Genomic DNA, 115,343 nt, shown 5'->3' on the forward strand with positions numbered 1-115,343 from the left:
GCAGGAGGCGCTGCAGGAGAAGCGCGAGCTGGAGCGGCTCGCGAAGCTGGAGGCGGAGCAGCAGGCGGAAACGAACCGCCTGCAGGCGGAGCTGCAGCGTCTGGGCCAGGCGGAGGGGTCACTGCATGCGACGCAGCGGGAATGGGAGCGGCTTGCGGCGGAGTGGTCGCAGGGGCTGCTCACGGCTTACCGGGCGTCTCGGGAGACGGAAAACCGGCTCACGAGGCTGGAGAGCCGTATCGCGGAGGAAATCGCGCAGCGCCGTAAAGCTCGGCAGCAGGCGGAGCTGTCGGCGATGGCCGAAGCGCTGGCGGCGCATCTGCATCACGGCGAAGCTTGTCCGGTTTGCGGCTCCATGGCGCATCCGAATCCGGCGCTGCCGCAGGCTGAGGGAGCCGCAGCCGGAACCCCGGCCGTTCCGCAAGACGAAGCGGCGATGCTGGAGCGGCAGCAGAACGAAGCCCGCGAAAGCCGCTTTGCGGTCCAAGGCCAGCTTCAGTCGCTTCAAGCGCTGGAGAGGCAGTGGCGGCAGGCGGTGGAGGAAGAGCCGCAGGGGCTGCCCGCTGCGCTAGGCGAAGCGGCCGTCTCGGCCGCGGAATCTCCCGCAGAAAGCGTGCAACCCGGCAAGGCTGGCGAACCGATTGCGGAGACGCTGCGTGCAGCGTCGGATTCGGCGGCGGAGCTCGGCCGTCAGGTTCAGCGGCTGCAGGTGAAGCTTCAAGAGCTGCTACAAAGCAGGCGCCAGTTGGACAAGCAGCGGCATGACGGCGAAGCGCGCAAGCAGACGGCGCAAACGCTGTTCGACGCCCATGCGGTCAAAGCGGGCGAGACCCGTGAAGCGCTGATCGCCGTCCGTGCCGGCTGGCAGGTCAAATTTCCGGAGCTCCGGCCGGACGAGCTGGAAGAGCTGGCGGAGCGGCTGAGGCGTCAGGACCAGCTGGCGGAGGAGCTGCGCGGCCGCTTGGACAAAAGCGTGGAGTTTTTGGACGGGAAGCGGAGCCGGATAGAGCAGCTTCAGCAGGAGCTGGGCGAGGCGGAAAAAGAGACAGTCCGGTTAACAACGGAACGGCAGGCGCTTGAGCAGCAGACCGGACAGCAGGCGGAGCGGCTGCGCACCTGGGTAGGGGACGAAGACGCTTCCGCTTTGGCTGCCAAGGCGCAGGCCGAGCTGCACAAGCTGCGCGCCGAAGCGCAGCGGGCTTCGCAATTGCTCGAAGAAGCGCAGGCCCGCCAGCAGGCCGAAGCGAAGGCGGAAGCCGCGGCGCGGCAAGCGGCCGAATCGGCGCGGCTCGCCTATGAGGAAGCGGAAGCGGAGTGGACGCAGCAAGCGTCCGCGGAAGGCTTCGCAACGCCCGACGAAGTGACGCAAGCGCTGGTCGAACCGGAGCAGCAGCAGGCATGGGCGGCCGAAGTGGAAGCCCATGGCAAGCAGGAGCACCAGCTCGCCGCGCGGCAAGCGGAGCTCGACGCCGAGCTGGCGGGACGGCAGGTGACCGAAGAGGAGTGGACGGCGCTGGAGGAAGAGCTGGCCCGGTGCAAGGCCGAGGACGAAGCGGCATTGCAGACGATGGCCAAGGCGGAGCGCGATCACGAGGAGCTGCAGGCGAAGCATGCCCGGTGGAGCGAGCTGGAGGCGGAGCGGGAAAAAAGCCAGCAGGAGCTTTCTCTGCTCGGCAAACTGCAAAGCGTGCTGCGCGGCAACGCCTTCGTTGAATTTTTGGCGGAGGAACAGCTTATGCACGTCAGCCGTGCGGCATCGGAACGGCTCGGCCAGCTGACGCGGCAAAAATATGCGATCGAGGTCGACTCCGGCGGCGGCTTCGTCATCCGCGACAATGCGAACGGCGGCGTGCGCCGGCCGGTGACCACCTTGTCCGGCGGCGAAACGTTTCTGACCTCGCTGTCGCTATCGCTCGCCCTTTCGACGCAAATCCAGCTGAAGGGGGAGCATCCGCTCGAATTTTTCTTCTTGGACGAAGGGTTCGGCACGCTGGATCAGGAGCTGCTTGACACGGTCATTACCGCGCTGGAAAAGCTGCATTTGGACAAGCTGACCGTCGGCGTCATCAGCCACGTGCCGGAGCTGAGAGCGCGGCTGCCCCGCAGGCTGGTCGTTCACCCCGCCGAGCCGAACGGCCGGGGCAGCCGGGTGACGCTGGAAACGATGTAGCATACTTCTACGCGAGCCGTCATAGCTAATGGTATAATCGATAGAACAAGCCGCAGCGCAAGGGGGAACTGGAATGACCATAACCAATGGCAAGCCGCACCGTCCGAATAAACGCACCACGAACCGCCGCAGCTTACGCAGCACGCTTGTCGCCGTCTTAGGCGCCGGCCTGCTCCTTGGACAGGGCTTGCCGGTTCGGGCTGACGCCATCTGGGACCGCTGGAAAGCGGCGGATAACGCCGTGGCGAAAGGTGATGCTGCGTCAGCCGTGCCGCACTGGAAGTTTCTTGCGGAGCATTATGCGGCAGCCGGAGATTGGGAGAACGCCGCGCTGTTTAGCGGCAAGCTCAACCAGCATTTCGACGGCCTAAAGGATTACGAGCAGGCGATCCGCTACTATGAGCAGGAGAACGAATATTGGCTGAAGGCGGGGAAAGATTGGGGAGCGGTCGATTTGCAGCGGGCGGAGCAGATCCGCACGACCATCGAGGCATATATCGGCTCGCAAGATCCCGAAACGCTGCGGCGGCAAGCGGCTCCGAAGAACGGCAAGCTGGCGAAGTTCGAGCCGGAATACGGCATGTACATCGGCATGTATACCGAACGGGACCCGGGGATGCAGAACTATTTTGACCGCTCGGAAAGCTTGTACGGCAAGAAGCATGCGCTGTATCTCGCCTATTCGCAGGTCGGCAAGCCGTTTCCGAAGCAGCATGCGTCCCGGGCCAAGCAAGCCGGCGCTGCGCTGCAGATCGGCTGGGAGCCGATGAACGGCTTGGACGCCGTGACGGACGACGTGGTCCGTCAATGGGCGAAGGAAGCGAAAGCCGCCGGCATTCCGATCTTTTTGCGCTACGCCAGCGAAATGAACGGCGACTGGGTCGTCTGGCACGGCGATCCGCAAAAATACATCGACAAATTCAAAATGGTTCACGATATCATGGCCGAGGAAGCGCCGAACGTCGCCATGGTCTGGAGCCCCGGCGACGTGCCGATGTATTCGATGGACGCGTATTATCCCGGCGACGACTATGTCGATTGGGTCGGCGTCAGCATGTACTCGGAGCCTTACGAGAACGGCGATCCGCAGCAGGGCAATATGCAGGCGACAAGTCCCGTCGAGCGGCTCGATCATTTGTACAAAACGTACGCCGACCGCAAGCCGCTCATGATCAGCGAGACGGCCGTCTCCCATTACGCCAACCTGCCGCAGGAGTCGTTTACCGACTACGGGCTGCTGAACCTGCAGCGCCTGTACGAAGTGATGCCTTACAAGTACCCGCGGCTCAAGTCGATTACGTATTTTAACGTTAACCTGGACATGAAGGAATCGAAGAACAATTACCTGCTTCGCGACAACGAAGAAATGCTCAAGCTGTACAAGCGGCTGATCGCTTCGCCTTACTACTTGTCCAAGGTGGAGCAAGGGGCGAGACCGTCCGATCACGCAGGGTTCGTGCCGCTGGGGAAGGATAGCGCTATCGCGCGGGCGGCCAAGCTGATTCCATTCGTTAAAATCCCGGATATCTACATCGGCAAACTTGAGTATTATTTGAATGGAACCTTGCTTGCGACGCAGACGGCCCCGCCATTCGGCATCGATCTGGCGGCCGGCGCAATCCCGGACGGCTCGGTTCTTGAACTCGCAGTCTATAATCGCGAAGGACAGAAGAGCGGCTCCCGCTCGTTTCCGATTTCCTCCAGGATTTCCGTTCATGTTGACGGAAAGGACGTGCCGTTCGAGCAGCCTCCGGTCCTGATCGAGGGCAGCACGCTGACGCCGCTGCGCGCGATTTTCGAAGCGATGGGAGCGAAGGTCGAATGGGATGAGGCGACCCGGACGGCCACAGGGCAAAAAGGCTCGACGACCGTCTCCGTGACGATCGGCAGCGGCGCCGCGAGCATCAACGGCGAAGCCTTCCCGCTGGAAGCCCCCGCCCGGTTGGTCAACGGCCATACGATGGTCCCGGCCCGTTTTATCGGCGAGGCGTTCGACGGCAAGGTCGAGTGGGACGGGGAGACGCGAACGGTGCGAATCGGTACCGGGGCGGAGAGCGGAACGGCGTTACGGGAGCTCCCGGTCTCGCTTACCGCGGTCAAGACCTCGTCCACCGTCACTGCCCTTTCAGCGGAGCGTCATTCGTCGTCCGAAGCCAAACCGGGGCCGCTTCAGGCGGTCGGCGAATGGTTTGGCCGGGTGGGGCGGCAGCTAGCCAAGCTGTGGAACGATCTGATGTAACGGTTGAATTACCAAAAAAAAGCTCGAACGGCCGGTTCCGCCTTTTACGGAACCGAGAACCATTCGAGCTTTTTTATTCGTATGCGGATTGCCGGATTATGCTCTTTGAAGCTGCGGCATTTCCTCCAAGATGGCTTTAGCCGCAAGCCTTGCGCTGGAGAAGGCGCGTTCCGCAAGCTCGCCTTTGCCTTGACAGCCGTCGCCGCAGAAGTAGAACGGCACGTTCTCGATCCGGTTCGGCAGCAGCCGGTTGCTTGCGATATTTTTAACGCTCGATACCATCGCTTTTTTGGAAACGCGCTTCACTTCCGTTGCTTCGCGCCAGCCCGGATAATGCTGGTCGAACAACGCTTCCATCTGCTCGGTCTTTTTGTCCAAATACGCCTTGCGCTCGTCCTCGCCCTCGAAGTTGTCGTTCAGGTACGCGATGCCCTGCAGCAGCTGTCCGCCTTCCGGAACAAGCGTATGGTCGGTCGCCGAGACGTCGCTGATGAACAGCTTGTTGTCCATGTCGCTGATGTAGCTGAACGGGCGTGCCACCACACGGTTCAGGCCGATGTCGTATACCATGACCTCCGTCGCCGTATTGTCCTCGTAAGGGGCCATGAACGGCTCCCACGGCGTGTCCTTGAGCAGCTTGCACACCTGCTGTACTGGCATGGCGAAGATGACGCGGTCGAATTCGAGCTCGCGGGTTTTCGTCTGCAGCCAAAACTTGCGGTCTGCGTAACGGATGCCGTCCACGCCTTCGCGCAGCGCAATTTCCCAGCGGGAGGTCAGCTCGATTTTTTGCTTGAGCTGGTTCGTAATGACGGCCCAACTGCCGAGCACGTAGTTAACCGGGCGGCCCGACAAAAAGAGGTTGTGGTAATAGTCGCTGATCACCGCGCCGGGCACCTTCCGCGCCTCTTCCGGCGTGATGAAGAAGTTCGAACAGACGAGATGCTCCCACAGCTCCTTCACGTCTTCGTCCGCGTCCGACTGTGCCAAGTAATCGCCCAGCGTATCGTAATTGCGCACGTTGTGAATGTTCGCGATGATCGCCGTAATTTCCCCGACGAAGCGCACCTTTTGAAACGGATTCAGCAGCTCCGTCCGCATCAGGTTGACGAAATCGAGCGGAGCCGGCGTCAGCTGGTCGTTCTTGTAATACATGACCTTCCGTTTGTCCACCTGCTTCGAGCTGAACGACAGTCCCAGCTCGCGCTCCAGATCGCCGATGGTGTGGCGGTCGATGCCGTAAATCGCGTGCGCGCCGTAATTCAGCGTAAACCCCGCTTTTTCATAAGTAAACGCACGTCCGCCCAGCTGCGGGCTGCGCTCGAACAGGACGCCTTCGATTCCTTGATGCTCCGATAAATAAGCGGCTGCGGTCAGCCCCGCAAGCCCTCCTCCGATGATAGCAACCTTCATGTTGTGTTCTCCTTTCCGTTCTGCTTCCAGTAGAATCGGTTCCGCTTCCTTGTTATGGCGAAGCCCTGTCCAAACCCAAGCGAGCTGCTCCCGCATTCGCTCGGTCAAATCCGTCTCTTCCTCGACCGTGCACCACAGCATGACCGTACCGAAATAAGCGGTGGTCAGCATTTTGGCTTTGCCCGGCTCGGGCAGCCAGCGCAGCAGGCTTTCGTACAGCGTTCGTTTCAGCTCTTCCATGGCCGCCTTCAGGCCTTCGTTTTGCATCGACAGGGCGATCCAGCTGCGGATCAGCCGCCGGTAAGCGCCCAGCGCTTCGGCCAAATCCAGCATCAGCCGGTTGACGTGGCTTTCCAGCGACCGCACCTGCGAAGGCGTGCGGCTGCACCAGGCTTGAATAAGCTCCATTTGTTTTCTCGGGATTTCATGCAGAATTTCATCTTTGCCTTCAAAATAATGGTAGAACGTTCCTTTGGACGTCCGGGTCGCCGCGATGATGTCGTCCACCGACACATGCTCGTACCCGCGTTCCACAAACAGCTTCAGGGCGACATCCATCAGGTAGTCGCGTTTTTTTCGCGTCGACGCTCTCATGAAGCGGTCCACCCTAAACCCTCCTTGGTGTAACACCGTTTGCCAAGCATTGAATCGTTCCCGTTTAGTATTATAGATAATATTAGACCGATAGTCTATAAATGAATCCCTGTTTTCGGGCATAAATCGATGCTTATTTTCGTTAAAATAGATCACATTTTGAGAACGATCAGGTCACAATAGACGGAGGCGCACAAAAAAGAATGTTTTAATATGAAAATATACAAAAGTATGCCCAAAATCTTGTCCATCACTTTTTACCGCGGCGAGTTTTCTTTTTGCCCGGTTTTCGGGTATAGTGGAAGGAGACAAGCCTGAACCTGATATGGGAAGGAGGGGAGAACGTGGACTGCATTTTTTGCAAAATCGTCGAAGGGACGATCCCTTCGAAAAAAGTGTTCGAGAACGAGCATGTCGTTGCCTTTCACGACATTCATCCGGCCGCTCCCGTACATATTTTAATTATTCCTAAAAAACATATCGCGTCGATGAACGACGTCGGAGCGGACGACTGGCACCTGCTTGGAGAAATCCACAGCGCAGCGCAGCAAATCGCCAAAGAACAGGGCGTGGCCGAATCCGGCTACCGTCTCATCAACAACTGCGGCAAACACAGCGGGCAGGAGGTATTCCATATCCATTATCACCTGCTCGGCGGAGAAAAACTGGGGCCTCTCAATGCCCGCTAAACCCGGTGCGGCTCATTTTTGAAGTTTTGTTCCGGATAGGTTGACACCCAGTTTCCTTATCACCTATAATGAAGTTTGATGAATGTCTTTTTTCGTCTTGGACGGTCTGTTCGGAGGGAGGGAAAACTGGTGTCAGAAACTCGAGTTCGCAAGAACGAAACTATAGATGCTGCACTTCGTCGCTTTAAGCGTTCCATCGCCAAAGATGGCGTTTTGGCGGAGGTCAAAAAACGCAAGCATTATGAGAAGCCAAGCGTGAAACGCAAGAAGAAGTCAGAGGCTGCTCGCAAGAGAAAGTTCTAGGAGGCTTAATCGATGAGCTTAAGCGACAGACTAAACGATGACATGAAGCTTGCGATGAAGAGTCAAGACAAGTTTAAACTCTCCGTAATCCGTATGGTTCGTGCAGCTATCAAAAATCTTGAGATAGATCAGCGTAAAACCTTAGATGAACAAGAAGTACTTGACGTCTTGAATCGCGAGATCAAACAGCGCAAAGATTCCCTCCAAGAATTTGAAAAGGCCGGTCGTGACGATTTGGCGGAGAACCTGAAGGCCGAGGTCGCCATACTGATGGAGTACATGCCGCAGCAATTCACCGATGAAGAAGTAAAAGCCATTGTACAGCAGACCATCCAAGAAGTGGGGGCTTCTTCCAAAGCGGACATGGGCAAAGTCATGGGCGCATTGATGCCTAAGGTTAAAGGACGAGCAGACGGCAAAGTCGTCAATCAGTTCGTTCAACAATTATTGTCTTAACAAGAGCGGGAAACACTCCTACTATTCGGAGTGTTTTTCTTTTTGTTTTGAGTTTTGTGAATCAAACTCGCGGTTGTCGCGTAGTACCTCTTGGAAGCATTGCAAAACGCGCGAAAAGGAGGTCATCTTGTGCATTCACTCGGGAATAAGCGCTCGGCGCTGCTTTTTCGGCTTCCGCTTGTCTTTTTACTCGCAGCGGCGCTTCTGTTGTCTGCGCTAACCATGTTCTTGCCTGCGGATACCGCAAGCGCCGATTCGCCGTCCTCGCCGCCGAAAGCCGCTCCGGTCGTCGTGATTCCGGTGCATCAAACGGTCGAAAACGGGCTGCAGACCTTTCTGCAGCGGGCGCTGCAGGAAGCGCAATCGATGGGCGCCTATTACGTCGTGCTGGACGTCGATACGTTGGGCGGCCGCGTCGATTCGGCGCAGGAAATCGGCCAATTGATCAAAAACAGCCCGGTTCCGACGATTGCTTACGTGCACGGCAAAGCCATCTCGGCCGGCAGCTACATTGCACTGAATGCGGGCAAAATCGCCATGGAGCCGGGTAGCTCGCTTGGCGCGGCTGCCGTTGTAGACGGAGCCGGTAATGAAATCGAAAGCGTCAAAGTAGTATCGTACTGGTCCGGACAGATGAAGGCCGCCGCGGAGCTGCGCGGAAGAAAGACGCAAATTGCCGAAGCGATGGTCGACAAAAACGTCGGCGTGTCCATGCCGGAAATCGGCCGAACCGTGCCTAAGGGCGAAATCCTGACGTTAACCGCGGAGGAAGCGCTTAAGGTCGGTTATGCGGAGAAGATGGCCGCCAGCCTGCAGGAGGTCGTTCAGTTTATCGGCGGGGAAGATCGTCCGCTTGTTACATTGGAGCCGAGCCTGGCGGAATCGTTCGCACGGTATGTGACCCAGCCTTGGGTGTCGATGCTGCTGCTGATCATCGGCATTGCCGGCATTGCCATCGAGCTGTTCGTTCCCGGCTTCGGGCTGCCCGGAATCATCGGCGTGCTTGGCTTCGGACTCTACTTTTTCGGGCACTATATCGCCGGATTCGCAGGGTTCGAGGAGATCGCTCTGTTTATCGCCGGCATCCTGCTGCTGCTGATCGAGGTGTTCGTATCCAGCTTCGGGATTTTGGGCTTTCTGGGCGCTGCCTGCTTGATCAGCGGCGTCGTGCTCGCCGCCTACAACACGAAAGCGGCTGCGATGAACCTGGGCATTGCTTTCGTCATTGCGGCCGTCGTCGTCGCTATCGTCGTCAAATATTTTAAGCATCGCGGCGTCTGGAATCGGTTTGTCTTGCGGGAAAAGCTGACCGAAGAGAAAGGTTACGTCTCGGTACCGTCCCGCAGCGACCTGCTAGGACAGACAGGCAAGGCGATTACGCCGCTTAGGCCAGCCGGGACTGCGCTGTTCGGCGACGAACGTGTCGATGTCGTCACGGTGGGGGATTTTGTCGAAACCGGCCGAACCGTGAAAGTTACACATGTCGAAGGCGTTAGGGTCGTCGTAAAGGAAGTCAAGGAAGCCTAGGCCGAACGCGCCTTGCCGGAATCCGGCGATAGACTTACAACACAAGGAGGAAGTTGTACGATGGATACATCCCTTATTTCAATTTTCTTGCTGGCAGCCGTCGCGATCATCGCGCTGTCCGTATTTTTTACGTTTGTCCCGGTTATGCTGTGGATTTCCGCACTGGCGTCCGGGGTGCGGATCGGCATCATTACGCTTGTAGCGATGCGGCTGCGCCGGGTCATCCCGAGCCGGATCGTCAATCCGATGATCAAGGCGACCAAGGCCGGTTTGGATCTAACCATTAATCAGCTGGAGAGCCATTTCTTGGCCGGCGGTAATGTGGACCGTGTGGTCAATGCGCTCATTGCGGCGCACCGCGCCAACATTCACTTGGAATTCGAGCGTGCGGCGGCGATCGATCTGGCCGGCCGCGACGTGCTTCAGGCCGTACAGATGAGCGTTAACCCGCGAGTGATCGAGACGCCGGTCGTCTCTGCCGTCGCCAAAGACGGGATCGAAGTGAAGGTTATCGCACGGGTGACGGTGCGCACCAACCTCGACCGGCTGGTCGGGGGCGCAGGGGAAGAAACGATCATCGCCCGCGTCGGCGAAGGGATCGTCACCACGGTAGGCTCCAGCAACTCCCATAAGGACGTGCTCGAAAACCCGGATATGATTTCCCGGACGGTATTGGGCAAAGGGCTGGACGCCGGTACGGCGTTTGAGATTTTGTCCATCGATATTGCGGATGTGGACGTAGGCAAAAACATCGGGGCGCATCTGCAAACGGAGCAAGCGGAAGCCGACAAGCGGATTGCGCAGGCAAAGGCGGAGGAGCGCCGCGCGATGGCGGTCGCCCAAGAGCAGGAGATGAAAGCGAAGGTCGTCGAGATGAAAGCGAAGGTCGTCGAAGCCGAATCCGAAGTGCCGCTCGCCATGGCGGAAGCGCTGCGCGAGGGCAAGCTCGGCGTCATGGATTACATGAACCTCAAGAACATCGACGCGGACACGCAAATGCGCTCCACCCTCGGCAAAATGAACGATCCCGGCAAAGACGGAGACAATGCCTGATAGCCCCATCCGGGCGGAAAGGCGGGATAACCGATGCGCACCATTATCGATCTGATATTGAGCAACTGGTTTATTGTCGTTATCGCGTATATCGTGCTTAGCGGCATCGTGAGAAAATTAAGGACCGGCGGCCAGGGCGGGCGAGGCGTGCCGCGGCCGCAGGGAAGGGCGCCCAAAGGCGGTATGCCGCCCTTCGGCGGCGACGGCTCCGGCTGGCCGGGATCGGCGAACCCGATGCCCAAGGCGAAGCCGGTTCAAGCGCGGCCGGCTGATTCGGGCGGTGCCCGTCCGCAGCTGGTCGAAATGGGCGGCCGTCGGTCGCAGCCGACGCCTCTGCCCGAGGATGCCGCTGTGGCTGCACCGGCAGCTGAGCGCCCATCTGCGGCCGCAGCGGCGCCTTCTTCCGCCGAGCCGCCGGGCTCCGGCGAAAGCGCAGCCGCAGCCTTCGGCAGCCTGACGCCGCAGGATGCCGCGCGCGGCGTGCTGTGGGCCGAGATTCTCGGCCCTCCGCGGGCGAAACACCCCTTTCGGCGCTAATGTCTTATCGGGTTCAAGCAAGCGCCTCCTTTCGATTCCCGCAGCGGGATTCGATAGGAGGCGCTTTTTTGCGTAGTTAAGACTTTTGTAAGACTTGCGTAAGCCGCCGTTCAGAGCCTTTTTTTTATAATAAAGCTTGTAAGGACGTCCGGCGAGCCTTACAATCATCCGAAAGAGGAAGGGAGCGGCATAGGGATGATCATACGGACGAACCGGCTGGGGAAACGGTACGGCCCGCGGGCGGAGTGGGCGGTTCAAGAGGTTGGGCTGTCGGTGAGAGCGGGGGAAATCTACGGGTTTCTCGGACAGAATGGAGCCGGGAAAACGACGACGCTGCGCATGATCATGGGACTGATCGCACCGACGGAGGGTAACGTGGAGCTATTTGGACGCCCGGCCGGCAGGGGCCGCGATTTTTATGCCCGTATCGGCTACGTGCCGGACGTTCCGGGCTTTTACCCCCAGCTTACGGTAGAAGAGCATCTGCGAATGCATGGTAAGCTGATCGGTTATGCCGGGAAGGACCGGACGGAGGAAACGATCCGGCGGCTGTCCTTATGGGAGATGCGCGCGACGAAAGCCGGCCGGCTGTCGCATGGCGCGAGACAGCGTCTGAGTTTGGCCAAAGCGTTGGTGCATACGCCGGAGCTGCTTATATTGGACGAGCCGACGAACGGGGTCGATCCGGCCGGGATCGAACAGCTTCGCCAGCTGCTGCTCGATTTGGCGAAGCAGCACGGTGTCACCATCCTGCTATCCAGCCATCTGCTTGGCGAGGTGCAGCAGATCGCCGATCGCGTGGGTATTTTGCACCGGGGCAGGCTGCTGGCGGAAAGCGGACTGGCTGCGCTTGAGCAGCAGCTTAAAAGCTGCATCGACCTACGCGTGAGCGACGTGCGCAAGGCGGTCGTGCTGCTTGAACAGCGGCTGGAGCTAAACGATTACGAGGTTCGGGAACCGGACGGTCTGATCGTTCACGTGCCTGCGGACAAGGCGGCAGGAATCGCCCGCACGTTAATCGGTCACGGGATCGACCTGCACGAAATGAACGTCCGGCAGGGGACGCTTGAAGATTACTATTTACGGTTGATCGGAGGAGAAGCGCAGTGATCCGCATGCTGGCTGCCGAGTGGATGAAATTAAAGCGAACGAGAGGATTTTGGCTGCTGGTGCTGGCTGTTTGTTCGCTGCACTTGCTGGAGCTTTTCTCGATTCTGAATCAGACGTCGCCGGGCCGGTTGACCTGGGACTGGACGTTCTATATTCATTACAAGTCCATGACGGTGGGACTGTTCCCCGTCATGAATGCCTTGCTGATCGGTTATTTGATTGCCGCAGAATTTCAGCAAAACACAATCAGCGGCATGCTCGCCTATCCGCTGTCCCGCAGTTCGTTTCTACTGGCCAAATATGCGATAGCCGTGCCGGTATTGGCCGGGCTGCTCGCGCTCGATCTGCTCTTGAAGGGGGCGGCGGGATGGATCGTCGGCTTCGAGCCGATGACGGCGGCGCAATGGGGGAAATATGCGTGGTGCTCGGTTTTGCTGCTGCTGACATCCATTGCGTTTTTTCCGCTAAACGCTTGCTTGAGCCTGTATTTCCGCAGTTATATCCCGAATATCGTATTGGGGGTCATGATCATCGTTTGCTGCGAAGCGGTGTGGGACCGGCTCGATTACAGCGCACGGTTTCCCTGGACCTTTCCCGCCGTCGTCATCGGCGATTATATCGGTATCCCCAAGCGGCTCGTCGGGAGCCCCGAACTGCTCTCGGGCGCGCTTCTTCTGACGGCAGTTTTCACGATATTCCTTATTTTATCTTTCGTACAAATTCGCAGACAAGACATCCGGCCGCATGGCGGCTGACAAGGAGATTGACGATATGGCCAACCGGTACAGACAACGTATTGCATGTATGCTTGCTTTATTTCTATCCGTCGCGGCGGCAACGCCGGGGGGAGAGGTATGGGCGGAAGCCGAAGCCGTCCGGTTGAAAATGAACGGAACCGCCATCAAGCTGGAGCACTCCCCGTTCAAAGACGGCGAACATCTCTTTATTCCTTTGCGCGGCGTATTCGAGTCGTTAAAAGGGACGAAGGTCGGTTGGGACGAAGCGACGCGCAGCGCAACGGCGGAAATGAAAGACAAAAGCGTCGCGATCCGCATCCAAGTGACGATCGGAAGCCGGGAGGCCGAGATTAACGGAAACAAGGTGGAGCTGGAGCAGCCGGTACGCCTGGTCGACGGAGCTACGATGGTTCCTGTCCGAAAGCTGAACGAAGCGATCGGCAACCGGGTGGAGTGGGAGGAAGAGACGCAGACGATCCATCTGATCCGCAACGGTCTGGGGCGCCGCATTGCGAATCCCGAGGCGGGTGCGCAGACCGAAGGCGGCGGCGCGGTTTCTGTGGACGGAAAGGCCGGATCGAAGCCGGGAGCTGCCGTAGGTTCGGAAGGCGTCGTAACTGCCGCTGCAGCGGCTGCGGACCGTTATCTTCAAGAAGCGGGCTTCAACGGAACGGCTCTCGTCGCCCGGAAGGGCGAATTGCTGCTGGAGCGCGGATACGGCCAAGAACGGCCGGGGAAAAGCAACGGACCGGACACCCGCTTCCGCTTGATGTCGCTGACCAAGGGAATGACGGCCACGGCCATCCTGCGGCTGGAGGAGCAGGGCCTGCTTAACACTTCCGATTCCATTCAAACGTACGTTCCCGGATTGCCGCAAGGCGATAAAATAACGATCCGCCATCTGCTCTCGCATACGTCCGGGCTCCCCCGCGAATATCCGAGAACGCCGGACGCCACCCTCGAACAAACGCTGGACGCCATCCGCAAGAGCGAGCCGCTGTTTGAACCGGGTAAGAAGTTTTCCTACAGCAACGCCGGTTATGTCGTCCTGGCGGCCGTCATCGAGAAGGTGACCGGGAAAAGCTACGGCGACTATGTCCGCAGCACCCTGTTTGCGCCGCTCGGGATGGAGCGTTCGGGACAGTCCTCGCCGGCTTACGATGCGGAGCATTTGGCGGCCGGATACTGGCTGGAAGGCGGCAAGCTGAAGCCCGAGACCTATCACGTGTCGCAGCCGGGAGCGGGCGACTTGTACTCAACGGTTCGGGATCTGTACGTCTGGGACCGGGCGCTTTATACGGAACGTCTGTTGAAGCCGGAGAGCGTCGGGCGGTTGTTTGCTCCGAATCTCGGCGGCTACGGGTACGGCTGGTACGTGAAAGAACCGCAAACCGCCTATCATACCGGCTCGGGCAGCGGCTTTTCCACGATGTTTTACCGGAAGCTTGACGAAGAGCTGGTCGTTATTTTGCTGAGCAACGTCACCGAAGCCGATGTGAAAGGCATGACGCAAAAGATACTGACCCTCCTGCCGCAGTCGTGATAAAATAGCATCGGTTCTATTATCGACAGACAGAGCAGGTGAGCGGCGAATGGCGGGAACCCGCGGATTCATTCTTATTGTGGAAGACGATGACGATTTGCGGCATTTGATGAAAACCTATTTGCTGCGGGAAGGCTATGACGTATGTACCGCCGAGGATGGGGAGCAGGCCAAGGAGGCACTGGGCCAAAAGACGTTTCAGTTAGCCGTGCTTGATTTGATGCTGCCTCAATCGGACGGATTGGAGGTGCTGAGATACATAAGGGAGAAGGGGAATACTCCTGTTTTGATCGTATCCTCCAAAAGCGACGAGGTAGACAAAATCGTCGGTTTGCGGATGGGGGCCGACGATTATTTGACCAAGCCGTTCGGACTCGGCGAATTTACCGCCCGGGTGCAGGCGCTGCTGCGGCGTTTTTTGGAGCTGAACCGCCCGGCCGCCGCCGGATCGTCCGCGCTTGTCCACGGGCCGATAACGATCGATCCCGATACGAGGGAAGCGCAGGTTAACGGCGAGCCGGTCGAGCTGACCGCCAAAGAATTCGACCTGCTGAAGGTGCTCATGCAAAATCCGAACCGCGTATTCTCAAAAGCGCAGCTGTTTCGCAGCGTGTGGCAGCAGGATTATATGTTCGACGAAAATACGATCATGGTCCATATCCGGCGGCTGCGGGCAAAAATCGAGCCGAATCCTTCCGAGCCCGTATGGATTCAAACGGTCTGGGGCATCGGCTACAAGCTGGGGAAAGCGGGGGATTCGCCATCTTCGTTCTCCTGATTCTTTTGCTTGCTGCGGCCTTGGTCCTGCTAATCAGGCTGCTGCGTCTCAAGCGGCAGCTTTCGCGGATGAGCCGCGCGGTCGGAACGTTTCTCGAGAGCGGGGATCCGGGCGGCATCCGGCTTCCCGTCTATCATAACGAATCCCGAGAGTTGAGCGCCGGCCTGAACGAATGGGCGCTTCGATGGAAGGCGCTTAGCGTCCGCACGCAGCACTTGGACGAATCGCGCAAACGCATGCTTTCCAATCTGGCCCACGATTTCCAGACGCCGCTTGCAGCCATGCTCGGCTATGTGGAGGCGGTACGCGACGACCCGCAGCTGACGGACGCCGAAAGGCGAGCTTATTTAGAAATAGCGGCGCGCAAAGGAGAGGAGCTTTCCCGGATGTTCCGGGACTTTTTCGAGCTGTCCAAGCTGGAAGCCGACGATACGCCGGTGCGGCTCGAACGGGTGGTTTTGAACGAGACGGTGCCGGACTGGCTGCTGACGTTTCATCAAGAGCTGGAAAAGCTGGGGCTGGAGCCTGTTCTGGACCTGCCCGACGCCCCGGTGGCGGTATGGGCGGATGCACGGCTGCTGGAGCGGGTCGTCAACAATCTGCTGATCAACGCGCTGAGATACGGGAGGTCCGGGGGTGTTATCGGCTTCTCCGTCGTCCCGGCGGCCGACGTATGCACCCTCACCGTATGGGACCGGGGGCCGGGCATTGCGGCAGGCGATCTGCCGTTTGTCTTCGACCGGTTATATACCGGCGAAGGCTCCAGAAACCGCAAGCTGAGCGGCAGCGGTCTGGGGCTTGCGATCGCCAAACGGCTCGTGGAGCGGCAGCGGGGAAGAATCGAGGTATGCTCCGTGCCCGGCGAAAGAACGGAGTTTAAGGTCATCCTGCCGCTTGCCGGCACCCAGTAATCATTTCATGAGACGGTTTCTTTTCCGGGGTGGAAAGGGACCGTCTTTTTCGTTTGTCCGCGCCCCGGGCTCTCGTCTTACGTCATATTTTCCAATCCCGGGCATAAGGTGTAAATAGCCGTGTTATGCTTTTTGGACTGCGGAGGAGGTTGCCTATGCGAAAGCTGACCCGCCGATTCAATCAATTTACCGCCAAATTACTCGACCTGCCGCAGGATGTCGTGATGGACTTGCCCCGTATGACTATGATCGGGAACCGGCAGCTTTATATCGAAAATCACCGCGGCGTACTGCATTTTTCCAACGAGGTGCTCAAGCTGGCGCTGACCGCAGGGCGGGTGGAGGTGTACGGCTCGGAGCTGGTTATCCGAGCCATCTTGACGGAAGAAGTGTTCATCGAAGGCATGATCCGCGATATCAAATATATTCCGTAGCCCGGAAAGGAGAAGTCGATCGTGAAATCTTCGTATATCCACCGCCTGCGCGGCTTTGTTCGGATTGAAGTGAAAGACGGGCAGCTCGAGAAGCTGCTGAACCGCATGACGGAGCGGCAGATGGACGTCTGGGACATCCGGTATACGGCGGAGAATCAAGCCGAGCTGTCGATCACGATCCGCGACTTTTTCCGGCTTCGCCCGCTATTGAAGGAGACAGGCTGCCGTACCCGGATCCGTCAGAAAATGGGGCTTCCTTTTTGGGTAGACAAGCTGGAGAAACGCAAATTTTTTGCCCTCGGCCTGCTTGCTTTCATTATCGGAATTTACGTGCTGTCCTCGCTCGTGTGGCAGGTTCGCGTGGAAGGCAACGAGAAGCTGAGCAAGGAGCAGATTCTGCAAGCCGCGAAGCAGGAAGGCATTTACAAGCTGCAGTGGAAATTCCGCTTGAAGGACCCGGCCGAGCTGTCCCGGGCGCTGCAGCGGGATCTGCCGGGCACCGCTTGGGTCGGTGTGAAGGTAAGCGGGACGCATATTATTATTAAGGTCGTCGAATCGACCGCGCCCGATACCCCTCCGCTGCTTAGCCCAAGGCATCTGGTCGCTTCCAAAAACGCCCTGGTGACCGAGATCTTTGCGGAAAAGGGCAGGCCGCTCGTTAAGCCGAATACGTATGTGCGCAAAGGAGATATATTGATATCCGGCATCATCGGGATCGAGACGAACCAGCAGACGGTTGTCGCCTCCGGGAAGGTTAAGGGAATCGTGTGGTACAAGCCGACCGTGGAAGTGCCGCTTACGCTCCAGTACAAGACCTATACCGGCGAAACGAAACACCGCTCGTACCTGGTCCTGGGCAGCCGCGGCCTTCAGCTAAGCGGCTACCGGAAAATTCCGTTCGAGCAGTACGAGACCGTCCCCGAACGGAAAACGCTCAGCTGGCGGGGCTATACGCTCCCGATCGGATGGCTTAGCGAAAAGCTGCTGGAGGTGCAAATCGTCGAGCAGGCCGTTGATCCGAAGGAAGCCTCGGAGCTTGCCCTTGAGCAGGCTAAAGCGCAAATTTTGTCGGCCGCGGGCAGCGATTCGCGTGTCGTTTCGGAAAAAATTTTGCATGAAAAGGCGGAGAATGGTAAAGTTTATATGGAAGTACTTTTGGAAGTGGAAGAACCGATCGCAACCGAACAACCGATCGTCCCATAAAAGACTACTGACGGAGCGGTTTTGAAGGGGTTCTGTTTTTTATTCCAGTCTAGCAAAGCGTAGGCGGAGAGAAGCATTACTGCCGGAGCATATGCTTTCGTAGCAGTTTTCCTTACGGAAAACTTGGAGTTTACGTGCCGCCTTTGAATTCGGATTCTACCCGATTATCCATTTATTCATAGAATCCGAATTCAAGAGCGGCTGGAGGCAGTGGTGCTGTCTCGCAGACGAAGCGGCCTTGCTGACGAATAACGAACCGTCCTCTTCAAAACCCGGAGGAGAGATTAAGCCCTGTACATGGATCAAGAGACCACAGTAAAAGTCACACTCAAAAATACGGCCGAAGCCCTCGCCCTCTTCGGGCCGCAGGACAAATTCCTGCACCTGATCGAGCAGCATACGCAGGCCGCCATCTTTACCCGTGAGGAAGAAATAGTCATTCAAGGCCAAGCGGCCGATACGGCGCGCCTCGAGCAGCTGTTCACCGTGCTGCTGGAGCTGATCCGCAATCAATATACGCTGACGGAGCGGGATATTCATTACGCGATCGACCTCGCCAAAGACATGAAGGCCGACCAGCTGCTCGATCTGTTTAAAGGCGAAATCGCCCTTACCCACAAAGGCAAGCCGATCCGCATCAAAACGATCGGGCAGAAGCAGTACGTCAACGAAATTAAGAAAAAAGATATCGTCTTCGGGATCGGACCGGCCGGCACGGGCAAAACGTATATCGCCGTCGTGCTCGCCGTGTCCGCGCTCAAGGAAGGCAAAGTGAAGCGGATCGTACTGACGAGACCCGCGGTCGAAGCGGGCGAGAGCCTCGGCTTTCTGCCGGGCGACCTGCAGGAAAAGGTTGACCCCTATTTGCGTCCATTGTATGATGCTCTTAACGACGTGCTCGGGCCGGAGCAGGTGCTCAAATCGCTGGAGCGCGGCCTCATCGAGATTGCTCCGCTCGCCTACATGCGCGGCCGGACGCTCGACGATTCGTTCATTATTTTGGACGAAGCGCAGAATACGACGCCGGAGCAGATGAAGATGTTTTTAACGCGCCTGGGCTTCGGATCAAAGATGGTGATTACCGGCGACGTGACGCAGATCGACCTCCCGCGAGGCAAATCGTCGGGGCTGGTGGAGGCGCAGCGCATCCTGGGGAACATCGAGGAGCTCGGATTTATCCGGTTTGCCGAGCAGGACGTTGTCAGACATTCATTGGTGCAAAAAATCATCATGGCCTATAATGAGGACAAAGAAGGCTGAGGAAGGGCTGACCTTTCGTCATGAACAACCGCGTTTCCATTCAAGGCAAATTTCAATACCGGCTTGCCGGCTGGAGATACAGCGCCATCGTGCGCTTTCTTCTGTTTTTAGCGCTTGCCGTCGTGTTTTATGTTGCTCTGCTGCACCGGATTGTGCCGCAAACGTATGATATTCAATTGGGCAGCGTTACGGAAAAGGATATTCTGGCCCCCAAGGCGATTGCGAACGAAGTAGCGACGGAAAAAGCGAAGGAAGAAGCGGCCGCAAGGGTGCAGCCCGTATATAAGATCGCCCCGCTGCGCAACGAAGCGGCGGTCGAGGCGATTTTTGAAAAGCTGCAGCAAATTAACAGCGATGCGGAGGTTTCCGTCGCCGACAAAGTCAATATTTACAAAACGGTCATTCCGACGATCATTCAGGACCATTTGGACCGTCAGACCAAGAGCTTGACGGATGGCGGTCAATACAACGACCTGCTGCTGGCGGAAATGCGCAAAAGCATCCGCGAGCAGCAGTACCGGATTCCGGAGGAGTCGTTTTACAAAATTCCGCGGCTCACCAAAGAAGATTTGACCGCGATGGAGCCCGTGGCTAAAGAAATCGTCATCAAGCTGATGAGCGACCAGATTACGGATGCGCAGACGGCCAGAGTCAAGGTGCCGGAATTGGTGAATTCTTCGACGCTGACCAAGAACAATGCGCGCGAGCTCGTTCAGGAGCTCGTGCGGGCGGCGCTTTCGCCGAATAAATTTTACGATCAAAAAGGAACCGAGGAAGCGAAGGGGCACGCGCGCGATAACGTCAAGCCGGTAATGATCAACAAAAACGAAGTGCTCGTTCCCAAGGGCGAAAAAGTAACGGAAGAGCTGTACCAACGTTTGGCTTCGCTCGATTTGCTCAGGGACGAAGCCAGCTACTGGCCGAATCTCGGACTTTTTTTATTTATCGTCTTGTGCTGCCTGTTTTTGTATATGTATGTCAGACAAAGCTCGCTTCCGATCAATAGCAACAACGCCCAGCTGTTCATGTACGTGCTGATTGTCGTCTTGACGATTGCCGGGATGAAGCTGTTCTCGCTGCTGCAAAATTTGGATTATCCGTATATCAGCTATTTGGCCCCGACGGCGATGGGAGCCATGATGGTGACGATCTTGCTCAATTCGCATCTTGCTTTCGTGACCGCCGTCGTTTTGAGCGTCATTTCCAGCGTTGTTTTTAATTCGGACCATCTTGCGTTCGATTACAAATACGGCCTGCTGACGCTGACCAGCTCGTTTGCGGCGATCTTCTCGATCCAGCGGGCAAGCCAGCGTTCCTCCATTTTGAAAGCGGGGATGATGGTATCGCTCTTCGCTCTGGCGCTCGTATCCGCGCTGCTGCTGCTCGAGGATCACGAAACCAGGCAGAACGCGCTGTTTGCCGCGTCATTCGCCTTAGGGAGCGGACTGCTAACCGCCGTGTTCGTTATGGGCCTGCTGCCGTTTTTCGAAGTTGCCTTCGGCATTCTGTCGCCGCTTAAGCTGGTCGAGTTGTCCAATCCGAACCACCCGCTTCTGCGCAAGCTGCTGACCGAGACGCCCGGCACCTACCATCACAGCGTTATGGTCGGCAATTTGTCGGAAGCCGCGGCCGGCGCGATCGGCGCCGACGGGCTGCTCTGTCGGGTCGGAGCTTATTATCACGATATCGGGAAGACGAAGCGGCCGAGTTATTTTATCGAGAATCAGTCGCATACGGAAAATCCGCACGACAAAATCGAACCGGCGCTGAGCAAATCGATCATTGTAGCCCATGCGCGCGACGGTGTCGAAATGCTGAAGGATTATAACATTCCGAAGCCGATCCGCGATATTGCGGAGCAGCATCATGGCACAACCTTGCTGCAATATTTTTATCACAAAGCGAAAAAGCTCGCCGAAGAGCGTCAGGAAAAGCCGCCGGAGGAGGCGGAGTACCGCTATCCCGGTCCGAAAGCCCAGACGAAGGAAGCGGCGATTGTCGGCATCGCCGATTGCGTCGAGGCGGCCGTCCGCTCCCTGCGCAATCCGACCGTGGAACAGATCGATTCGATGGTGCGCAAAATTATTAAAAACCGGCTGGACGACGGCCAATTTAACGAATGCGATCTGACCATCAAGGAATTGGATCAGATCGTCAAGATTTTAAACGAAACGCTGCTTGGCATTTTCCACTCGCGGATCGAATATCCCGCGGATATGCCGGAGCAGAAGACGGCGGAGAAGCAGGAAAAGCCGATGCAAGAAGCGAAGGTGTCGGAATTGAAGAAAGAGGTGAAGCCATGAGCCTGAAGCTTTCATGGAACAGCGAACAAACCGCTTACGAAATTACGCCGGCTCTCATCGAGAAGCTGGAAATGCTGCTTCGCCTCGCCGGGAAGCAGGAAGAGGTGTCGGATGGCGAAGTGGCGTTGACATTTGTCGACGACGAGGCCATCCAGGAGCTTAACAAGCAGTACCGGGGACTGGATAAGCCGACGGACGTGCTGTCATTCGCCATGCGGGAAATGGGCGAAGACGAGATCGAGATCATCTATGGCGACGATGGCTTCGAGGAAGTGGAGTACGCCGGCGAGAAGGATGAAGAAGAGTCCGGAACGGCGGAGGACGATGACGAGGAAGACGGCTACGAAGAGCCTCTCGGCGATATCATCATCTCGGTGCCGCGGGCGATCGCCCAGGCGGACGAATACGGCCATTCGGTCGAGCGGGAGCTCGGGTTTCTGTTCGTTCACGGCTTTCTGCATTTGATCGGTTACGATCATCAGGACGAGGAAGAAGAGAAGGTTATGTTCGGCAAGCAGGAGCAAATTTTGCAGCAGGCGGGATTGACGCGGTGAAGCAGCCGGTCAAATGGCAGCGAAGCTTTCGGTATGCTTACGAAGGCGTCAAATACGCACTTGCGACCCAGCGGAACATGAAATTTCATTTTTTCGCCGCTTTGGTCATCCTGGCGCTTGCCTTGTTCTTCGGCCTGCCGAAGACGGATATTTTATTTATTTTACTCGCCGTCACGCTCATGATTGTGACGGAATTGATCAACACCGCCGTGGAAAAAACGGTCGATCTGGCGATGCCGGACCTGCATCCGTTGGCGAAAATCGCCAAGGACGTGGCCGCCGCTTCCGTATTGGTGACGGCAGCCTTTGCCGCCGTAACGGGAATGATCGTGTTTTACGATCCGATCGAACGGCTGATTCAAACTGGCCGGGCGGGAGGGCATCCCATCACCGCGGGGACGGTATGGATTTTGCTTAGCTTGGTCATCCTGACAGTGATTGTGGTGCAGACCCGCTTTTCTTCCAAAGGAAACGGGGTGAAGCCGAGCCTGCTGACGGCTGTCGCTTTTGCGGTCGCCGCCCTGATCGCTTGCCGGGTTCAAGATACGCTTGTCGCTTTGCTCGGCTTTTTGTTGGCTGTAGTCCTGCTGCTGGCGCTTCATGACAAACGCAAGCGGCCTTTCGGCTCGCTGCTGCTCGGTGCGGTGCTTGGCGGCTTCATTACGGTACTCGCCTATTATTTATATCCCATGTAGGTTGCGAAAGGGGCGCTTCTCTTGGAAAAAACGGAATTGATCGCATTGGCCAGAACGGCGAGAGAGCAAGCATACACACCTTACTCCCATTTCAAAGTGGGCAGCGCTTTGCTGGACTCCAAAGGGCGGGTTCATCTGGGCTGCAACGTGGAAAACGCCGCCTACGGACCGACGAACTGCGCCGAACGCACGGCGTTATTCCGCGCGATTGCTGACGGCGAACAGGCCAAGTCGTTCCGGGCTATGGCGATTATCGGGGATACGGTTCAGCCGATTTCGCCTTGCGGCGTATGCCGGCAGGTGCTGGTGGAGCTGTGTCCGCCGGATATGCCGGTATATCTGGCTAATCTGAAAGGGGACATCAGCGAGACGACCGTAGCCGAGCTGCTTCCCGGCGCATTCACATCTTTAGATTTGGACGGAGGAACGATTGATTAATGTCTTCGAACAGCAAGGCTGACTCTAAATTCAAATCCGGCTTTGTGGCGATTATCGGACGGCCGAACGTCGGCAAATCGACGCTGATGAACCAGGTGATCGGCCAAAAGATTGCCATCATGTCCGATAAGCCCCAGACGACCCGGAACAAAATTCACGGCGTCTATACGACCGACCAAGCGCAGATCGTCTTTTTGGATACGCCCGGCATCCACAAGCCGCAATCGAAGCTCGGCGACTATATGATCAAAGCGGCGGAAAGCGCACTGAGCGAAGTTGACGCGATCCTGTTTTTGATCGATGTGGTCGAAGGCTTGGGCGGCGGGGACCGGTACATTATCGAGACGCTGAAAAAGGTAAAAACACCGGTCATTCTGGTGATGAACAAAATCGACCAGATTCATCCGGAAGCGCTCCTGTCGGTCATCACGACCTACAAGGATTTGTACCCGTTTGCCGAAATTGTGCCGATCTCAGCGATGCACGGCAATAACGTCAATACGCTTTTGGAGCAGGTCATCAAATTTTTGCCGGAAGGACCGCAGTATTACCCTGCGGATCAAGTGACGGACCATCCGGAGCAGTTCGTGTGCGCGGAGCTGATCCGGGAGAAAATCCTGCATCTGACCCGGGAGGAAATTCCTCACTCGATCGCGGTTTCCATTGAAGACATGCGCGTGGAGGCCAACGGCGTCGTTCATATTTCGGCTGTCATTTACGTCGAGCGCGACTCGCAGAAGGGCATCATCATCGGCAAAAAGGGCGCGCTGCTGAAAGAAGTGGGGCAAAAAGCGCGGGCCGATATCGAAGCGCTTCTCGGTTCGAAGACGTTCTTGGAGCTGTGGGTCAAAGTGAAGAAAGACTGGCGCAATCAGGACCGGGTCCTGCGGGATCTCGGCTTCCGGCACGAGTAAACCGGCGTTCCGGCCTGTTTCAATCAGGCTCCGCCGCGTTTAATTCATCATAACTAAGTAAAATACATGGCAGTTTTTGCAGAGCATACTTCGCATCGGATCGATCCATCCTAATCCTAGAAACAGGATGTAGTCATGTCATCAAGGGGAGGATGTACCATGAGAGATTTTTCGTGGAAGTACTTTTCAATGACCGGAGATGTGGATGCTTACCTGCTATACAAAGAAGTAAATACCCGGGACGGCGACGAGGCGGAGCCGGAAGAAGAGGACGCTTTGGACGCTGCCGACTGGGTACAGTAGTTTCGCCCAATATCAGGTTACCGGCGCGGTAACGCAGGGAGAGGCTGTAAGGTGCAGTACAGAGTTCAAGGTATCGTCATCCGAAGCATGGATTATGGGGAAGGCAACAAAATTATTACGCTGTTTACCCGGGAGCACGGAAAGCTGAGCGTCGTGGCCCGGGGAGCCAAAAAAGTGAAAAGCCGTTACGGTTCTTCCGCCCAGCTGTTTACGTGCGGCGACTACTTGTTTTTCAAATCCGGGCAGCTCGGCACGCTGAATCATGCGGAAATTATCGAGCCTTTTCATAAAATAAGGGAAGATCTGCATAAGGCTGCCCATGCTTCCTATCTGTCGGAGCTGACCGACCGGATGTTGGGGGATCAAGAGGGGCAGCCTTTTTTATACGATCAGCTGAAAGCCAGCTTGCAGGCAATCCAGGAAGACAAGGATTTGCAGATTATCGACCATCTGTATGAAATGAAAATGTTTGTTCTGGCCGGTTATACGCCCGAGCTGGAGCAATGCGTCGTTTGCCGGGAGAATGCGGAGCCGTTTGCCATCAGCGTCGGCATGGGCGGAATGCTGTGCGAGCGCTGCAAGCTGCGGGATCCGCAGGCCATCCCGCTGACGCCCGGGGTATACAAGCTGCTGCGGCTGTTCATTCAAATGGATGTGCGCCGGCTCGGTCAAATTGACGTAAAGCCGCAGACGAAACAGCTGCTCAAGACGATTTTGCGGGCCTACTTCGATACGCATGTCGGTCTGAAGCTGAAATCGCGAGACTTTTTGGATCAAATGGACAAATACGGAGTTTAGCTAAATAATTGACATGTTTTTACCTGTTTGCTATTATAATATGATACATCCATTTGAAAACCTCTTGTTAACGAAGTCTAGCCACGACTTTGTCAGCGGGGTTTTTTGCTGTCCGGGAAGAGAAACGCTTTTTCCGGGGCTGCGTGTTTCAACCAAGGTCTTGAAACATTTTTTGCCACTGCAACGTAGTAATGTATAGACAGGCCGATCTTTCATAACGATCGGCCTTTGTTGCAGCCTGACAAGAGGGACTTTCGGCCAAAATGACACGTACGGTCGCAAATTTACGCGAAGCTGCGAAATTTGTGCGCAGATTGCACTGAAACCCAGGGAGCGGCAAGCACAGCTCATCTCTGTAAAAAAGCCAGGACGAAAGGCGGGTTCGCATGGAACGGGCGGTTAAGCCGGTAGTGTTTGTAGCGTCGGATTCGGCGGGGGAAACGGGAGAAGCGGTCGTTCGGGCGGCGGCCGTGCAGTTTCATCCCCGGCAGGTGGATATTCGCCGGGTACCTTTTCTGCTCGATACGTCGGACATCGATCGGATGATCCGGACGGTGATTGAGCGCAGCGGCGCGATCGTTTTTACGCTCGTCATTCCCGAGCTGCGGGATTATTTGATTGAACAGGCGGAGCGCTACAGGATTCCTTACATCGATCTGCTCGGTCCGATCATACGGACGCTGGAGCAGACGCTGGATCAGGAAGCAAGGCATCAGCCGGGCATGATCCACAAGCTGGACGAAGATTATTTCAAGAAAGTGGAGGCTGTCGAGTTTGCCGTCAAGTATGACGACGGCCGTGATTTTAACGGGATTTTGCAAGCGGATATCGTGCTTGTCGGGGTATCCCGCACGTCGAAGACCCCGCTGTCGATGTACCTTGCACACAAGAAATTCAAGGTGGCGAACGTGCCGCTTGTCCCGGAAATTCAACCTCCCGAGCAGTTGTTTACGGTGTCCGGAAAGAAGATCGTCGGTCTGCGGATCGATCCGGGCAAGCTTAATGTCATTCGCACCGAACGGCTTAAAACGTTGGGCCTGCCGGGGAATGCCACCTACGCGAACACCGAGCGGATTCACGCGGAATTGGAGTACGCGGATAAAATTATGAAAAAAATCGGCTGCACGGTGATCGACGTTTCGAACAAGGCGGTCGAAGAAACGGCCAGCATCATCATCGATATGTACCGTTCGCGGTAGCGGTCTATTTTGAAGAAAGGAAGCAGGATTTTTTATCCTTTCATCGTATATAATATTACGGTAATGCTTCAGTCTTGAAATTTACAGTCGGCGGGGACCTATGACGTATAAAATTGTAGTCGATGCCGACGCATGCCCGGTTAAGACGGAAATTGCGCAAACGGCCTTGCGTTTCGGAATCCCGGTGCTGATGGTCGCTTCGTTCGATCATCGGCTGCAGCCGATGGACGGCGTCGATATCGTTCAAGTGGACCGGTCGGATCAGTCGGTAGACCTGTATATCGTCAATTGCATTGCACCTGGAGATGTGCTGGTCACGCAGGATTTCGGGCTGGCCGCTTTGGCGCTTGGCAAAAAAGCGCTGGCGCTGTCGAATCGCGGCCAGACGTACAATGAACGAACGATTGATTTTTTACTGGAACGAAGGCACGAGCAGGCGAAGCAGCGCCGCGGAGGCAAGCATATGAAAGGTCCTAAAGCGTTCACCGACGAGGACCGCCAAGCCTTTCTACAAACTTTGACAAAAGTTTTGTCGGGCTTGCAGGAGAATCGGGCAAAGTAGCGAATACCTATACGTGTTAATTTGAATGAAGGTGGATAGGATGAGTAACGGACGCATTCCCGAGCAAGTCATCGACGCGGTCTTGAAAGCCCACGATATTGTCGAAGTCGTCGGAAGACACGTTCATTTGACGAAGCAGGGGCATTACCTCAAAGGTCTTTGTCCTTTTCATTCAGAAAAGACACCTTCCTTTACCGTCACGCCCGAAAAGCAGATTTATCACTGCTTCGGCTGCGGGGCGGGAGGGAACGCCATCCGGTTCGTTTCGGAAGTCGAAGGTCTGTCGTTCGGCCAAGCGCTTCGGAAATTAGCCGATGAAGCGAAGCTCGACATCGGACTCGGGCCGCAGCAAGGCCAAGCCGAAACGAAGGAGCACGCGGACCGGGCAAAACTGATCGAAGCTCATGAGCTTGCCGGCAAGTTGTACGAATATCTCCTCCACAACACCGAGCAGGGCAAAGAAGCGAAGCAGTATTTGCACGCCCGGGGAATGACCGACAAGCTGATCGAAACGTTCGGCATCGGCTATGCGCCGTCGCGGTGGGATACGCTGACGAATCTGCTGGATAAGAAGCAGTTTCCGCTGCCTTTGGTGGAGCAAGGAGGGCTGATCTCGGCGAAGCAGGACGGAAGCGGGTATGTCGATAAATTTCGTGATCGCGTCATGTTTCCGATTCGCGATTGGAAAGGGAATATCATCGCCTTCGGAGGAAGAGCGATGGGCGACGTGCAGCCCAAATATTTGAACAGTCCGGAATCGATGCTTTTCCATAAGAGCCGCACGCTGTACAATTTGCATGCTGCCAGACCCCAAATCCGCAAAAGCCAGGAACTCGTTTTGTTCGAGGGCTATATGGATGTCATTCGCGCCTGGGAGGCTGGAGTGCATAACGGCGTAGCGACCATGGGCACGGCGCTGACACCGGAGCACGCGGAAGCGATTCGGCGTCTTGCGGAACGGGTTGTCGTCGCTTACGACGGGGACAATGCCGGACAATCCGCGGCCTACAAAAGCATCCCGTTGCTGGAAAATGCAGGATGTCATGTAAAAATTGCCATGCTGCCGGGCGGCTTGGACCCGGACGAATATATTTCCGCTCACGGTTCTGAACGATTCGTACGGGAGGTTATCGAAACCGCCGTACCGTCGATCAAATATAAACTTTTTTATTATCGTAAAAATTATAAGCTGCAGGAGGATGGAGAAAAGCTTCGCTACATTCAACAAGCGCTCCGCTTGATCGCAGGACTGACTTCACCCATTGAGAGAGAGCATTATGTGAGAGAGCTTTGTTCCGAATTTCACCTAACGTTCGAATCCGCGATGCAAAATCTGAACGAGATCAGGCTCCAAGCCGAAAAAAAGGACCGTTCCGGGGATAATAAAGACAATTCGTGGAATAATGTTATGAATGACGGAAGGCTTCGCGCGCAACCCCCTTCGATGGTCCCTGCCTATCAGAATGCAGAGCGTCAACTGCTTGCCGTCATGATGCTGGACCGGGACATATCCGGTTATGTCGAGCGTCAGCTGGGAGACGGTTTCAATATGGAAGCTCACGCGGCGCTCGCCGCTTACTTGTACGCCTACTACGCACAAGGATTCGAGCCCAACGCCAGCACGTTCATCGGCATGCTGCAGGATGACAAGCTTGAGAGCTTGGCTAGCTCCTTAACCTTAATAGACAATCGCAGCGGTATTAACGATGCCGTGATCGACGATTACATCCGGCAAATCAAGAAGTTCCCGCTCTTGCAGACATTGGAACGAAAAAGAGAAGAAATCAAGCAAGCAGAACGTTTGGGTGATATTCCCAAAGCCCTGCAATTAGGCAGTGAGATTATATCCTTGGAAAAGCAGTTGAAATCATCCTGATTCGTCTTCATACGGTACCGGGGTGTATTCCAGGGAGGAGGGAGTTGGATTATGGCGAACGATCAACGTACGGAACTAGAGACAGAGTTGACGCTCGAACAAGTAAAAGAACAGTTGATCGAACAAGGCAAGAAGCGTTCGGCAATTACGTACAAAGAAATTATGGAGAAGCTCGCACCGTTCGATCAGGACCCGGAGCAAATCGATGAATTTTTTGAGCAAATTCAAGAGATGGGAATCGATGTCGGCAACGAATCGGACGATGACAATGATCTGACTCCGATGGAGCATGAGCATGACGAATTCCATTTTGACGACGATTTATCCTTGCCGCCCGGCATTAAGATCAATGATCCGGTACGGATGTATTTGAAGGAGATCGGCCGGGTTCCGCTGCTTTCCGCAGAGGACGAGATCGATTTGGCGAAGCGGATCGAGCAGGGCGATGAAGAAGCGAAACGGCGTTTGGCGGAAGCGAACCTGCGTTTGGTCGTCAGTATCGCCAAGCGGTATGTCGGCCGGGGTATGCTGTTCCTCGACTTGATCCAGGAAGGCAATATGGGCTTGATCAAGGCGGTTGAGAAATTCGACCATATCAAAGGATTCAAATTCAGTACGTATGCTACATGGTGGATTCGTCAAGCCATTACGCGCGCGATTGCCGACCAAGCGCGTACGATCCGGATTCCGGTACATATGGTCGAGACGATCAACAAGCTGATCCGGGTCTCCCGTCAACTGCTGCAGGAGCTGGGGCGCGAACCTACGCCGGAGGAAATTGCGAAGGAAATGGATCTCAGTACGGACAAAGTGCGTGAGATTATGAAAATTGCGCAAGAACCCGTATCGCTTGAAACGCCGATCGGCGAGGAAGACGATTCGCACCTCGGAGATTTTATCGAAGACCAAGAGGCGCTGGCTCCGGCGGATGCCGCCGCTTACGAGCTGCTCAAGGAGCAGCTGGAGGATGTCCTCGATACGTTGACGGAACGCGAGGAAAACGTGCTTCGGCTGCGCTTCGGACTCGATGACGGCCGGACGCGTACGCTGGAGGAAGTCGGTAAAGTATTCGGGGTTACCCGGGAACGGATTCGCCAGATCGAAGCCAAGGCGCTGCGCAAGCTTCGCCACCCGAGCCGCAGCAAACGGTTGAAAGACTTTCTTGAATAATTCGCTTGGCATAACGACCTTTCCGCCGTCTGCGGGAAGGTCTAATTTTTTGCGGGCTCCAAGCCGATGAATGAATTATACCAGATATCGTATGTATGTATTAAGCGACGACGGGCTTCGGAGGAATATACAGGGCTATGGATGATAAAAAGAAAACGATTATCCGCGAAATCGAGCATTGGCGGCGTAGCAAGCTGCTGCCCGAGCAGTACTGCGACTTTCTGCTGAATATTTACTTGGAAGACAATCAGGAAAAACCGGGAAGCTCCGGTGGATTGTTCGGCATTACCGCGTCCAAAATAAGCGACAGCAATTGGAAAATATGGGTTCTGGGTTTGGTTGTCGCATGTGCTTTTTCTTTTACTGTTCTTCATTTTAACGCTTTTCAATTACCAATGCAAATAGGGGTCTCGCTTTTGTTTCTCGCTTGCTGTTACGGCTATGGGGGGTACAAGCGGGAAAAGGACCCGATGGGCTCGCAAATTTTGATCGGCATGGCTTCGTTGTTTTTGCTCTTTATCGGGGTTTATCTTATGAAGCTCCACGGGATGCAATCGTCCGTATTCGTCGTTACCTACGTGTTTCTGTGCAGTTTGGTCTGGATTGCGACGGGTCTGCTCGCAAGGCATGTGCCGTATCATCTCGGCGGCTGGGTGAGCCTGGTGTTTTGTTACGGCTGGCTGCTGCATTATCAGCTTGATTCGATCAGTTGGGTTACGCTGGAGCTGAGCTGGGTGCCGCTCAGCATTCTTTTCTGCTGGATGGGGTGGATGGTTCACGAGAAGAGCCGCCATATGGGACTCGTCTTCTTTTTGCTCAGCTTGATCGTTTGGTATATGCCTGAATTATATGGTATGCTGTATGCCGAGCAGTATGGCGAAATGACGCTGCAATGGATGCTGTTGGTTAAGATTGTGACTGAGGCTTCCTTGCTGTTTGTATGGAGAAAAAAATGGACAGAATGGGTTGTCTGAGATGATTCGATTATCAGAACGATTGAGCAGGATTGCACAGGAGGTTCCCGCGGGCAGCCGCCTGGCGGACATCGGCTCGGACCATGCGCTGCTTCCCGCTTATTTGGCGAAGCAAGGCACGATCGTACGGGGAATTGCGGGGGAAGTGAACCCCGGTCCGTATGACGCCGCCGTCAAACAGGTGCGCGCATCGGGACTGGAGCACGTCATCGATGTCCGGCTGGGCGACGGTCTGGCTGTCATCGCGCCGGGCGAGGCGGACGTCATTACGATTGCGGGGATGGGCGGAGTGCTGATCGCTTCAATTCTGGAAGCGGGAAAGGCGAAGCTGGAAGGCGTGCGCCGCTTGGTGCTTCAGCCGAATGTCGGCGAAGCGGCGGTTCGGGAATGGCTGCTGGGAAACGGCTGGTTGCTGACCGGGGAACAGATTTTGGAGGAAGACGGAAAAATCTATGAAATTTTGACCGCCGTTCCGGCTTCGGAGTCCGGGGCCGATCCGGATTCGCCGTATGAACCGATGACCCTGGCGAACGGAAGGATCGCGGATCGTGCGGTTCTGCTGAGCATGGGGCCGTATTTGCTGCGGGAAGCTTCCGCCGTTTGGACGAAGAAATGGACCTATGAATTGGATAAGCTCCGTAAAATATGCGATAGTCTGGCCGGGTCGGAAACGGAAGCGTCCCGCAGCAGGGAAGCGGAATTTCGCGCCGAGATGAAACGAATCGAGGAGGTATTAGCCGCATGTACGCCAAAGGCCAAGCCGTAATTCAATTGATGGAAGAGCTCGCGCCCAAATCGTACGCCGTGGAGAACGATAAAATCGGGCTGCAAATCGGCACGCTTCAAAAGGAAATCCGCAAGGTGCTGATCGCGCTTGACGTGACGGAAGAAGTGGTTGACGAGGCGATTCGCGAGCAGGCCGATTTGATTATCGCGCATCACGCGATCATTTACCGTCCGCTGCCGCATATTCAGACGGATACGCCGGCAGGGCGGCTTTACGAACGGCTGATCAAGCACGATATTGCCGTCTATATCGCCCATACGAATCTCGATGTGGCCGACGGGGGAATCAACGACATGATGGCGGAAGCGCTTGGGCTAACCGATACGCAGCCGCTTGACGAAGTCCATACCGATAAGCTGAAAAAGCTCGTCGTCTTCGTGCCGACGACGCACGCCGACGCGGTACGCCAGGCGATGTTCGAAGCCGGAGCAGGGGGCATCGGCCGATACAGCCACTGCAGCTTCAATATCGAAGGCGTCGGAACGTTCAAGCCGGAAGAAGGCACGAACCCGTTTATCGGCCAGCCCGGGGAGGTGGAGACGGCGCAGGAAATCCGCGTCGAAACGATCGTCCCCCAGAGTGTGGAACGCCGGGTCGTGCAGGCAATGCTAAAGGCGCATCCGTATGAGGAAGTCGCTTACGATCTGTATTCGCTCGATTTGAAGACGCGCACGTTCGGGCTCGGCCGCGCCGGAAAGCTGCCGCAGCCGGTAACGCTGCAGGAGCTGTGCGAGAAGGTCAAGCAGGCGTTCGACGTGCCGATGCTGCGCGTCGTCGGCGATCTCGCGCGGACCGTGCGCAAAGCGGCCGTGCTCGGGGGATCAGGCAGCCGCTATGTGAAGCATGCGCAATTCGCCGGAGCTGACGTGCTGATCACCGGCGACATCGATTATCATACGGCACATGACGCCTTGGCCGCCGGGATCGCGCTGATCGATCCGGGACACAATGTCGAGAAAATAATGAAGCGCGGTGTCGCCGACCTCTTGCGGCGGAAGCTGGAGGAGCGAAAGTGGGCTACGGCGGTAACCGCTTCGGAAATCGATACGGAACCGTTCCGGTTCGTGTAATTTGCCGGAATCCGGCAGTTGAGTTTTGCTCCGATTCCTTGTATACTAGCAAATGCATCTATTGCAAAAGAAAGTTTGACAGACAATCGCTGGTGGCGTTCGCCACGAGAGGAAAGTCCGGGCTCCATAGGGCAGGATGCTGGATAACGTCCAGTCAGCGCGAGCTGAAGGCTAGTGCCACAGAAATGGACCGCCGATGGCCGTGCATGCGATCTTTGATCGCAGCCGGTACAGGTAAGGGTGGAACCGTGGTGTAAGAGACCACGAGGAGCTATGGTGACATAGTTCCTGGTAAACCCCATTTGGAGCAAGACCTAGAGGAACGCACGTCCCGCAAGGGACAGTCTTTGCCCGAGACGCGTTCGGGTTGGTCGCTTGAGCCGTTCAGCAATGGACGGCCTAGATAGATGATTGTCGCTTCAATGGTGGCAGGGTGGCACCCGCTACGACCACCGGAAGCACAGAACCCGGCTTACGGCAAACTTTCTTTCAGCCGCTTACGCAATAGATCTTACATGCAAAAAACCGCCTCAGGGGGCGGTTTTTTGCTTTATTCAGCGTTTATTCCCTTCTGAACAAGCGCCGCATCCATTCCGGCCATGCAGGCTGCCGATCGCCGTTCTCAGGAGTATCTGCCGCTTTATCGGCAATCTTCGGTTCGGCCGCTCTTAGCGCAGCGGCGACATCGATAAGGCCATGGCCGAAATAAGGGTCTTTCCCCGCGGGTCCCAAGTCCATCGCCGTTCCCCGAATGATCCGGTACACTTCCGTATTTTTCAGCTTCGGATTGACCGAACGGATCAGTGCCGCCAGCGCGGTTACGTGCGGACTGGCCATGGAAGTCCCAGACAATGCCGCATACTGGTTGTTCGGATATGTGCTGGCGATGTTCACACCCGGGGCGGTTACGCCGATATAGTCGCCGTAGTTGGAGAAGGCCGCCTTCTGTTTCCTTGCATCCACCGCGGCCACGCCTAGCACTTCGGGATAGGCAGCGGGATAACCGGGTCGGTTGGTGTTATCGTTGCCGCTTGCGGCAATCAGAACGACGTCGCGGTCATAGGCGTATTTGATCGCGTCGTGAAGGAACTGGGCGTCGGCATAATTGCCGAGGCTCATGTTGATGACTTTGGCGCCGTGATCCGTTGCCCAAATGATGCCCTGCGCGACGGCATAGGTGCTGCCTGCGCCGCTGGAATCAAGCACTTTAACCGGCATGATGCGGTTATACCAGCTCATGCCGGCGACGCCCAGATTGTTATTCACGAGGGCGCCGATGACTCCGGCCACGTGTGTGCCGTGTCCGACATCGTCGGCCGGCCGAGCCCCGGGCTGGATCGCATTGAAGCCGCTTATCAGATGATCTCTCAGATCCGAGTGGTTCAGATCAACCCCGGTATCGACCACCGCGACAACGACGTCCGTCGACCCTTTGGAGACGTTCCAGCCGGCCTCCGTTTCGATCTGCGGCAAATTCCATTGGTAGCGCCGGTAAAGCGAGTCGTTCGGCGTAATCACCGCTGCCGAATTCGGGGGCTGAACGGGCGCAATGTCGTTGGTCAAATAAAGAAAATGCGGCTCGGCGTAATCGATGTTCCATTTCCCGAAATACCCCACGAGCTGCTTCGCTTCCATGCTCGGCGATTCGAACACGTAAGTATAGCCGAGCTTGTGGACATGGCCTCCGCCGATTTCTTGCCGGATACGTGTAAGGTCGCCCTCGGAAGGCGTCTGCTTGAATTTCACGACGACCTGATTCGTGTGATAATGGCTCGTTCCTTGGTTGTCTTCGGGATGACGAACCTGCACGTTCTGAAGCGATTGCGAATCGACCGATTCGATCTTGTAGCGGCCTTCGGCCGGGTACGGCTCGATTCGTAAATTTTTCTTCTGGTGATCGGCCACCTGTGCGAGAATTTGCTGTCGCACGGCGCCGACGATGCCGGACGCGCCGTTCTCTCCCGGAACGCCGAGAACGAAATAGGTGCTGCCGTCGGCTTGAAACGGCGGAGATTGATACGTCTTACCGGCGTCAACCTGCCGCTTCGCTTCCTCCATGTAAGGCCGCGAAGCTTTGGCTGCGGCCTCGTTCAGCGTACCGGCCGCGATGCCTTGGTCCAAGGTTTGCTCCCGCTTGGTGCGCACCAGGCGTTCCATATGCGGATGAGCCGCTTGGGTCGCTTGCAGCGCTTCCCGCGCTTTGTCGTCCGTCTGCGTATCGTGAACGATCCGGTGCAATTCAAGGCTGCACTGATTGCGGCAAAGCTCGTCCGTGCGAGCCACATCCTGATTCAGCATCGTTTGCTTCATATTCAGCTCGGCGGCAGGCGTAACCGTCTCGGGTGCGGGCGCCTGATCGCCGCGGGGGAAGAGAAGCGCTACCCCGGCAATAACAAGAGCAATCGATAAAGCATATTTCCACATGGGACGTTGCCTCCTGATCGGAACAGTGTGTACGCCAATTAGAATCCCCTTCGGGGGCCGTTTAAAAAGCAGCAAAGTTATCCAAAAAGGAGCAGTCCGAAACAAAGGCCCTATGGATGTTTTTCATATTACTTTTACTTGCGTTTTGTGGTACGATGGTATCGAGAGGTCGTTTTGCCCATACCCGTTCTGTTTTTTAAGTTGAGGAGGTCTTTTAAGCGATGGCAGTATTTCATGTAAAAACTCTTTGTGAAACGACAAGGACCAAGCTGAGCGAGGCAATCGCCAAAATGGAACAATTCCTGAACGGACATTCTTTGCAGCAGCTGAATACCGATAATGACGAAGCTATGGAAGAATTTTATAAAGGTTATTTGACCGATACGAGACATTTGCTTGTGTTTTCCGAGGTGGCGTACGAGAAGCTCGGCGTGGCGCTGCGCCGTCCGAACTTCAACGTGGATTATGCCGAAAAAGTGCTTTACGACGTTTATCACAGCTGCGTGAACAGCTTTTTTTATCCGAAAAATGAATGCTATTCCGAAGACGGCCGTTATGCTTATACCGGTCAGGATGCCATCCGCTTCCGTAAAAAGCCTGTACGCGACGTGCGCGATTTGACGATCGAGCTGTCCAAAATTTTTGAAACGCTGCGCGAAGACTTGGCTTATTACGAAACCGATTATATTACGCAAAAACGGATGCAGGGCGAGAAAGTATAATTCGTCCGATCCGAGACATATTGTGAAGAGATGCTTGGATTGGGCATCTCTTTTTTGTTTAATCCTTTAAAGGAAGGGGGTTCTCTGATGCGGCTGAGAAGGAATGAGGAGGAGCTGGTGCAAGCGTCCATACGGCTGATCCGGTTAAACCAGCATCCGGAAGGGGGGTACGTGGCCTGTCCGCTTTTTGCGCACTATGCCTACGGCTGGTTAAGGGACGGAAGCTTTGTCGCATACGCCATGGATACGGCGGGAGAGCACGACAGTGCGGCTTTATTTTACGGCTGGGCCAGCCGGATTATTGCTTCCAAGCAAGGTCATATCCGCTATTTGACGGAAAAGCAAGCCCGAGGGGAGCATGTGGCGCTTCACGAATTTTTACATACCCGGTATCATCTGGACGGCCGGGACGATACGAGCTCGGAATGGGGGCATTTTCAGCTCGATGGCTACGGGGCGTGGCTGTGGGGGGTGACGGAGCACCTTCGCGCGGTCGGATCGGACCGGATCCCGGAGACTTACCGGAATAGTGTGGATGCTGCGGTCGATTATTTGCGCGCGTTTTGGCGGTATCCGAACTTCGATTGCTGGGAGGAGTACGGCGAGCACGTGCATCCTTCGACGCTGGCCTGCATTTACGGCGGGCTGGAAGGGGTTGCCCGGCTGGACGACAATGCGGAGCTGCATCAGGTTTGCTCGGAAATAAAAGATTTCCTGCTCCAGCATGGCGTCCATTCGGAAGACGGCCATTTTGTCAAAAACATAACGCCTGTCCCCCGTGAGCATTCCCCCGCTTACGTAACGGGCTATGCCGGAGTGGACGCAAGCTTGCTGTGGCTGGCGGAACCGTTCCGCATGTTCGATCCGCAGCATCCGGTTATGCGGAAAACGATCGAAGCGATCGGCCGGGAGCTCCGCTCGGAGAGCGGGGGCGTCCGCCGTTACGTGAGCGATACCTACTATGGCGGGGGAGAGTGGCTGCTGCTGGCGGCTTGGTACGGACTGGTTCGACTGAGGATGGGAGACCGGGAGGAAGCCGTGTGCTCGCTTGAGTGGATCGCGTCGCAAGCGGATGAATTGGGCCGCTTTCCGGAGCAGGTGAGGCGACCGCATGGCGGCGAGGAAGCCTACGACGATTGGGTCCGCCGCTGGGGGCCTCCGGCAACGCCGCTGCTGTGGTCGCATGCGATGTTCATGGTGTTATATTACAAGCTGCGGGCCAAGCTCTAGAGTATATCCCCTTTTCGAGGCGGGCAAGCTGAGAAAGGGGTGATTACGATGCCAGATGTCAAATGCAGTGTTTCCAACTGCGAATATTGGGCGCAGGGAAACAATTGCAACGCAAGCACGATTATGATCGAGATCGACAAACATGCGGACATGAAGTATGATGCGGAGTTCGGGGCTGAGTTCGAGGATCATCAAGATCGTGCGGCGAGCTCGCAGAACACCTGTTGTCACACCTTCGCGCCGAAAAAATCGAAATAACACCCGATTTTTTCGGAAGTATCAAGCGTTCATTTCTCTCAGGAAGGGAAGGGGACCGAATGAAACGGAAGCTCGGAAGACATCCCGGTTCGGTTCGGGACGACAGGTCGCTGCGAAAGTTCAAGCAAGAGCAGCTGCGCAGGGAATCCGGCCGGAAAACGCACGAGGAATTCGCTGCGGAGCTTACGTATCCCGGCGGTTCGCGGCAGGAGAAATCCCGCGTCATGCAGCCTGTGGCCGTCACGGAAAACGGTGCGCAGGAACAGGCGGAAACGTCTTACCGCTGGCTCGGATACACAGCGCTCGTACTGTCGATTCTGGCGTGGTTTCTTTATCCGGCGCTGCTCGGCTCGACGTCTGCCCTCCTAGGGCTGTTTGCTTATATGCTGGGCGAGCGTTCGCTGGGCACATGGTCGATCGTTATCGGTTTGATTGCGCTGGCCGGTTATTTCATTTTGGTTCCTCTATACGCTTGAGGCGGAGACGGCAGGCCGACAACCGGTCTGCCGTTTTTCTTTTTATTTTATAGTGGCTGAGCTGCCCAAAAAAGTGTACAATGGGAAAAGAATCCCGGTACAAGGAGACTTCCGCAACCGATGAACTTGTCGACAAAAGCTATCGATCCCTATACGATTAAAGAACTGCTGCAGCTTCAAGTGATGAATCAATTAAGCTTGCTGACCTCCGGCAGAAGTTCTGTTTCCGGGCAAAGCGATCATACGGACTTTGCCTCCATATTGAACGGGTTGTTGGCCGGCATGGACTCGGCTTCGCCCCAGAGCGCGGCCGGCATGTCCGCAGGAGCCGGACTCGTCCCGGGACAAGCCTTGGGGCCCGCTATGCTAAGCGGCTTGTCCGCCGCTTCCGCCGGCGCGCTCACGAGGAAGCTCGCCTCGGCTGCGAAGCCCTCGGCCTACGAGCCGCTGATTCAGGAAGCCAGCCGCCGGTTCGGCGTCGAGCCAAGCATAGTGAAAGCGGTCATCCATGCAGAGTCGTCGTTTAATGCCAACGCCGTTTCCGGTGCGGGAGCCAAGGGCTTGATGCAATTGATGGACGCAACCGGTCAGGGGCTGGGAGTGGACAATCCGTTCGACCCGGCGCAAAACATCGAAGGCGGAACCCGTTATTTATCCAACCTGCTCTCCAAATACGGCGGCAGCTTGGGCACGGCGCTCGCCGCTTACAATGCAGGGCCCACCAGGCTGGATCGGCTCGGCATTCGAAACGATCAGGAGCTGGCTGAAAAGCTGCACCTGCTGCCTGCCGAAACACAGCAGTACGTTCGCAAAGTATTGGCGTTGAAAGAGCACTACGAGGCATGAAATGATCGAGACCAATCGTAGGCACTCCGTTTCCGGGGCCGACCATTGGTCTTGTTTTCTTCCTGGACCAAGGATGAGACCACGAAAAAGGGGAATGACACATGCTGTATATGGACTACGCGGCAACCGCGCCTATGTATGACGAAGTCATCGGCGTCATGACCGAAGTGATGAAATCGCACTTCGGCAATCCGTCATCCTTGCATAAGCTGGGCTTGGAAGCCGAGCAGCTCGTAAGCCGCTCGCGGGCAACGATTGCGAATGCTCTTCGCTGCGACGCGAATGAGATCCGGTTTACGTCGGGAGGCACGGAGAGCAACAACCTGGCGATCCGCGGAGCGGCATACCGATACCGGTCCCGGGGCAATCATTTGATCACTTCGTCCATCGAGCATGCATCAGTTTACGAAACCTTTCGTACACTGGAAGAAGAGGGCTTTCAAGTAACCTATTTGCCGGTTGACGCTACAGGTCAAATTAGGCTGTCGGACCTTGAGCAAGCATTGACGGACGAAACGATTCTGGTCAGCGTGATGCATGTAAACAATGAGATGGGCCGGATTCAACCGATCGAAGCGATCGGTGCCCTGCTTCGCAGCCGCCCCAAGACATTGTTTCACGTCGACGCCGTACAAGCTATCGGGAAGCTCCCCGTCGACCCGAAGCGGCACGGAATCGATCTCATGTCCTCTGCCGCACATAAGCTCCGCGGTCCGAAAGGCATCGGGTTCTTATACTGCCGGCGCGGGGTCGAATTGCAGCCGCTGCTTTTCGGAGGCGGGCAGGAGGAAGGGCTTCGTTCGGGGACGGAGAATGTCCCGGCGGTTGTAGGTATGGCTAAGGCGGTACGTATGGCCGTTCAGGAGCAGCCCGCATTTGCGGAGCATACGGCCAGACTGCGCGCCCGTTTGACCGAGGGTATCCGTCGAATTCCGGAGCTTGTATTGAACGGTTCGGAACGGCCGGAGGATATGGCGCCGCATATTGTCCATTTTTCGTTTCCCGGAATGAAGTCCGAGGTGCTCGTGCACGCTTTGGAGCAGCACGGCATTTATGTGTCGACGCGTTCGGCCTGCTCTTCGGGGGCGGAGAAGCCCAGCCGCGTGCTGTCGGCCATGGGGGCGGACCCGGCGGTCGCTGTCAGCGGCATCCGGCTCAGCTACTCGCTCCAACAGACCGAGGGCGATGCGGACCGCTTTTGCCGCGTGCTTAAACAGCTTGTAGAAGAGTTAAAACCGGCCATGGCCGGCAAGAACGAACGGAGGTAACTTATGACACCGCAACAGGTCGTCCTCCGTTTGGGGGAATTGACGCTTAAAGGACGCAACCGAAACCGGTTCGAGCAAGCGGTAGTGCAGCAAGTGAAACGGGTATTGCGTCCTTGGGGAGCCATCAAGTATGAAAAAGAATTCGGCCGTATCACCCTGCACTTAAACGGAACGCCCTACGAAACGGTACGCGAACCGCTCAAGACGGTATTCGGGGTTGTATCGTTCAGTCCCGTGCTGACGACCGAACTGGAGCTGGAGCGCGTTCAGGAAACGGCGCTTTTGGCGATGCGGGCCATGGATCCGCAGCCGCGGACATTTAAGGTCAGCGTGCGCCGCGTCAACAAAACGTTTCCGCACGATTCGCAAGAGATGAACCGGCTGGTCGGAGGCTATGTCCTCAGGGCGATGCCCGACCTGAAAGTGGACGTGCACCGGCCGGAAGCAGAGCTGAAAGTCGAGCTGCGCGAACGCCAAGCGCTCGTATACAGCCAAGTGGAACGGGGGGCGGGCGGGTTCCCGCTCGGCACGAACGGCAAAGCGGTGCTGATGCTGTCCGGAGGCATCGACAGCCCGGTAGCCGGATATTTGGCTATGCGCCAAGGGCTGGCCGTGGAAGCCGTCCATTTTCACAGCTATCCTTATACCAGCGAAAGATCGCAAGAGAAAGTGAAGGAGCTGGTCCGGAAGCTGGCCGTCTATGCCGGTCCGATCAAGCTGCACATGGTGCCGTTCACCGGCGTGCAGACCAAGATTCACGAAGCGTACCGGGAAAACCTGCTGATCACGCTGCTGCGCAGAGCCATGATGCGGATCGCCGAGAAGCTTGCCGAGGCGAACGGGGCGGGAGCGATCGTTACCGGGGAAAGCTTGGGACAAGTGGCCAGCCAAACGCTGGCCAGCATGAATGCCATCGGCCGGGCTGTCCGCCTTCCGCTTATCCGTCCGCTCGTTTGTATGGAGAAACTGGAAATTATCCGCCTCGCCGAGGCGATCGATTCGTATGAAGTGTCCATTTTGCCTTATGAGGATTGCTGCACGTTGTTTTTGCCGCCGAGTCCGAGCACGAACCCGAACTTGAAGATCGTCGAAAGCATCGAGGAGGGGATGCCCTGGCTGCAGGAAGAAATGGATGAAGCGGTGCGTAATACGGAAACCCTATGGATAGATGCGGACCGTCGGACGGAACAAGAAGATCGATTCTCCTCATTTTTCTAAAACTTATCCCATGCCATCGTTCGCCGGACTCCAGATCGAATTGAATGAGATGGAGGGTACGACATGCTGGATTGGTTCATATTATTTTTCCAAATTATGCTGATCAATATCGTGCTGAGCGGCGACAACGCCGTCGTCATTGCCTTGGCCAGCAAAAATCTGCCTTTGCACCAGCGAAAGCAAGCGATTTGGTGGGGGGCCTTCGGGGCGATCGCCCTGCGGGTCGTGCTGACCGTCATTGCCGTCTACGTCTTGAAAGTGCCGTTCATTCAAGCGCTTGGCTCGGTGCTGCTGCTTTGGATTGCCATCAAGCTGCTGATCGATGAAGAGGATCATTCCAACGTGAAGCAGGCGACTACCTTAGGAAAAGCGGTCAGTACGATTATTTTGGCCGATTTCGTCATGAGCCTCGATAACGTATTGGCCATCGCGGCCAAAGCGAAGGGAGAGGTCGGGGTGATCATTCTCGGGATCGGGCTTAGCATTCCGATTATCGTTTGGGGAAGCACCCTAGTCGTCAATTTGCTGAAGCAGTACCCCATTTTCGTTTATTTGGGGGCAGGGATTCTCGGCTATACCGCAGGCGAGATGTTTATCGCCGACGAGAAGCTGGCGACCCGGCTGCTCGGGGATATTTCGCATTATGTGCTGCCGATCGTCACGACCTTGATCGTTCTGGCGTCCGGCTTGCTAAAAAAATGGGTGTTCAGGCCGCGGCATACTTAGAGGGCTGGCGGACTTCGAAAACTGCTCGTCAGCCATTGTAAATAATCGGTTAATCCCGCAAGCGATCTTGCGTTTTGCGGCATCTGCACGTATAATAAAGTGTGAATTGTAGCGTCGGCGCTTACGTCCGACGCTTCTTTTGTGAACGGGCTGCGCTCCGACATGAAGGAGCACGACAATGAGCCAAATTCAAAGAGAGGATTTTGAGACTACCATGCATTCGAGAGACAAAATTCGTAATATCGCCATCATCGCCCACGTCGACCACGGCAAAACAACGCTGGTGGATAAGCTGCTTCAGCAATCGGGAACGTTCCGGGAAAACGAGGCGGTGCAAGAACGCGCCATGGACTCGAACGATATCGAACGGGAACGCGGCATCACCATTTTGGCGAAAAATACGGCCATCCAATACAAAGACTATCTGATCAATATCGTCGATACTCCGGGCCACGCCGACTTCGGCGGCGAAGTGGAACGGATTATGAAAATGGTCGATGGCGTTCTGCTCGTCGTCGACGCCTTCGAAGGAACGATGCCGCAGACGAAATTCGTGCTGCGCAAAGCGCTGGAACAGCACTTGACGCCGATCGTCGTCGTGAACAAAATCGACCGTCCGAACGCCAGACCGGCCGAGGTGGTCGATGAAGTGCTCGATCTGTTCATCGAACTGGGGGCGGACGACAATCAGCTTGACTTCCCGGTCGTTTATGCGTCGGGTCTCATGGGAATGTCCAGTCTGGATCCGGAAAAGCTTGGCGAAAACATGCAGGCGCTCTACGATACGATCGTCAGCCATATCCCGGCGCCGACCGAGAATGTCGACGAGCCTCTGCAATTCTTGGTCACGCTGATGGATTATAACGAGTACTTGGGCCGGATCGCTATCGGCCGGGTAAACCGCGGAACGGTGCGTCAAGGGCAGCCGATTGCGGTCATCAATCGCGAAGGGCAAGTGAAGCAGGCGCGCGTCGAGAAGCTTTTCGGCTTCCAGGGCTTGAAGCGCATCGAGATCGAAGCGGCAGGAGCGGGCGACATCATCGCGATTTCCGGGATCAAAGACATCAACATCGGGGAAACGCTGGCCGACCCGGCGAACCCTGAAGCACTGCCGGTACTGAAGATCGACGAGCCGACGCTGCAGATGACCTTCCTCGTCAACAACAGCCCGTTTGCGGGCCGCGAAGGAAAATGGGTGACGAGCCGCAAGCTGCGCGAGCGGTTGTTCAAAGAGCTGGAAACCGACGTCAGCCTTCGCGTTGAAGAAACGGACAGCCCCGACGCGTTTATCGTATCCGGCCGCGGCGAGTTGCATCTCGGCATCCTGATCGAAAATATGCGCCGCGAAGGATTCGAGCTGCAGGTTTCGAAGCCGGAGGTCATCATCCGCGTCATCGACGGCCAAAAAATGGAGCCGATTGAGCGCCTGATTATCGATGTGCCGGAAGACAGCATGGGCTCCGTTATGGAAAGCCTCGGCACGCGCAAAGCCGAGATGGTCAACATGATCAACAACGGCTCCGGCAGCGTTCGCTTGGAGTTTCTCATCCCGGCCCGCGGCTTGATCGGGTACCGGACTTACTTCCTGACGCTGACCCGCGGCTACGGGGTCATGAACCACGCGTTCGACAGCTACGGTCCGTATGCGGGCAGCGGTGTCGGCGGGCGTCATGAAGGGGTGCTGATCTCCAGCGAAACGGGAACTTCCACGTTCTACGGGATGCTGTCGGTCGAAGACCGCGGCACCTTGTTCGTAGAGCCGGGCACGGAAGTCTACGAAGGCATGATCGTCGGCGAGCACAACCGCGATAACGACATCATCGTCAACATTTGCAAAGAAAAGCAGCTGACGAACGTTCGTTCGGCCACGAAGGAAGACACGGTTAAAATGAAAACGCCGCGGATTTATTCCTTGGAGCAGGCGCTTGAATATTTGAACGACGACGAATATTGCGAAATTACGCCGAAATCGATTCGCCTCCGCAAAAAAATATTGAACAAGGGCGAGCGTGAACGCTACGAAAAACAGCGTAAAATGGCGGAAGCCAACGCTTAATTCAGTTTAATAAAGAAGACGCGGGAAAGCTCTGAGCAATCGGAGCTTTCTTTGCAAGTCTACATAAGGAGGATTCCGATGCTCGAATGGCTGAGGGCGCATCCGTTTGTGACATGGATCATCATCTTCGTGCTGATTACTTACGTATACAATAAAGTGTTTAAGACGCGGAAGCTGCCGATTTTGAAAGACGCTATCATTTATCTGCTGCTGGCCCTCGGTTCGGGGATGCTTCTCTTCTTTCAACTGGCCGGGCTGCCGATCGTGCTCAGCCTGACGGTTGCGGTCGTTCTGATGCTGATGGTTCGGATTCGCTACTACGTTCAGGACCGGGAAAACCGCAAATCGTAGGGGCTTTGGCCCGATGGGGGTGCTTAGGCAATGTCGGACTTCTGGCTAGTCCCCTTGTCGTGGGATGGGGAAACGGCTCTGCTTGGCGGAGAACGGCTACGGCTGGAGCCTGAGGGCCTCCGGATGCGTTTCACGGAAGCGATGGGACGCATTCACCCGCGGCTTCTGATGATGTTTAAAGCCCATCTGCTGCCGGAGGACGAGTCGGGCGGGGTATGCGGTACGGAGGAACTCCCGTTTGCACTGGCGCAATCCGGCGATATTCGATTATCCGCGGCAGCAGAGCATTCGGACACGGATGCGCCGCCGACCTGGCGTCTGTCCCATTGTGCCGAGGCGTATTTGAACCGGATGCTCACGGCATGGGAAGCGGAGGCGCTGCTACGGCAAGCTGAGGCCGAGCCGGAGGCGGAGCGATGGCTGGATACCATGCGGACATGGACGGCAGGCGGCCGTCAAGTGATTTTGCTGAGGGAGGACTGAGGGCTTGTGAATTTACAGGATGCGGTGTTCAACTGGCTGCAGATCAGCATTGTGGCGGAGGCCCGGCCGGACGACCTGGCCGCTTCGGAAACGAGAGATTTTTTCGAAACCATCCTGAGGGAAGATCATCATCTCGAACGGTTCGTCCGTACGGCCGACGAAGAGACCTATACCGTGGAGTACGAAGAGGCCGGGGGCGTCCGCCATACGAAAAGGTTCGACCGCGAACTCGCCGAACAGCTTTTGACGGATATTAACTCTAATCCGAAATACAATGATTGACATATAACCTCGTCCGGCGAGATACAATAAAATATCATTGTCCGAAGGGAGTGTCCGTGATAACTGCTGGTAGCTGTTACCTGACCCGTATGTTATAATGGTCTTAGATTCGGAGACAAACCTTTACAGGAGGGGAACCTATGGCCGAAACGATCACAGCCTTATCGGAACAGCTCTTCGATCTACTCCAAAAGGATTCGTTTGCTCTCTTGAGCACGATCGATCATGAAACCGGTTCGCCTGCGACAAACGCCATTTCGTGGCTGTTCGCCAAAGACCGGACGACGGTTCGTTTTGCCGTCGACCAGCGCTCGCGCATTTTGACGAACATCAAGCAGACTCCGCATGTAAATTTGACGGTCATCGGCGCCGGCTCCGTCTTTGTGCTTTACGGAAGCGCGCGTCAGGTTGCCGAAGCGCTTGACGGGGTTCCGTTCAAGCTGGCTTGCTATGATATTGACATTGCTTCGGTTCGCGATGCGATGTTCTACGGAGCACGCATTTCCGTTGCCCCTGAATATGAAAAAACGTACGACAAGCGTGCCGCTGACAAGCTGGACACGCAGGTGTTCGACGCGATGCAAAAAGCCTAAGACCGTTAGCTGTCCTAGGCTTTTTTTTCCACCTCAAAAGACCGTTACAGCTTGCTGCCCGAAACTTGCGGATTATCTTTGACCGGGCTGCTGCGGTTGCAGCGGATCGACGTCACGCGGGATCTGCGGAACGATTCTGCCGATAATGGCCGCCATCTCCTCGGCGAATCCGTTAATCGTTCTGCCGTTCATCGCTTGCTGCCTGATATTCCACAAGCGCTGGTTTAAATCGATATCCGCGGTTACAAGCGCATCCACGCCGTACGGATCTTTTTTGAGCGCCTCCGCGACAGACAGCTTGATCGTTCCGACTTTTGCGCGGTCCATTCCAGGCGGGACGTTGATTCCTACAACGGCTGTATTGCCGAAGACGACGCAATTGGCGCTCTCGACATTCGGTACGCTCACAGCGATTTGCTCGAGCCTGCTGGCAACGGCGCCGGGGTCCTGAATTTCTTTTTTCTGCGGTGCTGTTTGCTTCACTTGTACTTGCCGGTTCGGATCGACGCTCTGCGAGGGGGCAGCTCCATTCTTTGGTGCTTGGTTACATCCTGACACGATAACGGACATCATCAAGAGGGTCGCGACAAACATTTTCATCAGTAATCGTTCCTTTCTTTTCGTCATCGGCTTTGGATAGTTTGTCCTGACGGGGAAATTCCTATGTATTGAGCCGAACCAAACACCGAACCTGGGAGGGACTCATGATGAAAAAAATTTATGTGCTGGATACCAATGTGCTGCTGCAGGACCCGAACGCAATTTACGCTTTTGAAGATAACGACATTATTATTCCGGCGGTCGTATTGGAGGAAATCGACTCCAAGAAACGCAACGCCGACGAACTGGGGCGCAATGCGCGTCAAATCTCCCGGATGCTCGACGGGCTCCGCAGCGACGGCCGGCTGTTCGAAGGCATCGGGCTTCCCGGCGGCGGCAGCCTGAAGGTGGAGCTGAACCATCGTAGCTTCGCGAAGCTGCAGGAAGTGTTCGCCGAAGTGACGAACGACAACCGCATTTTGGCGGTGGCGCTTAATTATTTGCTGGAAGAGAAGGAAAAATCCGATCCGAAGCCGGTTATTCTCGTCAGCAAGGACGTGCTCGTCCGGATCAAAGCCGACGTTCTGGGCATTACGGCACAAGATTATTTGACGGACCGGGTCGTGAATTTGCCTGGAGACATCTACACCGGGCATTTGACATTGCTGGTACACCCTTCGGTCATCGACGAGTTTTACACGTACCGCTATTTAAACATCCATTCGCTGCAGCTCGGTTACACGCTTCATCCTCACGAATTCGTCATCCTGAAAGACGAGATGGGCACCAGCAAGTCAGCACTGCTTAAGGTAAATGCCGATGGAAAGAGGCTCGAGCCGCTCTTCCTCAGCAACGATCCGATCTGGGGGATCGCGGCGCGGAATGCCCAGCAGCGGATGGCGCTGGAGCTTCTGCTTAACGACGATATTCCGCTGGTTACGCTGACGGGCAAAGCGGGTACGGGAAAAACGCTTCTGACGCTTGCTGCGGGCTTATTGAAGGTCGAAGACGAAAGGAAGTATAAGAAGCTGCTGATCGCCCGTCCTGTCGTTCCGATGGGCAAGGACATCGGTTATTTGCCGGGAGAAAAAGAGGAAAAGCTGCGGCCGTGGATGCAGCCCATTTACGATAATTTGGAATATTTGTTCGATACGAAGAAACCGGGCGATATCGATAAAATATTGGCGGGGCTTGGCAGCATTCAAGTCGAGGCGCTGACGTACATCCGCGGGCGGTCCATCCCCGGACAGTTCATCATCATTGACGAAGCGCAGAATCTGTCCAAGCATGAGGTGAAAACGATCGTTTCCCGCGTCGGCGAGGGCAGCAAGATCGTTCTGCTGGGCGATCCGGAGCAGATCGATCACCCGTATCTGGACGCCTCGAGCAACGGCCTGACGTACGTTGTGGAGCGTTTTAAGGAGCAAACGATCAGCGGGCATATCATGCTGGAGCGCGGGGAGCGCTCGCACTTGGCACAGCTTGCCGCCGATTTGCTGTAAGGAGACAAAAAACGGTGATGCCAACGATACGAAATCGATCGTTGCACCACCGTTTTTTCGTTGGGTTGTATAGACAGCTTCAGCATCTCCGGTTTTACCCCTGCGGACAATAAATCCATTCCGCGACGCCGCCGTAGGCGCGGGCAATGCCTTCCGCAAGCTCGGCCAGCTGGGCTTCGATGACGAAGGCAGAGCCGCCTCCCGGCTCCGGCCAAGCTGCAAGCAAATGCTCCTCAAGCTGCGCCTCCGCCTGCCGCGGCTCGAAGGCTCGCCCGAGCGGACCGTTCGTATCCGCCGCGGCCCGCAGCCGGAATACGGCGACGAGATCCGCATACAGGTAAACGTTCTCGAGGCGGCTTACAAAGCCATAATCGCCGAAGGCGGGATACGTCGTTACCGGAGTCGGCAGCAGCAGCACGTTTAGCTCCTCGGACGGAATGGCATATTGCTCCAAAATAGGCCTGAGCTGCTCCAGCTCTTCACGGGACGAAAAAATCATCAGCTCCTTGTCGCGGTCGAACAAGGCAGTGTTTCCAGCCAACGCTTTGACAATTTGGGCATAATAGCCGGCACGCCGGGTATCGGGCATATCCAGGGCTGCCGCATATTTGAGAACGGGTTCCGTCAACGTCTTCACGCTCCTCTTCTTCGGGCGGCCCTAGCTTTGGACATTTATAAGGCCAGCTTCAGCATAATGCTTAACTTGCCTTCCTCCAGCCGGACGCCGGTTACCTGCAAAAACGAGGCGATGTTTTGGGGGTAGATCCCCAGATCAAAGCTTTTTTCGAATTCCTCCACTGTGGTGGACGGCAGGGAAAAGCCGTTAAACTGCATTTCCAAAATTCGGAACCGGATGAACGGTTTGCTTGTTCCGTCGTCCAGCGTGGCCATCTCGTAGCTGCCCCGGATCATGACGGCAATATCGCCTTCCTGCCCGGAGGCCGATACTTGATCGGGATAGAAGTGAAACGTCAGATTGCGGAAGCGCTCGTTTTTTTTACGCAAAAAGTCGTTCAGCTCGCCGTCCGTCATCTGAAACGTATAGTTTACCCCGTTCATGACCAGATTGCCGTTCTTGTTCTTGCCGTCGCCGGACGTCACCAGCTCGGGAAGCTGCTGCATCGCGCCCGCAAGCGCTTGGAAGTACGTCTTGAACAGGGGGATGCCCTTGTCCTCCCACAGCTTGTTGAGCTCGAGCATCTGCTGCTGAAGCAGCGCTGCTTGCTCCTTGCTATCGGCTAACTGATCGTCCACTTCTTTCTGAAGCGCGGCAAGCTGTTCCCGCTGCTGCAAATAACGCTCTTTCGTCCGCTGCAGGGAGGCGTGGGCTTCGGCCAGCTCTTTTTTGACCGCGGCCAGCCGCTGCCATGCATCCGTATGACGCTGCAGCGCTTGTTTATCGTTGCGCAGAATCATTTGCAGATAGTCGAGCACCGAAACCGCATCGGAGAACGAACCGACGGAGAACAGCAGCGCCCACAGCGTATCGCGGTCGCCCATGTAATAAGAGCGGACGACTTTGGCGGCGTGTATCTTGGCCTCGCTTGTGGAATGCTCCGCTTCGCGGATTTGCCGCTCGGCGCGCAGCATCTGCGCCTGGAGCTTGATTTCCTGGTCGGCGATGCGGATCAGCTCCTGATCGATCTCATAGATGGTAAGACCTTTCTGCAGCAAGCTTCTGTCCGCTTGTCCGCTCTCCGCATAAGCGGAATAGGGCCACAAGGCGGATAAACATCCGTATACCGAGAAAAGCGCAAGGATAGCCCATTGGCGTATATTCACACGCATGTCCCTCCCGTCCTTTCAACTAAAGATTATCATAGGAATGGGAAAAACATGACAAAAAAATTCCACGGCGCTGTGCCATGGAAGGGCTTCCGTCACGTTACTTTTTGCCCGCTTGAGGCTTAGGGAGCAATCGTAAAATGTCTTCCGCATGTTTTACCTGCTTCGGCGTTTCTTTTGTAAAGGCAGGCGTCTGATTGATCTCTTGCACCTTGTACGTCCATTCCACGCTGTTTTTCGCATTGTTTCCGCCCTCGACCGAAAAATACAGCTTTCCGGTTTGCTCGCGGATAAAGCCTTGATTGTCGATCAGGATACTTAGCGTTGTAGGAGCTTCGATCTTGATCCGCTCCAGCGATGTTTTCCATTCCTCGGTTTGTCCCGTTCCGCTCAATCCGCTGGTCATCAGCTCGTTAAGCACGGACGGCAGTGCGGTTGCAAAATACTTACCTGCCTCCTGCTTGTTCTTGTCCGTCACCGTAAGCGTAATGCGTTTCGCCGGTTCGCCGTCGGCAAGCTTTTCGTCCTTGCTGCCGGGCTCCAGCCAGTTCGGGTTGACCCCTTCCAGCAGCTTGCCGGTAAGGGACGCGCTCAGCCTTCCGGTGCTCTTGAGCTTGTCCGCTTGCTTGTCCAGCGGAAGCATCAAATATTCGTCCGCCTTCGTAATGGCTGGCATCTGCAGATACATTTTGTTATCTTTAAGAAGAAACGGCAGTTCGATGGGCGAGACGGCGCCTTTCGGCGTTAGTTTGACCGAAGCTTCCATTCGGACCGGATCTGCGAGTGAGACGAGCCCGCTGTAGTCGAATTTGCTTTCTTTGACCAGACCGAGCAAAGCGGCAGTTACCGGTTGCGAGCCCGAAAATAACGAAGCGTCCAGCTTCAGCTCTGCTTCCCCGGAATATCGGTAGCTTTGGATTTGCTCCTGCTTGGCGACCGCTTGCATCAAATCCTGCTTCACCTGCTGATGATCGGTGCAGGCGGACGTGAGCAGAACGGTGCAGCTTATAAGCGCCGCGCAGAAGATGGTTCGTGGTTTAAACAAGGCTCTGCTTCCTCTCCTATTTTTCTCATCCTATTATAGCGAGTGGGGGCGGTTTTGTCTTTAGTAATTTGGCGAGAGGCGGTAGGCGCATGAGAACAGAGCAGGCGAGCGATTCCCCGCTGCTGCAAGTGATACGGGAACGGATTGAAAGACAGCAGGACCGGGCGATTTCGTTCCGGGACTACATGGATTTATGCTTGTATCATCCGGGCTTGGGCTATTATATGAATTCGAATCGAAAAATCGGCCGTACGGGCGATTTTTATACGAGCGCTTCGGTCGGCAGCGTGCTTGGCGACATGCTGGCGGCCTACCTTCGAAGCTTTGCGGAAACGCGGACCGGCGATATCTGCCTAACGGAGTGGGGAGGGGGCGACGGTGCATTAGCCAGGCAAATGCTTGACGCGATCTGGCGCGGCTCGCCGGAGCTGTATGGGCGGCTGCGCTTTATCAGCGTCGAAAAAAGCCCGATCCACCGGGGCCTTCAGGCGGAAGCGCTAGCGCCTCATACAGGGCTTGTGAGCTATTACACGGCCGAGGAGTGGCACGCGGCCGGTCCTTGGCACAACACGCTGGTGTTTTCCAACGAGCTGCCGGACGCTTTTCCCGTTCACCGGATCGTTAGCCGTGAAGCCGGATGGCGCGAAATTCGGGTCGGCTGGGATCATGAACGGAAATGTCTGACGGAGGTGGAAGGGCCGATATCCGGAGGCGGGCTTGAAGACTTTATCCGCAAGGAAGCCATTCCGCCGAGAACGGGACAGCGGTTCGAAGTCAATTTGGACGCGCTGCGCTGGCTTCGGGCGGTTGCCGGAAGCTTGGGAAGCGGCAGCATGCTGCTGACGATCGACTACGGGCACGAGCGGGAAGAGCTGTACGCTCCGCACCGGATGAACGGAACGCTGCTGTGCTACCGGAAGCATCAGGCTTCCGATACGCCGCTGCAGTTCCCTGGCGAACAGGATATGACCGCCCATGTCAATTTCAGCGCGTTGATGGATGCCGGGAAGGAAGCGGGGCTGGAGTCTTCTGGCTTGCTGACCCAGAAGCAATTTTTGCTGGAGCAGGGCCTGCTTGACGAGCTGAGCGATCATGATGCCCGGGACCCGTTCTCGCCGCAGGCCCGGCGCAACCGGGCCATTCGGCAGCTGCTTCTCAGCGACCGGATGAGCGAGCTGTTCAAGGTGTTGATTCAAAAAAAAGGCGAACCGCGCTGAAGCTTGCGGTTCGCCTTTCTTGTCTCCGTATTCGCTTACGTTTTTTCGGACCGGCAGGTTTAGATGGACATTTTGAAAAATGACCAGTAGGTAAACCCTGTAAACGAAACAATCATGTACCCCCAGAAAATCAATATGTAGGCACGTTCGGACAATTTCATGTATCCTAACAGCGTGAAAATCGCCGTCTGGGCGAAAAAGATGAGCGCCATCGGAATGAAGTCGCCGGCTAACGCCATGAGCCCGATTACAAGCGTCCAGAAGCCGAGAACGCGAAACATGCGATCCATCCTGTATCCCCCTCTCTTTGGTCACGATCGATACATACGTACTATCCAACATTATAGCGAAAGCCTTCCTGCGTGTAAACGCCCAATCCGTGACGAAATTTAGTCAATTTTTTAGCCCTTCGCATCATATCGTTGCCTAAATCCGCCCAAACGATGTATGACCGCCTTGAAAATTGGCAATACAAATTACTAGAAAAGTATTCTATGAACTCTACCATGGGCATAGAGATAAAGTAACGCAGCATTTTATGCATCACGAACATAGATGCGGATGAACCTATTGGGGTTAGGAGGACGGCTTGATGACGGCAATCAGACAAGACGCTTGGAGCGAGGAAGACGATTTGATATTGGCGGAGGTGACGTTAAGACATATTCGCGAAGGAAGCACGCAGCTGTCCGCTTTCGAAGAAGTGGGCGAAAAAATAGGTAGAACCGCGGCTGCATGCGGCTTCCGCTGGAACAGCTTCGTCCGCAAGAAATACGAGGCGGCGATTCAGATCGCCAAAGCGCAGCGCCAAAAAAGGAACCAGCACCGCAAGCATGCGAGCGCGTTCGCATCCGTTGCGGGCAGCGGCATGGGCGGCCCTTTGGCCTCGGAAAGCGCGGTGCGCAGCGACGGTATCGTGGAAGAGTTGTCGATTGACGCCGTTATCCGCTTCCTGCGGCAGTGGAAAGGAAGCTATCAGGAAATGGTCCGGCACGTAAGGCAGCTTGAAAAGGAGCTGAACGAAAAGCAGGATGAGCTTGAACGGCTGCGCAGCCTCAACGACGAGCTAAGCCGGCAGGTCAGCGACGTTTCGACCGATTACCGCGTCGTGAACGACGACTACAAAGCGCTCATCCAGATTATGGACCGGGCCCGCAAGCTTGCTTTTCTGGCAGAGGAAGAAGAGGAAAGCAAAACGCGCTTTAAAATGGATGAAAACGGGAATCTGGAGCGGATCGAATAACCGGAACCGTCACATAAAAAGACAGGAGAAACCCCCGAGTCGGGCTGCCATCAGCACCCGTTCCGGGGTTTTTGTGCGTGTCCCGCATGTTTTTGCTATGATAGACTGAACAAACTTTTCATGCAAGGGGGAGAGAAGATGGGCCGTTTTACGGTAATTGGCGCAGGGGCGCTCGGAACGTTATTCGCAGCCAAGCTGTTTGAGGCGGGACACGAAGTGGAAGTCGTCGTCCGCCGTGCCGAGCGGCAAGCCGAAATCGAAGCCGCCGGACTGCGCTTGATCGATGCCGTGCCGGGACCGGAGGAAAAAGGTGCCCGCGCGGTGATTACCGCTTTTCCCCGCGTCAGCCTGTGGGAGGAAAAGGTAGCGTTCGGCGGAAAAGACGGGAGCGGGCCGCATTTTATCCTGCTTGCCGTGAAGCAGTCTGCAATAACCCGGGAGCTCGGGCTCGAACTCGGTCGGCGCATGTCCCCCTCGGCATGGATCGTCTGCTTGCAGAACGGTATCGGGCATCTGGAGACGCTGACTCCCTACGTGCCGGCGGAACGGCTGATTTCGGCCGTTACGACGGAAGGCGCGATGATCTCGGCCGCCGGAGAAGCCGTTCATACGGGGAGCGGCACGACCTGGATAGGGGCAGCAGGAGAGGAAAGAGCCGAGGTGTCGGAAATTGCGCAAAAAAATCTGGTTTATTGGCTGCAATTGGCAGGATTTAGCGCATCCGTGTCGAAAAACATCTCTAGTCGCATTTGGCAAAAGCTTCTTATCAATGCCGTCATTAATCCGCTCACCGCCTTGCTGCGGGTACCGAACGGCGAGCTTCTGAGTTTGCCGGAAGCCGGGGAGCTGATGCGTGCTTTGTACGAAGAAGGGGTTGCTCTGGCGCGTGCGCTTGACATCCGGCTGGAGCCGGATTTGTGGGAGCAGCTGTTGGAAGTATGCCGGCGGACGGCTAACAACCGTTCCTCCATGCTTCAGGATATGGCGGCCGGGCGTCGTACGGAGATCGATGCCATTACGGGTGGATTGCTGCGGGAGGCGGATCGCGGCGGAATAGCGCTTCCGACGCATCTTACCGTATACCGGCTGATCAAGGCGGCGGAAGCCGGATACCGGCCATGACGGCCGAACAATTATCGACTGAAATCGGGTGATATCGCTTGAGTGCATTGTTTGGATGGCTGCAGCAGCTTTATACGTTTCTTGCGCTCGTTCCGTTCGTAGCATTTTTCATCGTATGGGTTGCCGTGTACTATTATACGAAAGACAAACGCAGAGCCACGCATCTCAGTATGGATATCACCACGTTGTTTCTTATTGGCTCCGTTGCGTTCATGAGCCGGAATTTGTTCGACTCGGGGATGCTGCTGTGGACGATCGTGCTGCTGTTTCTCGTTGCCGCAGGCTTGCTTGGAAATATGCAAAACCGGCTTAAAGGGAAAATCGATCTGATCAAAATCGCCAGAACGCTGGGACGGCTTGGCTTTGTGCTGCTGGCGGCCTGCTATGTACTCCTGCTGTTCATCGGCATTGGCAAATATATGATCAACTCATAGAAGAGATGAAGGAATGAACGTACATAATTTGATGGAAGACGCGGCCTGCCTCCCAAGTACGTCTCAACGACAAAAAGGCGAGGTGTTTACCAAAGGCGGACAAAGTGCTGCATTCGGAACGCAAACCCGAGCCGGTAGAATGAATGAATAAAATGCTGCCATTTTTGAGAGCCTAATCCAAAAGGCTCCTTATTTTTTGTAATTAAACTACGGAAAGTGATATAATAATACTAAAAACTACAGAAAATGGCCGTATTCCAAAAATAAGACTAGATTTTATTAACCCCTGGTTGTATAATTTCTATTTGGTAACGGTTTCATCGTAGAGGGTCTTTACTTTTCCGCTAGAATCCTATATCATCAAAGGGTGTTATGTTAGGTGTGAATTCTGTGTCATGTTATATAACACGACAAGAATTAACATATACTTACATAAATTAAAAAGGAGGAAGTCATTTTCATGAAGTATAACAAGCTTCTTGTCCTGGCATCGGTTACCGCTATGCTTGGTACCACCGTTGCCGGCTGTTCAGGCAACACGGATAGCAATCAGCAAGCAGGGGGCGCAGACAATAAAAAAGCTCCGGCTCAAGAAATCAGAATCAACCTCGCGGCAGAACCGCCGGCGATCGATAGCTCCATCGCAACGACAAACCCTTCTTTTACAATTCTTAATGCGGTGAACGAAGGTTTGTACCGTTTGGATGCGGAAGGCAAGCCGCAACCGGGACTTGCGAAAGAGCTTCCGAAAATTTCTCCGGACGGCCTCGTATATACGATCACGCTTCGCGACGGTTTGACATGGGCCGACGGCTCCCCGCTGAAAGCAAGCGATTTTGTATGGGCTTTCCAACGCACTTTGGACCCGGCGACAAAAGCGAAATACGCGACCATGCTTTCCTGGATCAAGGGCGGAACCGCTTTGAACAAAGCGAAGCCGGAAGAAGTGGAAGCGAAAAAAGCCGAGTTGGGCGTAAAAGCAAAAGACGACAAAACGCTTGAAATTACTCTTGAAAGACCGGTTGCGTTCTTTACCGACCAATTGGCTAACCCGCTTTTCTTCCCGCAAAAGCCGGATTTTGTCAAAGCGCAAGGCGACAAAAACGGCGCAGATGCCGACAAAATTATCGGCGCAGGACCGTTCAAAATGGAAAAATGGGATCACGAGCAGCAAATCGTTCTCGTGAAGAACGACAAATATTGGGATGCTGCAAACGTGAAACTGGAGAAAGTAACCGTCAACGTGGTGAAAGACGCGAACACGGCCCTCAACATGTACGAGACGGACCAAGTCGATTTGACGGAGCTTCGCGGCGAGCAGGCTAAAGCTTACCAAGGCAAGCCGGACTTGACGCTGAAGAAAGAATTTGTAACAGGCTACCTGATGTTCCACAATTCGAAATTCCCGGCGTTTGCGAACGTGAAAATCCGTCAAGCTCTCGGCATGGCGATTGACCGCAAAGCCTACAACGAAGTTGTCAACGGGGGAACGTCCATTCCTTCGACAGGTCTGGTTCCGGTAACCGTTCTTGACGGCAACAAGCAGGAATTCCGCAAAGTAGCGGGTGATACTCAACCTGCTTACGATGTGGCAAAAGCGAAGCAGCTTCTGGCTGAAGGCTTGAAAGAACTGAACATGACTTCCTTGCCGAAATTCAAGCTGACGGCTGACGATACCGAAGGCGCGAAAAAGACGATCGAGTTCATTCAAGCTCAATGGAAGCAGAACCTCGGGGTTGAAGTCGACGGCGAGCCGCTGCCGTTCGCACTGCGCGTGAAAAACATGCAGGAAAACAACTTCGACGCTTTGTTTGCGCTGTGGGGCGCCGACTACAACGATCCGATGACGTTCCTTGACATGTGGTTATCCGATAACAAATCCTTCAACTATGTCGGATACAACAGCAAAGCGTATGACGATCTGGTCAAAGCCGCAGACAAAGAAGTCGACTTGGCGAAACGTTCGAAAATGCTGATTGACGCCGAGAAGCAGCTGATGGCCGATCTTCCGATTTCCCCGCTCTACTTCCGTACAAGACCTTACGCGAAGAAACCGAACGTAGAAGGCCTGGTTTTGCCGCCTATGTCCAAAGAGTGGGAGCTGAAGTGGGTTACCATTAAGTAATCCATTTCTCCGGATGAACCATAGTAAGTAGTGGCTGATTCGTCAACGAGGGGGCCGTTCTGATCTTTGGAACGGCTCCGATTTTTTCTGTAACGCAGTTCCCCTCTGTTCGGAGGAAGCGGAGCTGCTTCGCAAACATAGTCTTGCCTTGGATCGGTCTATGCTTGCGAAGCAGTTCGGCTGTTTCCAATCGAGCCTTTTCGAGCCTTGCTGCTTGTCCTTGTTTGAATTAGTTCAGGAGGTGTACCATGCTTCGCTATTTGCTGCGTCGTCTGGTTTATATGGTAATTACCTTGTGGTTGGTTGTCACCTTCACGTTCGTGTTGATGAAAAACTTGCCAGGGGATCCGTTTGGGGAAGATTCGCAAAAATTGACGATTGAGCAAAGAAAGCTGCTCTATGCTCAATACGGTCTGGACCAACCGATTTGGAAGCAGTACGTGAAATACATGAATAACGTGCTTCACGGCGATTTGGGCGTGTCCTTCCAGTTCCCGACGCGTAAAGTCACGGACATTATTCATCAAGCGTTCCCGGCTTCGCTGGAGCTCGGCTTGTGGGCATTGGCGATCGCGATTACGGTCGGATTGATTCTCGGCATTATCGCGGCTTTGAATCATAACAAGGGCCTCGATGTCACGGCGATGTTTACGGCAATTGTCGGTATCTCGATTCCATCCTTCGTTCTCGGACCCTTGCTGTCTTATTTTGTCGGCGTGAAGCTAGGCTGGCTGCCTCCGGGGATGTGGACAGGGGCGTCATCCAGGGTACTGCCTTCCATTGCCTTATCGTTCGGTACGATTGCAATCCTTGCCCGGCTCATGCGGACGTCCATGCTGGACGTGCTGAATCAGGATTATATCAAGACGGCGAAAGCCAAAGGGTTGTCTCAGCCCGCCATCGTTCTTAAGCATACAATCCGCAATGCGATCCTTCCGGTTGTTACCGTGCTGGGTCCTGTATTCGTCGGTTTGATCACCGGTACGCTGGTTGTGGAGCAAATTTTCGTCGTACCCGGCTTAGGGAAGCACTTTGTTCAATCCATTTATTCCAACGATTACACCATGATTACAGGATTGACCATTTTCTATGCGTTTATTCTTGTCATCGTGCTCTTTATTACCGATGTTGTCTACGGTCTGATCGACCCGCGCATTCGTTTGGTTAAGGGAGGTAGCAAGTAATGCAGATGTCCAAAGACCTGTTCCAGCCGGTTGTCCGAGAGCAAGTCGGCCGGGAAGCTGTCGTCCGCCCTTCCATGAATTACTGGCAGGATGCGTGGAGAAGACTCAAGAAAAACAAGCTGGCCATGTTCGGCATGACAACGCTTGTCATCATGATTTTGCTCGCTACGTTCGGACCGATTTTTTCGAGCTACGACTATGCGACGCAAAACTACGATATCAAAAACCTGCCGCCTTCCGCAGCGCACTGGTTCGGAACCGACGATTTCGGGCGCGACCTGTGGGTACGCGTATGGTGGGGAACGCGGATTTCGCTCGCCATCGGGATTATTGCCGCCCTGCTGGACCTCGTATTCGGAGTTATTTACGGGGGCGTTTCGGCCTACTACGGAGGCCGGGTGGACGATATCATGCAGCGTATTATCGAAATCATTCACTCCATCCCGTTTCTTCTGATCTCGATCCTGCTGATCATCGTTATCGGTCCGGGCTTCTTAACGATCATCATCGCTTATGCCATTACCGGTTGGGTGCCGATGGCGCGGCTGGTCCGCGGTCAAGTTCTGACCTTGAAGGAGCAGGAGTACGTGCTTGCGGCCAGAACGCTGGGCGCAGGAGGCGCGCGCATTATTTTCCGCCATTTGGTACCGAATGCGCTTAGCTTGATCATCGTGCAAATTACGTTTATCGTTCCTTCGGCTATTTTCGTCGAAGCGTTCCTGAGCTTTATCGGTCTCGGAATTCGCGTGCCGCTCGCTTCGCTCGGTTCGCTGTTGTCCGACGGGGCCAACTCGATTCGTTATTTCCCGCACCGGGTTATTTTCCCGACGATTGTTTTCAGCTTGATCCTGATGAGCTTCAACCTGCTCGGTGACGGCCTTCGCGATGCGCTCGATCCGAAGATGAGGAAGTAAGGAGGGTGCCCAAATCATGAGCAAAAATATATTGGAGGTTCGCGACCTCAGAGTATCGTTTCGCACCTATGCCGGTGAAGTGCAGGCCGTTCGCGGCGTTTCCTTCGACCTCAAAAAAGGGGAAGTGCTTGCCATCGTAGGCGAATCCGGCTGCGGCAAATCGGTTACGGCCCAAACGATTATGCGGCTCATTCCGACGCCTCCGAGCATGATCAAGAGCGGATCGATCAAATTCGACGGCAAAACGGAAATTACCAAAATTTCAAATAAAGAAATGGAAAAAATCCGCGGCTCCGAAATGGGAATGATTTTCCAGGACCCGATGACTTCGCTTAACCCGACGATGACGATCGGGAAGCAAATCGCCGAAGGGCTCATTAAGCATCAGGGCTTAAGCGCAAGCGAGGCGCGGAAGCGTGCCGTCGATATTTTGAGAATGGTCGGCATTTCCAATCCGGAAGGCCGGATCAGCCAATATCCTCACGAATTTTCCGGCGGGATGCGCCAGCGCGTCATGATTGCGATCGCGCTTGCCTGCAATCCGAAGCTGCTTATTGCCGACGAGCCGACAACGGCGCTAGACGTAACGATCCAGGCGCAAATTATCGAGCTGATGAAGAAGCTGTCCGAGCAGACGCATGCCTCAATTATCGTGATTACGCATGACCTTGGGGTCGTTGCGGAAATGGCGCAGCGCGTTATTGTCATGTATGCCGGCAAAGTCGTAGAGCAGGGCACGGTAGATGAGCTGTTCTACGATTCGAAACATCCGTATACCTGGGGCTTGCTTCGTTCCGTTCCGCGTCTGGACCAAGATAAGGACGGCGAATTGGTGCCGATTCCGGGAACGCCGCCGGACCTGTTTGCCCCGCCGAAAGGCTGCGCTTTTGCCGCGCGTTGTCCTTACGCCATGAAAGCCTGTCTGGAAGTCGATCCTGAGCATACGAAGCTTTCCGAGACGCATTCGGCGGCCTGCTGGCTCCTGCATCCCGATGCGCCTAAAGTAGAGCGACCTGTAGAAGCTGGAGGTGCGGCACGATGAAGGGCAATCCAATTTTGGAAGTACGCGATTTGCAAAAACACTTTCACTTGGGCGGCGGCAAAACGTTAAAAGCCGTTGACAAGCTTAATATTTCGATCGCCCGCGGTGAAACGTTCGGCTTGGTGGGCGAGTCCGGCTGCGGCAAGTCGACGGCCGGACGCACGATTATCCGTCTCTATGAAGCGACGGGCGGCGAAGTGCTGTTCAATGGCGAGAACGTGCATAAGCTGCGCGGAAACAAGCTGCAGGAGTTCCGCCGTCATATGCAGATGGTGTTCCAAGATCCGTACGCCTCCTTGAACCCGCGGATGACGGTCGGCAACATTATTGCCGAAGGACTCGACATTCATGGCCTTGCCGACGGCAAACAGCGCAAGCAGCGCGTAAGCGAGCTGCTTAATGCGGTAGGTCTGAACGAGGAGCATGCGAGCCGCTTCCCGCACGAATTTTCGGGCGGACAGCGTCAGCGGATCGGCATTGCCCGGGCGCTGGCGATCGAGCCTCAATTCATCATTGCGGACGAACCGATTTCCGCGCTGGACGTGTCCGTTCAGGCGCAGGTCGTCAACCTGTTCAAGAAGCTGCAAAAAGAGCGCGGTCTGACCTACCTGTTCATCGCGCACGATCTTGCGATGGTGAAGCATATTTCCGACCGGATCGGTGTGATGTATCTCGGCAAGCTGGTCGAGGTGACGACCTCCGAGGAGCTGTATGCGAATCCGCTGCATCCTTACACGCAATCGCTGCTGTCCGCGATCCCGATTCCGGACCCGGAGGTGGAGCGTACCCGCGAGCGGATCATTCTGGAAGGCGAAATTCCAAGTCCGCTGAATCCGCCGAGCGGCTGCCCGTTCCGAACCCGCTGCCCGAAGGCGATGCCGGAATGCGCGGCAAGCATGCCGGAGTTCAAGGAAGTTCAACCTGGTCACTTTACAGCCTGCCATTTATATTAACCTTGGGAGCCTCTGCATGTGCAGGGGCTTTTTAACTATAACGAAACGATCCGGAGCCGTCGGATGTTTGAGCTGCCGCAAGTCGATAAGTAGCTTGCGAGAATTAAAGTTAAAGCCGCATAAGTAGGCTTGAAAAAAGGACTGGGGTTTACAGGAGAGCTTTTGCTTCCCGGTAGAACCCAGTCCTATTTTTAATCCGCATCATATATCGGTAAAATGGTCCATTCGTTTAAGCTTTTTTCGGCAATAACGGAATGATGGCCTCTTTTTTGGTTTTGTTTGTTTTTAAGGAGTAAGTAACTGTTAAAGAAAAGTGATCTGTTTTAAAATAATTAGCGGGAATTTCCAGAGTAGTGGTTAGGTCTGACTTTTCATTAATTGCTGTTGATTCTACTGTTAAGCAATTTTGTTGATCAAGTTTAGCTGAAGGTTGTTTTTCATACGAAACAAAAGAGCCGCAATCCGCATAAATATTCATCTCCTCATTTGTCTTGTTAGTAATTCTTATTTTTGCTTTGAACGATGAATCCGTTGGCGTGCCCTGTGCTTCAGCGGTGATATGGATGAAATCATTGTCGTACACCCCAGTATAATGGGTATTCCATCCATTTATAACATGATTGCTGCATCCTGCCTGCAGAGATAGAATAATAAGCGCGATCAAAAAAAGTCTCATTAAATCTCCTGTGTTTTTTTTAAAATATTAGGTAACATGGGAAAATAATTCATGCTGACTGCTTCGATGTATGTGAATTACCTAACTTTATGGAAATTAATTTTTTGTGTTAATAATTAATAAGTTATTTCTATCGAGTAATTGAGAGCATCATTAAAGGAACGTACTGCAAGAATATATTGACCTCCAGCTGGATTGCTTAAAGCGATACTATCTTGTGGTATCGATTCCATAATTGGTTTTATTTTATAATAAAATACTCATTTTGTAAATTGAAAGAGAAGAAAGTAATAAGTTTTGAAGAGCAACCCTTTTTTGCGCTTGGTCTCAGGTCAATTGGCCTCTTTTTATCTGAAGATAATCAAGTAAGAAAAAAAGTAGTTCTTTTTGACGATTTCTCGGATCACGTGTAAAATAATAATGCTTATGTTGTTTACAAACCAGAAGTGACTTACATTTTAAAAGGAAGGGTGGCGGGCGGATTGCGGATAGAAATAATGCAGTGGGACTCCGGCCAACCTTTGGCAGGCGATTATACGGACCGTTTCGAAAAAATAAGCGCGTTTTTCGATTACAATCCTTCGAATGCCGACTGTTGGGAAGCGCGAGCGGCTTGGATCGACCGCGAGCGGATTCATGGAGCGGACCGCCGGCGGCTTGCAGAGACGCTTCGCCGGTTCAACGAACGGGCCGGGGCTTCGCCTGAAGCGCTTCGTTCGATCGAGCTGCTCAAGGATTCCCGTACGCTGTGTATCGTAGGAGGCCAGCAGGCCAGTTTGTTTACCGGACCGCTGCTTGTTATATACAAGGCGATTACGCTGATTAAGGCGGCCCGAGAAGCTTCGGAGAAGCTGGGCCGACCGGTGGTGCCGGTATTTTGGATTGCCGGAGAGGATCATGATTTTGACGAAGTGAACCATGTGACGGTTCTGGCGGCGGATCAGCAGCTCCAGAAGATCAAACTGCAGCATCCGACCGGCTTGCGCACCTCTGTCAGCCGTACGCCCATCTCGCCGGAGCAGTGGAGTGAGGCGCTGGACGCCCTTGAGCAGACGCTTATGCCTACGGAGTTCAAGGAGGGGGTGATGGAAACGCTGCGTTCGTCGATCGAGGGGGCCGTCTCTTTGACGGATAGCTTTGCGCGTCTTCTCTCTGCTTGGTTCGGACGGGACGGGCTCGTGCTGGTCGATTCGGACGACCCGGAGCTGCGGCGGCTTGAAAGCCCGATGTTTCGCCGATTGGCGGAGCAAAGCGGCTCCATTAACGAAGCGCTGCTGCGGGGGCGAGACAAGCTGCGGACAGCGGGATACGCGCCGCAGGCAGAAGTTTCCGACAATGGCGCGAACTTGTTCGTCTTCGACGAACAAGGCGAGCGCATCCTGCTTTACACGGACGGAGAGGGCGGCTACACGGACCGCAAAGGGGAGCGCCGCTATAGCCTGGAGCAGCTTTTGCAATGGGCTGAGGAGGCCCCGGAGCGGCTGAGCAACAACGTGATGACGCGGCCATTGATGCAGGACTATTTGTTCCCCGTTCTTGGAACCGTATTGGGACCGTCGGAGATCGCTTATTGGGCGCTGACGCGCGAAGCGTTTCATACGCTAGGGATGCGGATGCCGATCGTTCTCCCGCGCTTGGGCTTCACTATAGTGGAGGGGACGATCCAGAAAAACATGCAGAAGTACGGGCTTGGCATCGACGATGCGCTGTACCGCTTGGAAGAAAAGCAGCAGGCTTGGCTTCGGGAGCAAGACCAGCTTCAGCTGGAAGCCCGTTTTGCCGAGGTGAAAGAGCGGTTTCGCGCCAGCTACGAGCCGTTGATCGGAGCGATCGCCGCCATCAATCCCGGATTGCAAAAATTAGGCGAGACGAATCTGGGGAAAATTATCGAGCAAATCGATTTCTTGCAGCACAAAGCGGATGACGGCCTTCGTTCGCAATACGAGGCGGGGCTCCGGCAATTTGCCCGCATCGGGCAATCCTTGCTCCCTGACGGCAAGCCGCAGGAACGGGTGTACAATCCGTTGGCGTATTTGAACAAATACGGCGACGGCTGGGTAAGGGAACTTGTCGATTGGCCTTTGCCACTGGACGGGAAGCATCGTATATGTTACATGTAATACATAAAGAAATTATGATCCAAGGAGGACGTTAACACATGGCAAGTACGATCGACCGCAGCATTATCCGCGACATTGCGCTCGCGCCGGAAGGACATTTGAAAATCGATTGGGTCAACGCTCACATGCCAGTGCTTAACCGCATTCGCGAGCAATTCGAGAAGGAGCAGCCATTTAAAGGGCTGAAGGTCGCCATTTCGCTTCATTTGGAAGCCAAAACGGCGTATTTGGCTAAAGTGGTGCAAGCCGGCGGCGCCGAGGTGACCATTTGCGGCAGCAATCCGCTGTCGACGCAGGACGATGTATGCGCGGCTTTGGTAGAGGACGGCATCACGGTGTTCGCGAAGTATAACCCGGAGCCAAAGGAATACAAGGAACTGCTGATCAAGACGCTTGAAACCGAACCGGATCTGATCATTGACGATGGCGGAGACCTGGTGACCATTCTCCACTCCGAGCGCAAAGACCTGCTCAAAAACGTGCGCGGCGGCGCGGAAGAAACGACGACAGGCATTCTTCGTCTGAAATCGCTGGAGAAGGACGGTCAGCTCCAATTCCCGATGGTTGCGGTCAACGACGCATTCTGCAAATATTTGTTCGATAACCGTTACGGTACCGGCCAATCCGTTTGGGACGGCATCAACCGGACCACGAACCTCGTCGTTGCGGGGAAAACGGTCGTCGTCGTCGGCTACGGCTGGTGCGGCAAGGGCGTGGCGATGCGCGCCAAAGGACTCGGTGCCAACGTCGTCGTGACGGAAATCGACGCGATCAAAGCGGTTGAAGCTTACATGGACGGCTTTGCGGTTATGCCAATGAGCGAAGCGGCCAAGGTGGGCGATTTCTTCGTCACCGTAACGGGCAACCGGGACGTCATCCGCGGAGAGCACTACAAAGTCATGAAGGACGGAGCGATTTTGTCCAACGCCGGTCACTTCGACGTGGAAGTCAACAAACCGGAGCTGGAGGCTATGGCCGTATCCGTACGGACGGTTCGCCGCAACATCGAGGAGTACACGCTCCAAGACGGGCGTAAGTTTTACATTTTGGCCGAGGGACGACTTGTCAACCTGGCTGCAGGCGACGGGCATCCGGCGGAAATTATGGACATGACGTTCGCGCTTCAGGCGATGTCCTTGAAGTACGTGAACGAGAACTACAAGCAAATCGGCCGCAAGGTCGTCAACGTGCCTTATGAGCTGGATGAGCAGGTGGCCCGCTTCAAGCTGGCTTCCCTTGGCATCGGTATCGATACGCTGACCGAAGAGCAAAAAGCATATTTGGACAGCTGGGCGGAGCATTAATCCGCACCCGGCTTTCGAATCTCCCTTTGATGCAGAAGCGTCAAAGGGAGATTTTTTTGAGAGTTGTCATAAAATTGAAACAATGGAAAACCTCTTCGCGTCTAGGGAATAACGCAGCAGTCAACGGCTGCGGGTCAGACAAAGAAGGGGGAGGCAATATGCAAAAGCTAGGGGGAGGGACGTCGAAGCAGCGCTTGCTGCGGCAGGTGCGCGGAGCCGGGGCGATTCTGCTGCTGGCCGGATGGCTTGCAGGCTGCAATGCCGTTTCATCCGATTCGACGGCTTCGGACAAGTTGCCTGTCGGTGATCAGACAATGGCGCAAACCAACGGCGCAGAATCGAAAGCGGGCTCTGCTGGCTCAACCGGCCAGGCGGCCGATTCGAATGCGGCGAAGCCTGCCGCGGGCGCAAGCTTGACGGGAGAAACGGCGCCCGAGACATCGGAGGCGTTTAACCGCAAAATCATCTACAAAGCAAATTTGGTCATGCAGGTGGATAAGTATCAAGAGGCGCAAGTGAAAATACACGAGGCGGTCAAGCAGTCGGGCGGCTACATTTTACAGTTCAATGAGAACGCTTCTGCTTTGGAAAAAAGCGGTACGTTCGTCATTAAGGTACCGGCGACCGGCTTCCAATCGCTGCTGGCGCTGCTTGAACAGATTCAGCCGACGCTGCAGAAAAACTTGCAGGGTCAGGAAGTGACGGAGGAGTATGTCGATCTCGCCGCGCGTTTGAAAGCAAAGCAAGTCGTAGAGAGCCGGCTGATCGCTTTTATGGAAAAGGCTGCGAAGACCGACGAGCTGCTTGCTTTCTCCAACGAGCTTGGCAAGGTTCAGGAAGAAATCGAGCGAATTAAAGGGCGTATGCGGTACTTGGAGCAAAACGTAGCCATGTCGACTATCGAGCTGAAGCTGTCGCAAAAAACTAGCTCCGCCGAGGTTATTCAGGCGCGCGGTCAGGACCCTCTGGGGCAGCGGGCGGCAGAAGCGTTGATTGGAACTTTGGCGGTACTCGGCGTCTTGCTTCAGTGGTTGTTCGTCTTTGTGGCGGGAGCGCTCCCGGTAATCCTGCTGCTGATGTTGATCGGCGTTCCCGTCTGGTTTCTGCGCAAACGGCGCAAGAAAAAGCTGGCGGACATTCGTGCGCGGCTGGCCGGGGATAACCCGCCGTCGGAGGCACGGCCGTTCGAGCGTTCGTCCCTTCCGGAGCAAGCTGGGGATAATGCGGAACCGCTCCGGGACAAAACAGAATAACCGAAAAAAATCCTGCGGCCGTCCAGCGACGAAGCAGGATTTTTTGTTAACGTGACGAATCATTACTGTACAAGTGGTGGAAAGTGGGGTAAAGTGGAGGAAAGGGGGTGGCGAGTGGTGTTCATGGGGGAGTATCAACATACCGTTGACGAAAAAGGCCGGATGATCGTGCCGGCCAAGTTTCGCGAAGCCCTGGGAACATCATTCATCGTCACTCGCGGCCTGGACCAATGTTTATTCGTTTATCCCATGAATGAGTGGGCGGTGCTGGAGCAGAAGCTCAAAGCGCTGCCGCTCATGAAGTCTGACGCTCGCGCCTTTACCCGGTTCTTTTTCTCCGGCGCCACCGAATGCGAGCTGGACAAGCAGGGCAGGGTCAACCTGCCCAACAATCTGATCGAGCACGCCAAGCTGGAGAAAGATTGTGTCGTTATCGGCGTTTCCAATCGGGTGGAGATTTGGAGCAAGTCGATCTGGGAAAACTACTTTCAGCAATCGGAGGAATCGTTCGCCGAGATTGCGGAGAAACTGGTCGATTTTAACTTTGATCTATAACCCCGGGAAAATGCCGGCGTAGGAGGAGCAGCGGGATGTTTCATCATGTGACCGTACTTAAGCAGGAAGCAGTGGAAGGATTACATATACAACCGGACGGCGTCTATGTCGATTGCACGCTCGGGGGAGCGGGGCACAGCTACGAGATCGCTTCGCGCCTCGGGCCGGAGGGCTTGCTTATCGCCTTCGATCAAGACGACGCGGCGCTGGCCAATGCCAGGGAACGGCTCGCTCCGCTTATGGATCGGGTGAAGCTGATCCGCAGCAACTTTCGCCATTTAGAGCGCGAGCTTGCCCAAGTCCCGCGCGCTTTGCGAGACGGCCGTCCGCAGGTGGACGGGATTTTGTTCGATTTGGGCGTGTCGTCCCCGCAGCTCGACGAGGCTGACCGCGGCTTCAGCTACAATCATGACGCCGAGCTGGATATGCGGATGGATCGGACGGCTCCGCTCACGGCGAAAGATATCGTTAACGTTTGGCCGGAACAGGAGATTGCGCAAATTTTATTTGAGTACGGGGAAGAGAAGTTCTCGCGCCGTATCGCAGCGACCATTGCCGCCGCTCGCGCCAAGGCTCCGATCGAAACGACGGGTCAGCTCGTCGAGTTGATCAAGGAATCGATTCCCGCAGCGGCGAGGCGCACCGGACCGCATCCGGCCAAGCGCAGCTTTCAGGCGCTGCGGATCGCCGTAAACGATGAGCTCGGCGCCTTCGAAGACGCGCTGGAGCAAACCATCCGTTGTCTGGCCCCGGGAGGCCGGGCAGCGGTGATTACGTTTCATTCGCTCGAAGACCGGATATGTAAACAAACGTTTGCTAAATATGTGGCCAAATGCACGTGCCCGCCCGACTTTCCGATGTGCGTGTGCGGATCGGCCGGCATCGTTAAGCTGGTGAACCGCAAACCGATCGAAGCCGGAGCGGAAGAGCTCGAAGCGAATCCGCGCGCCCGTTCGGCCAAGCTGAGAATCGCGGAAAAACTATGAACCGAGGGGGAAAAGCATCTTGCCGGCTTATATTCAAGGAAATTTAGCAGTTGAACAGCGGACCGAGAACAAAGTCAAAGTCAAGGAAACGAAAAAGATCGTTTACCGGAACAAAACGTTGCCGGTACAAGAAAAGCTGCTCTATTTGTTTACGGTTGCCGTCTGCGTCGTCGTTGCGGGTGTGATCATCTGGCGTTATGCGCAAATTTACGAGATGAGCTCAAAGATTCAAGACATTGAGAAGAACATTGCCAAGCTGGAAGCGGAGAACAGCATTCTGAAGCAAAAGGTGGACGCGCTCTCCGACCATCAGCGTCTTGAGGAAGAAGCCCGCAGCCGCGGCTACAGCGTTGCCGAGCCGAATCAGACGAAACCGCAAGGATCGACCAAGTCCTCGGGACAAAGCGTCGCTTCCAAAACGCCGCCGGCCGGTGGAGCCCCATCCAAAAAAACAAAGGATCAGCCCTGATCTGTCCGTTGGAGTAGGGAGGAGATACGATGACCAAAAAGGTAAAATTGCGTTCGTTACTCATCGGAGGGGGATTCACCCTCCTTTTTGTTGTCCTGATCACCCGCATCTATTGGGTGCAAGTCGTCGATGGCGCCAGACTGGTCACGGAGGTTAAAGAAAATCAATGGTCGAAAGAGAAGATCATTCAGCCGGTCCGCGGCAGTATTTTTGACCGGAACGGCAAGGTGCTTGCGGAAGATTCACCGGCGTTTACACTGGCTCTGGTTCCCCGGACGATTAAAGACAACAACAATCAGGAAGAAGTTGTAAAAGGTCTGGCAGCCATTTTGGCTGCCTCCGGAGATCCCGCGAACGTTGCGGCGCTGGAAGACAAAATACGCAAGCGTTTGGAAGCCAAGCGGGAATGGACGCTCATGGACCAGATTGAAATCCGCAACGAGGGCTGGAAGATCGACATGGAGACGGCCGATAAAATCAAACAATTCGTTCAACAGCTGCAGGCGAAGTTTCCAAAAGAGAAAACGCCCGTCGGTATTGTGCTTGTGCCCGAGATTAAGAGGTTTTACCCTGCAGGTCAGCTTGCCGCCCATCTGATCGGCTATACCAACAAGGAGGGCAAGCCGGTGATGGGGATGGAAGCGCAGCTCGACAACTACTTAAAAGGCGTTCAGGGTTTTCTGAATTACGAGAAAGACCGTTATGGCGTTGAGCTGACCGGTTCAAAAAGCCGGTATCAGCCTGCGGTGAACGGCAGCAACGTGCAACTGACGATCGATAAAAATATTCAATTCTACATCGAGAATGCGCTGCAGAAGACATATGACAAATGGCATCCGAAAAGCCTCACCGCGATCGCGGTCGATCCGAAGACGATGGAAATTCTCGGACTGGCGAACATGCCGACCTTCAATCCCAACAAGTATGGCGAGACGAAAAACCAGTCGGATTTCCTCAATCACGCCGTCGCCTCGCAATACGAGCCGGGCTCAACGTTCAAGCTTGTTACTCTGGCTGCAGCGATAGAGGAAGGCGTGTTTTTTCCGGAAGACAAGTATCAGTCCGGCAGAATCATTGTCGCCGACCGGGAACTCCATGACCATAACCGCGTGGGTTGGGGCAAAATATCATACCTCGAAGGGTTGAAACGCTCGAGTAACGTTGCATTTGTGAAGCTGGGACTTGAGAAGTTAGGAACGGACAAGCTGCGGCAATATATCGACAAATTCGGATTCGGAGCGAAAACGGGCATCGACATTTCCGGAGAAGTGGCGGGACGGGTTAAAATGCAATACGCCCCCGAGTACGCTACAGCGACATATGGACAGGGGCTAACCGCCACCATGATCCAACAAACGGCGGCATACGCCGCTATTGCGAATGGGGGCAAGCTGATGTGGCCCCATGTCATCAAGCAGATCACGAACCCGGACACCGGCGAAATTATCGAGAAGTACGAACCCAAGGTCATCCGCGAGGTCGTTTCCCCCGAAACGGCCAAACAGGTCGGCGAATACTTGGAGCAGGTTGTATCCGACCAGCAAATCGGAACAGGTCGGAGGGCATATATCGAAGGCTATCGTGTGGCCGGAAAGACGGGTACGGCGAACTTCGTGCTTCCCGGCCATGTCGGTTATGCGGAAGGCCGGTGGATGGTTTCATTCATCGGCTACGCGCCTCTCGATGATCCGAAGATTCTGGTGGCAATTATGGCGGACGATCCGGATCTCGGCGGCAACTATCATTTAGGGAGCGATGTAACGGCTCCTGCCTTTAAAGAGATCGTATCGCAGTCACTACGGTACATGGGGATTGCGCCGAGCACAACCCATGAGCAGACCTCCCAGCCGACAGAGAAAGCGCCGCAGGGCAAGATGCCGGATCTGACCGGCCTTTCGCTGGAAGATGCCAAAGCGGCGGTGAACAAGCTCGGCATTTCCGTCGAGCCGATCGGTCAAGGGCCGAAGGTCATCGCCCAGTCTCCACTGCCAGGTACCGAAATCGGCGGGGCGCAGCGAATGTATGTACTGTTGCAGGAAGGCGCGGATGTTCCGGTGCCCAACTTATCCGGGAAATCGCTGCGCGATGCCCTTGAGGTATGCTCCTTCCTCAAGGTGCGCTGTCAATCGACCGGCGAAGGGTATGTATCGGATCAGGCGCTGGAAAGCTCTGGCGAATCGCGTGTGCTCACTTTGCAGCTAAAATCGTATAAGGACCTGCTTGAGACTGCGGTAGCCGGCAAGACGGACAAATCCGACAAGTCGGATAAATCGGGCAAGTCCGATAAAACGGCGAAGGCGGATTCATCCTCGGCCAAGGCGACGGGAGACAGCGGAAAGTCGGGCACAAGTAAGAAAAATACCGATTCCGTCAAGCAAAACGCCGATGGCGGGTCCAAAAAAACGGCATCGGCGCAGCCATAGCTTGTTCTAACCCCTGGTTGTCCTGAATAGGGATGATATGAAACAATTCTCTTTCAGGAAGGGGAAGGAGCGGGCATGAGGGCATCGAACGTAACGGTTCGCCGTCGGTTGTTCGCCGCGCTGATTGTCGGAACGGCTATTTTTCTGGCTTTGGCGGTGCGGCTCGCGTACGTGCAAATCTGGCTCGGACCGGAGCTGTCGGACAAAGCGGAAGATTCATGGCGCCGCGACATTCCCGTAACGGCCAAGCGGGGGGAAATCCTGGACCGGAACGGGGCGCAGCTCGCTTACAACATAAGCTCGCCTACGGTGATGGCCATACCGGCGCAAATTCAAGATCCCGAGGCAACCGCGGCCAAGCTGGCGGCGGCGCTGGACGCAAGCCGGGAAACGATTTACAAGCAGCTGACAACGAGAGCGTCGAGCGCTTATATTAAGCCGGCGGGGCGCAAAATCACGCAGGAAAAAGCACGGGAAATCCGCGATATGAAGCTCCCCGGCATCGTCGTGACCGAGGATAACAAGAGATATTATCCGTTCGGCAGTTTGGCGGCGCACGTGCTCGGCTTTACCGGGATTGATAATCAAGGATTGACGGGCATAGAATTGAAGTATAACCGGACATTGACGGGCATAGGCGGCAGCATTTCGTATTTGGCCGACGCCGCAGGCAAGTCGATGCCCGGATCGACCGACGAGTACAAGAAGCCGCTCGACGGCCTGAACCTTCAGTTGACGATCGACAGCAATATTCAAGCCATCATGGAACGCGAGCTGGATCAAGCGATGCTCAAATATCAACCGAATCATGTCATCGCCATTGCCATGGACCCGAATAACGGAGAAATTTTGGCCATGGGATCGAGGCCGGGCTACGAGCCGGGTAACTATAAGGCGTATCCGGTCGAGAACTACAACCGGAATTTGCCGATTTGGATGACCTACGAGCCGGGGTCCACCTTCAAGATTATTACGCTTGCGGCGGCACTCGAGGAGAAAAAGGTGAACTTGACGGAAGGATTTTTCGATCCGGGTGCAATTGAGGTGGCGGGAGCCCGGCTGCGGTGCTGGAAGCGGGGCGGGCATGGCAGCGAGACGTTCCTGCAGGTGGTGGAAAATTCCTGCAACCCGGGCTTCGTGGTCATGGGCCAAAGACTTGGCAAGGAGAAGCTTTTCGAGTATATTTATAACTTCGGGTTCGGTAAAAAAACAGGGATCGATCTCGGCGGTGAAGAGAACGGAATTATGTTCAAGCCGTCGCGGGTGGGTCCGGTCGAATTGGCCACCACCTCGTTCGGGCAAGGAGTCTCCGTCACGCCGATTCAGCAAATTACGGCCGTATCCGCAGCCGTGAACGGCGGAAAGCTGTTTAAGCCGCATGTGGCGAAGGCTTGGTTTAATCCGGATACCGGCGCGCTGGTCGATGAGATGAAGCCGGAGCTGGTGCGTCAGGTGATCTCCGAAGCGACCTCCAAGCAGGTACGTGAGACGCTGGAGAGCGTCGTGGCGAACGGAACCGGGCGCAATGCGTTTATTGACGGTTACCGGGTAGGAGGAAAGACGGGGACCGCGCAAAAGGTCGTGAACGGACGTTATTCCGCGAGCGAGCACATCGTCTCCTTTATCGGGTTTGCCCCGGCCGACGATCCGAAAGTCGTCGTGTACGCCGCGGTCGATAATCCCCAGGGCATCCAGTTCGGCGGATTGGTCGCCGCTCCGCTTGTCAAGGGAATTATGGAGGACACGCTTCGTTACATGAAGGTCCCTCCGCGCAAAGATCAAATGGACCGCAAATACGTGTACGGCGATACGAAAATTGTGGAAGTGCCGAATCTGGTAGGCATGAGCATCACGGATATTTACGAAAGCATGAATATGAATTTTCAGCTGGCGAAATCCGGCACGGGCGGCACCGTGATCAGCCAGGTGCCGAAAGCCGGGACCCGGGTGGAGCAAGGCTCGACGATCCGGATCTATTTGTCCGAGGCGAGTCCGCCGGGAGGCGGGAAACCGCAGGCGCAGTGAAGGCTGACGGATAGATGAAAGTACGGTAACATTTGGGGAAATGGGCTTTTCAGCACGCATTTTTTTGTCCATAATGGTACCATGTGCAAAAACGGAGGGGGACACAACATGCAACTGAAGGAGCTGGCAGCCCAGCTTGCCGTCAGCAAGATTATCGGTGACGGCAATACCCATATTCACGGTCTCGCGACCGATTCCCGCAAGGTCCGGCCCGGAGATTTGTTTTTTTGCGTACCCGGGCTAAAGACCGACGGTCACGATTATGCCGGGCAGGCGGTTGCGCAGGGAGCTGCCGCTTTGGTTGCGGAACGGGAGATCGAAGCGGACGTCCCCGTGCTGCTGGTAAAACAGGTGCGTTACGCCATGGCGGCATTAGCCTGCCATTTCTACAGATATCCTAGCCGGGAGCTGAAGCTCATCGGCGTAACGGGAACGAACGGCAAGACGACGACAACGTATTTATTGGAAAAAATATTATCGGACCAAGGTTTTCAAACCGGATTAATGGGGAATATCCATGTGAAGATCGGTGATGTCCGTCATCCGAACGAAAAGACCAATACGCAAGAGGCGATTGAGCTTCAGCGTATTTTGCGCGAAATGGCCGATGCGGGAACCGATTACTGCATCATGGAAGTTTCTTCGCACGGCCTCGATATGGGCCGGGTGAACGGCTGCCGGTTCCGTACCGGCTTGTTTACGAATTTAACGCAGGATCATTTGGACTATCACCAAACGATGGAGCGGTACCGGGAGGCCAAGGGTCTGTTGTTCTCCAGACTCGGCAACGAATTCGCGCCTGCGGTTGATCAGCGCCAATATGCCGTGCTGAACGGAGACGATCCGGCCTCCGACTACTTTGCCAAGCATACGCCTGCGCAGACGATCGTATACGGCATAGACAATCCCGCAGCCGACGTGAGGGCGGAGGACATAGAAATAACCGCCAAGGGCACCCGATTCCGCTGCATCACCTATCGCGGCACGGCCGAGGTGAAGATGCGGCTGGTCGGCCGGTTCAACGTGTACAACGCGCTTGGCGCCATCGCCGCAGCGTTGGCGGAAGGGATCGAGCTGGAGCGGATTGCCGCCAGTCTCGGCAGCATGACTTCCGTCGAAGGACGGATGGAGATCGTGGATGCGGGGCAGGAGTCTCTTGTGCTTGTCGATTATGCCCATACGCCGGACGGCTTGGAGAACGCGCTCTCGACGATCCGGCAATTTGCGGAAGGCAAAGTTTATTGCGTATTCGGCTGCGGCGGGGACCGTGACCGCGCCAAACGTCCGCTCATGGGAGGCGTGGCGGCCAAATACAGCGATTACGTATTCGTCACTTCCGACAATCCGCGCACCGAAGATCCGGAAAGCATTCTCCGGGATATCGAACCGGGCCTTGTCGAGGCGGGCTGGGACAAAGAGCGTTACGAGCTGATCGCCGACCGTAGACAGGCCATTCAAAAAGCGATTGCCCGGGCAACCCCTAAGGATGTAGTATTGATTGCGGGAAAAGGGCACGAAACGTATCAGGACATCCAGGGCGTCAAGCATCCGTTTGACGATCGGCTGGTAGCGGAAAACGCGATAAGGGGACGGTTGCAGTGATCAGACGTACGTTGGCCGAGATTGCCGTCATGGCCGGAGGGACCTTGGCGCAAGGAACGCCCGGCGATGCCGTGATTCGCGGCGTTTCGAAGGATACGCGCACTCTGGCGGAAGGCAGCTTATATGTGCCGCTGATCGGGGAATCGTTCGACGGGCATGCGTTTGCCGATGCCGCTTTCGAAGGTGGCGCAGCCGCAGCGCTGTGGCAGACGGACCGTCCTAATCCGCCGCAGGGCAAGCCGTTGATTCTTGTGGACGATACGCTGTCGGCGCTTCAGCATCTCGCCCAAGCCTATCGCCGTCAGTTGAAGGTACGCGTTGTCGGCATCACGGGCAGCAACGGCAAAACGACGACAAAAGATATGACGGGAGCCGTGCTGGCTACGTCCTTCCGTGTGCATAAGACGGCAGGGAACTATAATAATCACATCGGTCTTCCGCTCACCTTGCTGGAGCTGGATGAGGATACCGAGATCGCCGTCCTTGAGATGGGCATGAGCGGGCGGGGCGAGATTGAGCTGCTGTCCCGGCTCGCCGAGCCGGAGCTTGCCGTCATCACGAATATCGGAGATGCGCATCTGCTCCAGCTCGGCTCACGCACCGAAATCGCGCGAGCCAAAACGGAAATTTTAGCAGGACTCCAACCCGGCGGGGCACTGATCTATCACGGGGATGAGCCTCTGATTGAGGAGGTTCTGCCGGAGCTGGCTCAGCCTGGACGCATGCGGGCCGAACATTATACCAAAGTCCGGTTCGGCAGGGGGGCGTCCAACGATCTGTATCCTCTGGAAATTAAACTGGATGCGAAAGGAACGCATTTTTCCGTCAATACCGATCCGGGGGTTCCTTTCTATATTCCGCTGCTTGGAGGACATAATGCGGTCAACGCGCTGGCGGCGATCGCGGTCGGGAAGTATTTCGGGCTGGATGCGGCGAAGATGGCCGAAGGCTTGCAATCGCTGGTCGTTACCGGAATGCGGATCGAAGTGTCGTGCACGCCTTCCGGCTTGACCGTATGGAATGACGCCTACAACGCTTCCCCGACCGCAATGCGGGCCGCCCTCTCGCTTCTGCACGAAGCGACGGGCTATAGCCGCAAATTCGCGGTGCTCGGCGATATGCTCGAGCTCGGTCCCGAAGAGGCGGAATTTCACCGGGATGTCGGTCGTTTCGTCAATCCTGGCGTGGTGGAGGCGGTGTATCTCTACGGCCAGCTGGCCCGGCACATTGCCGAAGGAGCAAGGGAGCGGTTTCCGGCGGAGCGCGTCCGGCATTTTGAAGATAAAGAGGAGCTGGCCCGTGCGCTCGGTCAGGCTGCCGCAGCGCGCGACGTCGTGTTGATTAAAGGCTCGCGCGGCATGCGGATGGAGCAGGTGGCATCGTTTTTAATGCAATTGGGGGGATAGTCCGGTGGATTTTCAAATTGTCATGATCACGCTCGGCGTGGCCTTTTTGCTTGCGGTCATTATGGGACCTTTATTCATTCCGCTTCTTCGCAGACTCAAATTCGGGCAGCAGGTCCGTACCGAAGGGCCGCAAGCGCATCTGAAGAAAGCAGGCACGCCGACGATGGGCGGGATCATCATCATGCTGGCGCTGGCGCTCGCCGTGCTGCGTTTCGGAGAGAAAAACATCGAGACGCTTATTCTCATTATCGCATCGCTTGGATACGGCTTTATCGGATTTTTGGACGATTATATTAAAATTTTGTTTAAGCGCTCGCTCGGCTTGACGGCCAGACAAAAGCTGGTTGGGCAGCTTGCCGTCTCCGTCATCGTATGTATCCTGCTGGTACAGAACGGACACAACACGGACATCCGGATCCCTTATATCGGTTTTTCGTTTGATATCGGCTGGCTGTACTTCCCGTTCGTGGCTTTCCTGTTGCTCGGCACGTCCAATGCGGTGAACTTTACGGACGGCCTGGACGGCTTGCTGGCCGGAACCAGCGCGATCGCATTCGGCGCCTATGCCATCATTGCTTTGAACAACTCGCAGCCGAATCTCGCGATCTTCTGTGCTGCAATGGTCGGTGCCGTACTCGGATTTCTGGTATTTAACGCTCACCCGGCCAAAGTATTCATGGGGGATACCGGCTCGCTCGGCATCGGCGGAGGATTGGCGGCTGTTGCCATTTTGACCAAAGCGGAAATTTTGCTTGCGCTGATCGGCGGCGTGTTCGTGGTCGAAGTTTTATCGGTCATCATTCAAGTTGTCTCCTTCAAGACGAGAGGGAAACGAGTGTTCAAAATGAGCCCGATTCACCACCATTTCGAATTGACCGGCTGGTCGGAGTGGCGCGTGGTTATTTCGTTCTGGACAGCCGGGCTGATTTTGGCCGGTATCGGACTTTATATTAACGAGGTGTTGTAGGCATGGAGCATCCCGCTCAGTACCGCGGCCGTCAGGTCGTCATTCTAGGTCTTGCACGCAGCGGCGTTGCTGTCGCCAAATTGTTTCACGAAAGCGGCGCGGTCGTCGCCGTCAACGATAAGAAAGAACGCCATTTATGCCCTGAGGCCGACGAATTGGAGGCTCTGGGTATTTCTGTTGTTTGCGGGAGCCATCCGGAAGGGCTTGTACACGAGGGCGTTGCGCTGGTGGTTAAAAATCCGGGTATCCCTTATACGATCGAACCCGTCCGGCGGGCGGCCGAGCTGGGAATCGAAGTGGTGACGGAGGTCGAGGTCGCCTATCATATTTGCAAAGCCCCGATGATCGCAATAACCGGCTCCAACGGCAAGACGACCACGACGACATGGACCGGTTTAATGCTCGAGGCGGGCGGGTTAAAGCCAATCGTAGCCGGCAACATCGGACGCGCTTTGACGGAAGCTGCTTTGGAAGCCCAAGCGGACAACCGGATGGTTGTCGAGCTGAGCAGCTTTCAGCTCAAAGGAACGCGCGCGTTCCGCCCGGCCGTGGGCGCTCTGCTGAACGTGTATGAGACGCATCTCGACTATCACGGGACGATGGACGATTACGTCGTCTCCAAGACGAAGCTGTTTGCGAATCAAACGGAAGCGGACACGGCCGTGCTGAACTGGGACGACCCGGTCTGCCGCAAAACGGCGGGCGCGATTCGCTCCTCCGTGCTGCTTTTTTCCGTTCGCGAGGAACTGCCTTACGGATTGTTCGTGCAGCCTCCGCTTGCCGCCGGGGATGAAGATACGGTACATACGATCGTTTACCGCGATAAAGATGGACAAGCGCACCGCATCCTGCCGGTACGGGAGCTCGGCATACCGGGCAGCCACAACGTGGAGAACGCGCTGGCAGCCAGCGCCATGGCCGTCGCTTCCGGTGTGAAGCCGGAGACGATCGCCCGGGTGCTGAAGGAGTTCCGCGGCGTGGAGCACCGGCTTGAGTACGTGGCGCGGAAGGGCGATGTGCTCTTTTATAACGATTCCAAAGCGACGAATCCTACGGCAACGATCAAAACGGTCGAATCGTTCAAGCAGGACATCGTTTTGATTGCGGGAGGTCTTGACCGCGGATCGGATTACATGGAATTGCTGCCCGCGTTCCAGAGCCGGGTGAAAGGCCTTGTCGCCTTCGGAGAGACAAAGGAAAAAATCGTCCGTGTGGCGCGCCTTGCAGGCATGAGCCGGATTCAAACCGTCGATACTGCTGCTAAGGGTGCACGGGAAACGGTGGAAGAAGCGGTACGGCAGGCGCAAGCGTTGGCGAAACCCGGCGACGTGGTGCTGCTATCGCCCGCATGCGCAAGCTGGGACATGTTTTCCTCTTACGAGGAGAGGGGTAGCATGTTTAAGGAGTCCGTGCATAACCTGTAAAAGGGGGGAACAAGCCCTGTCAGCCGGAAGCGTCGGGCTGGCATCAGTGGTTCCTTCCCAGAATACCGAGAGGTAGAGGTGTGGGCGGTATGGTGAAAGCACGTTCGACTCCGGATTGGGTGATGTTGGGCTCCACGCTCCTGTTGCTTGCCGTAGGTGTGGTTATGGTGTACAGTGCCAGCGCGGTGCTTGCGTTCCGCGAGTTCGGCGACTCGCTGTACTATTTGAAGCGACAAGCGCTGTTTGCGGCGCTCGGCATCGCAGCGATGATTTTTACGATGAACGCCGATTATTGGATCTGGAAAAAATATGCCAAAATCATCTTGATCGTTTGTTTCATCCTGTTGGTCGCAGTGCTCATTCCCGGCATCGGGGTCGTTCGCGGAGGGGCGCGCAGCTGGCTCGGGATCGGTTCGTTCGGCATTCAGCCGTCCGAATTTATGAAAATGGGCATGATTGTGTTTTTGTCCAAATGGCTGTCCGAGCAGCAGAGCTCCATTACGCAGTTTACCCGGGGGCTGCTGCCGCCGCTTGGCCTCGTCGGCCTCGCTTTCGGAATCATCATGCTGCAGCCCGATCTTGGAACGGGCGCGGTGCTGGTCGGCGCCTCGTTGCTGATCATCTATACGGCGGGAGCCCGGCTGCTGCATTTATCGTATCTCGGGCTGGTCGGTATTCTCGGGTTCGTCGGTTTGATTATTGCCGCGCCTTATCGGCTAAAGCGGATTACCGCTTTTCTCGACCCGTGGCAGGACCCGCTTGGCGCCGGCTATCAAGCGATTCAATCGCTTTACGCGATCGGTCCCGGGGGGCTGGTCGGTCTCGGTCTGGGCATGAGCCGGCAAAAGTACAGCTATTTGCCCGAGCCGCAGACGGACTTTATCTTTTCCATCATTGCGGAGGAGCTCGGCTTTATAGGCGGTTCCTTCGTGCTGCTGCTGTTCACCCTGCTGGTCTGGCGGGGGCTGCGTACGGCGATTACCGCGCCGGATACGTTCGGCAGTCTGCTAGCGACGGGCATCGTCGGCATGATTGCCGTGCAGGTGATCATCAACATCGGCGTCGTGATCGGCATGTTTCCCGTCACAGGCATCACTTTGCCCCTAATCAGCGCCGGCGGCTCGTCGCTAACGCTGATGCTGACCTCGATCGGCGTGCTATTGAACATTTCCCGGTATTCGAGGTGACCTTCTTTTATGAGAAAAATCGTCTTCACCGGCGGCGGTACGGCCGGTCATGTGACGCCGAATTTGGCGGTGATGGCCAGGCTGCGCAAGCTCGGCTGGGACATGGAATATATCGGCTCCAAGGATGGAATCGAGAAAGAAATTATCGAGCACGAAGGAATTCCGTTTCATCATATCGCTTCGGGCAAGCTGAGGCGCTACTTCGACGTCAAAAATTTTAAAGACCCGTTCAAGGTGCTGCAAGGCGTCGGCCAGGCTTACCGGCTTCTGGGCAAAATTAAGCCCCATATCGTATTTTCCAAGGGCGGCTTCGTTTCCGTGCCGGTTATCGTGGCCAGCAAGCTGAGGGGAATTCCCGTCATTTCGCACGAGTCCGACTATACCCCGGGCCTCGCGAACAAGATTACGATGCCCTTCGTCTCCCGTATTTGCGTGACTTTTCCCGAAACGTTGAAGTATGTCCGCAGAGACAAAGCGGAACGCACCGGTCTTCCGATCCGTGAGCAGATCTTGGAGGGAAAAGCATCCCGTGGGCTGCAAATGAACGATTTTCATTCTCAAAAGCCGGTCCTGTTTATTATGGGCGGCAGCCTTGGCGCCCAGCGGATTAATCAAACGGTTCGCGAATCGCTGGAGGCGTTACTGGAGCGGTTTCAGGTCATTCATATTTGCGGGAAAGGAAATACCGATCCTTCCTTCGACCGAATCCGGGGCTACCGGCAGTATGCGTACGTGAAGGACGAGCTGCCCGATCTGCTCGCCTGCGCCGATCTGGTCGTCTCGCGGGCGGGCTCCACCTCCATCTTCGAATTTCTTGCGCTGCGCAAGCCGATGCTGCTTATCCCTTTGACCCGTCAGGCGAGCCGTGGAGACCAGATTCTTAACGCGGAATCGTTCCGGGGCATGGGCTACGGCAAGGTGCTGTTCGAGGAGGAGCTGAATCCGGAGTCGCTGATTTCCAGTCTCTCCGGCCTGTCAGCGGAGCAGGATGAAATTCGCCGGCGGATGGAACTGAATCCGTACGGCAACGGCACCGATCACATCGTGAAGCTGATTGAAACCTATTGTTTGCCTCGCGCCTAGTGAATTTTGCACTAGGCGATTGTCACACTCTGATGCGTTTCACATAAACTACACTATACCGTGACAGACACATGGCGAAGCGGCGCGCAGCCGGGGCGTAACAAATCAGAAGCTCCGCGCGTGCCGCCAGTCCTTGGTTCCGGAGCTCGTTGACCGGAAAGCCGGACGCCGCGTCGTTCTGTGAAGGAGGTTTTCCCATGCAACAGGTCATAACGGAATTGCTGAACGGGTCCTGCGGCGAGTTGCGGCTGAACGAACCGCTTGCCCCTTACACCACATGGAAAATCGGAGGTCCGGCCGACATTCTGCTCATTCCTCGTACACGATCGCAGCTGATCGATGCGGTAAAGCTGCTGAACCGGCACGAAACTCCATGGACGGTTCTGGGGCGGGGCTCCAACATGCTTGTATCCGACAAAGGGATACGGGGGGCGGTCATCAAGCTTGGGGATGCTCTGGAAACCGTACGGTTCGAAGGGGAGCTCGTCTATGCCGGCGGAGCCTATTCGTTCATTAAGCTGTCGGTGATGGCGGGCAAGGAAGGATTGACCGGTCTGGAGTTCGCGGGGGGCATTCCGGGAACCGTGGGAGGCGCCGTCTATATGAACGCCGGGGCGCACGGGTCTGATGTGTCACGCATCTTATTGCGGGCTGAAGTGCTGCTCCCGACAGGGGAGTTGGTGACGCTGAACAATGAGGATTTGGCTTATGCTTACCGACATTCGATTCTGCAGACGAAGCCGGGGATTGTGACTGAGGCGGTATTCCAGCTGCGGTATGGGGACCGCAAGGAGATTGCCGCTACACTCGCCTCGTACAAAGACCGGAGGCTGCGGACGCAGCCGCTGCAGCTTGCTTGCGCCGGAAGCGTCTTTCGCAATCCTCAAGGACACTTCGCCGCCAAGCTGATCGAAGAAGCCGGACTTAAAGGCCTTCGGGTCGGCGGAGCCGAAGTATCGCCGCTGCACGCCAACTTCATTGTCAACGCCGGGCAGGCGACGGCCCACGACGTGCTCACCCTGATCGAACAAGTAAAGACTGCCGTGAAGGAGAAGTTCGGCGTCTGCCTTGTACCTGAAGTATTGGTGGTGGGTGAGCGGTAAATCGGAGGTGGGACTTTGGAAAAGTTGGTTATCGAAGGCGGGAAACCTCTCTCGGGAGCCATCAGAATTCACGGTGCGAAAAATGCCGCTTTACCCATTCTGGCAGCCAGCATCATGGCGGAAGGAACGATCACGATTGAGAACGTGCCGGATTTGTCGGACATTCACGTGATGCTCGGCATTTTGCGGGCGCTTGGATGCAGGGCGGAGTTGGTCGGGGATAACGTAACCGTGAGTACGAACGCCGTTCATCAGTTTCATATTCCCGAAAGCCTGATGAGCCAAATGCGATCCTCCATTTTTTTGATGGGCCCGCTGCTTTCCCGTCTCGGACGCGTGGAGCTGTATCAACCGGGCGGCTGCGCGATCGGCGAGCGGAAAATCGATCTGCACCTGCAAGGGCTGGCAGCCCTGGGAGCGCATATCGAAGAAAACGGCAGCCAGATCGTATGCACGGCCAATGAGCTGCACGGTGCGGAAATCGTGCTCGATTATCCGAGCGTGGGCGCGACCGAAAACATCATGATGGCTGCCGCCACGGCCCGGGGGATGACGACGATCACCAATGCGGCCCGTGAGCCCGAGATTCAGGATTTGCAAAACTTTTTGAACGCCATGGGCGCTCGTATTATCGGAGCCGGTACGGATACGATCACCATCGAAGGCGTAGCGGAACTAATCCCCTGTACTTACCGGATCATTCCCGATCGCATCGTAGCCGGAACGCTGATGATTGCCGCCGCGGTTACCAGAGGAAACGTGACGCTGGAGAAGGTTTGTCCGGCTCATCTGACCTCCGCCATTCATGTGCTCAAGCGGGCAGGTGTTCAAATCACAATTAACGGTGATATAATGAACGTGTGCGCTCTCAGCCGGCCGAAATCGGTGGAGAGAATCGTGACCTCGCCTTATCCGTCATTCCCCACGGACCTGCAATCTCAAATCATGGTGCTGCTCAGTCTTGCCGACGGGGTAAGCATCGTCAAGGAAACCGTATTTGAAGGACGATTCAAGCATGTAGACGAACTGTCGCGCATGGGAGCGGATATCCGGGTGGATTTGAACTCGGCCTATATCCGGGGAGTGCCCAGACTGTATGGCGCCACCGTGGAAGCGACCGACCTTCGCGCCGGCGCTGCGCTTGTCATCGCCGGATTGGCGGCTCAGGGATCAACCGTCATCGAACAAATTCATCATATCGACCGGGGGTACGACCGGATTGAACTGATGCTCGCGTCCCTTGGGGCGGGCATTCATCGTACGACGCCGGTGCCTACGGAGTAGCACTTTATACATCCATATGACCACAGCCGCTGGAATATCCCTTTTTCCATGGGAGAAGGGATACCCTGCGGTTTACATATTCCGTATTTGTTTTGCGTTATCGTGCAGGCGATGCCGGCAAATGCGGGTGAGGACGACCGTTCAGGCCTGGCCTGCGGACGGTTCCGGTCCTGTCCGGGACAAGCTGCCCGGCGCAAAAGCGTACAGAGCCTGCCATGCGGGCTTTGTTGCGTTCAGAAGAGGAGGCACCTATGGAAGACAGACTCCCAGTGATCAAGAAACCGAATCCGAAAAGCCGGAGCAGCAAGAAGCTGCTGCTGTTTTTATTTATCTTTTTCATTACGCTTCTGCTGATTCTCTTCTTCCAATCGTCGCTTAGCAAAATAACGGAGATCGAGATTCAAGGACAGGAGCTGGTATCCAAGGAGGAAATCGCCCAAGCGGCCGCCGTCAAAGCAGGGGACCACTTCTTTTCCGTCTCCTCCTCCAAAGTCGAAACGCAGGTCAAAGCACTAAAGATGGTCGAATCGGTCGAAGTGTCCAAAAAATTCCCGGGGCGCCTGATCATTCAGGTGCACGAGTATCCGAAGGTGGCTTACCAAGTGGGAGAAAACGGGCAGATTGAGGCGCTGCTCGCCGACGCCAGCGTTGTGCCCGTAACGGTGCAGGGCGTTGCGCTGGACAAGCCGATCTTGACGGGATGGTCGAAGGACGATCCGCTCAAGGTCAAGCTGTGTCTGGCCATGTCCAAGCTGCCGGCCTCTTACTTCTCTGACGTGTCCGAGATTAAACCTTCTCCGACGGATTCCTATCCTGACAAAATCAAGATATATACCCGTTCCCAATACGAGGTGCAAATGACGATCGGGTATTTGCCCGAAAAGATGAAATATTTGGATTCTTACATCGCCAGCCTGCAAAGCAGTAAAATATCAGGGGGCGTAATTACGATGCTGGAAGCGGACTATCATTCTCCTTTTGGTAAGGATTCGGACAAAACGAACGCCAAGGATACAAAAGACAGCGCAGACGGAAAAGAAAGCAAGGATAACAAAGAAAGCAAAGATAGCAAGGACACCAAAACCCCCGCTTCGAAAGAGACGGAGAAGCACGATGCCGCATCATCGTCCGCTGACGAAACGAAGCCGGAAAGCCAGGAAACGGCCCGTAACTGAGCAAAAAACTCTACTCAACCTGCTAGAATAGTGCTAGAATTGAAATTATGGTATAATTTAAGCCTGGCCGTGAAAAAAAATGAACTAAAAAAGAGGGAATTAGCGAGCCGTGTGGAATATCTACAGGAGGTTTTGCTGACCAAGGCTCATTTTCGAAATTATGTCACAGGAGGTGCCACGGGTTGAGCAGCAATGACATCATTGTTAGTTTGGACATCGGTACATCCAAAGTTCGTGCTATTATTGGGGAAGTCGTTAACGGCGCCATTAATATAATTGGAGTTGGATCTGCCGACTCGCAGGGAATTCGCAAAGGAGCGATCGTGGATATCGATCAAACGGTCCAGTCGATCCGGAGCGCAGTGGATCATGCCGAGCGAATGGTCGGAGTGCAAATATCGGAAGTATACGTTGGAATTTCCGGCAATCATATTGCGCTGCAATCGAGTCACGGGGTCGTGGCGGTATCGAACGAAGACCGCGAAATCGGCGACGACGACATCGAACGTGTCATTCAGGCGGCGAAAGTGATTCCTTTGGCTCCCGAACGCGAGATTATCGGCGTTGTGCCGAACCAATACGTAGTAGACGGAACGGATCAGATTCACGATCCCCGGAGCATGATCGGGGTTCGATTGGAAGTCGAAGCGACCATTGTTACCGGTACAAAAACGGCGATACATAATTTGCTCCGCGTCGTGGAGAAATCCGGGCTCAAGGTAGCCGGACTTATCTTAATGTCGCTGGCCGCAGGCCATTTGGCTTTGTCCAAGGACGAGAAAGCCGTCGGAACCGTGCTGGTCGATATCGGGGCGGGCGCAACGACGATTGCCATTTTTAACGAGAACAACCTGGTAGCCACATCGACGCTTCCGATCGGAGGCGAGTTCATTACGGGCGACATCGCTTACGGCTTGCGTACGCAAGCGGACATCGCCGAGAAGATCAAGCTGAAATTCGGCTGCGCCGTCGTAGAGCATGCGGCGCCTGATCAAGTGTTTAAGGTTAACCGGATCGGCAGCAATACGGACAAGGAATTTTCCCAGGTCGATCTGGCGAACATCATCGAGCCCCGGGTGCAAGAAATATTTCATCTGATCCGCCTGGAGGTTCAGCGCCTTGGCTTCACCGATCTGCCAGGAGGTTATGTGCTCTCCGGCGGGACGGTTTCGCTGCCCGGCGTGTTGAATGTCGCCCAAGTGGAGCTGGCGTCTTCCGTTCGTATTGCCGTTCCCGAGTTTATCGGCGTGCGAGACCCTGCTTTCACGAGCGGCGTAGGAATTATCCAGTACGCCTCCAAGTATTTGCGCCATTCCAAACAAAACTCCGGCGTCAAGAAGCTGGTCACGACGAAAAAAGCGTCTTCCGGTCAAGAGCAAAAGCCCTCGGCCATGGAACGTTTCAAAAATTGGTTAAGCGAATTTATTTAAACTCGGGTAGCCTTGCACGATGAAAGCCTAATGAGGGGGAAGACGCTAGTATGTTTGAATTTGATATGGATATGGAAGGATTTGCCAAAATAAAAGTAATCGGCTGCGGCGGCGGCGGAAGCAACGCTGTCAACCGGATGATCGACACTGGCGTGAGAGGGGTCGAATTTATAACGGTCAACACCGATGCGCAGGCTCTTCACCTCGCCAAATCGGAGATGAAGCTGCAAATCGGGGATAAGCTTACCCGCGGTCTCGGGGCCGGTGCAAATCCCGAGGTTGGGAAGAAGGCTGCCGAAGAGTCCCGTGAGTTAATCGCCAATGCGCTCAAAGGCTCGGACCTCGTCTTTGTTACCGCCGGTATGGGCGGGGGTACAGGGACAGGCGCTGCGCCAGTTATTGCCGAAATCGCAAAAGAATGCGGCGCGTTGACCGTCGGCGTCGTGACGCGTCCGTTCCGTTTTGAAGGATTGAAGCGCGCCCGACAAGCGGAGCAAGGGATTGCCGCCCTCAAAGAAAAAGTCGATACGCTCATTATTATTCCGAATGACCGTTTGCTTGAGATCGTTGACAAGAAAACGCCGATGCTGGAAGCGTTCCTTGCGGCGGACAACGTTTTGCGTCAAGGGGTTCAAGGGGTTTCCGACCTGATCGCCGTTCCCGGCTTGATCAACTTGGACTTTGCCGACGTAAAGACCATCATGACCGAGCGCGGTTCCGCTTTGATGGGGATCGGTCACGCTTCGGGCGAAAATCGTGCGGCGGAAGCGGCCAAGAAAGCGATCAGCTCCCCGCTGCTTGAAACGTCGATTGACGGCGCGCGCGGCGTGCTGTTGAACATTACGGGCGGCAACAACCTGTCGCTTTACGAAGTCAACGAAGCGGCCGATATCGTCGCCGACGCCGCTGATCCGGAAGTCAACATGATTTTCGGTGCGGTGATTGACGAAAGCTTGAAAGATGAGATCCAAGTGACCGTTATTGCCACTGGTTTCGAGCATCGCGAAACGCCTTCAACCGCCAAGAAACCGGCAGCTTCCGGTACAACGGCATCCTCCAGCGCGTCGCAGGAGCCTATGGACAACCGGCTTGGCAACCTCCGTCCGTTCGGGGGCCAAACGTCGAACGACCAGCTCGACATCCCGGCTTTCCTTCGCAACCGCAACCGCAACGGCTTCGACAAATAATGAACTAATCTATATTGTTTTAACCAACAGCCGCCTCTATCGCTAGAGGCGGCTATTTTTTCGCCTCCTCGCGTACCGAGAGGTGGCAGTCCTTTTCCTCCTCCTCCTTTGGTTGGGAGGAGTGGGTCCTCACTAGATCAGCTTGTGTGGTGGAGAGACCCTCCTCTCGACAAAAATAGTTCCGCTCCCTCGGCATGTTTAGACAGACTTTGGAATACGATTGGGATATACTTGTCTCATTCGCGGCAAGCGGGCGGCAAGCTGGGCGGGAGGTAACGAAGATGGTCGTGTACATCGATGTCATTTTCCTCATAAACGTGCTGATCGACGGTGCGCTGCTCTGGACGACGGCCTGGTCGCGCAAGCTCCGTTACCGTCCGTGGCGGCTGGGGCTTTCCGCGGCCATCGGAGGCAGCTACGCGGTGATGCTATTTTTTCCGCCGTTATCGTTTCTGTTTACGTTTGCGCTAAAATTTGCGCTTTCTATGCTGATGCTGCTGACCGCCTTCGGATTTGGGGGATTGCAGCATTTTTTGCGGAACCTTGGCGCATTTTACGTCATCAATTTCATGGCCGCCGGTGCCGTCTTCGGGTGCGCCTACTTCTGGCAATCCTCCAGCGAAATCGTCAATGGCATCTTGTTCAGCCACGATTTGGGGGTCACGCTGACGATGCTGGCCTTTTCCTTCCCTTTGGCGTTATGGCTATGCCGGCACGTCCTGCAAGCCTTGAGGCGCAAGCATGAACTGGCCTCGTTTCTGGCGAAGGTGGAGGTCCATATCGACGAATTTGCTTCCAGCTGTACGGGGCTTATCGATACCGGCAACCAACTATACGATCCGCTGACGAAAACGCCGGTCATGGTCATGGAAGCGGCGCAGTGGGGGGAGCGCATTCCCGAAGCTTGGCTGGCCAAAATCCGCCGGGCCGAAGTGGATCAACTTGTGACGTCGATCGGTACTGAGCCCTTCGTCTGGCAGGACCGTCTGCGCCTGGTGCCGTATCGCGGAGTGAACCGGAATACGCAGTTTATGCTGGCGCTCAAGCCGGACCGGGTCGTGATCACAACGGGCAGCGGGCAGATCGAGGCGAACAAAGTGCTGATCGGACTGGACGGCGGGCGGCTTAGCTCGGACAACGCTTATCAGGCCATCATTCATCCGTCGCTAGTCAACATGTAGCACGAGCGGGACCGGGTACTTACCGCCAGGCTTGCCGCAGCTCAAAGCCGAGCTTGTAAGAAGAACGAAGCTTGACCGCAGGAAAGCTGGTTTCACGACTGGGGATGTGCGGCGAATAAAATGGGACGAATGGGAGGAAGCGTAAAACATGATGGTCAAGTGGAAGCTGATGCTGCAAATTATGTATTTTCGCCTGCTGCTGGTGCTGGGGCTCAAGTCGGACGAAATCTACTACATTGGTGGAAGCGAAGCGCTGCCGCCCCCGCTCACACGCGAAGAGGAAGAATATTTATTGGAAAAGCTTCCTTCGGGAGATGCGGCCATCCGCGGCATGCTGATCGAACGAAATCTGCGGCTCGTCGTTTACATCGCGCGCAAATTCGAGAACACAGGCATCAATATCGAAGACCTCGTATCGATCGGCGCGATCGGCTTGATCAAAGCGGTCAATACGTTCGATCCCGAGAAAAAAATCAAGCTCGCCACCTACGCCTCGCGATGCATTGAGAACGAAATTTTGATGTATTTGCGGCGCAACAGCAAAATCCGCACCGAGGTTTCGTTCGACGAGCCGCTCAATATCGATTGGGACGGCAATGAGCTTTTGCTTTCGGACGTGCTAGGGACGGAAAACGACACCATCTATCGGAACATTGAGGAGCAGGTAGACCGCAAGCTTCTCCATAAGGCGCTCGACAAGCTGTCGGAGCGCGAACGGATCATCATGGAGCTGCGTTTCGGCCTGCAGGACGGCGAAGAGAAGACGCAAAAGGACGTCGCGGATATGCTCGGCATCTCCCAGTCGTACATTTCGCGGCTCGAAAAACGTATCATCAAACGGCTCCGCAAAGAGTTCAACAAGATGGTGTAAACTGGAAAAAGTTTTTTTCGTTGGCGATGAAAGCGAAACCGTCCTTGCCGGAACGGGCTTTGAACGATTTTCGGGTAGCGATGCGGCGAATGGAGAGCCCGAAGGAGCCGCATAAAAAAGCATTCCGAGGAGATAATTAACAGTAATGTTTCTCCTTGGGAGGTAATCACGGTGACCCGAAACAAAGTCGAAATATGCGGCGTCGATACGGCAAAGCTACCGGTTTTGACCAATGCGGAAATGCGTGAACTATTCGTGGACCTGCAAACGAATAACGAACGATCTGCAAGAGAGAAATTAGTCAACGGCAACCTCCGGCTCGTGCTGAGCGTCATCCAGCGGTTCAACAACCGGGGGGAATTTGTCGACGACCTGTTCCAAGTAGGCTGTATCGGACTGATGAAAGCCATTGATAATTTCGATTTGAGCCAAAACGTCAAGTTTTCCACCTACGCGGTTCCGATGATTATTGGAGAGATCCGCCGTTACCTTCGGGACAACAACCCGATCCGGGTGTCCCGCTCCTTGCGCGATATTGCTTATAAGGCGCTTCAGGTGCGCGATCAGCTGACGAATCAAAATTCGCGGGAGCCCACCATTTACGAAATTTCGGAAGCGCTCGGCGTGCCGAAGGAGGATGTCGTATTTGCACTTGATGCCATACAGGATCCGGTGTCGCTCTTCGAACCGATCTATCATGACGGCGGCGATCCGATCTATGTGATGGACCAGATCAGCGACGACCGGAACAAAGACGTATCGTGGATCGAGGGCATTGCGCTCCGGGAAGCGATGCGGAAGCTGAACGACCGCGAGAAAATGATTTTGTCCATGCGCTTTTTCGACGGAAAGACCCAGATGGAAGTGGCCGACGAGATCGGCATTTCCCAAGCGCAAGTATCCCGGCTCGAGAAATCGGCCATATCCCAAATGCAGAAGCATGTGAAAAACTGACGGGAGCTTGCCCGACCTGCGAAGATCCGACCGACTCGCTATCACGCTGCGGGCGCGGTCTTTTTTTATCGATATAGAAATTTATAAGTTATCAGCGGAGCTGATTTAATTCTATATCGCAAGAAATGTATCTTCCTCGAAAGGCTTCGATAAAAAGCTTTTTTTATAGCTTGGCGAGGGACATTTTACCCAAGTTGCTCATATAGTATAAAAAAGGGCATTTGCGGAGGAGGTTTTGGGTTTTGAAACGTTTACTGGCGGGTTGGTCGGAGAGTGAAAAGTGATCCGCGGCGAGTTTTTTTCAGGCTTTTTACCTTAAAATATATTCAAATGAAGCCTGAAAAACGTGTTTGAGCCGAAGCGGATTACTTTTCACTCGCAGACGTGCCGCCAATGAAGCTTCCAAAATCGTTTCCGCAATATGCCTCCCCGGTGGTGACAGCGTGAAAATATCGGATTTCCAAACCAAAGACGTCATCAATATCGTCGACGGCAAAAAGCTGGGCCAAATCAGCGACTTGGAGCTCGACCTTCGGCACGGACGCATCGAGGCGATCGTCGTCCCGAATTCTTCCCGTTTTTTCGGACTGTTCGGCGGCGGAACCGATGTGATTATCCCTTGGAGCAACATTGTCAAAATCGGCATGGATGTTGTCCTGGTCAAGCTGGAGGACGTCCGGGCTTTCCGGCAGCAGGAGCCGGCCGATAACGTGTACGATTACAACCGCCATTCCCGCGGATAGGGCAAACGAAGACAGGCGTTCTTTTCACCCGGACGAACAGGGTGTTCTTTTTTTTCGCTTCGTGTATACTGAGTAGTAAAAAGACGGGAGGCGGACCCATGGAACCTTTTGTAATCCGACAAGCCGAAAACGGCTGTGAACTGCTTATGCTGGAGCGTTTCATGAACGCCTGTCCGGCCGTTACGGCCGGATTTACGACAAGACGCGGCGGGGTCAGCCGCGAAGCCTTCGGCAGCTTGAACTGCGGGCTTCACGTGGAGGATGCGCCTGCAGACGTGGTTGCAAACCGGAAATTGTTGGCCGAATCGCTTGAGCTGCCGTTCGAATCGTGTACATACGCGGAGCAGGTGCACGGAAAGGAAATCCAGGTTGTCGGCAGAGGGCAGCGCGGGGCGGGCAACGATTCTCGGGAGAAGGCGCTGCAGGGTAAAGACGGCTTCGTCACGAACGAGCCGGGGGTTTATTTGCACGCGTTGTTTGCGGACTGCGTGCCGCTGTATTTTTATGATCCGGTCCGCAAGGCGGTGGGTTTGGCGCATGCCGGGTGGAAAGGGACAGCATGGCAGATCGCCAAGGCAACGCTGGAGACGATGAGCGCGGCATACGGTACGAAGCCCCGGGACGTGAAGGCCGCGATCGGCCCTTCCATTGGCGCATGCTGCTACGAGGTCGATGATGCCGTTATTGCGCGTATGGACAAGGCGCTTGACAAGATTGCGCCTAAAGGCGGCGCCGACGATTCCGATTGGCCGCCGTTCTACGAAAAAAAGCCGAACGGAAAATACAAGTTGAACTTGCAACAAATAAACCGACAAATTATGATAAAAGCAGGAATTATGCCGTCTCATATCGAAATAAGTGGTTTATGCACAAGCTGCCGTACCGACTTGTTTTTCTCGCACCGCAAAGAGGGCGGAAAGACCGGCAGAATGGCGGCATGGATCGGACTGCGGGAATAGCGGCTGGGGACTTCCGGCTTGACAACACCGGGGACCGCCCCATAGCCGGGCAGGCCGAAAGTGAGGTGAATTGACGTTTATGACGATACAACTGCAGGAACGGATCGAAGAAGTCCGCAAGCGCATTGCCGCGGCGTGTGCCCGCGCGGGACGCAATCCCGAAGGGGTGCGAGTCATCGCCGTGACCAAATACGTTTCGTTGGAGACGACGGGACAAGCGCTGCGGAGCGGACTGACGGATGTCGGCGAGAACCGCTGGCAGGATGCCGCTGCCAAATGGGAAGCCTTCGGCAGTGAAGGCGTATGGCATTTCATCGGACATCTGCAAACGAACAAAGTAAAGGACGTCGTCGGACGATTTGCGTATATTCATTCGCTGGACAGGCTTTCGCTGGCCAAAGAGATCGAGAAGAAGGCGTCGGCGCTCGGAATCGAGGTTCCGTGCTTTCTTCAGGTGAACGTGTCGGGGGAAGAGACGAAATACGGTCTGGAGCCCGGCGGGCTGCTTGATTTTGCGGCGGAGCTGCGAAGCATGAAGCATATTCGTGTGGCCGGTCTGATGACCATGGCGCCATATGAAGCGGAGCCCGAGGCGACACGTCCGGTGTTTCGCGGCTTACGCGAATGGCGGGACCGTCTGAACCGGGAAGCCGTGTTCGATTACGAAGTGACCGGTTTATCGATGGGCATGTCGAATGATTTTGAAGTAGCTATTGAAGAAGGAGCGACTTGGGTGCGTCTTGGTTCGGTCTTGGTGGGTAAAGAGTGACAGAGATGAAACTCCGAGGAGGAAAGGATATGGGCGTAATGAATAAATTCATGAACTTTCTGGGCTTGCAGGAAGAGGAAGAAGTCGTGGAGCGCGAGCGCGTCGTAGAGCATCACGAAGAAGCTGAAACCCCCGCGCAGGAAATGCGTAGAAATAAGGGGAACATCGTCAGCATCCATTCACAAAAAAACGTGCGGGTCATCTTGAACGAGCCACGGTCTTACGAGGAAACCCAGGAAATTGCCGACCATTTGCGCTCACGCCGCCCGGTTGTTGTCAATCTGCACAGGGTCCGGCCGGATCAGGCCACGCGGATCGTCGATTTCTTGAGCGGTACCGTATACGCACTCAGCGGTTCCATCTCGAAGATCGGACCGAACATTTTCTTGTGTACTCCGGATACCGTGGAAATTCACGGTTCGATTTCGGAAATCATGCACCATAACGAAGAATAGCGTATTTAGAAAGAACGAGGTGAACAGCTTGTACTCCATTGAAGGTTACATTCGCACTTTAATTGAGATTTATCAGTACGTGCTCATCGCCTACGTTCTGCTCTCCTGGCTGCCGAGCGCGCGAGAAAGCTTTATCGGGGAAATGCTGGGGAAGCTGTGCGAGCCGTATTTGTCCGTATTCCGACGTTTTATCCCCCCGATCGGCGGGATGATCGATATTTCCCCGATTATTGCGCTGATTGCGCTGCGTTTCGTAGGGGAAGGAATCGTGGCGGTTCTCCGATTCATTATCCCGTAGGCTAATATGGCAGGAGACGTAAACCGATGATGCAGGAACAACTATATGCCCACTTCCATCCGGACGAACACCGCTTTGTCGATAAGGCGGCGGAATGGGTGGAGCGGGCCGGGCAGCATTCGGTCAAGCTGACCGATTTTTTGGACCCGCGGCAGACCTTCATCCTGACCACGCTTGCCAACCGGAACCCGGACGTGCAGGTACGATTCGACGGCGGGCATCCGGACGCGGAACGGAAACGGGCATTGGTCGCTCCGGATTATCGCGTGCTGGACGACGAAGAGATGGGGATCAGCCTCATCGAAATTACCTCTGAGGACGAGAAGCTGAAGGAGCTGGATCACGGCGATTTCATGGGAGCGATCCTCGGACTTGGCATCAAGCGCGATAAAATCGGCGATATTTATGTGCGGGAAGACGGCTGTCATTTTCTTGTGGCTTCGGAAATTGCCGATTATATCCGGCTCAATCTGAGTCAGGTGCACCGGCTGCACGTGCGGACGGAGCAGCTGCCCCTTGATAAGCTTAAGGCGACGGAAACGAAGCTGGACGAGATGTTCTTGTCGGTTGCTTCGCTGCGTCTGGATGGAATCGTAAGCGACGTGTACCGGCTGAGCCGGGCCAAAGTGCTAGTTCCCATTAAAGCCGGACGGTGCAAAGTGAACTGGAAGCAGGAGGAAGATCCGAGCAAGCCGCTGAAACAGGGCGACGTCGTATCGCTTCAAGGGTTCGGACGCTTCAAAGTGCTGGAAGTCGAAGGGGTAACCAAAAAAGGGAGATACCGTTTAAAAATCGGCAAATATGCGTGAACGCCGATTTTTTTGTTTGCCGATGCAGGAATATGCCAGCAACTGTCGAATAGTAGGATTACGCATGCGCGGACAACAAGGATCATAGCTTGGTTGCCAAATTTGCAGGAGGTGCAGCAATGGCTTTAACACCGCTCGATATACATAACAAGGAATTCAGCCGCTCGTTTCGGGGATATGACGAAGATCAGGTGAACGAATTTCTGGATCAGGTCATTAAAGATTACGAATCGCTGATCCGTGAAAATAAAGAGCTGCAAAATCAGTTGGCCGCGATTCAAGAGCGTCTGGACCATTTTGCCAATATCGAAGAAACGCTTAGCAAAACGATCATCATAGCGCAGGAAGCTGCCGATGAAGTGAAAAATAACGCGAAGAAAGAAGCGCAGCTGATTATTAAAGAAGCGGAGAAGAACGCCGACCGCATCATTAACGAATCGCTGACCAAAGCGCGTAAAGTGTCGGTAGAAATCGAAGAGCTGAAGAAGCAGGCGTCGATCTACCGGACCCGGTTCCGCACGCTCATCGAGGCGCAGTTGGAGCTGCTCAGCAAGGAAGATTGGAGCTCGCTCGACCGGGTGGAGATCGAGCAGCCATAAGTGGCCCAAGTTGACGTGGAAGCTCATTTCCGCTATACTCCCTGTATAAGTTAACATGTACCAAAGCGATGACTGGGACGAGTACTTGACGTCCAGCGGAGGCCAGCGAACCGGGGGAATGGTGCGAGCCCGGACTTCGGCGGTCAAGGAATATCCCCCAGGAGCATCTCTTGAACCTCATTCCGGAAGTAAAGAGCATCGGCTGATCCCGTTATCGATCAATGGAGCGAAGACTTCGAGCCAGGCATTGGCCGTGAACGTCACGGACGATTGCTTTGATGCTTCGTCGTCTTAATCAGGGTGGTACCGCGAGACTTCTCGTCCCTTGGGGATGTGAGGTCTTTTTTTGTTGTAAATTCAGTTAGGAGTGAGACATTCGATGGATTATGGAAAAACGCTAAACCTGCTGCAAACGGATTTTCCGATGCGCGGCAACCTTCCGCAGGCTGAACCAAAAATGCAGCAGCATTGGGACGAGACGGACATTTACCGTCAAGTGCAGGAGAGCCGCAAGGGCAAGCCGAAGTTTGTGCTGCACGACGGACCGCCGTATGCGAACGGCGACATTCATATCGGCCACGCGCTGAACAAAGTCATAAAGGACATTATCGTCCGCTTCAAAACGATGCAGGGCTACGATGCGCCTTACGTGCCGGGCTGGGATACGCATGGCTTGCCGATCGAGCAGGCCATCACCAACAGCGGCAAAGTCGACCGAAAAAAAATGAGCGTGCCGGAATTCCGCGACTACTGTAAAGACTACGCTTTGCAGTGGGTGGAGAAGCAAAAAGCGCAGTTCAAGCGTCTCGGCATCCGTGGCGATTGGGATCGTCCGTATATTACGCTGCTGCCTGAATACGAAGCACAGCAAATTCGCGTTTTCGGCGGGATGGTAACCAAAGGCTACATTTACAAAGGGTTGAAGCCGGTTTACTGGTCGCCTTCTTCGGAAAGCGCGCTGGCGGAGGCCGAGATCGAGTACCGCGACAAGACGTCGGCTTCGATCTATGTAGCCTTCGACGTACAGGACGGCAAAGGCATACTGCCTGCAGACGCGGCCATCGTCATCTGGACGACGACGCCTTGGACGATACCGGCGAACCTGGGGATCAGCGTCCATCCGGAATTCGACTACGTTCTGGTGGAAGCGGGAGGCCGGAAGTTTGTGCTGGCGCAGGGACTGCTCGAAGCGGCTGCGAAGGAGATCGGCTGGACCGATGTGAACGTTGTGCAGACGTTCAAGGGCAGCGAGCTGGAGCATGTGCTCTGCCGCCATCCGTTCTATGACCGCACGTCGCTCGTGATGACCGGCGAGCATGTGACGCTGGAGGCCGGGACGGGCTGCGTGCATACCGCTCCGGGCCACGGGGAAGACGACTTCGTCATCGGGCAAAAATACGGACTCGGCGTCTTGTGTCCGGTGGACGATCAAGGGCATATGACCGCGGAAGCGCCGGGCTTTGAAGGGCTGTTTTACGATAAAGCGAACAAGGCCATTACGGAAAAGCTTCAGGAAAGCGGCCATCTGCTGAAAATGAGCTTTATTCAGCACCAATATCCGCATGACTGGCGGACGAAGAAGCCGGTCATTTTCCGTGCGACCGAGCAGTGGTTCGCCTCGGTAGATAAATTCCGCCAAACGATGCTGGACGAAATCAAACGGTTAAAGTGGACGCCGGAGTGGGGCGAGATTCGCCTGCATAATATGATCGCCGACCGCGGAGACTGGTGTATTTCCCGTCAGCGGGCCTGGGGCGTGCCGATTCCGATCTTTTACTGCCGCAGCTGCAACGAGCCGCTTGTCAACGAGACGACGATCGAGCATGTCGCTTCGATTTTCGAAAAGGAAGGCTCCAACGCCTGGTTCTTACGCGACGAGAAGGAGCTGCTTCCGGCGGGCACCGTCTGTCCGAAATGCGGTCACGACCATTTCCGCAAAGAAACGGATATTATGGACGTATGGTTCGATTCCGGGTCCAGCCATGCCGCGGTGCTCGAAACGCGGGAGGAGCTGCAATGGCCGGCCGATCTGTATCTGGAAGGCTCGGACCAATACCGCGGCTGGTATAACTCGTCCTTAATTACCGGCGTGGCCGTCAAAGGACAAGCGCCGTATAAAGGCATTCTGAGCCACGGTTTTACGCTGGACGGCGAAGGACGCAAAATGTCCAAATCGCTTGGCAACACGATCGATCCGAACCAGATGTGCAACAAGCTGGGTGCCGATATTTTGCGTCTATGGGTGTCTTCGACGGATTTCCAGGCGGATCAGCGCATTTCGGACAACATTCTGAACCAGATTGCCGAGAGCTACCGGAAAATCCGCAATACGCTGCGCTTTTTGCTCGGCAACCTGTCGGATTTCGATCCGGCCAAAGACCGCGTAGCCGTAGACCAAATGAGCGAATTGGACCGCTTCGCGCTGCTGCGTCTGCACCGGATGACGGATCGTGTCATCAAGGCATACGATACTTACGATTTCCATGTGGTGTATCAGACCGTGAACCACTTCTGCGCAGTCGATATGAGCGCGTTCTATCTGGATATTTTGAAAGACCGGCTGTATGCCAGCCTTCCGGCCGATCCGGCCCGCAGAGCGGCGCAAACCGTATTATACGATGCGCTAACGGCAATAACTAAGTTGATTGCTCCGATTTTGCCGCATACGGCCGACGAAGTATGGAAATACATTCCGGGAACGACGCTGCCGAGCGTGCAGCTCGCGGAACTGCCGACGGTCGATGCCAGCTTGTTTGATGCGAATCTGGAACAAAAATGGGAAAAATTCAGCGGCGTGCGGGACGATGTGCTGAAAGCGCTCGAGGAAGCGCGCAAGGAGAAGCTGATCGGCAATTCGCTTAGCGCTTCGGTTCACTTGTACCCGAATGCGGAAACGTTCGAGCTGCTCAGCGGCTTCGACCGGCTGGATCTGTTGTTTATCGTCTCCGCGGTGAAGGTGCATCATCCGGAGGAGACAGCCCCCGAGGGAGCTCAAACGTTCAAGGGGCTTGCCGTAAAAGTCGCTGTGGCCGATGGGGGCAAGTGTGAGCGCTGCTGGATCGTTACGCCGGAGGTCGGTCATGACTCCGAGCACCCGACGCTGTGCAAACGCTGCTCGGGCGTGCTGAAAGCCGGCGCTGCAGGCTGATGGGTTAGCGAGCCATCCATGGGAGGCGGGGATCTTCCCATGGAAGGCCCGTGATTTGAACCCCGGGAGGGTTGCGCAATGGAACAGACGACGAAAAAGAACGATCAGGAAAAATTGCTTGAGCAGGTGCACAAAAAAGTGAGCGAAATTGCCGCAAACATCGAACGGACGCAAATTGCCGATTACGTACTGCTCATGAACAGCCCGATCCGCCTGATTTGGACCAACTTGCTGGCCGGGATTTCGCGCGGCGTAGGGATTGCGATCGGATTTACCGTGTTTGCTTCCACGATCTTGTATCTGCTTCAGGCGCTTAACGTATTGAACTTGCCTATTATCGGAGACTATATTGCCAGTATTGTGAAATATGTGCAGTTTCAATTGGAAGGAAGAAGAACGTACTAGCCGATCACCTTACGAAAAGCGGTCTTCGGCCTCTTCCTCGGGTTCGAGCAGGCCGTCTCCTTCGCCGCTGCGCATATAGTGTTGGTACGCCTTGTTGCGGACAACCGTGACCTGACGGCCGTACATGTCGGTCGCAAGGAAGCTTTCGATCGGTTCGACATATCCTTCGGTTTCGTCTGCTTCGATCTGCATCTCGTTGTAGCTGTCGGATTCGTTCGGATCGTCGGCCATCGCCGGCGTATTGGACGTTCCCCAGCTTTCGACGATTTGCCAGGCGTCCTCGCCGTCGAACTGGGTTTGCCCCTCGCGCTCGTCCAGGCTTGTTCTTCCGAACGGGGGGTCAAGAAATTTTTCTTCCGCGGGACGGCGCTGGGACATATCGGGATCGGGGACATGCTCCACGCAGTAAGCGGTCGTCGGAACGGCTTCCAGCCGTTCGGGCGGAATCGGCTGCCCGCATACCCGGCAAATGCCGTATTCCCCCGATTCCATGCGCGCCAATGCCTCGTTGATGTCGGTAAGCTGGTGCTCGGCATTTTCGTGAAGAGCGATATCTTTGCCGCGCTCGTACATCTCGGTCCCAAGGTCGGCCGGATGGTTGTCATAATTGGAAAGCTCTCCGGTCTGGACGCGCATGGAATCGCCGAGTCCCATATGCTCGCGCGATTCCAAGTGCCGCTCCAGCCACTGCTTTTCTTCCGTCAGCTTGGCTTTGAGCGCTTGGAGCTGCTCCCCGGTAAGCGGACCGGATGAACCGGATTCGAACGGAAGGTTTGTCAAGAAAAGCGCCTCCTTTTGATTAAAGCAAGCAAGTATCGTTATTTTTCACGCTGCCCGTTGTTTTTAGCTAGGTAAATGTATGCAGGTTGTCAGCAAGCCCAATAAGGAGTTGTTATCTTGAGATATTACATTTACGCTTTCATCGTTCTCCTGTTGGACCAGGCTACCAAATGGCTGATTGTCAGCCGGTTGGAGCTGGGGGAATCGCGATCGGTGATCGGCGATTTTTTCCAAATCACTTCTCATCGGAACGCCGGAGCGGCATTCGGTATTTTGCAAAATCAGCGCTGGTTTTTCCTGGTGATTACCGTTCTTGTAGCGGTTGGGGTGATCTGGTATTTGCAGAAGACGCGAAAAGAAGGGAAGAAGCTGCTGCCATTTGCTTTGAGCTTGCTGCTTGGAGGGGCGCTCGGCAATTTTATCGACCGTGCGCTGTTTGGGGAAGTCGTGGATTTTCTGGATTTTCACTTTCGCTTCAGTTTCTTCGGCCTCCCGGTGAACTATCCGTTCCCGATCTTTAACGTTGCCGATTCCGCGATCGTCGTCGGTGTCGCCTTAATCTTCTTGGATTCGCTGATCAGCTGGCGCCAGGAATCGAAACAAAACGCCGCCAACAAGCTTGAAAGCGGGGACGCGCAATCATGAAGGTAACCGAGCAAGGATGGTCGGAGCAGGATCAACGCTTCGAATGGACGGCTGAACCGGAAGACGCCGGAGAACGAATCGATAAGTTTATTACAGAAGCGCTGGAGGAAGAAGTGTCCCGTACGCAAGTGCAGCAGTGGATCAAGGACGGCTGCGTGAAGGTCGGCGGCCGCTCGGTGAAGCCGAACTACAAGCTTTCCGAAGGAGATGCCCTGACGTTGGTCATGCCCGAACCGGAAGAGCTGGTGCTTACGCCGGAACCGATTCCGCTGGACGTTGTGTACGAGGATTCGGACGTGATTGTCGTAAACAAGCCGCGAGGAATGGTCGTACACCCGGCGCCGGGACACTACAGCGGAACGCTCGTCAATGCGCTCCTGTATCATTGCAAGGATTTGTCCGGGATTAACGGCGTCATTCGGCCAGGCATCGTTCATCGCATTGACAAGGATACGTCGGGTCTGCTGATGGCCGCAAAAAACGATCTGGCTCATTCGGGTCTCGCCGCCCAACTGAAGGCGCATACGGTCGACCGTAAATATTTTGCTCTTGTACACGGCAACGTTCCGCACGAGAATGGCACCGTCGATGCGCCGATCGGCCGCGATCCGAAGGATCGGAAGCTGTATACGGTCACCGAACGGAACAGCAAGCATGCGGTGACGCATTTTCTTGTAGTCGAGAGGTTCGGCGATTACACGCTGCTGGAGTTGAAGCTGGAGACGGGGCGCACGCATCAGATTCGGGTGCACATGAAATTTATCGGGCATCCGCTTGTGGGAGATCCGGCGTACGGTCCTTCCAAAAGTAAAGGGGTCCTGATAGAGGGTCAAGCGCTTCACGCGGCCGTGCTCGGATTCGAGCATCCGCGTTCGGGACAGCAGCTGCAGTTCGAAGCGACGATTCCGGACGATATGCAGCGGGTTCTGGAAGTGCTGAGAACAAGGTAAGGGACATGGGGGAACACTATGGAACAGCTTGAGCGCTTAATCAATCCGAGTGTTAAGGAGATTCAAATCTCGGGTATCCGGAAAATTTCCAATTTGGTTGCAAATTATAAAGACGCCCTCACGCTGACGATTGGCCAGCCGGATTTTCCGACGCCGGACCACATTATGCGTGCGGCCGAGCGGGCGATCGAAGAGCAACGGACGACCTATACGCCGAATCCGGGTCTTCCGGAGCTCCGGCAGGCCGCAGCGGCTTTCATCGAACGCAAATACGGCTTAAGCTATTCCGGGCTGGAGGAAGTGCTCGTTACCGTAGGCGCGAGCCAGGCGCTGGACATTACGCTTCGCACGATTCTGGAGCCGGGGAGCGAAGTGATCTTGCCCGGTCCGATCTACCCGGGATATGAGCCGCTCATTCGTCTGTGCGGCGGCGTGCCGGTTTATGCGGATACCCGCGGCACCGGCTTCAAGCTGACGGCGGACGTGCTGGAGCCGTTTCTGACCGAGAAGACGCGGTGCGTCATTTTGGCTTATCCGTCCAATCCGACCGGCCGGGTGATGAGCGCGGAGGAGCTGGCCGATATCGCCCGGCTGCTCGAATCGCGCCAGCTGTTCGTCATTTCCGACGAAATCTACAGCGAGCTGATCTACGACGGGCCTCATCGTTCCATTGCCTCGCTGCCGGGGATGCGGGAGCGCACCATCGTCATTAACGGATTATCGAAGTCGCATTCGATGACAGGCTGGCGAATCGGCTTTACTTTCGCCCCGGCTTATTTGACGCAGCACATGGTTAAGGTGCATCAGTACAATGTCACCTGCGCAAGCTCCATCAGCCAGTATGCGGCAATCGAAGCGTTGACAGCCGGAATCGACGATGCGCTGCCAATGAGAGCCGAATATGCGAAACGGCGGGATTTTGTTTATGACCGGCTCGTCGAGATGGGCTTTGAGCTGGCGAAGCCGGAGGGAGCATTTTATTTGTTTCCTTCCATTGAGCGCTTTGGCTTGTCTTCCATGGATTTTGCCATGAGGCTGCTCGACGAACAGCGGGTAGCCGTCGTGCCGGGGGATGCGTTCTCCTCGCTTGGAGAAGGCTATATCCGCTTATCGTACGCTTACTCGATGGACGTGCTGGAACGGGCCATGGAACGGTTGAAAGTATTCGTAAGCAGCCTGTAGGTAAAAATAAAAGCTTCTCATCCCGTTTCTCTGTGCAGAGGGCGGTGACGAGAAGCTTTTTTGCTATTGTTCGCTTTTCCAAGCCAGGAAGCGGCTCATCAGGTCGATGGCCAAGTCGATGGCGCGTTCGTCCGGCTCGAGCTTCGCATGATGCAGTCCGTAAGGGGTCCCGACGCCGAGCCAGAACATAAACCCGGGAATCGTTTCGAGAAAATAACCGAAATCTTCTCCGGTCATCGCTTCGGTACATTCGATCAATTGAAGCGGCACCGAATGGTCCGTAGCTCGGATCCAGTTCATAAATTGGCCCGTCACGTCCGCCTCGTTAAACACCTGCCTGTAATTGGCGCCGTAGTCGATCTCGGCCTTGCAGGCGAAAGCCGTCTCCATTCCGGCGACGAGCGCCTCGATACGGGATTTGACGAGCGACATCGTTTCGGCCGAGAGTGTCCGTATCGTTCCTTCCAGGCGTGCCGTCTCCGCAATAATATTTTGCTTGGTGCCGCCATCGATTTTGCCGATCGTAATAACAGCCGAATCCAGAGGATTGACATTGCGGGAAATGACGGTTTGCAGCTGTCCCACAAGCTGGCACGCGGCTATCACCATGTCGTTTGCGTTATGCGGGAAAGCCGCATGTCCGCCTTTGCCCGTCAAGGTGATGAACAGCTCGGACGTATTGGCAAACAAAATGCCCGGTTTGGTCGCTACGGTGCCTACCGGATATTCCGGCGCGATATGCAAGGCGAATATTTCATCGGGCATCCAGTCCCGGAGCTCTTCGCATTCGAGCATCGGTTTGGCGCCTCCCGGCCCTTCTTCCGCCGGCTGAAAAATAAAGGTGAGATTATCACGGATCGGCTGCCGTGCAAAATGCGTCAGAATGCCGAGGCCGATCGACATATGCAGATCATGCCCGCAGGCATGCATATAACCGGGATGCTCCGAACGGAAATCGTACCCGGTGTTTTCGGTGATCGGGAGCCCGTCGATATCGGCACGGTAACCGAACCGGCGCTTGGGCGCAGTTCCTTTCACATTCACGATAATGCCGGTACGCCAAGTGCGGACTTCCAGGCGTTCCTGCGGCAAGGACGCGATGTAATCGAGCAGATACCGCTGGGTCTTAAATTCTTGAAACCCGAGCTCCGGGATTTTATGCAAGTCTCTGCGAATTTGGACAAAACGGCTCGGGTTGACGGCTACGGACATGGTGTCAATGCCTCCTTTGGTGAGGGAATGAAGAGAAAGGCCCGGCGTCTGATCGCCGAGCCTTGTGTGCGCCGAATTACAGGTTGCGCAGATCTTTCAAAATTTCCGTTTTCGACTTCGTTTTGTCGTCCACTTTTTTGATGACGCGGGCAGGGGTACCGGCAACGACGCTGAATTCCGGCACGTCTTCCACGACGACCGCGCCTGCAGCGACGACGGACCCTTGTCCGACGCGCACGCCTTCGAGAATCACGGCGTTAGCTCCGACGAGCACGTCGTCTTCGATCACGACCGGTTGGGCGGAAGGCGGCTCAATTACGCCCGCGAGGACGGCGCCTGCTCCGATGTGGCACATTTTGCCGACTTTCACGCGGCCGCCGAGAATGGCGTTCATATCGATCATCGTGCCTTCGCCGATGGTCACGCCGATGTTGATCACGGCTCCCATCATGATGATGGCGTTGTCGCCGATGCCGACCATGTCGCGGATAATCGCGCCCGGCTCAATGCGGGCGTTGATGTTTTTGAGGTCCAGCAGCGGAACTGCGGAATTGCGGCGGTCATTTTCCACCACGTAGTCTTCGATTTTGCCGGCTTCTGCGTCCAGCACGCTCTTTACTTCCGCCCAATCGCCGAACAGCACGCCGCTCTTGCCGGAGATGAACGCTTGAATATTGTCTCCGAAGGAGATGGATTCCAGGTCGCCTTTGACGTATACTTTAACCGGAGTCTTTTTCTTGCTTGTTTTAATGAGATTAATGACATCTTCCGTATTCATTTCGATCGACATAAACGGGATTCCAGCTCCTTATGTAGTGATACCGTGAACGAAAACGGGCATGATCCGTTGTCCCGAAGATCACGAACTACATCTTTTATAGCATAAAACGCATGCCCTAGCAATCCTTGGCCCCTCGAACAGGGGGAGATTCGGGATGTATTGACATTGGGTCTCGAACATGGCATAATGCTTGTAACTGAATAGCACCTTTAAAATCAGTCCCGTGAGGCTGGCAAGGTGAACGACGAATCGAACGGTCCAAACGGATGCGCCGATGGCTTAGATGCCGGTGAGGTGTGTCTGTTGCGGTGTGGCCTGTTCTGTTCCTGTGTGCGCAAACCTTGCCGATACGGCAAGGTTTTTTTGTGGTCAAAATCGCGAAAGCTTTGGTGAAGGAGGTTGTCTGACCGATGCAGTCTACCGAGCATGTGTTGATGGATGAAACCGCGATACGGCGGGCCCTGACCCGTATCGCCCATGAGATTTTGGAGAAAAACAAGGGCATTGAAAACTGCATGTTAATCGGGATCCGGACAAGGGGGATTTACCTCGCGAAGCGGGTGGCCGACCGAATCCGTGAAATCGAGGGCATACCCGCACCTGTCGGCGAAGTGGATGTGACCAAATATCGGGACGACCGGAGCGGCTTGCTGGAAGCAACCGTATCGGGAGCCCGGGAGGATGCGCCGGGAAGCGAACAGGCGAACGATCGTCTGGAGGTTCACAACAAAAAGCTCATTTTGTTCGATGACGTGCTGTTCACGGGGCGCACCGTAAGGGCAGCCATGGATGCCCTGATGGATCTTGGCCGGCCGCAAATGATTCAATTGGCGGTGCTGGTGGACCGGGGGCACAGGGAACTGCCGATTCGTCCGGATTTTGTAGGGAAGAACATTCCGACGTCCCGGCTCGAAAGCATCGAAGTGCAGGTAAATGAAGTGGATGGGGTGGATCAAGTCGTCATCACAGGACAGAGGAGGCCAAACGAATGACACAGCTTCAAGTACAGTCGGAAAAACATTTGCTCGGCACCAAAGGACTTAGCGCCGGAGAGCTGAACGCGATCCTCGATCGTGCGGCCTACTGGGAACAGCATCCGGCAAAAGTGACGAACCAGCTGCAAGGGCGCTTTGTCGCCAATATGTTTTTTGAGAACAGCACAAGAACGAGATTCTCCTTCGAGGTTGCGGAAAAAAGGCTTGGAGCGGAAGTGCTTAACTTCGCGGCAGCCGTCTCCAGCGTACAGAAGGGCGAATCGATCTACGATACGGTGCGAACGCTCGAATCGATGGGCATCGACGCCGGCGTCATCCGCATGAAGCCCAACGGACTGCTGGCCGAGCTGGCGCAAAAAATCAAAGTTCCGCTGATCAACGCGGGCGACGGCAACAACGAGCATCCGACGCAGGCGCTGCTCGACCTGTACACGATGCGGAAGCAGTTCGGCGAGATCCGCGGTCTTCATGTAGCGATCGTCGGAGACATCCAGCACAGCCGCGTGGCGCGCTCGAACTTGTGGGCGCTGCAAACGCTGGGAGCCAAAGTAAACTTTTGCGCGCCGCCGGTCATGCAGGCCGCCGAGCTTGCGGAGCATGCGCCTTACATCTCGCTCGATGAAGCGCTGAAAGCCGACGTGGTCATGATGCTGCGCGTGCAGCTCGAACGGCACGAAGGCTCGCTGTTCGGCTCGGCGGAGGAGTATCGCGCCGCCTACGGGCTGACGGCTGAACGTGCCGCCCGCATGGCGCCGCACGCCATCATCATGCATCCGGCTCCGTTCAACCGGAATGTGGAAATCGACGATGAGCTGGTGGAATGCGAGAAATCGAAAATTTTTACGCAAATGAGCCATGGCGTCCCGATCCGGATGGCGGTTATCGAGCGGGCGCTTAGCTAAACCGAATCCTAACCTACTAAGATGAACGAAGCGGAGGTTCCCATGGGAATTTGGATACTGAATGCCAGCCTCGCGGCTGGGGGCAATGAATTAACGAAAAAGCACGTGTTCGCGAATGGCGAGCGCATCGAGCAAATCGTCGATGCAGGGGGAGCTTTGCCGGATACGGCCGGACATACGGTCATCGACGCCCAAGGAAAGCTGCTGGCACCCGGACTCATCGACATGCACGTGCATTTGCGCGAACCTGGCTTCGAATATAAGGAAGATATCGCGTCGGGTACCCGTTCCGCGGCGCGCGGCGGCTTCACCACGATTGCCTGCATGCCGAACACGCGGCCGGTCATCGATACGGTGGAAACGGTGCAGTACGTGCTGAACAAAGCCCAAACCGAAGGTATCGTACGCGTCCTGCCTTACGGCTGCATCACGAAAAACGAGCTCGGCCGCGAGCTCACGGACTTCGATGCCCTGAAGGAAGCCGGGGTCATCGGCTACACGGACGACGGCGTCGGCGTGCAAAGCGCGCAAATGATGAAGGATGCGATGGCCAAAGCGGCCTCGATCGGCATGCCGATTATTGCGCACTGCGAGGACAATACGCTGGTCGAAGGCGCTGCCGTAAGCGAAGGAGCGTTCGCCCGCAAGCACGGACTCAAAGGGATTCCGAACGAATCCGAAGCGATTCATGTCGGCCGCGACATTCTGCTCGCCGAAGCGACAGGAGTGCACTACCATGTGTGCCACGTCAGCACGGAGCAGTCGGTCCGCCTGATCCGCCAAGCGAAGCAGATCGGCATTAAAGTGACCGCCGAAGTGTGCCCGCATCACCTGCTGTTGTCCGACGAGGACATCCCGGGGATGGATGCGAACTGGAAAATGAACCCGCCGCTGCGTACACCGCGCGACGTGCAGGCCTGCATCGAGGGCCTTGTCGACGGCACGATCGACATCGTCGTCACCGACCATGCTCCGCACAGCGAGGAAGAGAAAGCGCGCGGCATGCAGCTGGCTCCGTTCGGCATCGTCGGCTTCGAGACGGCCTTCCCGCTCTTGTATACGAAGTTCGTCGCTACCGGCCAATGGACGCTGGAGTTTCTGCTTGATAAGATGACCAAGCTGCCGGCGCAAGTGTTCGGACTTCCTTGGGGGATGATCGAGGTTGGCAGAGCAGCTGACCTGACGCTGATCGACCTTGAAACGGAGAAGAAGGTCAACCCGGCGGAATTCCTTTCCAAGGGACGCAACACGCCGTTCACCGGCTGGAGCTTGAAGGGCTGGCCGACCTTGACGATCGTAGGCGGTAACGTCGTCTGGTCCGAGTAGGTAACCGCGAGTAGACCTCTGCTGAGAGGGGAACCTACAGTTAGGGAAAATAAAGGAACCCGAGTTCTTTATTTATAGAAGTTGAAAGAACGGCTTGATTGGGTCGCGCACCGCTGCCCACAGCATCGTAAAGCGTGTTCGGTCGGCCGCGGGGGCGTCAGCCTCCGCGCCGTCCGGACAAACGCGATCCCCCGTCGCAGCCCCTCTAAAGCTGCAGACCCCCTTGTGCGACACTTGAGGGGTCCAGGGGCGGCGCCCCTGGGGTCCCCCTTTGGAAAGGGGGATTTAGGGGGATTATTTACCACACAGTACAAGGAGATGACAGCAGATGCAGGCAAGATTGTTGTTGGAAGACGGTACCCTGTTTACCGGCAAAGCATTCGGAAGCACCGGCGACTCGGTTGGCGAAGTCGTGTTCAATACAGGCATTACAGGATACCAAGAGGTATTGTCCGATCCGTCCTACTGCGGCCAAATCGTAACCATGACATACCCGCTGATCGGAAACTACGGCATCACGCGCGACGATTTCGAATCGATCCGTCCATTCATTCACGGGTTTGTCGTTCGCGAGCACGAAATGGTGCCCAGCAACTGGAGAGCGGAATACTCGTTGGACAGCCTGCTTAAGGAATACGGGATCATCGGCATCAGCGGCATCGATACCCGGATGCTGACCCGCCGTATCCGTCACCATGGCGTCATGAAAGGCATCCTGACCACCTCCGAGAAGCGTGTGGAAGAGCTGTTGGAGCAGCTGAAAGCATCGCCGCTCATGACGGATCAAGTGTCCCGCGTATCTACGAAAAGCGTGTTCAGCGCTCCGGGCACAAAAGAGCGCGTCGTTCTCGTCGATTTTGGCTCCAAGAGCGGCATCTTGCGCGACTTGACCAAGCGCGGCTGCGACGTTGTCGTTGTACCGCAGGATACGACCGCGGACCAAATCCGCCGGCTCGCACCGGACGGCATTCTGCTGTCCAACGGCCCCGGAGACCCGAAAGACGTGCCGCATGCGGCGAAAATGATCGCCGAGCTGCTCGGTGAATTCCCGATCTTCGGCATCTGTCTCGGCCATCAGCTGTTTGCTTTGGCAGCCGGTGCCGATACGGAAAAGCTGAAATTCGGCCACCGCGGCGGCAACCATCCGGTAAAAGACCTTGCTACGGGCCGCTGCTACATCACATCGCAAAACCATGGCTACACTGTAAAAGAAGATTCCATCGCTGGCACGGATTTGGAAGTGACCCATATCAACAACAACGACAAGACGATCGAAGGGCTGCGTCACAAAAAATATCCGGCTTTCTCCGTTCAGTATCATCCAGAGGCAGCGCCGGGACCGTTCGATTCGAGCTACTTGTTCGATGACTTCCTGCAGCTGATCCGCGACCATAAGAGCAACAACCCGCAGCTTCCGCGTCAGGCGCAGATCGCAGCGGCATACCAAGCGGGCAGCACGGCCGTATCCGCATCGAAAGGGGAGCTCCACTATGCCGAAAAATAATAACCTCAAAAAAATTCTCGTGATCGGCTCCGGTCCGATCGTCATCGGACAAGCGGCGGAATTCGATTATGCCGGTACGCAAGCTTGCCAGGCTTTGAAAGAAGAAGGGTACGAGGTCGTTCTGATCAACAGCAATCCGGCGACGATCATGACCGACACGAACATGGCCGACAAAGTATATATCGAGCCGATTACGCTCGATTTCGTCACCCAAATCATCCGCCAAGAGCGTCCGGACGGCTTGCTGCCGACCCTCGGGGGACAAACGGGTCTCAATATGGCGGTTGAGCTGGCTCGCGCCGGCGTGCTGGAGCGCGAGAACGTGAAGCTGCTCGGCACCCAGCTGACGGCGATCGAGAAAGCGGAAGACCGCGATTTGTTCCGCGATCTGATGCGCGAGCTGGAACAGCCGGTGCCGGAGAGCACAATCGTCACGACGGTGAAGGAAGCGCTCGATTTTGCGAATGAAATCGGCTACCCGATTATCGTACGTCCGGCGTACACGCTGGGCGGCACGGGCGGCGGCATTTGCGCCACCGAGGAAGAACTGCTGGAAACCGTTTCCTCCGGTATTCGCTACAGCCCGATCGGCCAATGCTTGATCGAGAAAAGCATCGCCGGCATGAAGGAAGTCGAGTACGAGGTAATGCGCGACGCGAACGACAACTGTATCGTCGTGTGCAACATGGAAAACTTCGATCCGGTCGGCGTTCATACGGGCGACAGCATCGTTGTTGCTCCGAGCCAGACGCTGTCCGACCGGGAATACCAAATGCTGCGTTCCGCATCGCTCAAAATCATCCGCGCCTTGAACATCGAAGGTGGATGCAACGTGCAGTTTGCGCTGGACCCGCACAGCTATCAATATTATGTCATCGAAGTGAATCCGCGGGTCAGCCGCTCGTCGGCACTCGCTTCCAAGGCAACCGGCTACCCGATTGCCAAGATGGCAGCCAAAATCGCGATCGGCTATACGCTCGACGAAATCGTCAACCCCGTAACGGGACAAACGTACGCTTGCTTCGAGCCGACGCTGGACTATATCGTATCCAAAATTCCGCGCTGGCCGTTCGATAAGTTTACCGCGGCAAACCGCAAGCTCGGCACGCAAATGAAAGCGACGGGCGAGGTCATGGCCATCGGCCGTACGTTCGAGGAGTCGATTCATAAAGCGGTCCGCTCCCTTGAAATCGGCGTGCACCGCCTGCATTTGAAAGACGCGGAGACATTGGACCAAGAAACGCTTGAGCAGCGGCTCGTGAAGCCTGACGACGAGCGCATCTTCCTGATCGCCGAAGCGCTCCGCCGCGGATATAGCGTACAGCAATTGCAGGATCTGACTAAGGTGGACTGGTGGTTCCTGCACAAGCTGGAAGGCTTGATCGCCTTTGAAGCCGAGCTGCTTGCGCCGGAGCTGAGCGAGGAGCTGCTCCGCGAAGCGAAGCGCAAAGGCTTCACCGACCGCGCCATTGCCGAGCTGCGCCGTCAAGCCGACAAAGGGTTGAGCTTGACGCAGGAAGCCGACGTTCGCGCATACCGGATCGGCTTGGGGCTGAAACCGGTCTACAAAATGGTCGACACCTGCGCCGCGGAGTTCGAAGCGACGACGCCTTACTACTACTCGACCTACGAGATGGAAGACGAAGTCAAGGAAACGACGAAGCAGAAGGTCGTCGTGCTCGGCTCCGGTCCGATCCGGATCGGTCAAGGGATCGAGTTCGACTACTCGACCGTGCATGCGGTGTGGGCTATCCAAAAGGCCGGCTATGAAGCGGTCATTATCAACAACAACCCGGAGACGGTGTCGACGGACTTCAATACATCGGACCGGCTGTACTTCGAGCCGCTGTTCTTCGAGGACGTTATGAACGTTATCGAGCGCGAGCAGCCGATCGGCGTTATCGTCCAATTCGGCGGACAAACGGCGATCAACCTCGCGGCACCGCTCGCAAAAGCGGGCGTGCGCATCCTCGGCACGGATTTGGAAAACATTGACGCAGCCGAGGACCGCAAAAAATTCGAAGCGCTGCTGCGTCAGCTTGAGATCGCTCAGCCGCCGGGCGGTACGGTCACCTCGGTGGACGAGGCTGTCGGCATGGCTTCCCGCTTCGGCTATCCGGTGCTTGTTCGCCCGTCGTATGTCCTTGGCGGCCGCGCGATGGAAATCGTCTACTCCGACGAAGAATTGCTCAGCTACATGGAATATGCGGTCAAAATCAACCCGGAGCATCCGGTTCTGATCGACCGTTACATGCTCGGTAAAGAAGTTGAAGTCGACGCGATCTGCGATAAAGAAACGGTATTGATCCCGGGCATCATGGAGCACGTGGAGCGGGCCGGCGTTCACTCCGGCGACTCTATCGCGGTCTACCCGCCGCAGACGGTATCCGCCGAGCTGAAACAAAAAATTATCGATATCACGACCAAAATCGCCAGAGGGCTGCAGGTCGTCGGTCTCGTCAACATTCAGTTCGTCATCTATCAAGACGAAGTGTACGTGATCGAAGTGAATCCGCGCTCCTCGCGGACGGTTCCTTTCCTCAGCAAAGTGACGAAAATTCCGATGGCCAACGTCGCGACCCGTGTCATTATGGGCGAAAAGCTCGCCGATATGGGCTACCAAACCGGGTTATGGCCGGAAGACGAGTTCGTATCGGTCAAAGTGCCGGTCTTCTCCTTCGCGAAGCTGCGCCGTGTCGACACGACGCTCGGACCGGAGATGAAATCGACGGGCGAAGTGATGGGCCGCGACAAAACGTTTGCCAAAGCGCTGTATAAAGGACTGATCGGCTCCGGCATGAAAATTCCGCCGACCGGCGCGATCATCGCTACGATTGCCGATAAAGACAAAGCCGAAGCGATTGAAATTTTCCGGGGGTTCGGCAGACTGGGCTATCGCATTGTCGCTACGGGCGGAACGGCACAGGCTCTGGAGGATGCCGGTCTCCACGTGACCCGCGTCAACAAGCTGAGCGAAGGCTCGCCGAACATTCTCGACCTGATCCGCAACGGCGAAGCGCACTTTGTCGTCAACACGCTGACCAAAGGGAAAACGCCGGAGCGCGACGGCTTCCGTATACGCCGCGAGGCGGTGGAGAACGGCGTTGTCTGCATGACTTCGCTGGATACGGTAAGCGCGCTGCTGCACGTGTTGGAGTCCATTTACTTCCAATCCACGGCAATGCCTGCGAATCACGCATAACAACAATTGCATTAGCACAGCGTTCCGCTCCTTGCGGAACTGCTGTGCTAATCCCTTGATTAGGCCCTTCTACGAGCCGTCGATTTACCCGATTTTAAAGAAAAGGGGCGGAATCTTGTGTCGATCAACTTAGCGGCGGCGAAGCGCATCATGGTTGCGCTCGATTATGCCGAGGCGAAGCAGGCGGAGGCGTTGGTCCGTTCGCTGGAAGGTATTCCTTGTTATTTGAAGGTGGGAATGCAGCTGTTTTACAGCGCCGGTCCGGCGTTTGTGCAGATGCTGAAAGAAAAGGGCTATAACGTCTTTCTCGATCTCAAAATGCACGATATTCCGAATACCGTTAAAGGCGGCGCGGAAAGCATCGCGAAGCTCGGCGTAGACATGTTCAACGTGCACGCGGCCGGTGGCAAGCAGATGATGGAGGCGGCGATGGAGGGCGTGGACAAAGCGCTTCAAGCCGCATCCGGCCCTAAGCCGATCGTCATCGGCGTTACACAGCTTACCAGCACAAGCCAGGCAGTGATGAACGAAGAAATCGGCATTGAGGGCTCGGTGGAGGATGCGGTGATCCGGTATGCCCGATTGGCGCAAGCCGCGGGTCTTCATGGTGTAGTCGCCTCTCCGCTGGAAGTCGTCCGGATCAAAGAGACGTGCGGCAGCGGCTTTGTGACGGTGACGCCGGGCATCCGTCCGGCTGGAGCGGACATCGGAGATCAATCCCGCGTCATGACGCCGGAGCAGGCGTTTGCCCAAGGAACGGACTATATCGTCATTGGCCGTCCGATCACTGCCGCGCCGGACCCGAGAGCGGCGCTGGAAGCGATTATCGCCTCTGTTTAGCAGCAGCGCATTTTAAAGTATTTTTATTACGTGACAACACCTTTGAAGGAGATGAAGTCGAATGACAACCCCATCGATTCGTATAAATCCGGAGCTGGCCGGGCAAATTGCCGCCGACCTGCTCGCGATCGGCGCCGTGGCGCTTCGTCCGCAGCAGCCGTTTACTTGGACGTCCGGCCTGAAATCGCCGATCTACTGCGATAACCGGCTGACCATTTCGTTCCCGGAGATCCGCGAACGGATCGCCGAAGGCTTCGTGACGCTTATCCGCGACAATTTCCCGGATGCCGAAGTCATTGCGGGAGCGGCCACCGGAGGCATTCCGCATGCGGCTTGGGTAGCCCAGAAGCTCGGTCTGCCGATGGTTTACGTACGCGACAAGGCCAAGGGCCACGGGAAGGAAAACTTGATCGAAGGCTTGATTAAGCCCGGTCAGAAGACGGTGGTCATCGAGGATTTGATTTCGACGGGCGGCAGTTCACTCAAGGTTGCCTTGGCTGTAAATGCCGCCGGAGCGCAAGCTCTCGGGGTGCTTGGCATCTTCTCGTATCAGTTCGAGAAGGCGCGCGAGGCCTTTGCAGGATCGGGCATTCCGTTCGAGACGCTGACGAACTACTCGGTACTGCTCGACGTCGCTCTTCGGAACGGCAGCATTCAGGAGCAGGATTTGCAGGCGCTAAAGGCATGGCGTGAAAATCCGAGCGAATACGGCAAAGCCTAATGAATTGTTAGCATTCGAATTCTTCCGCTACTTTACGGGGAAGAATCGGATGCTTTTCTTTTTTCACCGGGTGATACAAAATAAGGCTGACCCCTGTCTTATGTATAGCTGCAGCTGAAAGGAGGACATCACATTGGAACATCCGGATTCCGATTATTTCCGTCATATATTTTATAAGTATTACCCGTCGGTGCGCCGAAAATTAATCGCGTTAGTCCGCGACGAGGCAGCAGCCGAAGATTTGGCCCAGGAAGTATTCCTGCGTCTATACCGCAATCCGCCGGACGATCCGCAGTTGATCGGCGCTTGGCTTCATCGGGTGTTAACCCGGATCGCCTACGACCATATGTCAAAGCGTGCCCGCGAACGGGCGCTTCAAGAGAAGCAGGAGCTTCATCTGCGGGTAACGGAGCAAGAAGGCAAGTCGAACGAGGAGACGGTATTGGAGCAGTTTGAGCAGGAGGAATTGCGCGGTTGGCTGGACCAGCTTTCGGAACGGGACCGGCAGGTGCTGCTGCTTCGCTTCTCGGGCTACAGCTATGCGGAGATCGCCGAGAAGCTCCAAATTCGCGCACCGCTTGTAGGCACGCTCATTCACCGGGCGACCGCCCGCTTGAAGCGGCATGCAGAATTGCAAGCTCAAGTTGAATAGGAGGAGACGGCATATGACCGAGTCATTTGTAAGGAAAAATTCCGATCCCACGGATGCCGCATGGGAGAAACTACAACAGCGGCTTGCTTCGGAACCGAAGTCGCTCCGTTGGGAGCAGTGGGCGAAGGAAGTCGATAAAATCACCCCGTCGGCGGCAGAAGCCGGGGAAACAGAATCGTTACAATCGATCGCTATATCCGATAGTCGCCCGTTGCCTGCTTTGGAACCGAACAGGATCACGGAAGAGACGTCTAAAGCTTACCCGTTCGTTCGTTGGATCAAACGGCGCAGGAAGCGGGTGGCTGTTTCGGCCGCGGTGCTGGTACTGGCCGCTTTCCTGACCACGCCAATCGGCAATGAGGCGCTGGCTGCAATATTGAATAAATTTAGGATGCAGGAAATGACGGTCGTTCAGGAAAACGATCTGACGTATTTGCTGAACAGCGCTTTTCCGGAAGGACAAACAAAAGAAAACATCAACAAACTTGGAGCATTCACAAATACGTCCGGCAAAATAAGCGGTACCTTTGAGGTTGATAAGCTTTCACAGATGTTGGGACGCAGCATCGTCCTTCCTCAGGATTACGACGCCAAGCTAGATAGGCCTTACGTTAGCCCCTCCAACACACTGACGTTAAAGTTGAACGTTGACGAAGTGAACCGGGCGATGTCCAGGCTTGGCGCGAAGCAGATGCTGCCAGAATCCGTGGACGGCAAAGCGATTACGCTTGAAACAGGCGAAAAAGTCCATTTGAACGTGAGAAACGGCGAACGAAATTACTCTCTAACCCAGCAGCCGATTCCCGTCGTCTCCGTCGACCCGTCGATTCCGGTGGCCGAAGCGCTGCAGGCGGTACTGCAGTTCCCGCTGCTGCCGGAACATTTGAAGCAAAGCTTGCAGAACGTGGACCTGCTTACAACCGGAAACGTACCGCTGCCTATCATCACGGATCGGCCTACTGAGAAGGTCAAAGTGGGAAGCACGGATGTGCTGATCATGACGGAATCTACGGACAAACGAAATTATTACAATGCCATGTGGGTGAAGCAAGGTCAACTTTTCGAACTTTATGGCTATGACTATCTCACGGATCGCGAAGCGCTGCTTGGCAAAGTGAAGGAGCTGATCGGCTCTTGACCGGGGTAGCCATTACAGCGCATGAGCTGACGAAAGATTATGGCAACGGCCGCGGCTGCCGCAGCATTACGATTACCGTAGGGAAAGGGGAAGCCTTTGGCTTCCTCGGCCCGAACGGGGCGGGCAAGAGCACATTTGTGAAAATGCTTGTCGGTTTGATCCGGCCCACTAAGGGCCACGGTATGATTTGCGGCCATCCGATAGGCTCGTTGGAAGCAAGAAGGCATTTCGGCTACTTGCCGGAGCTGTACCGGTACCAGGAATGGCTAAGCGGCGAAGAAGTGCTGCAGCTGCATGCCCGGCTATGCGGTGTCGCCGCTTCCGAAGCGAAGCGGCGCATTCCCGAGCTGCTCGACCTAGTCGGTCTCGGGCTGCGAGGTAAAGACCGGGTGAAGATGTACTCCAAAGGGATGCAGCAGCGGCTTGGATTGGCTTGCGCCTTGGTGACCAACCCGCCTATCGTTTTTTTGGACGAGCCGGCCTCCGCACTTGATCCATTGGGCCGCAGAGATGTCCGAGAATTGCTCCGGCTGATGAAGGGGCAAGGAAAAACGATTTTTCTCAACTCGCATCTGTTGGAGGACGTGGAGCTGCTGTGCGATCGCGTCGCCTTGCTGAATAACGGTCAAATTCTGCAGGTCGGCTCCGTAGCCGACGTGCTGCACGAGACATCCCGCTGGCACCTTCGTGTCGGCGGGTTTGCGCCGTTTTTGCTGGCATGGCTTCAGGAAGCCTCGGGCCTGACCGTACGCCTTCTTGCCCCCCATATGGAAGGGGTGGCAGCGCATGAAGACTCGGTCTGGCTGGAAGCGGAGCTGGAGGATGACGAGCAGATCGGCTGGTTGAACTCGCTTGTCATCGAGCAGGGGATGACGCTGTACGAAGTGAAGAAGGCAAAAACGAAGCTGGACGAATGGTTCGTCAGCTCCGTAGCCGGACGGAGCCACAGGGGGGAACGCGAATGATTACCATCATCGGCTCGACTTGGAAGGAGCTGCTCCGCAAACGGGTCATGCTGCTGACG

Annotated in this window: 109 protein-coding genes, 1 other RNA gene and 1 other annotated feature (1 of these 111 running past the window's edge); of the genes, 99 read left to right on the forward strand and 11 right to left on the reverse strand. The window is 55.5% G+C overall.

The window, feature by feature from the left end; translation table 11 throughout:
• Positions 1–436: 436 nt before the first annotated feature.
• Together PEH01S_RS08095 and PEH01S_RS08100 are read left to right on the forward strand one after the other, a co-directional pair.
• Positions 437–2,170: an SbcC/MukB-like Walker B domain-containing protein gene (locus tag PEH01S_RS08095; RefSeq protein ID WP_456320086.1), complete on the forward strand. Its 1,734-nt coding sequence runs from the start codon at positions 437–439 to the stop codon at positions 2,168–2,170.
• A gap of 73 nt (positions 2,171–2,243) precedes the next feature.
• Positions 2,244–4,409 carry a stalk domain-containing protein gene (locus PEH01S_RS08100; RefSeq protein WP_127484789.1) on the forward strand — a complete coding sequence of 722 codons (2,166 nt, stop codon included), beginning with the start codon at positions 2,244–2,246 and terminating at the stop codon, positions 4,407–4,409.
• A 96-nt stretch (positions 4,410–4,505) separates the two neighbouring features.
• Here PEH01S_RS08100 and PEH01S_RS08105 read toward each other — a convergent pair whose 3' ends face one another.
• Positions 4,506–6,428, reverse strand: coding sequence for an FAD-dependent oxidoreductase (locus PEH01S_RS08105; protein WP_025849254.1), 1,923 nt, complete (start codon positions 6,426–6,428; stop codon positions 4,506–4,508).
• Between the two features lie 332 nt (positions 6,429–6,760).
• Between PEH01S_RS08105 and PEH01S_RS08110 the strand changes: the two genes are divergently transcribed.
• The 29 genes from PEH01S_RS08110 (at position 6,761) to rnpB (ending at position 33,090) form a co-directional block, all read left to right on the forward strand.
• Positions 6,761–7,105 (forward strand): histidine triad nucleotide-binding protein, encoded by a 345-nt coding sequence (locus tag PEH01S_RS08110; protein ID WP_025849253.1) that lies wholly within the window; start codon positions 6,761–6,763, stop codon positions 7,103–7,105.
• 129 nt (positions 7,106–7,234) lie between these two features.
• On the forward strand, positions 7,235–7,408 hold the full coding sequence (rpsU, locus tag PEH01S_RS08115) for a 30S ribosomal protein S21 (protein ID WP_010491812.1): 174 nt from the start codon (positions 7,235–7,237) through the stop codon (positions 7,406–7,408).
• A 12-nt stretch (positions 7,409–7,420) separates the two neighbouring features.
• On the forward strand, positions 7,421–7,864 hold the full coding sequence (locus PEH01S_RS08120; protein WP_010491814.1) for a GatB/YqeY domain-containing protein: 444 nt from the start codon (positions 7,421–7,423) through the stop codon (positions 7,862–7,864).
• Positions 7,865–7,993: 129 nt separating this feature from the next.
• Entirely contained in the window at positions 7,994–9,391 is a 1,398-nt protein-coding gene (locus tag PEH01S_RS08125) for an NfeD family protein (protein WP_127484791.1), read from the forward strand.
• A gap of 60 nt (positions 9,392–9,451) precedes the next feature.
• Positions 9,452–10,444, forward strand: coding sequence for a flotillin-like protein FloA (floA, locus tag PEH01S_RS08130; RefSeq protein ID WP_025849251.1), 993 nt, complete (start codon positions 9,452–9,454; stop codon positions 10,442–10,444).
• Positions 10,445–10,477: 33 nt separating this feature from the next.
• Entirely contained in the window at positions 10,478–10,981 is a 504-nt protein-coding gene (locus PEH01S_RS08135; RefSeq protein WP_127484793.1) for a hypothetical protein, read from the forward strand.
• Between the two features lie 195 nt (positions 10,982–11,176).
• Entirely contained in the window at positions 11,177–12,091 is a 915-nt protein-coding gene (locus PEH01S_RS08140; RefSeq protein ID WP_025849249.1) for an ABC transporter ATP-binding protein, read from the forward strand.
• 5 nt (positions 12,092–12,096) lie between these two features.
• Positions 12,097–12,846 carry an ABC transporter permease gene (locus tag PEH01S_RS08145; RefSeq protein ID WP_246062844.1) on the forward strand — a complete coding sequence of 250 codons (750 nt, stop codon included), beginning with the start codon at positions 12,097–12,099 and terminating at the stop codon, positions 12,844–12,846.
• A 16-nt stretch (positions 12,847–12,862) separates the two neighbouring features.
• Positions 12,863–14,371, forward strand: coding sequence for a serine hydrolase (locus tag PEH01S_RS08150; RefSeq protein ID WP_164827732.1), 1,509 nt, complete (start codon positions 12,863–12,865; stop codon positions 14,369–14,371).
• A 49-nt stretch (positions 14,372–14,420) separates the two neighbouring features.
• Complete coding sequence (locus PEH01S_RS08155) at positions 14,421–15,149, forward strand: response regulator transcription factor (protein WP_025849246.1); 729 nt, start codon at positions 14,421–14,423, stop codon at positions 15,147–15,149.
• On the forward strand, positions 15,077–16,060 hold the full coding sequence (locus PEH01S_RS08160) for a sensor histidine kinase (RefSeq protein ID WP_246062843.1): 984 nt from the start codon (positions 15,077–15,079) through the stop codon (positions 16,058–16,060). The genes PEH01S_RS08155 and PEH01S_RS08160 overlap by 73 nt, the downstream gene beginning before the upstream one ends.
• 155 nt (positions 16,061–16,215) lie before the next feature.
• On the forward strand, positions 16,216–16,494 hold the full coding sequence (gene yqfC, locus PEH01S_RS08165) for a sporulation protein YqfC (RefSeq protein WP_025853488.1): 279 nt from the start codon (positions 16,216–16,218) through the stop codon (positions 16,492–16,494).
• A 21-nt stretch (positions 16,495–16,515) separates the two neighbouring features.
• Positions 16,516–17,697, forward strand: a complete 1,182-nt coding sequence (gene yqfD, locus PEH01S_RS08170; RefSeq protein ID WP_127484801.1) for a sporulation protein YqfD — start codon at positions 16,516–16,518, stop codon at positions 17,695–17,697.
• A gap of 297 nt (positions 17,698–17,994) precedes the next feature.
• Positions 17,995–18,957 carry a PhoH family protein gene (locus PEH01S_RS08175; protein ID WP_025853484.1) on the forward strand — a complete coding sequence of 321 codons (963 nt, stop codon included), beginning with the start codon at positions 17,995–17,997 and terminating at the stop codon, positions 18,955–18,957.
• Between the two features lie 20 nt (positions 18,958–18,977).
• Entirely contained in the window at positions 18,978–21,260 is a 2,283-nt protein-coding gene (locus PEH01S_RS08180; RefSeq protein WP_025853483.1) for an HD family phosphohydrolase, read from the forward strand.
• Complete coding sequence (gene ybeY, locus PEH01S_RS08185) at positions 21,257–21,814, forward strand: rRNA maturation RNase YbeY (protein ID WP_127484803.1); 558 nt, start codon at positions 21,257–21,259, stop codon at positions 21,812–21,814. Before PEH01S_RS08180 ends, ybeY begins: the two co-directional genes overlap by 4 nt.
• A complete protein-coding gene (locus PEH01S_RS08190) occupies positions 21,811–22,509 on the forward strand; it encodes a diacylglycerol kinase family protein (RefSeq protein WP_127484805.1) in 699 nt (232 codons plus the stop codon). Before ybeY ends, PEH01S_RS08190 begins: the two co-directional genes overlap by 4 nt.
• A 21-nt stretch (positions 22,510–22,530) precedes the next feature.
• A complete protein-coding gene (locus tag PEH01S_RS08195; protein WP_025853479.1) occupies positions 22,531–22,947 on the forward strand; it encodes a cytidine deaminase in 417 nt (138 codons plus the stop codon).
• Positions 22,947–23,861, forward strand: a complete 915-nt coding sequence (era, locus tag PEH01S_RS08200; RefSeq protein ID WP_025853478.1) for a GTPase Era — start codon at positions 22,947–22,949, stop codon at positions 23,859–23,861. Before PEH01S_RS08195 ends, era begins: the two co-directional genes overlap by 1 nt.
• 159 nt (positions 23,862–24,020) lie before the next feature.
• The gene (locus PEH01S_RS08205; protein WP_084159757.1) at positions 24,021–24,164 is read left to right on the forward strand and encodes a YqzL family protein; all 144 of its coding nucleotides are present in this window, start codon (positions 24,021–24,023) and stop codon (positions 24,162–24,164) included.
• A gap of 51 nt (positions 24,165–24,215) precedes the next feature.
• Positions 24,216–24,962, forward strand: coding sequence for a DNA repair protein RecO (recO, locus tag PEH01S_RS08210; protein ID WP_036677193.1), 747 nt, complete (start codon positions 24,216–24,218; stop codon positions 24,960–24,962).
• 386 nt (positions 24,963–25,348) lie between these two features.
• Positions 25,349–26,161: a pyruvate, water dikinase regulatory protein gene (locus PEH01S_RS08215; RefSeq protein ID WP_025853476.1), complete on the forward strand. Its 813-nt coding sequence runs from the start codon at positions 25,349–25,351 to the stop codon at positions 26,159–26,161.
• Positions 26,162–26,261: 100 nt separating this feature from the next.
• Positions 26,262–26,723 carry a YaiI/YqxD family protein gene (locus tag PEH01S_RS08220; protein WP_127484808.1) on the forward strand — a complete coding sequence of 154 codons (462 nt, stop codon included), beginning with the start codon at positions 26,262–26,264 and terminating at the stop codon, positions 26,721–26,723.
• Between the two features lie 40 nt (positions 26,724–26,763).
• Positions 26,764–28,599: a DNA primase gene (dnaG, locus tag PEH01S_RS08225; RefSeq protein WP_025853473.1), complete on the forward strand. Its 1,836-nt coding sequence runs from the start codon at positions 26,764–26,766 to the stop codon at positions 28,597–28,599.
• 51 nt (positions 28,600–28,650) lie between these two features.
• Entirely contained in the window at positions 28,651–29,769 is a 1,119-nt protein-coding gene (gene rpoD / locus PEH01S_RS08230; RefSeq protein WP_025853472.1) for an RNA polymerase sigma factor RpoD, read from the forward strand.
• 137 nt (positions 29,770–29,906) lie between these two features.
• Positions 29,907–30,743, forward strand: a complete 837-nt coding sequence (locus PEH01S_RS08235) for a hypothetical protein (protein ID WP_025853471.1) — start codon at positions 29,907–29,909, stop codon at positions 30,741–30,743.
• Position 30,744: 1 nt separating this feature from the next.
• On the forward strand, positions 30,745–31,509 hold the full coding sequence (locus PEH01S_RS08240; protein ID WP_127484810.1) for a tRNA (adenine(22)-N(1))-methyltransferase: 765 nt from the start codon (positions 30,745–30,747) through the stop codon (positions 31,507–31,509).
• Positions 31,485–32,600 carry a Nif3-like dinuclear metal center hexameric protein gene (locus PEH01S_RS08245; RefSeq protein ID WP_127484812.1) on the forward strand — a complete coding sequence of 372 codons (1,116 nt, stop codon included), beginning with the start codon at positions 31,485–31,487 and terminating at the stop codon, positions 32,598–32,600. Before PEH01S_RS08240 ends, PEH01S_RS08245 begins: the two co-directional genes overlap by 25 nt.
• A 70-nt stretch (positions 32,601–32,670) precedes the next feature.
• Positions 32,671–33,090: RNase P RNA component class A (gene rnpB / locus PEH01S_RS08250), an RNA gene on the forward strand.
• Between the two features lie 71 nt (positions 33,091–33,161).
• Here rnpB and PEH01S_RS08255 read toward each other — a convergent pair.
• Complete coding sequence (locus PEH01S_RS08255; protein ID WP_127484814.1) at positions 33,162–35,024, reverse strand: S8 family peptidase; 1,863 nt, start codon at positions 35,022–35,024, stop codon at positions 33,162–33,164.
• Between the two features lie 221 nt (positions 35,025–35,245).
• Between PEH01S_RS08255 and PEH01S_RS08260 the strand changes: the two genes are divergently transcribed.
• The 13 genes from PEH01S_RS08260 (at position 35,246) to PEH01S_RS08320 (ending at position 45,533) form a co-directional block, all read left to right on the forward strand.
• A complete protein-coding gene (locus tag PEH01S_RS08260; protein WP_010491849.1) occupies positions 35,246–35,746 on the forward strand; it encodes a YpuI family protein in 501 nt (166 codons plus the stop codon).
• Between the two features lie 87 nt (positions 35,747–35,833).
• Complete coding sequence (locus tag PEH01S_RS08265; protein ID WP_025853466.1) at positions 35,834–36,976, forward strand: glycoside hydrolase family 15 protein; 1,143 nt, start codon at positions 35,834–35,836, stop codon at positions 36,974–36,976.
• Positions 36,977–37,024: 48 nt separating this feature from the next.
• On the forward strand, positions 37,025–37,234 hold the full coding sequence (locus PEH01S_RS08270; protein WP_025853465.1) for a DUF1540 domain-containing protein: 210 nt from the start codon (positions 37,025–37,027) through the stop codon (positions 37,232–37,234).
• Positions 37,235–37,293: 59 nt separating this feature from the next.
• Positions 37,294–37,710 (forward strand): hypothetical protein, encoded by a 417-nt coding sequence (locus PEH01S_RS08275; protein ID WP_025853464.1) that lies wholly within the window; start codon positions 37,294–37,296, stop codon positions 37,708–37,710.
• Between the two features lie 120 nt (positions 37,711–37,830).
• A complete protein-coding gene (locus tag PEH01S_RS08280; RefSeq protein ID WP_025853463.1) occupies positions 37,831–38,556 on the forward strand; it encodes a lytic transglycosylase domain-containing protein in 726 nt (241 codons plus the stop codon).
• A gap of 101 nt (positions 38,557–38,657) precedes the next feature.
• Positions 38,658–39,824: a cysteine desulfurase family protein gene (locus PEH01S_RS08285; protein ID WP_025853462.1), complete on the forward strand. Its 1,167-nt coding sequence runs from the start codon at positions 38,658–38,660 to the stop codon at positions 39,822–39,824.
• A gap of 3 nt (positions 39,825–39,827) precedes the next feature.
• Positions 39,828–41,042 carry a tRNA uracil 4-sulfurtransferase ThiI gene (gene thiI / locus PEH01S_RS08290; RefSeq protein WP_127484816.1) on the forward strand — a complete coding sequence of 405 codons (1,215 nt, stop codon included), beginning with the start codon at positions 39,828–39,830 and terminating at the stop codon, positions 41,040–41,042.
• A gap of 63 nt (positions 41,043–41,105) precedes the next feature.
• Positions 41,106–41,768, forward strand: a complete 663-nt coding sequence (locus PEH01S_RS08295; protein ID WP_127484818.1) for a TerC family protein — start codon at positions 41,106–41,108, stop codon at positions 41,766–41,768.
• 214 nt (positions 41,769–41,982) lie between these two features.
• Positions 41,983–43,824, forward strand: coding sequence for a translational GTPase TypA (gene typA, locus PEH01S_RS08300; RefSeq protein ID WP_025853456.1), 1,842 nt, complete (start codon positions 41,983–41,985; stop codon positions 43,822–43,824).
• 78 nt (positions 43,825–43,902) lie between these two features.
• Positions 43,903–44,175, forward strand: coding sequence for a YlaH-like family protein (locus PEH01S_RS08305; RefSeq protein ID WP_025853454.1), 273 nt, complete (start codon positions 43,903–43,905; stop codon positions 44,173–44,175).
• Between the two features lie 30 nt (positions 44,176–44,205).
• On the forward strand, positions 44,206–44,658 hold the full coding sequence (locus PEH01S_RS08310) for a hypothetical protein (protein WP_025853452.1): 453 nt from the start codon (positions 44,206–44,208) through the stop codon (positions 44,656–44,658).
• Positions 44,659–44,664: 6 nt separating this feature from the next.
• Positions 44,665–44,940: a hypothetical protein gene (locus PEH01S_RS08315; protein ID WP_025853450.1), complete on the forward strand. Its 276-nt coding sequence runs from the start codon at positions 44,665–44,667 to the stop codon at positions 44,938–44,940.
• A gap of 140 nt (positions 44,941–45,080) precedes the next feature.
• Positions 45,081–45,533, forward strand: coding sequence for a pyridoxamine 5'-phosphate oxidase family protein (locus PEH01S_RS08320; RefSeq protein ID WP_025853449.1), 453 nt, complete (start codon positions 45,081–45,083; stop codon positions 45,531–45,533).
• 72 nt (positions 45,534–45,605) lie between these two features.
• On the opposite strand, the gene PEH01S_RS08325 is transcribed toward PEH01S_RS08320, so the two are convergent.
• The gene (locus PEH01S_RS08325) at positions 45,606–46,133 is read right to left on the reverse strand and encodes a YhcN/YlaJ family sporulation lipoprotein (protein ID WP_025853448.1); all 528 of its coding nucleotides are present in this window, start codon (positions 46,131–46,133) and stop codon (positions 45,606–45,608) included.
• A 107-nt stretch (positions 46,134–46,240) separates the two neighbouring features.
• Between PEH01S_RS08325 and PEH01S_RS08330 the strand changes: the two genes are divergently transcribed.
• Positions 46,241–47,575, forward strand: a complete 1,335-nt coding sequence (locus PEH01S_RS08330; protein WP_025853447.1) for a PhoH family protein — start codon at positions 46,241–46,243, stop codon at positions 47,573–47,575.
• A 94-nt stretch (positions 47,576–47,669) separates the two neighbouring features.
• Here PEH01S_RS08330 and PEH01S_RS08335 read toward each other — a convergent pair whose 3' ends face one another.
• The 3 genes from PEH01S_RS08335 to PEH01S_RS08345 form a co-directional block, all read right to left on the reverse strand.
• A complete protein-coding gene (locus PEH01S_RS08335; RefSeq protein ID WP_174807114.1) occupies positions 47,670–48,203 on the reverse strand; it encodes a hypothetical protein in 534 nt (177 codons plus the stop codon).
• 44 nt (positions 48,204–48,247) lie between these two features.
• Positions 48,248–49,363 (reverse strand): hypothetical protein, encoded by a 1,116-nt coding sequence (locus PEH01S_RS08340; protein ID WP_127484820.1) that lies wholly within the window; start codon positions 49,361–49,363, stop codon positions 48,248–48,250.
• A gap of 97 nt (positions 49,364–49,460) precedes the next feature.
• Positions 49,461–50,405, reverse strand: a complete 945-nt coding sequence (locus tag PEH01S_RS08345; RefSeq protein WP_127484822.1) for a hypothetical protein — start codon at positions 50,403–50,405, stop codon at positions 49,461–49,463.
• An 89-nt stretch (positions 50,406–50,494) separates the two neighbouring features.
• Between PEH01S_RS08345 and PEH01S_RS08350 the strand changes: the two genes are divergently transcribed.
• Positions 50,495–51,622 carry a class I SAM-dependent methyltransferase gene (locus PEH01S_RS08350; protein WP_127484824.1) on the forward strand — a complete coding sequence of 376 codons (1,128 nt, stop codon included), beginning with the start codon at positions 50,495–50,497 and terminating at the stop codon, positions 51,620–51,622.
• Between the two features lie 59 nt (positions 51,623–51,681).
• Here PEH01S_RS08350 and PEH01S_RS08355 read toward each other — a convergent pair whose 3' ends face one another.
• Positions 51,682–51,912 carry a DUF2626 domain-containing protein gene (locus tag PEH01S_RS08355; RefSeq protein ID WP_010491888.1) on the reverse strand — a complete coding sequence of 77 codons (231 nt, stop codon included), beginning with the start codon at positions 51,910–51,912 and terminating at the stop codon, positions 51,682–51,684.
• Positions 51,913–52,214: 302 nt separating this feature from the next.
• Here PEH01S_RS08355 and PEH01S_RS08360 point away from each other — a divergent pair, with 302 nt between their 5' ends.
• The 8 genes from PEH01S_RS08360 (at position 52,215) to PEH01S_RS08395 (ending at position 60,639) form a co-directional block, all read left to right on the forward strand.
• The gene (locus PEH01S_RS08360) at positions 52,215–52,865 is read left to right on the forward strand and encodes an RsfA family transcriptional regulator (protein WP_025853441.1); all 651 of its coding nucleotides are present in this window, start codon (positions 52,215–52,217) and stop codon (positions 52,863–52,865) included.
• A gap of 138 nt (positions 52,866–53,003) precedes the next feature.
• Positions 53,004–53,987, forward strand: coding sequence for a ketopantoate reductase family protein (locus PEH01S_RS08365; RefSeq protein WP_127484826.1), 984 nt, complete (start codon positions 53,004–53,006; stop codon positions 53,985–53,987).
• A gap of 38 nt (positions 53,988–54,025) precedes the next feature.
• Positions 54,026–54,421, forward strand: a complete 396-nt coding sequence (locus tag PEH01S_RS08370; RefSeq protein WP_127484828.1) for a DUF3397 domain-containing protein — start codon at positions 54,026–54,028, stop codon at positions 54,419–54,421.
• A 460-nt stretch (positions 54,422–54,881) separates the two neighbouring features.
• Positions 54,882–56,546, forward strand: coding sequence for a peptide ABC transporter substrate-binding protein (locus PEH01S_RS08375; protein WP_025853436.1), 1,665 nt, complete (start codon positions 54,882–54,884; stop codon positions 56,544–56,546).
• Positions 56,547–56,794: 248 nt separating this feature from the next.
• Positions 56,795–57,730: an ABC transporter permease gene (locus PEH01S_RS08380; RefSeq protein WP_025853435.1), complete on the forward strand. Its 936-nt coding sequence runs from the start codon at positions 56,795–56,797 to the stop codon at positions 57,728–57,730.
• On the forward strand, positions 57,730–58,644 hold the full coding sequence (locus PEH01S_RS08385) for an ABC transporter permease (RefSeq protein WP_025853434.1): 915 nt from the start codon (positions 57,730–57,732) through the stop codon (positions 58,642–58,644). The genes PEH01S_RS08380 and PEH01S_RS08385 overlap by 1 nt, the downstream gene beginning before the upstream one ends.
• A gap of 16 nt (positions 58,645–58,660) precedes the next feature.
• Positions 58,661–59,686, forward strand: coding sequence for an ABC transporter ATP-binding protein (locus PEH01S_RS08390; RefSeq protein ID WP_025853433.1), 1,026 nt, complete (start codon positions 58,661–58,663; stop codon positions 59,684–59,686).
• Entirely contained in the window at positions 59,683–60,639 is a 957-nt protein-coding gene (locus PEH01S_RS08395) for an ABC transporter ATP-binding protein (RefSeq protein WP_025853432.1), read from the forward strand. Before PEH01S_RS08390 ends, PEH01S_RS08395 begins: the two co-directional genes overlap by 4 nt.
• A gap of 229 nt (positions 60,640–60,868) precedes the next feature.
• Here the strand turns inward: PEH01S_RS08395 and PEH01S_RS08400 are convergent, their stop codons facing one another.
• Positions 60,869–61,315: a hypothetical protein gene (locus PEH01S_RS08400; protein WP_127484830.1), complete on the reverse strand. Its 447-nt coding sequence runs from the start codon at positions 61,313–61,315 to the stop codon at positions 60,869–60,871.
• A gap of 482 nt (positions 61,316–61,797) precedes the next feature.
• On the opposite strand from PEH01S_RS08400, the gene bshC reads away from it, so the two are divergent.
• From bshC to PEH01S_RS08555, 31 genes are all read left to right on the forward strand, one after another.
• Positions 61,798–63,435, forward strand: a complete 1,638-nt coding sequence (gene bshC, locus PEH01S_RS08405; protein WP_127484832.1) for a bacillithiol biosynthesis cysteine-adding enzyme BshC — start codon at positions 61,798–61,800, stop codon at positions 63,433–63,435.
• A gap of 38 nt (positions 63,436–63,473) precedes the next feature.
• Positions 63,474–64,739, forward strand: a complete 1,266-nt coding sequence (locus tag PEH01S_RS08410) for an adenosylhomocysteinase (protein ID WP_025853429.1) — start codon at positions 63,474–63,476, stop codon at positions 64,737–64,739.
• A 158-nt stretch (positions 64,740–64,897) separates the two neighbouring features.
• On the forward strand, positions 64,898–65,992 hold the full coding sequence (locus PEH01S_RS08415) for a DUF4349 domain-containing protein (RefSeq protein WP_164827734.1): 1,095 nt from the start codon (positions 64,898–64,900) through the stop codon (positions 65,990–65,992).
• A 117-nt stretch (positions 65,993–66,109) separates the two neighbouring features.
• Positions 66,110–66,547 (forward strand): division/cell wall cluster transcriptional repressor MraZ, encoded by a 438-nt coding sequence (gene mraZ, locus PEH01S_RS08420; protein WP_010491914.1) that lies wholly within the window; start codon positions 66,110–66,112, stop codon positions 66,545–66,547.
• Between the two features lie 35 nt (positions 66,548–66,582).
• Complete coding sequence (gene rsmH / locus PEH01S_RS08425; RefSeq protein WP_025853427.1) at positions 66,583–67,533, forward strand: 16S rRNA (cytosine(1402)-N(4))-methyltransferase RsmH; 951 nt, start codon at positions 66,583–66,585, stop codon at positions 67,531–67,533.
• A gap of 19 nt (positions 67,534–67,552) precedes the next feature.
• Entirely contained in the window at positions 67,553–68,002 is a 450-nt protein-coding gene (gene ftsL, locus PEH01S_RS08430; RefSeq protein ID WP_025853426.1) for a cell division protein FtsL, read from the forward strand.
• A gap of 29 nt (positions 68,003–68,031) precedes the next feature.
• A complete protein-coding gene (locus PEH01S_RS08435; RefSeq protein ID WP_025853425.1) occupies positions 68,032–70,425 on the forward strand; it encodes a penicillin-binding transpeptidase domain-containing protein in 2,394 nt (797 codons plus the stop codon).
• Positions 70,426–70,500: 75 nt separating this feature from the next.
• On the forward strand, positions 70,501–72,450 hold the full coding sequence (locus PEH01S_RS08440; RefSeq protein ID WP_127484836.1) for a stage V sporulation protein D: 1,950 nt from the start codon (positions 70,501–70,503) through the stop codon (positions 72,448–72,450).
• 108 nt (positions 72,451–72,558) lie between these two features.
• Positions 72,559–74,052 carry a UDP-N-acetylmuramoyl-L-alanyl-D-glutamate--2,6-diaminopimelate ligase gene (locus PEH01S_RS08445; RefSeq protein ID WP_025853423.1) on the forward strand — a complete coding sequence of 498 codons (1,494 nt, stop codon included), beginning with the start codon at positions 72,559–72,561 and terminating at the stop codon, positions 74,050–74,052.
• On the forward strand, positions 74,049–75,458 hold the full coding sequence (locus PEH01S_RS08450) for a UDP-N-acetylmuramoyl-tripeptide--D-alanyl-D-alanine ligase (RefSeq protein WP_025853422.1): 1,410 nt from the start codon (positions 74,049–74,051) through the stop codon (positions 75,456–75,458). Before PEH01S_RS08445 ends, PEH01S_RS08450 begins: the two co-directional genes overlap by 4 nt.
• Before the next feature lie 4 nt (positions 75,459–75,462).
• Positions 75,463–76,425: a phospho-N-acetylmuramoyl-pentapeptide-transferase gene (gene mraY / locus PEH01S_RS08455; RefSeq protein ID WP_025853421.1), complete on the forward strand. Its 963-nt coding sequence runs from the start codon at positions 75,463–75,465 to the stop codon at positions 76,423–76,425.
• 2 nt (positions 76,426–76,427) lie between these two features.
• Positions 76,428–77,849: a UDP-N-acetylmuramoyl-L-alanine--D-glutamate ligase gene (gene murD, locus PEH01S_RS08460; protein WP_127484838.1), complete on the forward strand. Its 1,422-nt coding sequence runs from the start codon at positions 76,428–76,430 to the stop codon at positions 77,847–77,849.
• An 89-nt stretch (positions 77,850–77,938) separates the two neighbouring features.
• Positions 77,939–79,036, forward strand: a complete 1,098-nt coding sequence (spoVE, locus tag PEH01S_RS08465) for a stage V sporulation protein E (protein ID WP_025853419.1) — start codon at positions 77,939–77,941, stop codon at positions 79,034–79,036.
• A 9-nt stretch (positions 79,037–79,045) separates the two neighbouring features.
• Positions 79,046–80,119, forward strand: coding sequence for an undecaprenyldiphospho-muramoylpentapeptide beta-N-acetylglucosaminyltransferase (locus PEH01S_RS08470; protein ID WP_025853418.1), 1,074 nt, complete (start codon positions 79,046–79,048; stop codon positions 80,117–80,119).
• Between the two features lie 197 nt (positions 80,120–80,316).
• A complete protein-coding gene (murB, locus tag PEH01S_RS08475; RefSeq protein WP_127484840.1) occupies positions 80,317–81,222 on the forward strand; it encodes a UDP-N-acetylmuramate dehydrogenase in 906 nt (301 codons plus the stop codon).
• Between the two features lie 15 nt (positions 81,223–81,237).
• Positions 81,238–82,506 carry a UDP-N-acetylglucosamine 1-carboxyvinyltransferase gene (murA, locus tag PEH01S_RS08480; RefSeq protein ID WP_025853416.1) on the forward strand — a complete coding sequence of 423 codons (1,269 nt, stop codon included), beginning with the start codon at positions 81,238–81,240 and terminating at the stop codon, positions 82,504–82,506.
• 251 nt (positions 82,507–82,757) lie between these two features.
• Positions 82,758–83,681: a cell division protein FtsQ/DivIB gene (locus PEH01S_RS08485; protein WP_025853415.1), complete on the forward strand. Its 924-nt coding sequence runs from the start codon at positions 82,758–82,760 to the stop codon at positions 83,679–83,681.
• A 182-nt stretch (positions 83,682–83,863) separates the two neighbouring features.
• Positions 83,864–85,111 carry a cell division protein FtsA gene (ftsA, locus tag PEH01S_RS08490; protein WP_025853414.1) on the forward strand — a complete coding sequence of 416 codons (1,248 nt, stop codon included), beginning with the start codon at positions 83,864–83,866 and terminating at the stop codon, positions 85,109–85,111.
• 50 nt (positions 85,112–85,161) lie between these two features.
• Positions 85,162–86,298 (forward strand): cell division protein FtsZ, encoded by a 1,137-nt coding sequence (ftsZ, locus tag PEH01S_RS08495; RefSeq protein WP_025853413.1) that lies wholly within the window; start codon positions 85,162–85,164, stop codon positions 86,296–86,298.
• Between the two features lie 281 nt (positions 86,299–86,579).
• The gene (gene spoIIGA, locus PEH01S_RS08500) at positions 86,580–87,479 is read left to right on the forward strand and encodes a sigma-E processing peptidase SpoIIGA (protein ID WP_127484842.1); all 900 of its coding nucleotides are present in this window, start codon (positions 86,580–86,582) and stop codon (positions 87,477–87,479) included.
• A gap of 148 nt (positions 87,480–87,627) precedes the next feature.
• Positions 87,628–88,350: an RNA polymerase sporulation sigma factor SigE gene (gene sigE / locus PEH01S_RS08505; protein ID WP_025853411.1), complete on the forward strand. Its 723-nt coding sequence runs from the start codon at positions 87,628–87,630 to the stop codon at positions 88,348–88,350.
• 171 nt (positions 88,351–88,521) lie between these two features.
• Entirely contained in the window at positions 88,522–89,304 is a 783-nt protein-coding gene (sigG, locus tag PEH01S_RS08510; RefSeq protein ID WP_010491950.1) for an RNA polymerase sporulation sigma factor SigG, read from the forward strand.
• A gap of 443 nt (positions 89,305–89,747) precedes the next feature.
• Positions 89,748–90,047 (forward strand): YlmC/YmxH family sporulation protein, encoded by a 300-nt coding sequence (locus PEH01S_RS08515; RefSeq protein WP_025853408.1) that lies wholly within the window; start codon positions 89,748–89,750, stop codon positions 90,045–90,047.
• 98 nt (positions 90,048–90,145) lie between these two features.
• Positions 90,146–91,006, forward strand: a complete 861-nt coding sequence (pgeF, locus tag PEH01S_RS08520; RefSeq protein ID WP_127484845.1) for a peptidoglycan editing factor PgeF — start codon at positions 90,146–90,148, stop codon at positions 91,004–91,006.
• Positions 91,007–91,085: 79 nt separating this feature from the next.
• Positions 91,086–91,775 carry a YggS family pyridoxal phosphate-dependent enzyme gene (locus PEH01S_RS08525; RefSeq protein WP_036715561.1) on the forward strand — a complete coding sequence of 230 codons (690 nt, stop codon included), beginning with the start codon at positions 91,086–91,088 and terminating at the stop codon, positions 91,773–91,775.
• A 29-nt stretch (positions 91,776–91,804) separates the two neighbouring features.
• Positions 91,805–92,230, forward strand: a complete 426-nt coding sequence (locus PEH01S_RS08530; protein WP_025853404.1) for a cell division protein SepF — start codon at positions 91,805–91,807, stop codon at positions 92,228–92,230.
• A 28-nt stretch (positions 92,231–92,258) separates the two neighbouring features.
• On the forward strand, positions 92,259–92,528 hold the full coding sequence (locus tag PEH01S_RS08535) for a YggT family protein (protein WP_025853403.1): 270 nt from the start codon (positions 92,259–92,261) through the stop codon (positions 92,526–92,528).
• A 26-nt stretch (positions 92,529–92,554) separates the two neighbouring features.
• Positions 92,555–93,337: a YlmH family RNA-binding protein gene (locus PEH01S_RS08540; protein ID WP_025853402.1), complete on the forward strand. Its 783-nt coding sequence runs from the start codon at positions 92,555–92,557 to the stop codon at positions 93,335–93,337.
• A 119-nt stretch (positions 93,338–93,456) separates the two neighbouring features.
• Positions 93,457–93,936, forward strand: a complete 480-nt coding sequence (locus PEH01S_RS08545) for a DivIVA domain-containing protein (protein ID WP_025853401.1) — start codon at positions 93,457–93,459, stop codon at positions 93,934–93,936.
• A gap of 59 nt (positions 93,937–93,995) precedes the next feature.
• Positions 93,996–94,265, forward strand: a binding site (T-box leader).
• 50 nt (positions 94,266–94,315) lie between these two features.
• Positions 94,316–97,084, forward strand: a complete 2,769-nt coding sequence (gene ileS / locus PEH01S_RS08550) for an isoleucine--tRNA ligase (RefSeq protein WP_127484847.1) — start codon at positions 94,316–94,318, stop codon at positions 97,082–97,084.
• A gap of 78 nt (positions 97,085–97,162) precedes the next feature.
• The gene (locus tag PEH01S_RS08555) at positions 97,163–97,489 is read left to right on the forward strand and encodes a DUF5665 domain-containing protein (RefSeq protein ID WP_025853398.1); all 327 of its coding nucleotides are present in this window, start codon (positions 97,163–97,165) and stop codon (positions 97,487–97,489) included.
• 9 nt (positions 97,490–97,498) lie between these two features.
• On the opposite strand, the gene PEH01S_RS08560 is transcribed toward PEH01S_RS08555, so the two are convergent.
• Positions 97,499–98,269, reverse strand: a complete 771-nt coding sequence (locus PEH01S_RS08560) for a TraR/DksA C4-type zinc finger protein (protein WP_025853396.1) — start codon at positions 98,267–98,269, stop codon at positions 97,499–97,501.
• A gap of 117 nt (positions 98,270–98,386) precedes the next feature.
• On the opposite strand from PEH01S_RS08560, the gene lspA reads away from it, so the two are divergent.
• From lspA to PEH01S_RS08575, 3 genes are read left to right on the forward strand one after another with little or no spacing between them, the layout of a single operon-like run.
• The gene (gene lspA, locus PEH01S_RS08565; RefSeq protein ID WP_127484849.1) at positions 98,387–98,914 is read left to right on the forward strand and encodes a signal peptidase II; all 528 of its coding nucleotides are present in this window, start codon (positions 98,387–98,389) and stop codon (positions 98,912–98,914) included.
• Positions 98,911–99,864 carry an RluA family pseudouridine synthase gene (locus PEH01S_RS08570; protein WP_127484851.1) on the forward strand — a complete coding sequence of 318 codons (954 nt, stop codon included), beginning with the start codon at positions 98,911–98,913 and terminating at the stop codon, positions 99,862–99,864. Before lspA ends, PEH01S_RS08570 begins: the two co-directional genes overlap by 4 nt.
• A gap of 18 nt (positions 99,865–99,882) precedes the next feature.
• Positions 99,883–101,046 carry an aminotransferase A gene (locus PEH01S_RS08575; protein ID WP_025853393.1) on the forward strand — a complete coding sequence of 388 codons (1,164 nt, stop codon included), beginning with the start codon at positions 99,883–99,885 and terminating at the stop codon, positions 101,044–101,046.
• A 63-nt stretch (positions 101,047–101,109) separates the two neighbouring features.
• Here PEH01S_RS08575 and PEH01S_RS08580 read toward each other — a convergent pair whose 3' ends face one another.
• Complete coding sequence (locus PEH01S_RS08580; protein WP_025853392.1) at positions 101,110–102,258, reverse strand: N-acetyldiaminopimelate deacetylase; 1,149 nt, start codon at positions 102,256–102,258, stop codon at positions 101,110–101,112.
• A 76-nt stretch (positions 102,259–102,334) separates the two neighbouring features.
• On the reverse strand, positions 102,335–103,048 hold the full coding sequence (dapD, locus tag PEH01S_RS08585) for a 2,3,4,5-tetrahydropyridine-2,6-dicarboxylate N-acetyltransferase (protein WP_025853391.1): 714 nt from the start codon (positions 103,046–103,048) through the stop codon (positions 102,335–102,337).
• A gap of 401 nt (positions 103,049–103,449) precedes the next feature.
• On the opposite strand from dapD, the gene pyrR reads away from it, so the two are divergent.
• From pyrR to PEH01S_RS08640, 11 genes are all read left to right on the forward strand, one after another.
• Positions 103,450–104,031, forward strand: coding sequence for a bifunctional pyr operon transcriptional regulator/uracil phosphoribosyltransferase PyrR (pyrR, locus tag PEH01S_RS08590; protein WP_025853390.1), 582 nt, complete (start codon positions 103,450–103,452; stop codon positions 104,029–104,031).
• Positions 104,028–104,936 (forward strand): aspartate carbamoyltransferase catalytic subunit, encoded by a 909-nt coding sequence (locus PEH01S_RS08595; RefSeq protein ID WP_127484853.1) that lies wholly within the window; start codon positions 104,028–104,030, stop codon positions 104,934–104,936. The genes pyrR and PEH01S_RS08595 overlap by 4 nt, the downstream gene beginning before the upstream one ends.
• A gap of 42 nt (positions 104,937–104,978) precedes the next feature.
• Complete coding sequence (locus PEH01S_RS08600) at positions 104,979–106,262, forward strand: dihydroorotase (RefSeq protein WP_127484855.1); 1,284 nt, start codon at positions 104,979–104,981, stop codon at positions 106,260–106,262.
• A gap of 328 nt (positions 106,263–106,590) precedes the next feature.
• On the forward strand, positions 106,591–107,766 hold the full coding sequence (carA, locus tag PEH01S_RS08605) for a glutamine-hydrolyzing carbamoyl-phosphate synthase small subunit (protein ID WP_025853387.1): 1,176 nt from the start codon (positions 106,591–106,593) through the stop codon (positions 107,764–107,766).
• Positions 107,753–110,968 (forward strand): carbamoyl-phosphate synthase large subunit, encoded by a 3,216-nt coding sequence (carB, locus tag PEH01S_RS08610; protein ID WP_025853386.1) that lies wholly within the window; start codon positions 107,753–107,755, stop codon positions 110,966–110,968. Before carA ends, carB begins: the two co-directional genes overlap by 14 nt.
• A gap of 117 nt (positions 110,969–111,085) precedes the next feature.
• Positions 111,086–111,808 (forward strand): orotidine-5'-phosphate decarboxylase, encoded by a 723-nt coding sequence (gene pyrF / locus PEH01S_RS08615; protein WP_025853384.1) that lies wholly within the window; start codon positions 111,086–111,088, stop codon positions 111,806–111,808.
• A 61-nt stretch (positions 111,809–111,869) separates the two neighbouring features.
• Entirely contained in the window at positions 111,870–112,529 is a 660-nt protein-coding gene (pyrE, locus tag PEH01S_RS08620; protein WP_025853383.1) for an orotate phosphoribosyltransferase, read from the forward strand.
• A gap of 133 nt (positions 112,530–112,662) precedes the next feature.
• Positions 112,663–113,181: a sigma-70 family RNA polymerase sigma factor gene (locus tag PEH01S_RS08625; protein WP_127484857.1), complete on the forward strand. Its 519-nt coding sequence runs from the start codon at positions 112,663–112,665 to the stop codon at positions 113,179–113,181.
• A gap of 13 nt (positions 113,182–113,194) precedes the next feature.
• Positions 113,195–114,319, forward strand: coding sequence for a hypothetical protein (locus PEH01S_RS08630; RefSeq protein ID WP_127484859.1), 1,125 nt, complete (start codon positions 113,195–113,197; stop codon positions 114,317–114,319).
• A complete protein-coding gene (locus tag PEH01S_RS08635) occupies positions 114,316–115,284 on the forward strand; it encodes an ABC transporter ATP-binding protein (protein ID WP_127484861.1) in 969 nt (322 codons plus the stop codon). The genes PEH01S_RS08630 and PEH01S_RS08635 overlap by 4 nt, the downstream gene beginning before the upstream one ends.
• Positions 115,281–115,343: the 5' end (the start) of an ABC transporter permease gene (locus PEH01S_RS08640; RefSeq protein ID WP_127484864.1), read on the forward strand. 819 nt of this gene lie beyond the right edge of the window; only the first 63 of its 882 coding nucleotides appear in the window; its start codon is at positions 115,281–115,283; its stop codon lies off the right edge, out of view. The genes PEH01S_RS08635 and PEH01S_RS08640 overlap by 4 nt, the downstream gene beginning before the upstream one ends.

Source organism: Paenibacillus ehimensis NBRC 15659 (assembly GCF_004000785.1).
Lineage (GTDB): Bacteria > Bacillota > Bacilli > Paenibacillales > NBRC-103111 > Paenibacillus_G > Paenibacillus_G ehimensis.

Coding starts and splice junctions, on each gene's coding strand:
- PEH01S_RS08095 (WP_456320086.1), top strand. CDS start 437: ATGCTGGAGCGGCAGCAGAACGAAGCCCGCGAAAGCCGCTTTGCGGTC.
- PEH01S_RS08100 (WP_127484789.1), top strand. CDS start 2,244: ATGACCATAACCAATGGCAAGCCGCACCGTCCGAATAAACGCACCACG.
- PEH01S_RS08120 (WP_010491814.1), top strand. CDS start 7,421: ATGAGCTTAAGCGACAGACTAAACGATGACATGAAGCTTGCGATGAAG.
- floA (WP_025849251.1), top strand. CDS start 9,452: ATGGATACATCCCTTATTTCAATTTTCTTGCTGGCAGCCGTCGCGATC.
- PEH01S_RS08135 (WP_127484793.1), top strand. CDS start 10,478: ATGCGCACCATTATCGATCTGATATTGAGCAACTGGTTTATTGTCGTT.
- PEH01S_RS08140 (WP_025849249.1), top strand. CDS start 11,177: ATGATCATACGGACGAACCGGCTGGGGAAACGGTACGGCCCGCGGGCG.
- PEH01S_RS08145 (WP_246062844.1), top strand. CDS start 12,097: ATGCTGGCTGCCGAGTGGATGAAATTAAAGCGAACGAGAGGATTTTGG.
- PEH01S_RS08150 (WP_164827732.1), top strand. CDS start 12,863: ATGGCCAACCGGTACAGACAACGTATTGCATGTATGCTTGCTTTATTT.
- PEH01S_RS08155 (WP_025849246.1), top strand. CDS start 14,421: ATGGCGGGAACCCGCGGATTCATTCTTATTGTGGAAGACGATGACGAT.
- PEH01S_RS08160 (WP_246062843.1), top strand. CDS start 15,077: ATGGATTCAAACGGTCTGGGGCATCGGCTACAAGCTGGGGAAAGCGGG.
- yqfC (WP_025853488.1), top strand. CDS start 16,216: ATGCGAAAGCTGACCCGCCGATTCAATCAATTTACCGCCAAATTACTC.
- PEH01S_RS08175 (WP_025853484.1), top strand. CDS start 17,995: ATGGATCAAGAGACCACAGTAAAAGTCACACTCAAAAATACGGCCGAA.
- PEH01S_RS08180 (WP_025853483.1), top strand. CDS start 18,978: ATGAACAACCGCGTTTCCATTCAAGGCAAATTTCAATACCGGCTTGCC.
- ybeY (WP_127484803.1), top strand. CDS start 21,257: ATGAGCCTGAAGCTTTCATGGAACAGCGAACAAACCGCTTACGAAATT.
- era (WP_025853478.1), top strand. CDS start 22,947: ATGTCTTCGAACAGCAAGGCTGACTCTAAATTCAAATCCGGCTTTGTG.
- PEH01S_RS08205 (WP_084159757.1), top strand. CDS start 24,021: ATGAGAGATTTTTCGTGGAAGTACTTTTCAATGACCGGAGATGTGGAT.
- PEH01S_RS08215 (WP_025853476.1), top strand. CDS start 25,349: ATGGAACGGGCGGTTAAGCCGGTAGTGTTTGTAGCGTCGGATTCGGCG.
- PEH01S_RS08220 (WP_127484808.1), top strand. CDS start 26,262: ATGACGTATAAAATTGTAGTCGATGCCGACGCATGCCCGGTTAAGACG.
- dnaG (WP_025853473.1), top strand. CDS start 26,764: ATGAGTAACGGACGCATTCCCGAGCAAGTCATCGACGCGGTCTTGAAA.
- rpoD (WP_025853472.1), top strand. CDS start 28,651: ATGGCGAACGATCAACGTACGGAACTAGAGACAGAGTTGACGCTCGAA.
- PEH01S_RS08235 (WP_025853471.1), top strand. CDS start 29,907: ATGGATGATAAAAAGAAAACGATTATCCGCGAAATCGAGCATTGGCGG.
- PEH01S_RS08240 (WP_127484810.1), top strand. CDS start 30,745: ATGATTCGATTATCAGAACGATTGAGCAGGATTGCACAGGAGGTTCCC.
- PEH01S_RS08245 (WP_127484812.1), top strand. CDS start 31,485: ATGTACGCCAAAGGCCAAGCCGTAATTCAATTGATGGAAGAGCTCGCG.
- PEH01S_RS08255 (WP_127484814.1), bottom strand. CDS start 35,024: ATGTGGAAATATGCTTTATCGATTGCTCTTGTTATTGCCGGGGTAGCG.
- PEH01S_RS08260 (WP_010491849.1), top strand. CDS start 35,246: ATGGCAGTATTTCATGTAAAAACTCTTTGTGAAACGACAAGGACCAAG.
- PEH01S_RS08265 (WP_025853466.1), top strand. CDS start 35,834: ATGCGGCTGAGAAGGAATGAGGAGGAGCTGGTGCAAGCGTCCATACGG.
- PEH01S_RS08270 (WP_025853465.1), top strand. CDS start 37,025: ATGCCAGATGTCAAATGCAGTGTTTCCAACTGCGAATATTGGGCGCAG.
- PEH01S_RS08275 (WP_025853464.1), top strand. CDS start 37,294: ATGAAACGGAAGCTCGGAAGACATCCCGGTTCGGTTCGGGACGACAGG.
- PEH01S_RS08280 (WP_025853463.1), top strand. CDS start 37,831: ATGAACTTGTCGACAAAAGCTATCGATCCCTATACGATTAAAGAACTG.
- PEH01S_RS08285 (WP_025853462.1), top strand. CDS start 38,658: ATGCTGTATATGGACTACGCGGCAACCGCGCCTATGTATGACGAAGTC.
- thiI (WP_127484816.1), top strand. CDS start 39,828: ATGACACCGCAACAGGTCGTCCTCCGTTTGGGGGAATTGACGCTTAAA.
- PEH01S_RS08295 (WP_127484818.1), top strand. CDS start 41,106: ATGCTGGATTGGTTCATATTATTTTTCCAAATTATGCTGATCAATATC.
- typA (WP_025853456.1), top strand. CDS start 41,983: ATGCATTCGAGAGACAAAATTCGTAATATCGCCATCATCGCCCACGTC.
- PEH01S_RS08305 (WP_025853454.1), top strand. CDS start 43,903: ATGCTCGAATGGCTGAGGGCGCATCCGTTTGTGACATGGATCATCATC.
- PEH01S_RS08310 (WP_025853452.1), top strand. CDS start 44,206: ATGTCGGACTTCTGGCTAGTCCCCTTGTCGTGGGATGGGGAAACGGCT.
- PEH01S_RS08320 (WP_025853449.1), top strand. CDS start 45,081: ATGGCCGAAACGATCACAGCCTTATCGGAACAGCTCTTCGATCTACTC.
- PEH01S_RS08325 (WP_025853448.1), bottom strand. CDS start 46,133: ATGAAAATGTTTGTCGCGACCCTCTTGATGATGTCCGTTATCGTGTCA.
- PEH01S_RS08330 (WP_025853447.1), top strand. CDS start 46,241: ATGAAAAAAATTTATGTGCTGGATACCAATGTGCTGCTGCAGGACCCG.
- PEH01S_RS08340 (WP_127484820.1), bottom strand. CDS start 49,363: ATGCGTGTGAATATACGCCAATGGGCTATCCTTGCGCTTTTCTCGGTA.
- PEH01S_RS08350 (WP_127484824.1), top strand. CDS start 50,495: ATGAGAACAGAGCAGGCGAGCGATTCCCCGCTGCTGCAAGTGATACGG.
- PEH01S_RS08355 (WP_010491888.1), bottom strand. CDS start 51,912: ATGGATCGCATGTTTCGCGTTCTCGGCTTCTGGACGCTTGTAATCGGG.
- PEH01S_RS08360 (WP_025853441.1), top strand. CDS start 52,215: ATGACGGCAATCAGACAAGACGCTTGGAGCGAGGAAGACGATTTGATA.
- PEH01S_RS08365 (WP_127484826.1), top strand. CDS start 53,004: ATGGGCCGTTTTACGGTAATTGGCGCAGGGGCGCTCGGAACGTTATTC.
- PEH01S_RS08375 (WP_025853436.1), top strand. CDS start 54,882: ATGAAGTATAACAAGCTTCTTGTCCTGGCATCGGTTACCGCTATGCTT.
- PEH01S_RS08380 (WP_025853435.1), top strand. CDS start 56,795: ATGCTTCGCTATTTGCTGCGTCGTCTGGTTTATATGGTAATTACCTTG.
- PEH01S_RS08385 (WP_025853434.1), top strand. CDS start 57,730: ATGCAGATGTCCAAAGACCTGTTCCAGCCGGTTGTCCGAGAGCAAGTC.
- PEH01S_RS08390 (WP_025853433.1), top strand. CDS start 58,661: ATGAGCAAAAATATATTGGAGGTTCGCGACCTCAGAGTATCGTTTCGC.
- PEH01S_RS08395 (WP_025853432.1), top strand. CDS start 59,683: ATGAAGGGCAATCCAATTTTGGAAGTACGCGATTTGCAAAAACACTTT.
- PEH01S_RS08400 (WP_127484830.1), bottom strand. CDS start 61,315: ATGAGACTTTTTTTGATCGCGCTTATTATTCTATCTCTGCAGGCAGGA.
- PEH01S_RS08410 (WP_025853429.1), top strand. CDS start 63,474: ATGGCAAGTACGATCGACCGCAGCATTATCCGCGACATTGCGCTCGCG.
- PEH01S_RS08415 (WP_164827734.1), top strand. CDS start 64,898: ATGCAAAAGCTAGGGGGAGGGACGTCGAAGCAGCGCTTGCTGCGGCAG.
- rsmH (WP_025853427.1), top strand. CDS start 66,583: ATGTTTCATCATGTGACCGTACTTAAGCAGGAAGCAGTGGAAGGATTA.
- PEH01S_RS08435 (WP_025853425.1), top strand. CDS start 68,032: ATGACCAAAAAGGTAAAATTGCGTTCGTTACTCATCGGAGGGGGATTC.
- PEH01S_RS08440 (WP_127484836.1), top strand. CDS start 70,501: ATGAGGGCATCGAACGTAACGGTTCGCCGTCGGTTGTTCGCCGCGCTG.
- PEH01S_RS08445 (WP_025853423.1), top strand. CDS start 72,559: ATGCAACTGAAGGAGCTGGCAGCCCAGCTTGCCGTCAGCAAGATTATC.
- murD (WP_127484838.1), top strand. CDS start 76,428: ATGGAGCATCCCGCTCAGTACCGCGGCCGTCAGGTCGTCATTCTAGGT.
- spoVE (WP_025853419.1), top strand. CDS start 77,939: ATGGTGAAAGCACGTTCGACTCCGGATTGGGTGATGTTGGGCTCCACG.
- PEH01S_RS08470 (WP_025853418.1), top strand. CDS start 79,046: ATGAGAAAAATCGTCTTCACCGGCGGCGGTACGGCCGGTCATGTGACG.
- murB (WP_127484840.1), top strand. CDS start 80,317: ATGCAACAGGTCATAACGGAATTGCTGAACGGGTCCTGCGGCGAGTTG.
- PEH01S_RS08485 (WP_025853415.1), top strand. CDS start 82,758: ATGGAAGACAGACTCCCAGTGATCAAGAAACCGAATCCGAAAAGCCGG.
- ftsZ (WP_025853413.1), top strand. CDS start 85,162: ATGTTTGAATTTGATATGGATATGGAAGGATTTGCCAAAATAAAAGTA.
- spoIIGA (WP_127484842.1), top strand. CDS start 86,580: ATGGTCGTGTACATCGATGTCATTTTCCTCATAAACGTGCTGATCGAC.
- sigE (WP_025853411.1), top strand. CDS start 87,628: ATGATGGTCAAGTGGAAGCTGATGCTGCAAATTATGTATTTTCGCCTG.
- pgeF (WP_127484845.1), top strand. CDS start 90,146: ATGGAACCTTTTGTAATCCGACAAGCCGAAAACGGCTGTGAACTGCTT.
- PEH01S_RS08525 (WP_036715561.1), top strand. CDS start 91,086: ATGACGATACAACTGCAGGAACGGATCGAAGAAGTCCGCAAGCGCATT.
- PEH01S_RS08530 (WP_025853404.1), top strand. CDS start 91,805: ATGGGCGTAATGAATAAATTCATGAACTTTCTGGGCTTGCAGGAAGAG.
- PEH01S_RS08540 (WP_025853402.1), top strand. CDS start 92,555: ATGATGCAGGAACAACTATATGCCCACTTCCATCCGGACGAACACCGC.
- PEH01S_RS08545 (WP_025853401.1), top strand. CDS start 93,457: ATGGCTTTAACACCGCTCGATATACATAACAAGGAATTCAGCCGCTCG.
- ileS (WP_127484847.1), top strand. CDS start 94,316: ATGGATTATGGAAAAACGCTAAACCTGCTGCAAACGGATTTTCCGATG.
- PEH01S_RS08555 (WP_025853398.1), top strand. CDS start 97,163: ATGGAACAGACGACGAAAAAGAACGATCAGGAAAAATTGCTTGAGCAG.
- PEH01S_RS08570 (WP_127484851.1), top strand. CDS start 98,911: ATGAAGGTAACCGAGCAAGGATGGTCGGAGCAGGATCAACGCTTCGAA.
- PEH01S_RS08575 (WP_025853393.1), top strand. CDS start 99,883: ATGGAACAGCTTGAGCGCTTAATCAATCCGAGTGTTAAGGAGATTCAA.
- PEH01S_RS08580 (WP_025853392.1), bottom strand. CDS start 102,258: ATGTCCGTAGCCGTCAACCCGAGCCGTTTTGTCCAAATTCGCAGAGAC.
- dapD (WP_025853391.1), bottom strand. CDS start 103,048: ATGTCGATCGAAATGAATACGGAAGATGTCATTAATCTCATTAAAACA.
- pyrR (WP_025853390.1), top strand. CDS start 103,450: ATGCAGTCTACCGAGCATGTGTTGATGGATGAAACCGCGATACGGCGG.
- PEH01S_RS08595 (WP_127484853.1), top strand. CDS start 104,028: ATGACACAGCTTCAAGTACAGTCGGAAAAACATTTGCTCGGCACCAAA.
- PEH01S_RS08600 (WP_127484855.1), top strand. CDS start 104,979: ATGGGAATTTGGATACTGAATGCCAGCCTCGCGGCTGGGGGCAATGAA.
- carA (WP_025853387.1), top strand. CDS start 106,591: ATGCAGGCAAGATTGTTGTTGGAAGACGGTACCCTGTTTACCGGCAAA.
- carB (WP_025853386.1), top strand. CDS start 107,753: ATGCCGAAAAATAATAACCTCAAAAAAATTCTCGTGATCGGCTCCGGT.
- pyrE (WP_025853383.1), top strand. CDS start 111,870: ATGACAACCCCATCGATTCGTATAAATCCGGAGCTGGCCGGGCAAATT.
- PEH01S_RS08630 (WP_127484859.1), top strand. CDS start 113,195: ATGACCGAGTCATTTGTAAGGAAAAATTCCGATCCCACGGATGCCGCA.